The following is a 97933-nucleotide window of genomic DNA, read 5'->3' as shown; positions in this document are numbered from 1 at the left end:
AATCCGGCCCCCGCAACCAACACTTCTTAAAACAATAAACACCCTGAAGGGTGTTTTTTTGTATCTGGCGTTTGTGAAAATGCCGGGCATGATACCCGGCTTAATGCCCTACCCCCGCCGCGCCAGCGTTTCCCCGTCTGAGAAGTAGGCCCGGATCCCCGCCAGAATCGACTCCGCCACTTCCTGCTGGAATTTAGCCGTCTTGAGCTTACGTTCCTCTTCCACGTTACTGATAAACGCGGTTTCGACCAGAATGGATGGAATATCTGGCGCTTTCAGTACCGCAAATCCGGCCTGCTCGACGCTGTTTTTGTGCAGCTTGTTGACCCGGCCCAGCTTGCCCAGCACCGCTTTACCAAACTTCAGGCTGTCGGTAATGGTCAGCGACTGCACCATATCAAACATCGTATGGTCGACGTAACGGTCGCCACTTTTGCTCACGCCACCAATTAAATCCGAGGCGTTCTGCGTGTCCGCCAGGTATCTCGCGGCGGTACTGGTCGCCCCTTTCGTTGACAGGGCAAACACTGAAGATCCACTCGGCTGGCGGCTGGTGAAGGCATCCGCGTGAATAGAGACAAACAGATCCGCGCGCTGCTTTTGCGCTTTTGCCACGCGGACCTTCAGCGGGATAAAGACATCTTCGTTACGCGTCATGTAGGCGCGCATATTGCCCTCTTTGTCGATCAAGGCCTTCAGACGACGGGCAATTTGCAGCACCACATCTTTTTCGCGGGTGCGATATTTCCCGACGGCGCCGGAATCTTCTCCGCCGTGGCCAGGATCGAGCATGATCACAATCGGGCGATCGCGCCCCGCCTTGCCCGGCTGTGGGCCACTTTGCGCTGGCGGAACCTGGCTGTCGAGATCGCCTTTGTTGTAATCCTCAAGTAATGCCAGGAGCGGATCCTGAATATCCGTCGCATTCGCCGGATAGAGATCCATCACCAGACGCTCCTTAAAGGCGGCTACAGGCGCAAGGGCAAAGAGCTGAGGTTTCACGTTCTGCTTCAGCTCAAACACCATGCGCACGGTTTGCGGATCGAACTGCCCGACGCGCGCCGATTTAATAAACGGATCGTCGCCACGGATCTGAGCTGCCATGCCTTTAAGCACGGAGTTGAGGTTCACACCTTCGAGATCAACCACCACACGTTCAGGATTGCTGAGGGCAAATTGCTTGTATTTCAGCACGCGATTGGACTCGACCGTCACGCGCGTATAGGTCGACGACGGCCAGACGCGCACCGCGACTACCTGGCTTGTGGCGGCAAGACCCACCTGGCTGACGCTAAGCAACCACATCGCCCCGGCCCCTTTTAACAGGCGGCGGCGGCTTATTGCTGAATTGGATCCCGACATGCTTCTCCCGAGCAAGAAATCTGATTGATGAACAAAACGCCCAAATTGACCGAAAACTTTAACGAATGACGCATAAACTGTCATCTATAAAAGGGTAAACAATCATACGTTAACGCACGGATTACTTATTATTTTCTGTGGGTCGCAGAAAATTTAGGCTTGCACACGCGGCCACAATCGAATAAAAATACAGAAATTACGAATAAACATTCACTAAGGGTTGTGTCATGGTTAAGGAACGTAGAACCGAACTGGTCCAGGGATTCCGCCATTCTGTTCCCTATATCAACACCCATCGGGGAAAAACGTTTGTCATCATGCTTGGCGGCGAAGCCATTGAGCATGAAAACTTTTCCAGCATCGTCAATGATATCGGCCTGCTGCACAGCCTCGGCATCCGTCTGGTGGTGGTGTATGGCGCACGTCCGCAAATTGAAGCCAACCTGGCCGCCCATCACCATGAGCCGATCTACCACAAACACACGCGCGTGACGGATGCGAAAACCCTCGAGCTGGTCAAACAGGCGGCGGGTCTGTTGCAGCTCGATATCACCGCCCGCCTGTCGATGAGCCTGAACAATACGCCGTTGCAGGGCGCGCACATCAACGTGGTGAGCGGCAACTTTATCATCGCTCAGCCGCTCGGCGTGGACGATGGCGTGGACTACTGCCACAGCGGCCGCATCCGCCGTATTGATGAAGAAGCCATTCACCGCCAGTTAGACAATGGCGCGATCGTTCTGATGGGCCCTGTTGCTGTCTCCGTAACGGGTGAAAGTTTTAATCTGACCTCAGAAGAGATTGCCACCCAGCTGGCCATCAAGCTGAAAGCGGAAAAAATGATCGGCTTTTGCTCCTCACAGGGTGTCGTGAACGATGAGGGCGTGATTGTGCCAGAACTTTTTCCGAATGAAGCCCAGGCGCGCGTCGAAGCGCTGGAAGCAGAAGGCGATTACTATTCCGGTACCGTGCGTTTTCTGCGCGGCGCCGTTAAAGCGTGCCGTAGCGGGGTGCGCCGCAGCCACCTGATCAGCTATCAGGAAGACGGCGCGCTGTTGCAGGAGCTGTTCTCCCGGGACGGGATCGGTACGCAGATCGTCATGGAGAGCGCCGAGCAGATCCGCCGTGCCACCATCAACGATATCGGCGGCATTCTGGAGCTGATCCGTCCGCTGGAACAACAGGGCATTCTGGTTCGCCGCTCCCGCGAACAGCTGGAGATGGAGATCGACAAGTTCACCATCATTCAGCGCGATAACCTGACCATAGCCTGTGCGGCGCTTTATCCGTTCCCGGAAGAGCAGATTGGCGAAATGGCGTGCGTCGCCGTGCATCCTGATTACCGTAGCTCCTCACGGGGGGAACTGCTGCTTGAACGCGTGGCGGCACAGGCGCGCCAGATGGGTCTGAGCAAGCTGTTCGTGCTTACCACGCGCAGCATTCACTGGTTCCAGGAGCGCGGCTTCACGCCGGTGGATATTGATTCCCTGCCGGAAAGTAAGAAAGAGATGTACAACTACCAGCGCCGCTCGAAGGTGTTAATGGCGGACCTGGGATAACAGTCACCCTCTCCTGCTGGAGAGGGCGTTCACTCAGACAGATTCAAATATCGCGCTTAATCCGCTTCTGCGCTCGGTACGGGTGGCAATCGCCTGACTCAACACGCGCTCATCCGCATACAGCGACAGAAGCTGGCGCGCACGGGTAATGGCGGTGTAGACCAGCTCGCGGGTCACAACCGGCGACAGCTGGGTAGGCAGGATCAGCGCCGCATGGTTGAACTCGGAGCCCTGAGATTTGTGTACCGTCATCGCCCATGCCGTTTCATGCTCTGGCAGGCGGCTGGGCTGGACGGACTTCACGCTGCCGTCCGGCAGCTGGAACCAGACGCGCAGTCCGTTACCGCGATCGAGCGCAATGCCGATATCGCCGTTGAACAGCCCCAGCGCACTGTCGTTGCGGGAGATCATCACTGGCCGGCCTTCATACCATCGCGAATGCTGTTGACGGTTAATTTTGCGTTTCTGCACCAGCAGTTGCTCCAGCCTGTCGTTCAGGCCCGTGACGCCAAACGGCCCTTCCCGCAATGCGCACAGAAGCTGGTATTCGCCAAATGCGGCGATGACCTGCCCGGGCTGACTGCGCTGCTGCACGCAGCTCAGAAAATGCTGGTATCCCTGAAGAGCCTCCTCAAGCATAGCCTGATACTCTTCCCCGCTTTGCAGCGATTTCTTTTCAATGTCAGTGAAGGAACCGTCAAACACCGTGCGCGTGGCGTGCCTGTCGCCACGGTTGACCGCCGCAGCCAGCTGGCCGATGCCGGAGTCGCTACCGAAACGGTAGCTTTTTTGCAGCAGGCACAGGCTGTCACGCAGTGCGCCCGCGATCGGCGTGTGATCGGGTTCAAGCGAGCAACCGGTCAGACGGGCGAGCTCCTGCGCCCGCGCGGGGGTATAACCGTAACTGGCGTAGGTACAGATATCCCCCAGCACCGCCCCGGCTTCTACAGAGGCGAGCTGATCGCGATCGCCCAGGAAAACCACGCGCGCATGGGGTGGCAGCGCATCGATCAGGCGCGACATCATGGTCAGGTCGATCATGGAGGCTTCATCCACCACCAGCACGTCCAGATGCAGCGGATTGCCCGCATGGTAGCGCAGCCGCTGGCTACCCGGCTGCGCGCCGAGCAGACGGTGCAGAGTACTTGCTTCACCCGGGAAAAGCGCAAGCTGCTCCTGGGTGAGCGGCAGCCGTTGCATCGCACCGCCCAGTGATTCGGTCAGACGCGCCGCGGCCTTCCCGGTGGGCGCCGCCAGACGAATACGGCATCGCTGCTCGCCTGAAAGCTGTATCAGGGCTGCCAGCAGCTTTGCGACGGTCGTTGTTTTCCCGGTTCCCGGGCCGCCGGATATCACCGAGATCCGCCGCGTCAGGGCGACGGCTGCCGCCACTTTCTGCCAGTCTGTGGCCTCACCGGAGTCAAACAGCCTGTCCAGCGTCTGGCGAAGCTGTGCTTCGTCGCAGGGAAGCGGCGCATTGGTCTCACTAAAGAAACGCGCTACCGTCAGTTCGTTTCGCCACAGGCGGTTCAGGTATAAGCGCTCCCCCGTCAGGATCAGCGGTGCCTGGTTGTCTCCCGGCCCGACGGCTGACGATTCACGCAAGATTTTCTGCCAGTCCACCTTATCTCCCAGCAGCGCAAAGCAGGACTGGAGGACAGGCGGCATTTTCTCGTCAACCACCAGACGCGAGAGCGGCAGACACACATGCCCCTCTCCGGCATCTTTACTCAACAGGGCAGCGGCAAGCATCACGGCGGGCTGGTCAGCGGCAATCATCATGGCAAACTGCACGTCCAGCTGACGCAGCACGCGTTGCTCTACCGCATCCAGCAATAAGTCCTGCATCGTCATGCCATCTCCTCCGTGTTTGCTGCAAACAGGTTATCCATTTTATTAATCAATTCCGCATCCGGACGAGTGCTGAAGATCCCGGAGCGCGGATCGGCAGCATCAACCCCGCGCAGGAACAGATAGATGACACCGCCAAAATGATCGTCGTAGCGATAATCCGCAATACGGTGGCGCAAATAGCGGTGCAGCGCCAGGGTATAGAGCTGATATTGCAGATCGTAGCGATGCATTTGCATGGCTGCCGCCATCGCCTGCTGGGTATAGGCTTCGCTGTTCTCGCCCAGCCAGTTCGATTTGTAATCCAGCAGGTAGTACCGTCCTTCGTGACGGAAGACCAGGTCGATAAACCCTTTCAGCATGCCCTGCACCTGACGGAAGTTCAGCGGCGGGCAACCGGCTGACAGCGGATCGTACTGACGGATGAGCGCATCGAGCGCGTCGGCCTTAAGCGGGCCTGCGACGGGCAGATAAAACTCCATCTCAACCTGCTTATTTTTGGCCGTTAACTGGCGAAGAGAGAAGCCCTGCGTCGTCAGCGGCGCCTGCAAAATGGCGTTGATCCAGTCAGTGAGAACGGGCTGCCAGTGCGCGTCATAGCCTCCGCTCTGCAACATCTTCAGCACCCACTCCTCACTGACAGGCTGGGTGAAATCAAGCTCTTCAAAGAGGCTGTGCAAAAAGGTGCCCGGCGACGCGCCGCGTGGGAACTGATGTGGAGTTAACGTCGGTTCAACCGGAACATCGCCCACCCCTGCGGCATCCACGTCCAGCTTCGGCATGAGATCCTGCGCAATACTTTGCCCGTGCTGTTGCAGGCCAGAATAGCTGGTGACGCGCCAGTCGTCGGCAAGCACCCGTGTGATCTGGCGCGCGTTAAGATCGGTCGCGGGCTCTTGCGCCATTTCCCAGCGGCTGTTGTCTGGCAGAGAAGGGATATGGAGGGCGATATCGTCTCCGCAAAGCGACTCAATACAGAGGCGCAACCCCGCCGCATCTTTAGGCTCACCACGCTGAATAAGCCGCCCTAAGGCGCTTAAATGGAAATCGCTCTCCCCTGTTTTCTCCCCGCGACGGCGGAAAACCGGCGCGACGCCCAGGCTGCAATGCCAGACAGAACGGGTCAGCGCCACGTAAAGCAGGCGCAAATCCTCCGCCAGACGCTCCGCTTCCGCCAGCTCAACGCTGGTTTCCGCCTTGCTGAGATCGAGCACCGCATCGAAAGTCTCGCGATCATGATAATAGGCCTGATCCTGAACGCGGTAGTTAGCGATAAAGGGCAGCCAGACCAGCGGATACTCGAGACCTTTCGATTTGTGAATGGTGACGATTTGCACCAGATGCTTATCGCTCTCAAGACGCATCTGCTGGCTTGAGGCGTTACTGTTTGGATCCGCGATTTGCTGCGCCAGCCAGCGCACGAGGGCATGTTCACTTTCAAGCTGGGTGCCGGCTTCCTGCAACAGTTCGCTGATGTGTAAAATATCGGTAAGACGCCTTTCACCGCCGGATGACGCCAGCATATTTTCGGCAATCTGACGCCGCGTCATCAATTCGCGCAGCATCGCCATGACGCCGCGTTTTTGCCAGCGTTCACGGTAATGGACAAACTCTTCCACCACCGCATCCCATGCGTTTTCGTCATGGTTGAGCTCATCTATATCGCGCGCGTTCAACCCCAGCATAGAGCTGGCCAGCGCGCTTCGAAGCGTGTTTTCGCGCTCCGGGGCCAGCACCGCCTGAAGCAGCCAGAGCATTTCCTGGGCTTCCAGCGTGTCGAACACGCTGTCGCGGTTAGAAAGATACACTGACGGAATATCCAGCAACGTTAGCGCATCGCGGATTAGCGCCGCTTCCTGACGACTGCGCACCAGCACGGTAATATCAGAGGCTTTAACAGGATTTGCCTGTTCCCCCTGCCAAAGCAGCGCCTCGCCGCGCGCGCCTGCGCTCAGCCAGTCACGGATTTGCGCGGCGCAGTGCTGGGCCATCGCCGCCTGATAGTCGGCAACCCCATAGCCTTCCCCTTCCAGCAGCCAGAAGGTCATGGCGGGTTGCACCGCGCTACTGACTTCGAAGCGCAGGGATGCGTTTTTTGGGGCGGATTTCACCGGCAGGAAAGGGATTTCATTGAACATGAACGCCGTCTCCATACGGCTGAACAGCGCATTGACGCTCTCAACCATCCCCGGAGCGGAACGCCAGTTAGTGTCTAACGTGTAATGCGCGACAACCTCACTACGGGCTTTCATATAGGTGAAGATATCTGCCCCACGGAAGGCGTAAATCGCCTGTTTAGGGTCGCCTATCAACAACAGGGCAGTGTCGGGCTGCTGTCGCCAGATGCGGCGAAAAATGCGGTACTGCTGAGGGTCGGTGTCCTGAAATTCGTCAATCATCGCCACCGGAAAACGGGTACGGATCGCGCTGGCGAGCGCTTCACCATTCTCGCTGGACAGCGCCTCGTCCAGGCGGCTCAGCATGTCATCAAACCCCAGCTCGCCCCGGCGACGTTTTTCGCGCGCGACGGCCTGGCGGATCTCCGTCATGGCGCGTGTGATCATCAGGTCATTGAGCGTTAATGGCTCCGCAAGCAGCGCATCAATCGCCACAAACAGGGAATGCTCAGGCACAATGCCGTCGGCTTTGGTTCGCTCAGTCAAAAAGCGCTGCGAAAATTTTTCCAGTGCGTCCGGAAGCTGGTAGCCCCGCGTCTCCTCCTGGGCCCAGACGCTGATCTTTTCGATCCACTTCCCCTGGTTCCCACGGTTGAACTTGCGTCTGTCGATGCCTGAGTTTTCGATGATTGCATCAATTTCACCAACCGACTCATTCCACTTCTGCTTAAGCGTCGCAATTTTGGCGACGATCTTTTCATGGCGCGAGGCCAGCGTTTCATCGGCAGGCGGCGGAGATTTAATGACCGGCGCTTCGCCTTGCAGGTAACGGTCGATGGCGCGAAGAAGCTCTTCCGGACCTTTCCACAGGGCGTGAACCGCTTCGGCAATGTCGCGCTGCAATGGATAACAGTGACGACGCCAGAAATCCGCACAGGCCTGATAGCGAAGCTCGGATTCATCTTCAATAAGCTGCTGCTCAAAGAGCATGCCGGATTCAAACGCATTCAGGCTTAACATGCGCTGACAAAAACCGTGAATGGTGAAGACGGACGCTTCATCCATTTGCCGCTCGGCCAACAGCAGCCATTGCGCAGCCTGTTGCTTATCCGCAATCTCGTCCAGCAGGCTCGCGTAGAGGGGGTTATCCGTCGTCTGACGCAAACAGGCGATGCGCAGTTCATGAATGTTGCTGCGAATACGGCCACGCAGCTCGGCAGTGGCCGCTTCGGTGAAGGTTACCACCAGCAGCTCTTCCACGCTTAACGGGCGCGAAAAAGCGGCGTTGCCGCCGAGCCCCAACAGCAGACGCAGATAGAGCGCGGCGATGGTATAGGTTTTTCCCGTTCCCGCTGAGGCTTCAATCAGTCGCTCACCCTGTAGAGGTAAACTTAGGGGATCAAGCGGCTCAGCGGTATGGGTCATTCTTTCTTACTCCAGGGCATAGTTTGTTGCAGCGCGCTGACGCTCTTCCAGACGGTCCACTCTTTTGATTTTACGTAGTCCGTTTTCCCGTTCTGGCTGCCAGAAACCTGAGACAGGATGGCCATACCCTGCGGTTTTACTACCGCCTGATGGAAGAAATCGGCAACCTTTTGTGGCGTCAGCTGTTTTATTTCGGCCACTATTTTATCACGCGAATCAAATTTCATATTACCGCGATCAAAATCTTTGCTCAGCTGCGAGGCCTCTTCACCCAGCGTCTGCGGCGGCTGCATCACCTGGGCGATAACCGCCTGCTGGATCTGGGCAAACTCTTCCGGCTTCATGGCGCGCAGTTTTGCTTCCGCCTGCGGGAAGAACGCCTGATAACGCTGCCACAGGTAAGCGGGTTGCTTGTCGCTGCTTTGCAGAAGGAAGCCCAGCCCCCACTGACGGCCCACATTCATAGAGAAAGCGAATACCGCATAGCCCAGTTGCTCTTCGGTGCGCAGCTGGTTGTAAAACCACGGCTGAATAATTTGACCGAGCACCGCACTCTGGGCAGAGCTGGTAAATTCGTCATAACCGACAGGGACAAACACCGCGGCCAGCGCGGAATCCGTGCTGCTTCCCGCTTTTTCGAAGATTACGTTCTGCTTTTTCTCTACCAGCACATCCTGGTTACGGCACCACTCATCGCCTTTTGAACCCAGTTGCGCACGGACGTTTTGCGCCAGCGTTTTAGCCTGATCTTCGCTCATATTCCCTACAACCAGGAACTCCGGACGGGTATTGGTTTTCAGCGCATCACGGTAAGCCAGCACCTCTTTTAAGGTGACTGAGGGCAATAACGCGCGGCGATCTTCGCGCTGGAAGTACGGAATTTGCGACAGCATCTGTGCTGGCATAATCGCCTGATCGTAGGCTTTACCCTTCTCGGCAGAATCCATCATCTGGGCATACCAGGACTTAGCCTGCTCGAGCTGTTCTTCCGTAGGCGTATAGCTGAAATAACCGTCCAGCAGCGCCTGGAACAGCTGCGGCAAACGCTGGGTATAGCCGTTGGCATTCACCATCAGGCCGTTATTGGCATTGGTGGAGAAACTGATACCACCAACGGCAGCCTGGTTGCTGAGCTGATCGAGAGCAATACCGGCCAGATAATCGTTAAGCGCAAACAGCACCTGGTTTCTGGCGCTGTCCATTGCTTTGGGGTTACGCAGCACCACGCTAACATCCGCTTTTGGCTCGTCGGCGAAATAGCGGCTTGGGGTGTAGACCACGCGCAGCGTCGGCTCATCAACAATCAGCTCCGGGTGCGGATACGCCTTTGCGGGTTTGATCAGCGAGAAATCGTCCGGGATGTAGGGGTTAAGTTCCGGTAACGTCAGCGCAATTTCCCCCGCCTTTTTCTGCCAGCCCGCGAAGGTCTGTTCGCTGATTTTTTCAACCTGATACGGGGCATCAACGAAGTAGGCCATTTTGTTATGCGGTTCGTTCGGGCTGATATACCAGACGCGGGCATTCTGCGGAGTCATCATCGCCAGACGCGCTTTGAGCGCTCCGGCGTCATACTGGTCGGCAATATTTACCGCATCCAGCGTATGTTCCACCGGCACGCGGATCATGGTATCTGCCAGCCACTCAACGTAGTCCATATCACGCGTGATAGAGGGATAGCGGAAATCGAGATCCAGCACGTGCGCCAGCTCGTCAAAGTAGCGTTTATCGACCCCTTTGTCGCGCAGCAGAGAGAGATAACTGAAAATGGCCGCAACGACGTCGTCCCGGTGAGCCAGCCCTTTATCGGTCAGCGTCGCGGAGATGGCCAGCACGCCGCTATTCCCGTTTACAACGGGATCGGAGTCAGCGCGAATACCTTCCACCAGCCCCTGCTTTTGCAGCCAGTCGGAGAGCGTACCCGGGCTGCGGTTGCCGATAAGATAAGTCACCAGCTCGTCGGTTTTGCTGCGGAACTGCGCCGTGTTGTTATCAATACGGAATTCAACGCGTAACACCTTGCGCGGCAAGGCCGGCACATAGTGAATAACAATGCCTTTTTGCGCGTCCGTGACAACCGGCACGTTAATCTGCGGCAGATCGATATTTTTATTTGGCACCCTGCCGTAGGTCTGCGCGGCCATGTTTGCCAGCGTCGGCAACGGTTTATTGCTGTAGATAACCGCTTTCATCAGATTGGCGGAATAGTATTTTTCACGAAACGCATGCAGCGCATCGAGCACCGGGCTACCTGGCTTGTCGCTCAGCGTTTCAAGGTTGCCGCCTGAGAAGCGCGAACCCGGGTGCGCCGGATTGATGGTTTCAGCGCTAACCTGCGCCATGCGCATACCGTCTCGCGTGCGCGCCATCGTCAGTTCGGCGTTCACGGCATTACGTTCACGGTCAGCATATTTTTTATCCAGCAGCGGTGCGGCGATGGCATCCGCCAGACGGTCCACCGCCCCGTCAAGCGCATCATTTTCCACTTCCAGGTAAAACGCGGTGCGATACGGCGCGGTACTGGCGTTGTGGCTGCCGCCATGCATTTTCAGAAATTCGGACAGGCTGTCAGGCTGTGGGTATTTTTTAGAGCCCATCAGCGTCATGTGCTCAAGGTAGTGCGCCAGTCCAGGATGGGCGTCAGGATCTTCCAGCGAACCCACCGGCACAACCAGCGCGGAGAGCGATTTCACCGCCTGAGGATCGGAAACCAGCAGCACGGTCATCCCGTTATCAAGACGAATCGCCTGATACTCACGGGTGTCCTTATCGCTCTTACGGATTGTTTCCTTGACAGGTTGCCAACCGGAATCGGCCTGAGTGACGGGAGCCCAAAGGGCGATAAACAAAACAAACGCTTTGAACAAGGTGCTGCCTGGCATTACGACCTCTTTATCACGGCTACATCATTAACAACGTGCGTGCTGGACACGCCAGCATCTCTTTCTTTGGGTACATCAGTCCGTGATAAGAGGTGCATCATAAATGAACACCTCATACTGCGCAATTTTTATACAGCACTCAGGACTGATTAAATTTGAACAACGGTAACAGGTAGCGTTGCGCCTCCAGGGTGATAATGTCGAAATATTCTGGCTCCAGCGTGCGCCATAAACGTTGATACCAGACATCGTCACCTTCGCCACGTACCATCATGTTCCCTTCGTAGGCCTGCAAAAACTTGCTGCGCGCTTTCTGGAGCGAAGCCTCATCCGTTAACATGGCATCATTCTGCGCGTCGTAACAGGCTTTTATCCACGCCCCCCCACTTTCAGGCAGCAAAAGCAGAGGTTTGTTCATGCCCTGACGGTAACCTTCAATATAAAGCGACAGATACGTCAACGCCTGCTCAGGCTCCATCGGCGGGAAACGCCATTCGCCGTCCTTACGGACAAACAACCGGCTTTCACCTTCGTGACCACTCACACTGTAGACAAGATGTTCGAGCCAGAGTTGCAGGCCATGTGAAACGCTGAGCATGGATGGCCGCCAGCGCAGCAGCCCGTCAGACTGCACGTGCGTGAGCCAGCCGCTGAGGTGCATACCGTTACAATCGAGATCGATTTCAATGCTGCTCGCCGGCTGCCGACACGCGATAACGCGGTCAGCAAGCGCTCGCATCTCCTCGCACTGGGCATCCCAGACGATTTCGCCGAATGCACCATACGGAAGTAATCCCGACGCCCTGTAACGTCGGAACAGTTTACTGGCGTCTTCTTCGTCAACCAGCGCATTCAGAAGCTGGGAATTAAGCTTAAAACGCTCCAGCCCATCAAGAATAAACGGTTCCGCATCGGGGATTTCGCTCTCTTCAGAGCGGAAATTCACCTGCAAGCGTTGCTGGAAAAAAGCCCGGACCGGGTGCGCCCAAAAACGCTGTAGCTGCTCAAACGAGAGGGTATCTATGACGCGCGGTTCGAGCGTCTGAATAAAATCGGTTTGCGGCGTCCCCGCTTTCTTCGCGGCGGGAAGCCACTCGCGGGCGTAGCTTTGCAGTTCATCAGGAACGTAATTGACAGGATCAAACGGCATACGGCTATGGTGACAGGTGATATGCGCTATCACCCGACGTTCGCTTTCGTCGCAGTTGCAGGCTTCATCCCCCGGCAGATAGTGGCTCTGTCCGATGTAATCCACCAGCTCCTGCACCAGCACAGACGGGAAACGCTCGCTGTTGTCCTGAATTGAACGACCGATATAGCTGATATACAGCCTGCTTTGCGCAGACATCAGCGCCTCAAGAAAGAGATAACGGTCATCATCGCGGCGGCTGCGGTCGCCCCGCTTCGGTTGTGCGCTCATGAGATCAAAACCCAGAGGTGGAAGCGCACGCGGATAAATACCGTCGTTCATGCCAAGCAGACAGACCACTTTGAACGGGATTGAACGCATTGGCATCAGGGTACAAATATTCACCGGCCCCGCAAGGAAGCGCTGGCTGATGCGCTCCTGATCGAGACGTTGCGTCAGCTCATCACGCAGAAGCGAAAGAGGAACCGCCTCGTGATAGTGCGAATTAACCCCCTCATCAACGATGGCCTGCCACTGCTTCTCGATAAGCGCCATGGCCGCTTCAGTTTCGCTGTCCGGCAGGAAGAAATCACTCAGCATTTCGCGGCAAATCGGCAGCCACTCTTCGAGCGGGCGGGGCTGCATCAACGCACGGCGCCAGCGGTTGAGCTGCATAAGCAGCGAGGCTAAGTGACCAACCAGTTCCGCGATCAACCCACTGGACTCATCGTACGGCAGCACGTCATTCCATTCGCCGTGGATGCTCTCCATCGCATACCCCAGCAGCATGCGCGTCAGGCCAAACTGCCAGGTATGCTGGCCGGTCGCAGGCAGTTCGAACTCCTGGACGTTATCATCGTCGATACCCCAGCGGACACCAGATTCGTTGACCCACTGGCGCAGATAGCGCAACCCCTCTTCGTTAATGTTGAAACGTGCGGCCAGAACAGGCACATCCAGCAGTGCCAGCACATCCTCAGAGATAAACCGGCTATCAGGCAGCGAAAGCAGGCTGATAAAGGCCTGTAGCGCCGGGTGTGACTGACGAGCGCGACGGTCAGAGATTGCGTAGGGCAGATAGCGGTCGCCCGTTGCGCTGCCAAATACCGCCTGAATAAACGGGCTGTAGCTGTCGATATCCGCCACCATCACCACGATATCGCGCGGTGTCAGGGTTGGATCGTCCTGTAACATGGCCAGCAGGCGGTCATGAAGAATTTCAACTTCACGCTGTGGGCTGTGGCAAACGTGGATCGCGATACTGCGATCGTCAGGATCCAGTTTTCGCTTCTTGTCGCTTCGTGCAAACTCTTCGGCAGTGATCCCGGCAACGGCACGGTTTTCCAAATCCAGAATATCAAGCTGAATATTGTGCAGCAGGCTGTCCGGCGTAATATCCGCAAACGCATCCACATCCCCTTCTCCCGAAGAGGTGATTTCAGAAAGCAGATAAATATAGTCGCGTCCGAGCTTGCCCCACGAGGCAAGCAGCGGGTTCGGCAGGTTCTGAATCCCCTCTTCATCAAAAAGCTGCGCCGCATTTTCACTGTCTTTAAACAGCGGCACGGCGCGTTCCTCAAAGAGGCGTTTTCTCTGACGGGTGACCAGCCGTGATAGCCAGCGCGGATCCTGAATATCCCCCCAATAGTGCCGACACGGGTTGGTAAAGAGGATATGGATATCAGTGTGCTTACCGAGCGCTTTTAGCGCGTTCAGGTAGACAGGCGGCAGCGCGGAGATACCGCAAATGAACACGCGTGACGGCAAACGGGCTGGCCGTTCTGCGCTGTTCTCAAGTATTGAGATAAAGCGATCGTACAGGTTAGCACGGTGCCACTTAGGCTGACCGAGTTTCCCGGTATGCTCGACCAGCGCTTTCCAGAGCGGCGCCTGCCAGATTTGCGCTTCCGGTAACCCATCGACTAATTCTCCCGCTTCCCAGCGAATCAGCCATTCTGCACGGTAAACCAGATACTGGTCATAAAGGTCGGCAGTACGTGAGGCAAGCTGGAAAAGTTTACGCTTGTCAGTGTCGTCATTCAGGTAGTGCCGCAGCATGGCAAACTCATCATGCGCCAGCATGTCCGGCAGCAGCGTCATCAGTTTCCAGGCCATGCTTTGTTTGTTGAAGGCGCTCTGCTCAGGAATATCCGGCAGGACGCGAACAAACATCTCCCAGATAAAGCTCGCGGGCAGCGGAAAATCGATGTTCGCCGCAATGCCAAATTTCTGCGAAAGGGACATTTGCAGCCACTGCGCCATACCGGTGCTCTGCACCAGCACCATTTCTGGCTCAAACGGATCGTCAAGACGCTCTTGCTCAACGATATACTCCATCAGTGCTTCCAGCACATCCAGACGATTTGAGTGGTAAACCCTTAGCATAAACGCTCCCGACTAGCGGCTAACCGGGCAATGCAGACGCGTCAACGCGCCCTGCCGCCCCATAGGAGAAATAAGTGTGACCGTGATGCTGACACATCCGGACTGTGTTGTCTGCCCCCGACTGACCTGCCAGCCCGGCGGGAGCGTTAATGTTGAGATCTGCGACTGATTCCACGCATGATGCCATAGCTGACGATACTGGCTAAGCGCCGCATACCGGGCTGCCAGCGCGCGATGATAGCCGGATAACGCCATCACAACCACAACCAGCAACATCATTGCCAGCAAAACCTCAACCATGCTAAATCCTTTTTGTCTGCTCAGGGTAACTGACATAGCGTACTTTCCTTAAGGGGGCAGAAATCACTCCAGCCGTGGGCGGAAAAGCGTATCTGCCCCTCCGAGATGTCCCCGCCTCGCCATAGCAATAGATTGTCATTGCCGGCAATAAGCAACACACGCGCCCCAAACAGCCTTATACAGACCCGCAAACGTTGTGTCTGTTTGCACTGAACCTCTGGCTGTAAAGCCCATTCCTGAACGCGCCCCCACTCCAGTGCAGATTGCACGGCAGCCTGCTGGCGAACAGACAAACTCTCGCCACTTACCAGCGTGCTAAAGGTTTGCAGCTGCTGATTTAATCCGGTGAGGATCAGCGTGCCGAGCACCAGTAATAGCAGGACCAGCGCCAGCGATGACATGCCCCGCTGACGATTCACAGATTAAACCCCGTTACGGTATGGCGAGCCGAAAAGGGTGCGGCCAGTTCACCTTTGCGGCGGGCACGCAGCTCGATACTGATGACCGGCGCAAAGCCATCATGATCGGTTTTAGTGACCATAAATTGCTCTATCAGGACCCGATCCGGGTCGGTGAGCTTATCCCATCCCTTACCGTCACAGGATGTGGCGCCCCGCAGCGTTTCAAGCGATCCGGACTCAAGCCGGAATCCCGTACTGTCGTTTTCTGACGCGGTGCTATCCCACTGGCCGTTGCTGTTCGCATCCCATAGCACAATCGCACATCGTCCTTGCCTGCCGATGATCATCCCCTGCCCCTGGCAATGCCCTGCACAATATCCTGCCCTCTGAAACTGTTTACCGATCGCGAACAGACGTTGCCAGACCTCATCCTCCAGCTCCTGCTGTCCGGATTGCAGTAAAACACCCCGCTGTAGCCCCGGTAAAAAACGTGACGTGCTGAGTAACAGAATGCTGCTTATCGTCATCGCAATAAGCACTTCCAGCAGGGAAAACCCTTTTCGATTTACTGGCATGCACCTTCTCCTGCGGCATTACACAGCCTGATACGTCCGCCATTTGAGACAATAACCCACCACCCACCAGCGCGGCTCTGCACGCGGATATGTCCGGCCCATGCGGTATCCCTTAAACCGTAAAATCCCAGCGCAGGGGTTATGTCGCTTATCGTGACCTCGGGCCACGTCGGCTTCATCACGAACGGTCCGCCGCTGTCACAACCGGTCACCGCTGAACTGGCCAGACAGTTCTTTTCACCGTCGTTATACAGCGCGATCCTGTGCTCGCTGTTGTGACGGTTGGCGTCATTGCGCAAAAACACCAGGTAATCCCGCACCTGGCAGGCGGTTTGCCAAAGCCGCTGCCGCTGCTGCCAACTGTCCCAGCCATAGAGCCCTGTGGCGCTGAGGATTACTGTCAGCGAAACGGCGATAAGGGTTTCGATAAGCGTAAAGCCTTGTTCGTTTTTCATGGCGGGAGTGTGGCGGAATAGCAAAAACGGTGCGAGCGTCAAACCAGAACTTTACGAGCCGCTTTCAGGAGATTTTCACCCGTTGCAACGCGTTGCATCGTCTCTGGAAACAGGCTCGAAAAACAAAACGGGCGTGAAAAAAAACCGGCGCTAAAGAGCACCGGTTGTGTCAGGATTTGCCGTATCAGATGGCGACAGGAGCTTTAATGCCGGGATGCGGGTCGTAACCCTCAATCTCGAAATCATCAAAACGGTAATCGAAGATCGATTCCGGTTTACGTTTGATCACCAGCTTCGGCAATGCACGCGGTTCGCGCGTCAGCTGGAGATGCGTCTGTTCCATATGATTGCTGTAGAGGTGGGTATCACCGCCCGTCCAGACAAAATCGCCCACTTCAAGATCGCACTGCTGCGCCATCATGTGCACCAACAGCGCGTAGCTGGCGATGTTAAACGGCAAGCCGAGGAACACGTCGCAGGAGCGTTGATAGAGCTGGCAGGAGAGCTTGCCGTCCGCCACATAGAACTGGAAAAACGCGTGGCAAGGCGCCAGCGCCATTTTATCCAGTTCCCCCACGTTCCAGGCAGAGACAATGATACGGCGCGAGTCCGGGTCATTTTTCAGCTGGTTCATGACGGTCGTGATCTGGTCAATATGGCGGCCGTCCGGGGTAGGCCAGGCGCGCCATTGCTTGCCGTAGACCGGCCCCAGGTCGCCGTTCTCATCTGCCCACTCGTCCCAGATGGAGACATTGTTTTCATGCAGATAAGCAACGTTGGTATCGCCTTGCAGGAACCAGAGCAGTTCATGAATGATCGAGCGCAGATGGCAGCGCTTCGTTGTCACCAGAGGAAAGCCTTCTTGCAGATTGAAGCGCATCTGGTGGCCAAAAATGGAGAGCGTACCGGTGCCGGTACGGTCGTTTTTCGGCGTGCCCTCGTCGAGCACTTTTTTCATCAATTCAAGATACTGTTTCATGATTCCTCAGGAAAGTTGTTGCTGTGGACGACGACGATACGCCCAAATCATCATAATGGCACCCGCGACAATCATCGGGATGGAGAGGATCTGCCCCATGCTGATGTACTGTACCCATTCACCGGTAAACTGCGCATCCGGCTGGCGGAAGAACTCGACGATGATACGAAACGCGCCGTAGCCAATCAGGAACAGACCGGAGACAGCCCCCATTGGGCGCGGTTTGCGGATATACAGATTCAGGATGATGAACAGCACCACGCCTTCCAGCGCCAGCTCATAGAGCTGTGACATATGGCGCGGCAGAACGCCGTAGGTATCGAAAATGGACTGCCACTCAGGATGCGAAGGCAGCAGCGCGATGTCCTCCGCGCGGGAACCCGGGAACAGCATGGTAAACGGCACGCTCGGATCGACACGCCCCCACAGTTCACCGTTGATGAAGTTGCCAAGACGCCCTGCGCCCAGCCCAAACGGGATTAACGGCGCAATAAAATCAGCCACCTGGAAGAAGTTCCGTTTGGTGCGTCTGGCGAAGATCACCATGACCAGGATCACACCAATCAGCCCGCCGTGGAAGGACATGCCGCCGTCCCAGACGCGGAACAGATAAAGCGGGTCGTTCAGGAATACCGGGAAATTATAGAACAGGACATAACCGATGCGACCGCCCAGGAACACGCCGAGGAAGCCGGCATAAAGCAGATTTTCCACTTCGTTCTTCGTCCAGCCGCTGCCTGGACGACTGGCGCGACGGCCAGCAAGCCACATGGCAAAGACGAAGCCCACCAGGTACATCAGACCGTACCAGTGCAGCGCTACAGGTCCTATTGAGAAAATAACCGGATCGAATTCCGGAAAATGCAGATAACCACTGTTCATCTGTCACCACAAGATGTTGTTATTCCGCTGAAAGTGGACAGCGGGTGAATTGCATTCCCGCCGTTGGCAGGTGCTCCAAAGTTGCGAATCATAGCATAAGGCAGGCGCGGAGGATGCGCCTGAGATGTAAAAGATGTGTATAGGGTTTCATGCGCGCTGTTCCCCCTCGCCCCATCCCTGTCCCTCAAGGGAGAGGGGGTCGTCCGAGCCGTCATTATTTTGTGGGGATCAGCGGCCGCCGCGGATCAAACCGCCCATGCCGCGTCGCTCCATAAACGCAGCCACCTGATGGCGCACTTCGGCTGCCAGCTGTGCTTCCAGGCTACGCGCGGCCAGTTCGCGCGCCTCATCTTGTTCGATGTGACGTAACAGGTATTTCACACGCGCAACGGAACGTCCGTTCATTGACAGGTGACGGAAACCGAGACCAATCAGGATCGCCACGCACATCGGATCGCCGGCCATTTCACCGCACAGGCGCAGGTCGATATTATGCTGCTCGGCTTCGCGGGCGATCATCGCCAAGGCACGAAGCATCGCCGGATGCAGGCTATCGTAGATGCTGGCAACGCGCGTATTGTTGCGATCGACCGCCAGAATGTATTGCGTTAAGTCGTTGGTGCCAACGGAGATAAAATCAACGCGGGTCGCCAGCTGCGGCAACATAAAGACCATCGAAGGCACTTCAAGCATCACGCCAATACGGGGTTTAGGGATCGCATAGCCGATCATCTCTTCCACTTCGCGCCCTGCACGTTCTATCAACCGCCGCGCTTCGTCGATCTCGTCAATACTGGTGACCATCGGCAGCAAAATGCTGAGATTCCCCGTGGCCGCGTTGGCACGCAGCATCGCACGAACCTGGATAAGGAAGATTTCCGGCTGATCGAGGGTTATGCGGATCCCACGCCAGCCGAGGCAGGGATTCTCTTCACTGATGGGCATATAGGGCAGTTGCTTATCCGCGCCGACGTCCAGGGTGCGCAACGTGACGGGTTTATCGTTAAACATCTGCAACATGCCCTGATACTGCGCCACCTGCTCCTCTTCTGACGGGAAGCCGCTTTGCAGCATAAACGGTATTTCGGTGCGGTAGAGGCCGATGCCATCGATGCGGCTGCCGAGCTTCTCTTCATGCTCGGGGCTTAAGCCAGCATTGAGCATCACCTTCACACGCTCACCGCTCTTGAGCTGCGCGGGCAGGTTGACGTCATCTTCCGCCAGCTTGCTTAATTCATTCTCTTCGCTGATAAGACGCTGGTACTCCTGAAGGAGAACCGGCTCAGGATCCACCAGCAACTCACCGCGGTATCCGTCCACCACCAGCGTACGGCGGTGCAGTACGGAGGGCTGAATATCCGCCCCCATCACGGTCGGAATACCGAGCGCGCGCACCATAATGGCGGCATGGGAGTTAGCTGCGCCATCGCGCACCACTACGCCCGCCAGCCTGTCCTGCGGTAATTCCGCCAGCGTCGTCGCCGAGAGTTCATCGGCCACCAGTACAAACCGGCTCGGCCAGGCATTCGCCCCCTGAATAGTATCATCAAGGTGGAACAGCAGACGTTGCCCAAGCGCACGTAAATCGCCGGCGCGCTCTTTCAGATAACCGTCAGTCAGCACCGCAAACTGCTCGGCAAATTTTTCAATGACCTTTTTAACCGCCCACTCTGCCACCGAACCTTTATCGACCTCGGCAAATAACTCACGACGCAAACGCGCATCGGAAAGCAGGTGTGAGTAGAGATCGAAAATAGCCGCCGTCTCTTTTTGCGCGCCAGCGGCAAAGCGTTTGCTGTAGCGACGAAACTCATTCGCCGCCTCTTCCAGCGCAGCGGTAAGCCGTTCGCGCTCAAGCGCTTCATCCAGCGTCGAGGCTTCATAGACCTGCTCCATCAGGGGGAGCGTGGCATCCATCCAGCCTTCGGCAATCGCGACGCCCGGCGAGGCCGGAAGCGCGCGGATGCGGGTATGACGATACTGCCCAAAAAGGGCTGCCAGCTGAGACTGGGAGAGGATCGCAGCCATCTGCGTTGCCAGCGTGACGAGGAAAGACTCCTCGCTTTCGTCGTACTGCCGCAACTCTCGTTGCTGGACAACAAGCACGCCAAGCAGTTGACGGCGCTGAATAATCGGCACGCCAAGGAAAGCGCGGAACCGCTCCTCTTTGACGGAAGGGATATATTTGAAGCTGGGATGTTTTTGCGCATCGGCAAGGTTGATTGGCTCCGCCAGTCGCCCGACCAGGCCAACAATACCTTCATCAAACGCGAGCGTGACGGTGCGTCCCCGTGGTTTTTTTAAACCGCGGGTTGCCATCAGGTAGTAGCAACGTCGGTCATGGTCGGCCAGGTAGACCGAACAGACCTCGGTTTCCATCGCAAGACAGATGTCCGTCACCAGAATATTCAGCGCCTCGTTGAGGCGAGGCGCACTGGCAACCTTTTCAACTATTTCTCGCAAGCGGGTGAGCATGATTTGCGTAGCTTAACCTCTTTTACGTCGCCAGGCAGGTGCGCTCTGTGGCTTCGGAGGCGTCTCCTGAAGCTGCATCACGACACTTGCGAACTCTTTCATCACCCTACGATATACATCGCGCTTAAATGACACGACCTGACGAACCGGATACCAGTAGCTTACCCAGCGCCAGCCATCAAACTCTGGCGTGCTGCTGGTTTGCATATTGATATCTGAATCGTTGCCCACCAACTGCAAAAGAAACCACTTCTGTTTCTGGCCGATACAAACCGGCTTTGTGTCCCAACGCACCAAACGTTTCGGTAACTTGTAACGCAACCAGTTGCGGGTCGAAGCCAGGATGCGAACATCTTTTCGGCTTAAACCAACCTCTTCAAACAGCTCCCGGTACATCGCTTGTTCTGGGGACTCTCCGGGATTGATCCCGCCTTGCGGGAACTGCCAGGAGTGCTGACCATATCGCCGGGCCCACATCACCTGGCCCTGACGATTACAAATTACTATTCCTACGTTTGGGCGGTAGCCATCGTCATCAATCACCGGACTACCCCAAACTAAATCTGATATATGAATGATTGTTTCACACTACAGGGAGGCGGTAAACCACTCTCTTACAGGCCTGCAACCTAATAACATTTGAATAACTCACAATTTAGGGAGGAGTTATAAACAGATACGGGCAACAGAGACCGTTTTTATTCACCTTTTCTGTGGATATAGTTGTGAAGAAGTACGGAATTACCGATGAACAACCTTGTAACCCGACGAGTCGCCAAGTTACCCCGCTTAGAATAAATCATTTAAATTCATATTATTATATTGAAATTAAGGGTATCCAGGGCGATAAACGTGACGATCGTCACATCAAAGATCCTCCTGCTGATGAAAGATCGAACAGCGTCGGTTTTATCCACAGTTTGTGCCAATAAGTTAGGCACAATTTGTGTGAAAATTCGATTTTCATCGCACGTCAAGGCTGTAAATTGAAACAGTAGTGGCAGTTATTCCCAGTTATCCCATTTTTCTGTGGATAACATGGTGTAAGATCCTGTTTATTGTCAGTGACCAGAATTGCACAACCTGTTTTTCAGCCGCCGCGGGACGGATTATATTCTAAAAAAGATGATATAAATCATCAACATGGAATAGGTACGCAGAAAAAGGTAAACTCTGTCCACAAGGGATAAAATATCAGCTCATTTTTTAATCAAAAGGTCGTTAGCATGCATTCTCTCGCCCCACTGCTCTCTCCTCCCGTCAGTGAAGCCCAGTTGCTCCAGCAGGCACAACGTCTGGCAGGCTATTCACTGGGCGAGCTGGCCGTGATGGCGGGGTTGACGATACCCAACGATCTGAAGCGTGATAAAGGCTGGATCGGCGTGTTGCTGGAGCGCTGGCTGGGCGCAAGCGCGGGCAGTAAACCCGAGCAAGATTTTGCGGCGCTGGGGGTGGAACTGAAGACGATCCCCATCGATAGCCAGGGGCGGCCGCTGGAAACCACCTTTGTCTGCGTTGCGCCGCTCACGGGTAACAGCGGAGTGACCTGGGAAACCAGCCATGTCAGGCATAAGCTGAAGCGGGTTTTGTGGGTACCCGTTGAGGGCGACAGGCAGATCCCGCTGGCAGAGCGTCGCGTTGGCGCCCCGCTGCTCTGGAGCCCGAATGAAGAAGAGGAGAGACAGCTTTCCCAGGACTGGGAAGAGCTGATGGACATGATTGTGCTGGGACAGGTTGAGCGGATCACCGCCCGGCATGGCGAAGTGCTGCAACTTCGTCCCAAAGCCGCCAACAGCAAAGCGCTCACTGAAGCGGTAGGTGCGCAGGGCGAACCGATCCTGATGCTGCCGCGCGGTTTCTATCTTAAAAAGAATTTCACCGGGGCGCTGCTGGCACGCCACTTCCTGTTGAAAACATAGTTTTTTACCAATTTTGCGCTCCGGCTAACATATTCTCCTCCTTTTTAAGATTTCCCCCCTTTCACCTGTCGTAATATCAGGTTATTACTACACTATGATTTGATACGAGCCAGGTGAGGATGAGAACGATGAAAAAATGGGCAGTAATTATCTCAGCAGTCGGTTTAGCGTTTGCGGTATCGGGTTGCAGCAGCGACTATGTCATGTCAACGAAAGATGGTCGTATGATCCTGACCGATGGCAAACCCGAAGTCGACGACGATACCGGTCTGGTGAGTTACCGCGATCGCGAAGGCAATCAAATGCAGATTAATCGCGACGAAGTCTCCCAGATCATCGAGCGTTAAACAGATAAAGGTCAGTAGCTTGCTGGCCTTTTTGATTTTTTCCTTCCCCTTTTGCCTTCCCTCTGCCATGTTTATATTCCTTTGTCGGGAGGTTCCTGACGCAGTCTGTATGTCTAAAAAAGGAAACCGGCTATGCATTATCATCGTATCCCCCACAGCGCTCTGGAGATCAGCCAACTGGGGTTGGGCACCATGACATTTGGTGAACAAAACAGCGAAGCCGATGCCCATGCACAACTCGATTACGCCGTCAGCCAGGGCATTAACCTGATTGACGTTGCGGAGATGTACCCCGTTCCTCCCCGCCCGGAAACACAAGGTCTTACTGAAACGTATGTCGGCAACTGGCTGGCGAAACGCGGCAATCGCGAAAAGCTGGTCATCGCCTCCAAAGTCAGCGGCCCTTCCCGTAATAACGATGCCGGGATCCGCCCTAACCAGATCCTCGATCGGAAGAATATCCGTGCCGCGCTGGATGCCAGCCTCAAGCGCCTGCAAACCGACTATCTCGATCTTTATCAGGTGCACTGGCCGCAGCGTCCGACAAACTGCTTCGGTAAGCTTGGCTACACCTGGAACGAAAGTGCTCCGGCCGTTACCCTGCTGGAAACGCTGGAAGCGCTCACGGAGTGCCAGCGGGCGGGTAAGATCCGCTACATTGGCGTTTCCAACGAGACGGCGTTTGGCGTGATGCGCTATCTGCATCTGGCCGATAAACACGATCTGCCGCGCATCGTGACCATTCAGAACCCGTACAGCCTGCTGAACCGCAGTTATGAAGTGGGTCTGGCGGAGGTGACGCAGTACGAAGAGGTGGAGCTGCTCGCCTACTCTTGCCTGGGCTTCGGTACCCTGACGGGCAAATACCTGAACGGCGCGAAACCGGCTGGCGCGCGTAACACGCTTTTCAGCCGCTTCACCCGCTATAGCGGCGAGCAGACGCAAAAAGCCGTTGCGGCCTACGTGGATATCGCGAAACGCCACGGACTCGATCCGGCGCAGATGGCGCTGGCCTTCGTGCGTCGTCAGCCGTTTGTGGCGAGTACCCTGCTCGGCGCAACGACGATGGATCAGTTGAAAACCAATATTGAGAGTTTCCATCTGAACCTGAGTGAAGAGGTATTAGCGGAGATTGAAGCGGTGCATCAGGTTTATACCTACCCGGCACCGTAATAAAAGCAAAACGGCAACGTGCGTTGCCGTTTTTAGGGTTTTCACCCTCTCCCCGTGGGAGAGGGCCGGGGTGAGGGCATCAGGCCGCACAATTCAACGACGACGCTGCCAGACCCACAGCCCGCTAATCGCCAGCGCGAACAGCGCGCCGAATCCCACCCCGATTGCCACGACCGGCGCACCTGCTTTTACCGCCAGCGAGTAAATCCCCAGCATCAGTAACATCGCCATGTTTTCACCAAGATTTTGCACCGCAATGGCGTTACCCGCCCCAACGGTCTGCTTGCCGCGCTCCTGCAACAGCGCGTTTAGCGGCACCACAAAGAAACCGCCTAACATGCCGATCAGCAACAGCAGGGCATAGGCAGGCAATATGGCATGTTGCAGGGAGAAGAACAGAACGCCGACGCCAATCAGGATCCCCGCAGGCATGCAGCGCGCGACGGTTTCCAGCGTCACCAGTTTTGCCGCAGCCCCGGCCCCGACAACAATCCCGACGGCGACCATGGCATTCAGATAAGTCGGCGTGGCGTTGTCAGTAATGCCCAGCGCCACCGGCACCCACAGCACCAGCAGGAAACGCAGCGTAACGCCGGCCCCCCAGAACATGCTGGTGCCCATCAGCGAGAAGCGTGTTTCACCGTTACGCCACAGTACGCGGCAGGCGTTGAAGAAGCTGCCGGTCATGGGCCCGAAGCGCCAGGATTGCCCCGGACGCGCCACGGCCAGTTTGGGGATAAACAGGTTGGCGATCACCGCGCCACCGTACATCAGGGCGCAGATGCCAAGCGCGGCGAGCACATGCCAGTCTGCCAGTACGCCACCCGCCACCGAACCCAGCAGAATAGCCGCAATGGTGGAGGACTCCATCAGGCCGTTGGCCTTCACCAGCTTATCACCGGTGGTGAGCTCACCCAGAATACCGTACTTCGCCGGGGAGTAGGCTGCCGCACCAATGCCCACCAGCGTGTAGCCGACAAACGGGTTGATACCAAAGCAGATACTTGCCGCGCCCAGAAGCTTAAGGCTGTTGGCAAACATCATGACCCGACCTTTCGGGAAGCTGTCCGCCACCTGGCCGACAAACGGCGCAAATACGATGTAAGCACCCACAAACACCATCTGTAGGATCGGCTGGCTCCAGTCGGGATAAAACTCAGCTTTCAGCAATGCCAGCGTGGCAAACAGCAACGCGTTATCGCCGAACGCGGAAAGAAACTGGGCGGCGATAACCGCCATCATGCCTTTCGACCAGATTGAAGTGTTAGTGTGCACTGACTCACGCATTTTGCTGTTCTGCCTCTTCAACCATGCCCTTCAGGGTCACGAAATCGGGTTTACCGCTGCCCAGCACCGGTAACTGTTTGAGGTAACGAATATCGCGGGGGACCGCCAGCTCGGGGATACCGTGTTCGCGTGCATACCTGAGCAGCGCGTCACGCTTCAGTTCACCGTCTGTCGTGAAGAGCACCAGCGCCTCGCCTTTACTGGCATCACTTTTCACCACGGTCGCATGCATTTTCTCCGCCGAGACGGCGGTCGCCAGCGTTTCGACCATTTCAAGAGAGACCATCTCCCCGGCGATTTTGGCGAAGCGTTTTGCACGTCCCTGGATCTGCACGAAGCCCTGATCGTCGAAGCGCACGATATCGCCCGTGTCGTACCAGCCCGTTTCAACCTCGCCATTGACGTTCTCGGCCGTCGGCGCCTCAAGCACGCCCGGGTTTTCCACACGCAGATAGCCGTTCATGACGTTCGGCCCTTTCAGCTGAAGACGTCCGCCGTCTTCAATACCCGGCACCGCCAGCAGACGTGCGTCCAGCCCCGGCAGAATGCGGCCAACCGTTCCCGGTTTAGCCGCCATCGGAACGTTGATGGAGACCACCGGCGCGCACTCCGTCACGCCATAGCCTTCCAGAATGCGCAGGCCAAACTTGTCCTGCCAGATCTGGCGCGTGCTGTCCTGGAGTTTTTCCGCGCCCGCCACCACGTAGCGTACGCGGAAGAAATCATACGGGTTGGCGAAGCGCGCGTAGTTACCGAGGAAGGTGGACGTCCCGAACAGCACCGTGCAGTTACGGTCATAAACCAGTTCCGGCACAATGCGGTAGTGCAGCGGGCTTGGGTAGAGGAACACCTCGGCACCGGTCAGCAGCGGCGTAAAGAGACCCACGGTCAGACCAAATGAGTGGAACAGCGGCAGCGCTGACATAAAGCGATCGTTGGCGGTAAAGTCAGCAATAGTTTTAATCTGTTCGACGTTCGCCAGAATGCTTTTGTGGCTGTGAACCACACCTTTCGGGTTACCTTCAGAGCCAGAGGTAAAGAGGATAATGGCATCATCTTCCGGCTGCTGCTTAACCTGCGCCAGACGCGGCATCAGCAGGTGTGCGAAAATCCACAGCTTGTCGGCGGTCGTGACGTCTGCTTTCAGATCTTCCAGGAACACCCAGCGCACCTGCGTCAGCTGTTCCGGCAGGTGCCACAGCTTGCCTTTATCCAGGAACTGGCGGGAGGTAAAGATGGTGTTGATTTGTGCTGCGGTAATCGCGCTGGAGAGCCCTTTCACGCCCGCCGTGTAGTTCATCATCGCCGGAATGCGGCCCCGGGAGACGGCACCAAAGATTACCGCCGCGCTGATACCCGCGTTTGGCAGCATCAGGCCGATCTTTTCGCCCTGTTTGCTGTACTTTTCCAGAATACGCCCGACAAACAGCGTTTTGGCCAACAGCTTACGGTAGGTATCCGGCGTAAAATTGATGTCTTCGATGCAGTTTTTCTTCGCACCGTAGCGATACTGCGCCGACAGCAACGATTCATACAGCGTTTCGCGCGGGCGAACGGCCATGCGCGCTTCCATCATAATCTGGTGCAGCATTTCCCCGGCGATTTTACGGCGGTCGCGCGCGCGCGGCGCCTCGGGCATCGGCAGTGACGTCGGCGGTAATATATGCAGGGTAATTTTCGGGAACAGACGCTGCTTCACCAGCCCTTTCAGACGGCTGAAAAAGGTCAGCTCAGCCCCGTCGATGCGTAGCGGCACGACGGTGGCCTGAGACTTCGCCGCGACAAAACCGGCCCCGTCGTAAATTTTCATCAGGGAGCCCGTCACTGAAATCCGCCCTTCCGGGAAGATAACCACCGGGCGCCCCTGCCCAATCAGACGCACCAGATGCTTAATCATCATCGGTTTGGTTGGGTCGAGCGGGACAAAATCAATCAGCGGTTTGAGCCAGCGCATGTACCATTTTTCACTGATGGAGCTGTACACCGCGAAGACGGGGCGCACGGGCAAAAACAGCGCCAGCAATACGCCATCAAGAAAAGAGACGTGATTCGGTGTGATAAGCACACGCTCGCCATAGAGTGCCTGCGTATCGCCAGTCACGCGGATGCGAAACAGGACACGAAACAGTGTGCGGAAGAACCCAAAAAGCATTTCAACTCCCTTTGCCAGCCAGTGTGAAAGGTATAAATGGTGGCAGATTACACGAGAAGTAGTGAGGGAGCGATAGCAAAAACAGAGGCGAAAAAAAACCTGCGCATCCGCGCAGGTTGGTGCAAGAGAAGAGTACGAAAACGTACCAGGAATTCTCACCAATCAATACCTCTGGGATCTCGACTCTAGCAATTCACAACGCATCGTTGCTAACGGACAATCGCAACAGCCTGAGGCAAAGTGTAACTAAAGGTTCAGATTGACATTATTCAGACATGACTGGCCGTGTAACGATTACACCGCGAGGGATGTTCTGCTTCACGTTTGCAGAGGACACTCACCCGCTCCCCTTGAATGCGCGCAGCTTTTCCGCAACACTAGTTAGTGTGTAAACGCTTACCCCAATAAGAAGGTATTGAATGGCGACAATTAAGGATGTGGCTCGTCTGGCCGGTGTTTCCGTCGCGACCGTCTCCCGCGTGATCAACAACTCCCCTAAAGCGAGTGATGCATCGCGCCAGGCCGTGCAGGACGCCATGGAAAACCTGAATTATCACCCTAACGCCAACGCGCGCGCCCTTGCCCAGCAGTCGACAGAAACCATCGGGCTGGTGGTCGGAGATGTATCCGATCCGTTTTTCGGTGCGATGGTCAAAGCCGTAGAACAAGTCTCTTATCACACCGGAAATTTCCTGCTGATTGGTAATGGCTACCACAATGAACAGAAAGAGCGCCAGGCCATTGAGCAGCTGATCCGTCATCGCTGTGCGGCGCTGGTGGTCCATGCAAAAATGATCCCCGACGCCGAGCTGATCCATCTGATGAAACAGATGCCGGGGATGGTGATTATCAACCGTATTATTCCCGGTTTTGAAACCCGCTGCGTGGCGCTCGACGACCGTTACGGCGCATGGCTCGCAACCCGTCATCTGATCCAGCAGGGCCATACCCGAATTGGTTATCTGTGCTCCAACCACCCAATTTCCGATGCGGAAGATCGCCTTCAGGGCTATTACGACGCGCTGCGCGAAGCCGGTCTGCCGTGCAACGATCGTCTTGTGGCGTACGGAGAACCGGATGAGAGTGGCGGCGAGCAGGCGATGACGGAGCTGCTGGGCCGCGGGCGGAATTTCACCGCCGTGGCCAGCTATAACGACTCCATGGCCGCCGGCGCAATGGGCGTGCTGAATGATAACGGGATTGACGTCCCGGCAGAAATTTCGCTGATTGGCTTTGATGATGTGCTGGTGTCACGCTACGTGCGCCCTCGCCTGACCACCGTGCGCTACCCGATTGTGACCATGGCAACGCAGGCGGCAGAACTGGCGTTAGCGCTGGCCGAGCATCGCCCGCCACCGGAAATTACCCACCTGTTCAGCCCAACCTTAGTGCGCCGTCACTCGGTGGTATCGCCCGCGGAAGCCGTGAGCGAACAGCGATAGAGATGGACGGTTTTATCCGGGTATTCCAGCGCATCGCCAATGTAGTGCCAGCCGTAACGTTCGTAGAAGTCGCGGCAGGCAGACCAGAGATGAAGCTCGTGATACCCGGCGCGTCGCGCGTAGCCGATAACATGCTGCTGAAGTTTTCCCGCCAGCCCGTTTCCCCGGGCGGCTTCATCGACATACAGCGCAGCCAGCCAGGGGTGGAGATCCTGCCGGGAAATTAAATCGCAACGCCACAACCCAACGGTGCCCAGCAGGTGGTCATCCTCAACGGCAATAAAGGTGAGCGGTAACTCGCCCGGCGTCAGGCTGTGCTCAACAATGCTCTGGAAAAAGGCACGCGGCATACCTTCACCAAACGCGTTCCAGATCCAGTCGATCACCCGCTGTGTAAACTGCGGCGCAGCGTGAAGCGGCAGTATATTCACACCAGTTTCCCCTGGAAAAGGGGGACCGATTCAAAGAGATAGCCGTCAAAATCTGGCGCGTCTTCGTCTGACAGCTCAAGCAGGCTCTTTTTGACGTTTTCAAGATGCTGGAACATCGCCTGCCACGCCCCCATCACGTCGCGGCGGCGGAGCGCAGCGAGAATGGTTTGCCTGTCGCCGAGCCATTTCAGCCGCCATGCGCGGCTGGCGATGTGGCCGTTAAACTGCTGCCACAGCGGGCTGCTGTCCATGTGATGCCAGACGCTTTCAACGGTCGCCAGCAGCATCTGGTTTTGTGTGGCTCCCGCCAGCACCAGGTGGAACATTTTGTTGTTGTCCTGGCTGCGATCGTCGGCGGCAATAGCCCGTTGCTCCTGCTCGATGATGCGGCGCAGGTTGTCGATATCCGCCCGCGTCGCCATTTTTGCGGCAAAGGCGGCAATGTTGCTTTCAAGCAGCTGGCGCGCCTGGAGAATTTCAAACGGACCCACGTCACTGTTCAGAAAACGTTCTTCCTCGTTTTCATGCTCCTCCGGAATGCGCATCACGTACACGCCAGACCCCTGGCGAATATCCACCGTCCCCTGTAGCTCAAGCATCAGCAGCGCCTCGCGCACGATAGTGCGGCTCACGCCATACGTCTCGGCGATGTTGCGCTCCGGCGGCAGACGCGATCCCACGGGATAATGCCCCTGGATAATCTGCGCCCGTAAATCCTCGCCAATCTCCTGGTACTGTTTTTTTTCCGGCAGGATGACAGCCTTATCCACGTTTTCACCTGTGTTTATCAGTTAATGCGCGGGCCGGACGTCCTCCCGGCCAGTTTGTGCGCTATTTTACCAGAAGGCTTACTTCCATTCATCGTCAACCCTGAGCGTCAGCACACGCTCATCGCGCAGCTGGCGAAACCAGGATGCCGATTTCTTTGCCCGCCGTGCGCGATGGTTTTCAAGGTCGATCTCAATAAGCCCGTAGCGGTTTTTAAACGCGTTCATCGGGGAGACGTTGTCGGTGAAGGCCCACAGCATATAGCCGTGGCAGTTAGCCCCCGCCTCCCGCGCCAGCAGCGTGTAATAAAGATGTTCGCTGAGAAACGCAATGCGGTATGCGTCATCGATAATGCCGTCGCGATTGCGAAACTGCGCTTCGTTCTCCACGCCCATCCCGCTTTCCGCCACAAACCATTCAATGTTGCGATAGTCGTTTTTAATCCGCATCGCCATATCGTAAATAATGCGCGGGAAGATCTCCCAGCCGCGGGAGGTGTTCATCCTCCGCCCCGGCAGCTCGAACGGCTCGTAGTAGTACGCCGGGTGGAACGGCGTCTCCGGGTGCCAGGCGCGGGACGGGGCTTTGACGCGATGCGGGTAATAGAGGTTAATGCCCAGCTCGTCGACGGTGTTGTCGGCAATCAGCGCCAGCTCGTCAGCCGTGTAATCCCACTGCACCTGATGCTGCGCCAGCAGGGTAAAAAGCGCCTGCGGATAGCGCCCGTGCACCAGCGGGTCAAGAAAGACGCGGTTATAGAACAGATCGTACATCTCTGCCGCCCGCACGTCATGCGGCGCGCGCGAGCGCGGATAGGTCACTTCCGGGTTAAGAATACAGCCCACCGAGCCGTCATACCCTTTCTCGCGAAACAGCTTCACCACTTTCGCCGTCGCCAGCACCTTATGGTGGTTCCACTGCATCCAGGTGCTGGTGTTCTGCTCATAGGGCCAGCGCAGTGCGTCAAGGTAGACGCGCGTCTGGACCACAATCGGCTCGTTGAAGGTAAACCAGCGGGTGACTTTGCCGTGAAAGCGCTCAAACACCTTTTCCGCATAGCGAACGAACAGCTCGACGACGTGCTTCGACGCCCAGCCGCCGTAGGTCTCCAGCAGCACGCCCGGCAATTCGTAGTGTTCCAGGCAGATCATCGGCTCAATGCCCTGACGGTGCATTTCATCGAACAGCGCGTCGTAATAGGCGGCGTACTCTTCATCTACGGTGGCGTTTTCATAGTCGGTCAAAAAGCGCGACCAGTTGATCGAGGTGCGATAGTGCGTCAGTCCCGCCTGCTTCATCAGCGCCACGTCTTCGCGAAAGCGATTGATAAAGTCGGTTGCCACCGCCGGGCCGTAGCCGTTGTGCCAGACGTGACGATCGTTCTTGTACCAGAGATCGATCCACGAATCCTGCCCCGGCTTTTTGCCGCTCCAGCCCTCGGTCTGCCAGGCCGATGCCGCCGCGCCCAGCATAAAATCTGGCGGTATGGTTATCTGTTTTATGCTCATCCTGTCCTCATGCGTTATCGGTGGCTTGTTGCAGTGCGGCCTGATCTGCGCGGCGTGAGGCAATTTTCACAAACGGCAGATAGATGATCACCGCAGTCACGATGCAGATAAACTGGGTGATCACCGCCCCCATGGAGCCCGCGGTTGACAGCCAGGCGTTGATCAGCGGCGGCGTGGTCCAGGGCACCATCACCACGGCTTTCCCGGCAAATCCGGTCACGGTGGCAAAGTAGCCAATCGAGCCCGTCACCAGCGGCGTGATGATGAACGGGATAGCCAGGATCGGGTTGAGCATGACTGGCATCCCGAAGATCACCGGCTCGTTGATGTTAAAAATACCCGGGCCGATGGAGAGCTTAGCGATCTCCTTCATCTCTTTACGTTTGGTGGCAATCATGACGGCTATCAGCAGGCCGATGGTCAGGCCGGAGCCGCCGATGCTCATATAGACGTCCCAGAACGGCATGGTGATGATGTTTGGCACCTCTTTGCCCTGCTCGAACGCGCTCATGTTGACAGTGATCGCCCCCAGCAGCAGCGGCTCGCGGATCGGCTTGATCATCTGGTTGCCGTGAATACCAATCACCCAGAACAGCTGGGCGACAAACATCAGCAGCAGGATCCCCGGCAGGCTTTGCACCACGCGCTCCAGCGGCTGTTGCACCACCTGGTAAACCGCGTCGTAGAGATACATTCCGGTAACCCGATGAAACACGAAGCCAAAGGTGGCGATGGCGGTGGTGGTGATAATGGCCGGGATCAGCGCAGAGAACGACGCGGCGACGTTCGGCGGCACCGTGTCTGGCATCCTGATTTTCAGCCCCTTGCGGTTTTCCAGCCAGCAGTAAATCTCCACTGACAGGATGGCGATAAACATGCCGAGGAACAGGCTGCGGGTATCCGAGAACTGGCGCAGCAGCACGTCTTTCACCACGTGCATCTCGCCGTCCACCAGCATTTCCACCGTGGTCGGCGTCACGCAGATAAAGCAGATCACCGCCAGCAGGCCGGGGAACAGGGACTTAATGCCGTTAATACGCCCCAGCTCAATGCCGATTAAAAACACCGCGCCGATGTTGAGAAAGTTGAGCGTGGCATAGTTCAGCGCACTGGTGATCGGCTTTAACGCCGCCAGAAACGACAGCGACTGAAAGCTCGCCAGGCCGTTTTTCGGATCCAGCACCATATTGGAGATCAGTACCGAGAACGCCCCCACAATGATGACCGGCATTAAGGTAATAAACGCAGACTTAATCGCCTGGATATAGCGATAGCTGTTGAAGGTGGTGGCAAAACTGCCCAGAGCGTCGATCAGTTTTTCCTGAAATGCCATAGGGTAATACCTCAGTAAAAGGGCTTTTATTGAATAAGATGGACAGCCGGATACTATTGGTATGCCAAAAATAGCGCCCACAGGCGCTTTGTTCTGTGATTAAGCTCTCAATGAGGTAAGAGGTATTCCAGATTGCGATTTATCACCATTTTGGCATGCCAATGACAGGCATTTATCCCGCGGGCGAGGATCGTTACCGAAAAGCGTGATCGTTATGGGGTTTTGCCCTTCCCACGTCGCTTATGCGCCGGATGGTCTGTGTTAAACTGCAAACCATTACGTGGAAACAGGAATTTCGAATGGCAACAATGCTGGATGTCTCACTGCGTGCGGGCGTGTCGAAGGCCACCGTTTCGCGCGTGCTGAACGGCACAGGTCAGGTTAAAGAGAGCACGCGTCAGCAGGTATTTCGCGCGATGGAGGAGCTGGGCTATCGTCCGAACTTTCTCGCGCGTTCGCTGGCTAACCAGACCAGCAACAGCATTGGTCTGGTCGTCTCGACGTTCGACGGTTTTTACTTTGGTCGTTTGCTACAGCAGGCGTCACGGCAGACCGAAAAGCACGGAAAACAGCTGATTGTTACCGACGGTCACGACGCCCCTGAGCAGGAAGAACAGGCGGTCCAGATGCTCGCCGATCGCAAGTGCGACGCCATCGTGCTGTATACGCGTTACATGAGCGAAAAGACGATCCTGAAGCTGATCAACAGCGTGCAGACGCCGCTGGTGATCATTAACCGTGAAGTGAGCCAGGCGGCGGATCGCTGCGTCTTCTTTGAACAGCAGGACGCAGCCTTCAAAGCGGTGGATTACCTGATAAGCCAGGGCCACCGGGAGATCGCCTGTATCACCGTTCCGATCCACACGCCAACGGGTAAAGCGCGACTGATGGGCTACCGTAAGGCGCTGGAGAAGCACGGTATTCGTCTCGACGAGCGGCGGATTAAATACGGCGATGCAGGCATGACGCGGGGTTACGAGCTGTGCAAGGAGCTGATTGCGGAAAAGACATCGTTCAGCGCCCTGTTTGCCTGTAACGATGATATGGCCCTGGGCGCCTCCAAAGCATTACACCAGGCCGGGCTGAAGATCCCGCAGGATATTTCGCTGTTTGGTTTTGACGATGCCCCCAGCGCAAAGTGGCTGGAGCCTGCCCTGTCGTCGGTGTATCTGCCGATCGACAACATGATCGTCACGGCGATCGACCAGGCGATCCGGCTGGCAAAAAACCAGCCGGTTGAAGCGATCCCGCCGTTCACCGGCACCCTGGTGTTACGCGATTCGGTGACGACGGGGCCCTGGTTTAATCAGACCAGCTCTAACGCCAGCAGCTCCTGAATGGTCTGGCGACGGCGAATCAGCCGCGCCACGCCGTTATCAAACAGCACTTCCGGCAGCAGCGGGCGGCTATTGTAGTTGGAAGACATAGACGCCCCGTACGCACCGGTATCATGCAGCACCAGATAATCTCCCGGTTTTACCTCTGGCAGCGAACGGGTTTCGACTTTCCCGCCTTCCTGCTGAGTAAAGACGTCACCGGATTCACACAGCGGGCCGGCAACAACGGTCTCGATGCGCGGGGCGTTAACCAGATCGCGGCCATCGGCGGCAAGTGCGGTGATGTGATGATAGCTGCCGTACATGGACGGGCGCATCAGATCGTTGAAGCCAGCATCAATCAGCACAAAGTGACGGCTTCCCATCTCCTTCACGCTCCGCACCTGCGCCACCAGCACGCCGGCCTCGGCAACCAGGAAACGACCCGGCTCAATCTCCAGCTTCACCGCATGGCCCAGATGGGCGGAGATGCTGTCACGCGCGGCGCTCCACAGGCCGTAATAGTGATCCGTGTCGATCGCCTCTTCCCCTTCGCGGTAAGGAATCGAAAGCCCTCCCCCGGCGGAGATCGCCTCCAGATCCTGACCAAAATCGATAACCTGACGCACCATGGCGCCACAGACCTGCTCAAGATGGCCATAATCCACGCCGGACCCGATATGCATGTGAATGCCCACCAGCTTGAGGTTGTAACGTTGTAAAACCTCCAGCGCCGCAGGCATATCGGCATACCAGATCCCGTGCTTGCTGTTTTCGCCCCCGGTGTTGGTTTTCTGACTGTGACCGTGACCAAAGCCCGGGTTGATGCGCAGCCAGACGCGATGGCCAGGAGAGACCTGCCCAAGCTGTTCCAGCATATCCACCGAACCGGCATTGACCGGGATTTGCAGCTCGTGCACGCGCGCCAGCGTGGCGTCGTCAATCAGGTCAGCGGTGAAGACGATCGCGTCGCTGTCGGCTTTCGGATCAAACCCGGCCGCCAGCGCACGTTCGATTTCACCCAGCGATACGGAGTCAACCTTCACGCCCTGCTCGCGCATCAGGCGCAGAATATGAATATTGGAGCAGGCCTTCTGCGCAAAACGCACCACGTCAAACTGATGCAGCGCGGCGATCTTCTCGCGGACAATCTGCGCATCGTAGACCCACACCGGGCAGCCGAATTCGGCAGGCAAGCGCAGCAGGTTATCGGCGTTTAAATCGGTCTCAGTCTGGTTGAGTGGGCGTGGCATGGTCGTCTCCGGAAATCTGTTTTTTATCATTACGCCATAGCCTGGAGAGAATAAAAAATATCGTTTTATCGTGAGTCTATGCAAAAATGATATGGACTACGCTCAGCCATCAGGTGCCCTATGCCCGCCGTTAACCTACGCCATATCGAGATTTTTCATGCGGTAATGACCACCGGCAATCTCACTGAAGCCGCGCACATGCTGCACACCTCGCAGCCGACGGTCAGCCGCGAGCTGGCGCGTTTTGAGAAAGTGCTGGGGCTGAAGCTGTTTGAACGCGCCCGCGGCAGGCTGCATCCAACGGTGCAGGGTTTACGCCTGTTTGAGGAGGTTCAGCGCTCCTGGTACGGGCTGGACAGGATCGTGAGCGCGGCAGAGAGCCTGAGGGAGTTCCGCCAGGGCGAGCTGTCCATCGTCTGCCTGCCGGTCTTTTCCCAGTCATTCCTGCCGGTACTGTTACAGCCGTTTCTGGCCCGCTATCCGGAGGTCAGCCTGACCATCGTGCCGCAGGAGTCGCCGCTGCTGGAGGAGTGGCTTTCGGCCCAGCGCCACGATCTGGGTCTGACCGAAACTCTCGTCACGCCAGCGGGAACGGAACGCACGGAGCTGCTGTCGCTGGATGAGGTCTGCGTGCTACCTGCCAGCCACCCGCTTGCCCACAAAGCGGAGCTGACCCCGGCGGATTTTCACGGTGAGAACTATATCAGCCTGTCGCAGACCGACAGCTACCGGCAGCTTCTGGATGGCCTGTTTGCCGAACATCAGGTGAAGCGGCGGATGGTGATGGAAACGCACAGTGCGGCGTCAATTTGCGCGATGGTGCGCGCAGGCGTGGGTATTTCGGTGGTGAACCCGCTCACGGCCATGGACTACGCCAGCAGCGGCGTGGTTCTGCGCCGTTTTAGCGTTTCGGTTCCCTTTACCGTGAGCCTGATCCGCCCACTGCACCGGCCCGCCTCAGCGCTGGTTGATGCCTTTAGTGAACATCTGATTGCGCACGCGCGTCAGGTGGCGCTTCGCTTACCTGACCTGCAAAAACCTTTATGACAGCATAAACTCCACCGCATCGGCAGCATGGATGGCCGCAGTATCGAAGACCGGTATCGGACTTTGGTCTGTCGGCACCAGCAGGCCAATTTCGGTACAGCCGAAGATGACCCCTTCCGCCCCCTGCTGCGCCAGTTTCTCAATCACGCTGGCATACCAGGCGCGCGACGTTTCGCTGAAGGTGCCCAGACACAGCTCATCAAAAATAATCTGGTTAATGCGCGCCCGGTCAGCCTCTACAGGGATCAGGCTTTCAATCCCGAACTGGCTGTTCAGCCGCCCGCGGTAAAAATCCTGCTCCATGGTGTAGCGCGTCCCCAGCAGCGCCACGCGCGTCATGCCGGCGGCACGTATGGCACGCCCGGTGGCATCCGCGATATGTAAGAACGGCAGCGAACAGCGGTCTTCAATGTGCGACGCCACCTTATGCATGGTGTTGGTACACAGCAGAATACCCTGCGCGCCCGCACGCTCCAGCCCGAGCGCGGCGTCCGCCAGCATCTGCCCGGCTTTGTCCCACTCCCCGCTCGACTGGCAGGCTTCTATTTCATGGAAATCCACGCTGTGCAGCAGCAGGCTGGCCGAATGCAGACCGCCCAGACGCTGTTTGACACCTTCATTAATCAGGCGGTAGTACGGGATCGTTGATTCCCAGCTCATGCCCCCTAACAGACCGATCGTTTTCATCTTTCCTCCTGTGCGTTTCACCCAGTGAAGCAAACTTGTGATCGCCTTTCCAGTTATTTGGCTAAACGTTTCCTTTTCGCCGCGGGTGAGATAAATTAATTGAAACAATGTTTCATTACATAACAGGGCGAAAATATGTTTATTTTCCATAAAGAGACCACGCTTGAGGATCTGGGCCACGGCGTGACGCGTCGTATTCTGGCGCACGACGGCAGGATGATGGCGGTGGAAGTGAATTTCGAGCAAGGCGCAATTGGCCCGATGCATAACCATCCGCATGAGCAGCTCACCTACGTTCTCTCGGGGGAATTTGAGTTCACCATCGGCGAGGAGAAGCATGTGGTGATGGCGGGCGACACCCTCTATAAAGCGCCGCACGTGATGCACGGCTGCGTTTGCCTGAAACCCGGCACCCTGCTGGATACCTTTACGCCGGTTCGCGAAGATTTCCTGAAATAAAAAAAGGCGCTCAGTTGAGCGCCTTTTTTGATGTTATTCCGTAACCGGCTCAGGAAGTTGTTCCGGCAGCGGGTTGCGGGTGCTCATTGCCTCGCGCAGCAGCACGCTGCCACAGGCGAACAGTCCACCCAGAATACACGCCAGCAGCACGATCAGGGCTTTGCCCGGGCCATCTTTTTTCACCGGCATAGAAGGTGAAAGCTGGTATTTGAACGGCTCCAGGCTCACATCTTCGAAGGAAAGTTTTTGCAGCTGTGCCAGATAGTATTCGCGGTTCTGGAAATCGGCGTTCAGCTCAGAAACGTCCTTCAGATTTTTTTCAATCTGCAATTTCTGCGCAATCCCGTCCGCACCGAGGGCGACGGAATAATCCGGATCGTCTTTCACCGCCTGTCCATTGCTGTAGACCGGCTTTTTGATCCCCGCCGCGTTCGCCACTTCCAGCGAGTAGTTCAGGCGTTGCAGGTTGGTATTATGGATATTTGTCAGACGGACCCGATCCAGCTCCAGCTGCTGCTGAACCGTTTTGGTTCTCAGGATCAGCTGATCGCGAATGTTTTGCATGGTCTCCTGCTCGACGATGCGGGAGATGTACTGAATGTAACCCTTCAACACTTTCTGCGCGTCCTCTGCCGTTGGGGCAGTGAAGCTTAACGTCCAGGAGAGGTACGGTGCTTTATCGGCATTTTTTTCCTGCGTGTTATCAACGGCTTTCATCTTTTCGGCAATATTGACCACCGCGCGGTGCAGCTCCAGCGGGTCAACCTGAGCGCCATCGAGCTGAGCCATCACGTAAGGTGAGCTCTTCATGTACTCTTCAAGCAGAGACTGGGACTGAAACTTTTTAACAAACAGATTAAACACATCCGCACGGGTAATTTTCACGTCGACATCAAGCACCTGGAGCGCCACCATCATCTGGCGTAGCGAACTCCACTGCGTCTGTTCCGCGGGCGTAATGACCGCTTTACTGGTCCATTTTTGCGGTATCAGAAAGGCGATTGCCAGGCCGACCAGTGCAAATGCAAAGACAATAGTGATGATGCGTTTTTTTGCTGCCAGCAGGACGTCCAGCAGACCCAGAAGATCTATTTCTTTAGCGCTGACCGCCGGGGGAGCATAGTGAGGAAAGTTGAGATCCGTATGTTTTTTGAAATCCATCGCTGACATAACTGTTCTTCTTTTAAGGATGCAGTGAAATTCTGCCTGACTGGTTCCGGTGTAACAAATCATACAAGAATGTAAGAATTATCTGAATGACGAATTGGTACATCTGTAGACCTGCTATCAGATCTGGTAGTTAGCCACGCTGCGTGACTATTCTTATTCCCGCTCCCTTTTTGCTTCGTTATCTCTTCCTCATGGCCGGCGGCAAAGCTTCGTGAAAAGTCAAAAATGCCACCTCCCTCACTATATTGAAACAGCGTTTCGACGCCGATCACATTTCCACCATTAAGCGAATGACGCAGAAATAAATCGCAATAATATAAAATAAAACGATGTTTTAGTATCCAAGAACGCCGGTTCAGCTCTTTTGAAACCAGAAGCGCTTACAGCACAAAGAAAGACAAAAAAGCGTTAAAAAACAAACGTAGATTTCGCCGTTGCCAGACGTTGCACCCTGAATTTCAGCTCTCATGCCGCGCATCGCAGGCCTGGGAAAATGTAACAAAGCAGATTTCGTATTAAACCATTGATTGCCAGGTAGGTATGTATGAATGAAAACAAGCTGCTGGGGCTCGCATGGATATCACCCTACATCATCGGGCTGATACTCTTTACGGCATTCCCCTTCGTCTCATCGTTTTTCCTCAGCTTTACGGATTACGATTTGATGAGTCCGCCGGTGTTTAACGGCATTGAAAACTATCGCTACATGTTTACCGAAGACACGCTCTTCTGGAAATCCATGGGCGTGACCTTTGCCTATGTATTTTTAACCATCCCGTTAAAGCTCGCCTTTGCATTAGGAATTGCCTTTGTCCTGAACTTTAAATTACGCGGCATCGGCTTTTTCCGAACGGCCTACTATATTCCGTCGATCCTCGGCAGCTCCGTCGCCATTGCCGTATTGTGGCGCGCCTTATTTGCCATTGATGGTCTGCTGAACAGCTTTATCGGTGTATTTGGCTTTGATTCGGTGAACTGGCTGGGCGAGCCGTCGCTGGCGCTGATGTCCGTTACCCTGCTGCGCGTCTGGCAGTTCGGTTCCGCGATGGTCATCTTCCTGGCCGCGCTGCAAAACGTACCGCAGTCCCAGTATGAAGCGGCAATGATCGATGGCGCATCGAAATGGCAGATGTTCATGAAGGTGACCGTGCCGCTGATTACGCCGGTGATCTTCTTCAACTTCATCATGCAGACCACGCAGGCGTTCCAGGAATTTACCGGGCCGTACGTCATTACCGGCGGCGGGCCAACCTATTCGACCTATCTGTTCTCGCTCTACATCTACGACACCGCGTTCAAGTATTTCGATATGGGCTATGGCGCGGCGCTGGCGTGGATCCTGTTCCTGGTGGTGGCCGTCTTCGCCGGTATCGCCTTTAAGTCGTCGAAATACTGGGTGTTTTACTCAGCCGATAAAGGAGGCAAAAATGGCTGATATTCAACAACTCTCCACGGCAAGAAGCGTCGCCGAACGCGAAGTGGCCCGCACGCTGCGCAGAGAGAAAATCAACGCCTCCGTTCGCTATGTGATCCTGCTGGTTGTCGGCCTGCTGATGCTTTACCCGCTGGTGTGGATGTTCTCCGCGTCGTTCAAACCGAACCACGAGATCTTCACCACCCTGAGCCTGTGGCCAGCCCACGCCACCTGGGATGGTTTCGTGAACGGCTGGAAAACCGGCACCGAGTACAACTTCGGCCATTACATGCTGAATACCTTTAAGTATGTGATCCCGAAAGTGATCCTGACCATTATCTCCTCCACCATCGTGGCGTACGGCTTTGCCCGCTTCGAGATCCCGTGGAAGAAGTTCTGGTTCGCCACGCTCATCACTACCATGCTACTGCCCAGCACCGTGCTGCTGATCCCGCAGTACCTCATGTTCCGTGAAATGGGCATGCTCAACAGCTATATGCCGCTGTACCTGCCGCTGGCCTTCGCCACTCAGGGGTTCTTCGTCTTCATGCTGATCCAGTTCCTGCGCGGCGTCCCGCGAGACATGGAAGAGGCGGCGCAGATTGACGGCTGTAACTCCTTCCAGGTGCTGTGGTACGTGGTGGTACCGATCCTGAAACCGGCCATTATCTCCGTCGCCCTGTTCCAGTTCATGTGGTCCATGAACGACTTTATCGGGCCGCTGATTTACGTCTACAGCGTGGATAAATACCCCATCGCACTGGCGCTGAAAATGTCCATCGACGTCACCGAAGGCGCGCCGTGGAACGAAATTCTGGCAATGGCGAGCATCTCCATTCTGCCATCCATCATTGTCTTCTTCCTGGCACAGCGCTACTTCGTACAGGGCGTCACCAGCAGCGGAATTAAAGGTTAAGAGGGAAATACCATGGCTGAAGTTATTTTCAACAAGCTGGAAAAGGTCTACTCCAACGGCTTTAAAGCGGTACACGCTATCGATCTTAAAATTGCTGAAGGGGAATTCATGGTGATTGTCGGGCCGTCCGGCTGCGCCAAATCCACGACCCTGCGCATGCTGGCGGGGCTGGAAACCATCAGCGGCGGCGAGGTGCGCATCGGCGACAAGATCGTGAACAACCTCGCGCCGAAGGAGCGCGGTATTGCAATGGTGTTCCAGAACTACGCCCTCTATCCGCACATGACGGTGCGCGAGAATCTGGCCTTTGGTCTCAAGCTGAGCAAACTGCCGAAAGAACAGATTGAGTCTCAGGTGAATGAAGCCGCCAAAATTCTTGAGCTGGAAGAGCTGCTCGACCGCCTGCCGCGCCAGCTTTCCGGCGGCCAGGCGCAGCGCGTGGCGGTAGGCCGTGCGATTGTGAAAAAGCCGGATGTGTTCCTGTTCGATGAGCCGCTTTCAAACCTCGACGCCAAACTGCGCGCTTCGATGCGTATCCGTATTTCTGACCTGCACAAGCAGCTGAAGAAATCGGGTAAACCGGCGACCACCGTTTACGTGACCCACGACCAGACCGAAGCGATGACCATGGGCGACCGCATCTGCGTGATGAAGCTCGGCCATATCATGCAGGTCGATACGCCGGACAACCTCTACCACAAGCCGAAGAACATGTTCGTGGCGGGCTTTATCGGCGCGCCGGAGATGAATATACGCAAAAGCGTGCTGGTCGAAAAAGCGGGCCAGCTGCACATCGCCATTGGCGATGAAACCATGCCGCTGAACGCGGAGAAGCAGGAGAAAGTCGCGGCTTACGCGGGTCAGGAGATCTTCTACGGCGTGCGCCCGGAATTTGTGTCGCTCTCTGATGAGCCCTTCCCGAATGGCGGCTGTAGCGGGGAGATGGTGCGCGTGGAGAACATGGGCCACGAATTCTTTGTGTACCTGAAGGTCGCGGACTACGAACTGACCGCCCGAATCCCGTCCGATGAAGCTAAGCCAATGATTGATAAAGGGCTTCATCGTAAGGTGTATTTCACGTTTGAGATGAACAAGTGTCATATTTTTGACGCAAAAACTGAACAGAACCTCTCTCTCTGATGGAGTGATAAAAATGAAAAAAGTGCTTTTAAGCGCAGCAATCTCCGCGACCCTGGGCCTTACCGCTTTGCCATCGATGGCGCAGAATGTGGATTTACGGATGTCCTGGTGGGGCGGCAATGGCCGTCACCAGGTCACTCTGAAAGCGCTGGAAGAGTTCCATAAGCAGAACCCGGACATCAACGTAAAAGCGGAATACACCGGCTGGGACGGTCACCTCTCCCGTCTGACCACCCAGATTGCGGGCGGCACCGAGCCGGACGTGATGCAGACCAACTGGAACTGGCTGCCGATCTTCTCCAAAACCGGTGACGGCTTCTACGATCTGAACAAGATGAAGGACGTGATCGACCTGTCGCAGTTCGATCCCAAAGAGCTGCAAACCACCACCGTGGACGGCAAGCTGAACGGCATTCCGATCTCGGTGACGGCGCGCGTGTTCTACTTCAATGACGAAACCTGGAAAAAAGCGGGTATTGCGTACCCGAAAACCTGGGACGAGCTGATGGCGGCCGGTAAAACCTTCGAGAGCAAGCTCGGCAAGCAATACTATCCGGTGATCCTGGAGCACCAGGATACGCTGGCGCTGCTGAATTCGTACATGATCCAGAAGTACAACATTCCTGCGGTGGATGAGAAAACCAAAAAGTTCAGCTACACAAAGGAACAGTGGGTGGAGTTTTTCCAGACCTACAAAAAGCTGATCGACAGCCACGTCATGCCGGACACCAAATACTATGCCTCGTTCGGTAAGAGCAACATGTATGAGATGAAGCCGTGGATCCAGGGTGAATGGGGCGGCACCTACATGTGGAACTCCACCATCAACAAATATTCCGACAACCTGAAGCCACCGGCGAAACTGGAGCTGGGCAGCTACCCAATGCTGCCGGGCGCCACCGACGCGGGTCTGTTCTTCAAACCGGCGCAGATGCTGTCGATTGGTAAGACGACCAAAAACCCGGAAGCGGCAGCGAAGCTGATTAACTTCCTGCTCAACAGCAAAGAAGGGGTCGATACGCTGGGTCTTGAGCGCGGCGTGCCGTTGAGCAAAGTGGCGGTGCAGTATCTGACCGAAGACGGCACCATTAAAGAGGACGATCCATCCGTGGCGGGCCTGCGCCTGGCGCAGTCGCTGCCGGCGAAACTCACCGTCTCGCCATACTTTGACGACCCACAGATTGTGGCGCAGTTCGGTACTTCTTTGCAGTATATCGACTACGGGCAGAAAACCGTGGAAGAGACGGCCGCTGACTTCCAGCGTCAGGCGGAGCGTATTTTGAGACGTGCGATGCGGTAAACACAAAGCCGGGTGGCGGCTACGCCTTACCCGGCCTACAGGCTATCGTAGGCCCGGTAAGCGAAGCGCCACCGGGCAATGACATTACACGCCGATATTACGTAGTTTCTCCCCTCTCATCAGCTTGCGTTCAATATGCTCCAGGGTCACGCCTTTGGTTTCCGGAATCAGCCAGAAGGTCACGCCGATAAATGCCACGTTCAGCACCGTATAGAGCCAGAAGGTGCCTGCCGCTCCAATCGCATCCAGCAGCGTCAGGAAGGTCGCGCCAATGATCATGTTAGACACCCAGTTGGTGGTGGTGGAACAGGTGATACCAAAGTCACGGCATTTCAGCGGCTGAATTTCAGAGCACAGGATCCACACCACCGGCGCGGCGCTCATCGCGTAACCGGCGATGCACATCATGGTCATGCCGACGGAGAGCCAGGAGAGGCCGCTTGACGCCGTGCCGTTATCGAACTGCATCAGGCAGTAGCCGAGTATTAAGGTGCCGAGCGCCATCACGCTAAAGCCAATTTTCAGGGCCGGTTTACGTCCGGCCTTATCAACGGTGAACACCGCGATAAAGGTGGCGAACATAAAGGTCAGCCCTACCACCAGCGTGGCGATCATCTGCTGTTCGGTGGTGGTAAAACCGGCCATTTTAAAGATGCGTGGGGCGTAATACATGATGATGTTCATCCCCGTGAACTGCTGCATCGCCTGTAACAGCATGCCGAGGAACACCGCGCGGCGCACGTTGCGGTTTGCCTTAAACAGCGACCAGCCGCCCTGCTTCAGCTTCAGGCTCTCGCGGATTTCGTTCAGCTCTTCACGCGCTTTTTCAGACGTGTCGCGCAGCATTCGCAGCACCTCTTCCGCCTCCACGTGACGCCCTTTTTGCGCCAGCCAGCGCGGGCTGTTCGGCAGGAAAATGACTAACACAATCAGCAGCACCGCAGGCAGCGCCAGCACGCCAAGCATTGCCCGCCAGTTGCCGCTGTAGCTGAAGTATGTATCCGACAGGAACGCCAGCACGATACCGAGCGTCACCATCAGCTGGTACATGCTGATCATCTTCCCGCGCACGTTTTCGCTCGCCATTTCGGAGAGGTAAAGCGGCGCGGTGTAGGACGCGATACCCACCGCCACGCCCAGCAGCACGCGGGAGAGCAGCAGCACCTCAACGTTGATGGCAAACGCCGAGCCAATGGAACCGGCAACAAACAGGATCGCCCCAACCATCAGGCTGTATTTGCGCCCGAGACGGAACGACAGCCAGCCGTTAAATAGTGCGCCGATGGCCGCACCCAGCATCATGCTGCTCACCACCCACTCTTGCAGGCGGTTGCTTAACGTAAAGTGGTCGGTAATAAAGGGCAGTGCGCCAGCGATAACGCCGATATCCAGACCAAACAGTAAACCGGCTACGGCGGCCGCAACAGAAACAAACTGGTTCATGCGTCGGGTATCGCGCAGCGCAGCGGGCATAAGGGTAGAGTCATTTACAGATGTCATAGTTTCCTGCCTCAACAGCGAAATTCGTTAAGTGAAATTACGAGATACCGGAAGAAAGTGTCAGGCCGGAACTGGTGAAGATATGGATTATTTCGCTACGACATACCGATCTGTGATGGACATTACAATTTCAAATCAGGGTGGTTTAACCTTATTTTTTATTAATTAGTTAATATTTAAGCAATAAATGTGTGATGCCTGTCATTCATTCCTTTTCAGTATGGATTTTTCATCTTTAAGGATATGGATAAAGCCAATTTTGGCGCAAAAAAAACCTCCACCCGAGGGCAGAGGTTCTTTATTCGGGGTGAATTATCGTGCCAGCCAGCCGCCGTCAACGGCAACGGTGTAGCCGTTAATATAATCCGAAGCCGGGGACGCCAGGAACACAACCGGGCCCATCAGATCGCTCGGCAGACCCCAGCGACCCGCTGGAATACGCTCCAGGATTGCCGCGCTGCGCTCTTCATCCGCACGCAGCTGCTGGGTATTGTTGGTGGCCATGTAGCCCGGCGCAATCGCGTTGACGTTGATGTTGTGCTGCGCCCACTCGTTCGCCAGCAGACGGGTCACGCCCATCACGGCACTCTTCGATGCGGTGTAAGACGGCACGCGGATGCCGCCCTGGAAAGAGAGCATGGAGGCAATATTGATGATCTTGCCCCCTTTCCCCTGGGCGATGAAGTGCTTCGCAGCCGCCTGGGACATAAAGAACACGCTCTTGATGTTCAGATTCATCACGTCGTCCCAGTCCGTTTCGCTGAAGTTAATCGCGTCTTCACGACGGATCAGGCCGGCGTTGTTGACCAGAATATCGATATGCCCAAACTCCGCCACCGCGCGATCCAGCAGCTCAGGGATCGCATCGATTTTGCGCAGGTCCGCGGTCAGGCTCAGGAAACGGCGGCCCAGTGCGGTAACGCGCTCGATGGTTTCCGTTGGCTCAACGATGTTAATCCCGACGATATCGCAGCCCGCTTCAGCCAGACCTAACGCCATACCCTGCCCCAGCCCGGTGTCACAACCGGAAACCACAGCCACTTTACCTTGCAGAGAAAATGCATCCAGAATCATGTTTATTCCTTAATCGTTCAGCGCCTGTCAGCAACAGGCAGATATATACTTAACTGCCTGCGACTAGCGCAGATCCTTAACAGCGACGTGGTCCATGTCATCGAAGACCTGGTTTTCACCGACCATACCCCAGATAAAGGTATAGGCTTTCGTTCCCACACCAGAGTGGATAGACCAGCTCGGCGAAATGACCGCCTGCTCGTTGTGCATAACGATATGGCGCGTCTCCTGCGGCTGTCCCATCATGTGGAACACGCAGACGTCTTCATCCATGTTGAAATAGAAGTAGACCTCCATGCGCCGCTCGTGGGTATGGCACGGCATGGTGTTCCACAGGTTGCCCGGCGCAAGCTCGGTCAGCCCCATGCTGAGCTGACAGGTTTCCAGCACATCCGGAACAAAGTATTTGTTGATGGTGCGACGGTTGCTGGTGAGGTTATCGCCAAGGGTCACCGGGGCAACATCCGCTGGCGTGACTTTTTTGGTGGGGTAAGTCGTATGAGCCGGGGCGCAGTTGTAGTAAAACTTCGCCGGTTTGCTGCCATCAATGCTGGCGAACACCACTTCTTTCGCCCCTTTGCCGACGTACAGCGCGTCGCGGTGACCAATTTCGTAGCACTGGCCATCAACGGTAATGGTGCCCGGCCCGCCGATGTTAATCACGCCCAGTTCACGGCGTTCGAGGAAGTAGCTTACGCCCAGCTGTTTGCCCACTTCACCGCCCACGGAGACGGTTTTCGCCACCGGCATAATCCCGCCCACAATAATGCGGTCAATATGGCTGTAGACCATGGTGTACTTGTCGGCTTCGAACACTTGCTCAACTAAAAACTCACTGCGCAGCCCCTGAGTATCCAGCGTTTTAGCGTGCGCACTGTGGATGCTTTGTCTGACGTCCACGTAAACCTCCAGAATTGATCGTGCCCGAAGGCAAAGATAATTAACGAAACAACGTTCCGTTTTCGTGATGAACACATATTATCCCCTGACCACGGGGTTTTCAATTGCATTTAAAACAACGTTTCATTTTTTCTGCTTGTTTATGCCAGAAATGGTGTTTCGATCACGATAAATCTTTAAGACCCTCAATCTGGTTAATGAAACTGAGAAAGTGCGCTGTCAGTCACATATAATGAAACAACGTTTTGATAATTTATCACCTAGTTTTCAACCTACATTACGCGTTCAAAGGAGTGCATTATGGCTAAAGGTATGCGGGTCAAGCTGAACTATGAGGTCAGCCGCGATCCGGATACAGGCGTGGAAGTCACCCGCCTGACCCCACCGGAAGTAACCTGTCATCGCAACTACTTTTACCAGAAGTGCTTCTTTAACGATGGCAGCCACCTGCTGTTCGCCGGGGAGTTCGACGGTCACTGGAACTATTACCTGTTGGATCTGAAAAACGCCGAAGCGGTACAGTTGACCGAAGGCGCGGGCGATAACACCTTTGGCGGGTTCCTCTCTCCGGACGATAAATCCCTCTACTATGTGAAGAACGATCGCACCCTGCTGGAGGTGGATTTACAGACGCTGGCAGAGCGCGAAGTGTACCGCGTCCCGGAAGAGTGGGTCGGCTACGGCACCTGGGTCGCGAACAGCGACTGCACCAAACTGGTGGGTATTGAGATTGCCAGACGCGACTGGACGCCACTCAACGACTGGAAAATTTTCCACGACTTCTTCCACAAAGGGCCGCACTGCCGCCTGCTGCGCGTTGATCTGAAAACGGGTGAAAGCACCACCATTCATGACGAGAAGATCTGGCTGGGACATCCAATATATCGCCCGTTCGATGACAATACCGTGGCCTTCTGTCATGAAGGGCCACACGACCTGGTCGACGCCCGCATGTGGCTGGTGAACGAAGATGGCAGCAACGTGCGGAAAGTGAAAACGCACGCGGAAGGTGAAAGCTGTACACATGAATTTTGGGTGCCGGACGGGTCCGCGCTGATCTACGTTTCTTACCTGAAAGGTCAGCAAGGGCGCACAATCTCCCGCTTCAACCCGGACACCGGCGTGAATGAAGCGGTAATGAATATGCCCGCCTGTTCGCACCTGATGAGCAACGTCGACGGCACCCTGCTGGTTGGCGACGGCTCCGGTACGCCTGTCGATGTGAAAGACACCGGCGGCTACACCATTGATAACGATCCTTATCTGTATGCCTTTGACGTGGCTAAGAAAGCCTGTTACCGCATCGCCCGTCATGACACCTCATGGGCTACGGTGGCGAACAGCCGCCAGGTAACCCACCCGCATCCGTCCTTCACGCCGGACGAAAAAGCGGTGCTGTACAGTTCCGATAAAGACGGCAAACCGGCCCTCTATATCGCGAAACTCCCCGAGCAACCTGAAATGTTGCATGCCTGACTTGAGTTAGTGTTTCTGTAACTGGCCTTGCCCTCCGATTCGGAGGGCTTTTTTTTGAGTGATTGCGCGACATACGAAACGACGGAGTGGAAGGAAGGTGTAGGTCGGATAAGAAGGTGTAGGCCGGGTAAGCGTTAGCGCCACCCGGCGGTTTTAGCGAAGAAGATAAATTATCAGAAGGAGTACGCCACGCCTAAACGGAACCGGGTCTGGCGTTCGTCCGTGTCTTTAACCCCCACGTTGCCCACCTCCACATACGGCGCCCAGTTTTTATCCCATTTGTAGGCCAGCTTGGCGTTATATTCGTTGGAATAATCTTTATTGTTATTTCGGGCCACGCCTTCAGAACTTTTCGCGTAAACATAGTTCAGCTCGGTACGCCAGTCACCTAATACCCAACCGACCCACGCATCGCCACGGTTAACTTTATCGTCGTCCTTATTTGAGCTTGACGGGTAGCGGGTATATTCGTAACGGTAACGCGCAGCCACGTAGAAGCCATTATCGAAGCTATATTGCACATGCAGATTCGGTTTATAAATGGTGCGGCTGTCTGTGCTTTCAATCGTAAATGCAGGGGTCAGGGCGATATTGTCTGTCGCTTTCCAGCGCCAGCTAATCTGATCTTCGTGACCGTTCCCCACTACATCCGCGAATGGCTGATCTGCCTTGTCCCCGCCTGATTTCCACTTCGCCTCGACTGAAAAACCGAAGCCATTATCAAAGCGGTGCGAGACGGCAACACGGTCGGCATTCGAGCCGCTGTCAATATATTCGTGACGCAGATCGACGGTAACGGCGCTAGCCGCAAAAGAGGCACTAATAAGGGAAGCAAGGAGCAGAGATTTCTTAAACATGAAAAAACCCTCAATTAAAATAACGTTTCGTTTTTATGAAACTTGAGTTTATTTTTTATGCACCGTTATTTTAGTGACAAGGATCGAAATTATTTGTTTCATTTTTTTTGGCAAAGATCGACGTGAACCCCATCAACAAAAAAAGGGTATCAACCGTAAATTTCAGGCGTGAGATCACATTAAGCACTTCACAAAGCCAATAATTAACTGCGCAATAATTATTGCGGGCTTCAGAAAGAACGCATAAGTGTTAAAAAAGGATTCTGCGGACACAAAAAAACCTCCCGTGGGAGGCTTTCTGTGCGCAGAGGGGGAAATTACCGTTCGATAGCGAGGGCCACCCCCTGCCCTCCGCCAATACAGAGCGTTGCGATCCCTTTTCGGGCGTTACGCTTTTTCATTTCGTGGACCAGAGACACCAGAATGCGGCAGCCGGAGGCGCCAATGGGATGGCCCAACGCGATCGCACCGCCGTTAACGTTGACCCGCAGCGGTTCCCATTCCAGCATTTTCCCGACCGAGATCGCCTGTGCAGCAAAAGCTTCGTTGACCTCAATCAGATCCACATCGTTCAGCTCCCAGCCCGCCCGCTCCAGGCAGCGGCGCGTGGCATAGACCGGGGCAATCCCCATTAACGCGGGATCAACGCCCACGCTGGCAAACGCTTTGATCCGCGCCAGCACCGGCAGCGCCAGCTCCTGGGCTTTGCTTTCACTCATCATCATCACCGCCGCCGCACCGTCGTTAATGGATGAGGCGTTGCCTGCCGTTACAGAACCGAGCGTTTCAAAGGCCGGATTGAGTTTTGCCAGCCCTTCTGCGCTGGCATCGGTGCGCGGCTGCTCGTCGGTATCGACGATGAGCGCTTCGCCGTTCTGGCGCTGGGTACTGACCGGGACAATTTCATCGCGAAAACGACCGGAGTCGATCGCTGCACGCGCTTTTTGCTGTGAGCTGAGGGCATAAGCATCCTGAAGCTCGCGGCTGATACCGTATTCCCGCGCCAGGTTTTCCGCCGTTACGCCCATATGGTAGTCATTGAAGGCGTCCCACAGCCCGTCGTGAACCAGGCTGTCAAGCAGCTGACTGTTCCCGAGCTGCGCGCCGGTCCGGCTGTCGGTCAGGACATGCGGGGCGCGGCTCATATTCTCCTGCCCGCCGGCAATGACCACATCCGCTTCACCACACTGGATGGCCTGCGTTGCAAGATGGAGCGCTTTCAAACCTGAACCACAGACATCGTTGATGGTAATTGCCGAAACGGTATTAGGCAGTCCGCCCTTCAGCGCCGCCTGGCGCGCAGGGTTTTGTCCCGCGCCAGCGGTCAGCACCTGGCCCAGGATCACCTCATCAATTTCATGTGCGGCAATCCCGCTGCGTTCCACCAGCGCTCTTACCACCACGCTGCCAAGATCAACCGCAGAGTGACGCGCAAGCGCTCCCTGAAAACAGCCGATAGCCGTACGTAACGCACCCACTATAACGACATCTTTCATCACGACCTCTGTGCAAAATGACATGACGATAGTAGAGGATTGTTATCAACAATTGACGCAAATGTTTAAAATTAGTGAGTTTAGTCACAGGATTATCGTGCGTCCTGCAAGTACTGGCGCAGCCAGCTTCCGGCGACGCCGGGCGGGGTTCGTTTGTTCCATACCAGATCGATGGCAATCGACCTCGGCCAGCCCGGCACGTTCAGCTGCACCAGCGATTTCGACGCGGCAAATTCGTCGACCAGCGCGCAGGGTAACGCGCACCAGCCAAAGCCCTGTACCGCCATGCTCAGCAGTAACAGATAATTCGGCGCAGACCAGACCGGCCCGCGCGAAAGGGGCGCTTCCCGTTCAAGATAGGTGCTCAGCCGCAGCTCGCGCCAGCCAAGCAGCTCGTCCGCCTGCGTCTCATGTTGCCCTGCCAGAGGATGTCCGGCAGAAACGTAGATGGCCATCCGCGTCTGCATAGGCAGACGGGTCGCGCCAATATCGGTCGGGTAGCTGTCGCGCGCTTCCGTCAGGCCAATTTGCGCCCGCTCCTTTTGCAGCAGATCGATCACGTCCTCCTCTTCTCCAATCAGGCACTCAAATTCCGTGTGCGGAAAACGCTGGTCGAACTGGCTCATCATCTCTTCCAGCACGGCCGGGTTAAGCGTATCGGAGAGAACAAAGGTAAAACGCGCCTCCGTTTGCGCGGTTAAAGATACGGCCAGCTCATCCAGGCGCGCGCTGGCGGCGAGTATCGACTGGACATAGCCCAGCACCTGTTCACCCTGGGCGGTTAATACCGGATGACGCGCCGAGCGATCGAACAGCTCAAAGCCAAGGTCAGCTTCAAGGTTGGCGATGGAGGTGCTGATGGTGGACTGGCTTTTACGCAGCCGTCGTGCCGCAGCAGAAAACGATCCTGCGGCGACAGTTTCAACAAACGCGGTCAGTGCTTCGGGAGAGTATCGCATGATGTATCTACTTTATCGATGGATACCATCTTTTATATATCACCTTAAGCGATAAGAATAGGCCGCATCAACGCCCATACTGGCGTCAATATGAGGTAAATATGCAACATCAGGATGCACTCCAACGTAAATTGCCGGAGCGGATCTTCCATGCCGTCTGTTTTGAAGGCATTGCTACGGCGATCCTCGCCCCGACGGCCGCGTGGCTAATGCAGCGCTCGGTGGTTGAAATGGGGGGTCTCACCATTATTCTGGCGACCACGGCAATGCTCTGGAACATTATCTATAACTTTGGCTTCGACCGTTTCTGGCCCGTCCAGCGGGTGAAGCGCACGGCGAAAGTGCGCGCCCTGCATGCCCTGGGTTTTGAATGCGGCTTTATTGTGATTGGCGTAACCATCGTTGCCGCCGTGCTGGGCGTGACGCTGCTCCAGGCTTTTACCCTGGAAATTGGTTTCTTTCTGTTCTTCCTGCCGTACACCATGCTCTACAACTGGGCGTACGACACCCTGCGGGATAAAATCATCAAGCGCCGCCAGCAACGACGCGCCCTGGCAAGCGAATAACCTTCCGGCCGGAGACCTGCTCCGGCCCCCCCCTGCGAAGCAACGGCGACCTCAACGCATAATTATGGTAAATTGCACTCCTTTTTGTTCGTTTTATAGTTGATACGTTGCTCTAATGTCGAAAATTTGGTCAAAAGAAGAGACTCTCTGGAGTTTCGCCCTCTACGGCACTGCCGTGGGCGCAGGAACCCTGTTCTTGCCCATTCAGCTCGGCTCTGCTGGCGCGATTGTCCTGCTGATCACCGCCCTTGTGGCGTATCCCTTAACCTACTGGCCGCATAAAGCGCTGGCGCAATTTATTCTGTCGTCGAAGACGAAAGGCAACGAAGGGATCACCGGTGCCGTTTCCCATTACTACGGCAAAAAGATCGGCAACCTGATCACCACGCTCTATTTTGTGGCCTTCTTTGTGGTAGTTCTGATTTACGCGGTGGCGATAACCAACTCACTCACTGAACAGCTGGCGAAACGGATGACGGTGGATACCGGCATGCGGATGCTGGTGAGCTTTGGCGTGGTGCTGATTTTGAATCTGATCTTCCTGATGGGGCGGCACATCACCATTAAGGTGATGGGTTTCCTTGTCTTTCCGCTGATCGCCTATTTTCTGTTTGTCTCGCTGTATCTGACGGGCAGCTGGCAGCCGTCGCTGCTGACCAGCCAGATGGCCTTCGACCAGCATACGCTGCACCAGGTGTGGATTTCGATCCCGGTGATGGTTTTCGCTTTTAGCCATACTCCGATCATCTCGACCTTCGCCGTAGACCGTCGCGAGAAATACGGTGAAGAGGCGATGGGTAAATGCAAAAAAATCATGAAAGTGGCGTACCTGATCATCTGCCTCAGCGTGCTGTTCTTTGTGTTCAGTTGCCTGCTTTCGATTCCACCGTCGTATATCGTGGCGGCAAAAGAGGAAGGGGTGACGATCCTGTCCGCGCTGTCGATGATGCCATCGTCCCCGGCATGGCTGGGCATTTCCGGCATTATCGTGGCGATTATTGCGATGTCGAAATCGTTCCTCGGCACCTATTTTGGCGTGATTGAAGGGGCAACGGAAATTGTGAAATCGTCGCTGAATCAGGTGGGTGTGAAGAAAAGCCGCGCCTTTAACCGCGCGATTTCGATTCTCGGCGTGTCGCTGATTACCTTTGCGGTCTGCTGCATCAACCCGAATGCGATCTCAATGATTTACGCCATCAGCGGTCCGCTTATCGCCATGATCCTGTTCATCATGCCGACGCTGTCGACGTACCTGATCCCGTCATTAAAACCGTACCGCTCCATCGGTAACCTGCTGACGCTGATTGTGGGTGTGCTGTGTGTGTCGGTGATGTTTGTGGGTTGAGTATGCTGCCCGGCGCAATGCCGGGCATCTGTTTTACGCCCGAATATCGTCATACTCCCGCGTATTATCAAACTCATGCTTCGCAAATGGACACAGCGGGATAATTTTACGATTCTCACCGCGCATCTTCTCTACCACCTTCGCCACCAGCTGTTTACCCACACCCTGCCCTTTCAGGCTCGGATCCACATCGGTGTGCTCAATGATGCTCAGATGCTCGCCGGTCGGGACAAAGACGATCTCCGCTACCTGATTGCCTTCGGCGTCGTTGACGTAAAACTTGTTATGGCCTTCAAGAATATCCATGGTTCCTCACTTATTTTTGGCGGTACTTCAGCGCGCCGCTCGGGCAGGTATCAATTACGCGCATAACCGTTTCTGCATCTACTTCATCCGGCGCGATCCACGGTTTACGCTTCAGATCGAACAGCTTCGCGCTGCCGCGCACGCAGTTGCCCGAGTGTTTGCAGATCCCGGTGTTGAAGTAGACATCGATTTTCTCACCGGTATAGGCCCGGTACCCCGCATCCAGTAGCTCCTGATCCATGACATTGCCTCTGTAATTATTGTGGTGACAAAAGAAGCATACCCTCACCCGATCCACCTGACCACGTCAAAAACGAGGTTTAGCCACACTCTTTTCAGCGCATGACTTCGTCACGTTCATAGGATTATTCCGAATACAAGAACACCCGCTGCGAAGATATATTTTTGCGTTGTGTCAATTCTTGTAATAATTCCCGCCACGTTCACATTAGGATTATTAGCTAAGCGCAATCTTAACCTCCGGTTTTATTTTCATCTAACTGATGGATTTCCCATTCGTTTTTAAAACTCGTAACGAAGCGGTATTTCTTCATTCCCTGCAAAATTACCGTAAAACAACCCAGACAAGAAATTTGACTCTTCTCACATAACGACTAATGTTAATTTCTGAACGACAACTGATACGAATTACTTATCGTATCTCCTGACATAAATGCAACATGAGGGTTGATATATGGCAGAGCAACATCGTGGTGGTTCCGGTAATTTCGCTGAAGACCGTGAAAAGGCATCAGAAGCTGGACGTAAAGGCGGCCAGCACAGCGGCGGTAATTTCAAAAACGATCCGCAACGCGCATCTGAAGTGGGTAAGAAAGGGGGACAGAGCAGTCACGGCGGAGGCCGTAAATCTGATAACTCCTGATCTTATTTAAAGCTCTAATAAATATACCGAGAGCATGCTGCGGGCCCGTCGGCTCGCAGTACCTTCCCTTTATTTCACTGGAGCGAAAATATGAATATGAAAACTGTTGAAGATGTATTTATTCACCTGTTATCCGACACCTACAGCGCTGAGAAGCAGCTGACCCGCGCGCTAAGCAAATTAGCTCGCGCCGCATCCAGCGAGAAGCTGAGTGCCGCGTTCACGGCTCACCTCGAAGAGACGCAGGGACAGATCGAACGTATCGATCAGATTATTGAGCAGGAATCCGGCCTCAAACTGAAGCGCATGAAATGCGTTGCGATGGAAGGCTTAATTGAAGAAGCCAACGAAGTTATTGAGAGCACTGAGAAAAATGAAGTGCGTGACGCTGCATTAATTGCCGCAGCTCAGAAAGTTGAACACTACGAAATTGCCAGCTACGGCACCCTGTCCACCCTTGCTGAACAATTAGGCTATAAAAAAGCCGTTAAACTTCTTGCCGAAACGCTGGAAGAAGAAAAAGAAACCGATCTCAAATTAACCGATCTGGCTGTCGGTAATATTAATCAAAAAGCTCAGAAAGGATAATTAATATCTGATGAGCATCAGCACCAAAAATTAACCAGAAAATAAATCACAGGAGTTAATTATGAATCATGTAGAACACTACCATGATTGGCTACGCGATGCCCATGCGATGGAAAAGCAAGCCGAATCCATGCTGGAATCAATGGCCAGCCGTATTGATAATTATCCCGACTTACGTGCACGAATTGAACAACACGTTAATGAAACTAAACACCAAATTACCGTGCTGGAAGAAATTCTCGACCGCAATGATATTTCCCGTTCGGTCATAAAAGATTCCATGAGTAAAATGGCGGCGCTCGGCCAGTCCATTGGCGGCATGTTCCCTTCCGACGAAATTGTTAAAGGCTCCATCAGCGGCTACGTTTTTGAGCAGTTTGAAATTGCCTGCTACACCTCTCTGCTGGCTGCGGCCAAACAAGCAGGCGATACCGCCTCCATTCCAGCCCTTGAATCCATTCTGGAAGAAGAGCGCCAGATGGCAGACTGGCTGCTCCAGCATATTCCACAAACGACGGAACAGTTCCTGCTGCGCTCCGACGCGGACGGCGTTGAAGCGAAAAAATAACGAAATAGGGAGAATGTGTGTTTCGACACGTAAAGCAGCTGCAATACACGGTACGCGTAGCCGAACCGAATCCGGGCCTGGCCAATCTTCTGCTTGAGCAGTTTGGCGGGCCACCGGGCGAACTTGCCGCGGCATGTCGTTACTTTACGCAAGGATTAAGCGACGACGATCCCGGTCGTAAAGATATGCTGATGGATATCGCGACCGAGGAGTTAAGTCACCTGGAAATTATCGGCACCCTGGTGGGTATGCTGAATAAGGGTGCAAAAGGCGAACTGGCGGAAGGCGTTGAAAATGAAGCGGAACTGTACCGCTCCATGACCGAGAACGGCAACGACAGTCATATCACCTCCCTGCTCTACGGCGGCGGTACCCCGCTTACTAACTCCGCAGGCGTACCGTGGACGGCGGCGTACGTGGATACCATTGGCGAACCGACCGCGGATCTGCGCTCTAACATAGCGGCCGAGGCGCGCGCCAAAATTATCTACGAACGGCTTATTAACGTAACGGACGATCCAGGTGTTAAAGATGCGCTGGCGTTTTTAATGACGCGTGAGGCAGCACACCAGCTCTCGTTTGAGAAGGCGCTCCAGTCGATCCGTAACAATTTCCCACCGGGTAAATTGCCGCCAATCGAAGAGTACACCAACAAGTACTACAATATGTCTGAGGGGGGAGAAGTTCGCGGCAGCTGGAACAGCGATAAGCACTTCGACTACGTGGAATCTCCTCAGCCAGCGGTCGATGGCGGTGACGGCGGCGCAAGCGTAACGCTCACTACAGAGCAGGAAACGCTGGTCAAAGCGATGTGCGCACGCACGAAATCCGACCCCAATGCCGATCCGCTTACCGGTGCCGAGCTTGGTGCAGGTAAGAAAAAACCGTAACCGGTTTTGCCAGGCAGCCTGAGGCTGTCTGGCAATGCCTTGTGCGCTATCAGTTCCAGAGGTACGGAGCATGTTCGAGCTTGATGCGTTTCATCTGGCCAGGATACAGTTCGCCTTTACCGTCTCTTTTCATATTCTCTTCCCGGCGATCACCATCGGGCTTGCGAGCTATCTGGTGGTTCTCGAAGGCATGTGGCTTCGCACCAAAAATGATGTCTGGCGCTCGCTATACCATTTCTGGCTGAAAATTTTCGCCGTCAACTTTGGTATGGGCGTGGTTTCCGGGCTGGTCATGGCTTACCAGTTTGGGACTAACTGGAGCGGCTTTTCCCAGTTCGCAGGCAGCATAACCGGCCCTCTGCTCACCTATGAAGTACTAACCGCCTTCTTCCTGGAAGCAGGTTTCTTAGGCGTGATGCTGTTCGGCTGGAACAAGGTCGGCCCCGGCCTGCACTTCTTTGCCACCTGCATGGTGGCGCTGGGCACGCTGATGTCCACCTTCTGGATCCTCTCCTCTAACAGCTGGATGCACACCCCGCAGGGCTTCAGTATTCAGAACGGTCAGGTCATTCCCGAAGACTGGCCGGCCATTATCTTTAACCCCTCATTCCCTTACCGCCTGATCCATATGTCCATCGCCGCCTTCCTGTGCAGCGCCTTGTTTGTGGGCGCATCCGGGGCATGGCATCTGCTGCGGGGTAACGATACGCCCGCTATTCGCACAATGTTCTCCATGGCCATGTGGATGGCGCTGCTGGTCGCGCCCATTCAGGCCGTGGTTGGGGATATGCACGGCCTGAATACGCTTGAGCACCAGCCTGCCAAAATCGCCGCGATTGAAGGCCACTGGGAAAACCCGCCCGGCGAGGCCACCCCGCTGCTGCTGTTTGGCGTACCGGATATGGAAGAGGAACGCACCAAATACGGGCTTGAAATTCCCGCGCTCGGCAGCCTGATCCTGACGCACAGCCTGGATAAACAGGTCCCGGCGCTGAAGGATTTCCCGAAAGAGGACCGCCCTAACTCGCTCATCGTCTTCTGGTCCTTCCGCATTATGGTCGGCATGGGGCTGCTGATGATTACCCTTGGCGTGCTGAGCGTCTGGCTGCGCTATCGCCGTCGACTCTATCACTCGCGGCCATTCCACTGGTTTGCCCTCTGTATGGGGCCTGCCGGACTGCTCGCGCTGCTCGCCGGGTGGGTCACCACCGAAGTGGGCCGCCAGCCGTGGGTCGTTTACGGCTATCTGCGCACGATAGATGCGGTGTCTCTGCACAGCACGTTGCAGATGAGCATCAGCCTGCTGGCCTTTATCGTGGTCTACTGTTCGGTGTTTGGCGTGGGTTATGTGTATCTCGCCCGGTTGATTAAGAAAGGTCCGCAGCCTGTGGGCACGCTAACGTCTAATACGTCGGGCACCCCTGCCCGTCCGCTGTCCGCCGCCGAGTCCGTTCCGGAAGAGGAGAAGATCTGATGGGCGTCGATATCCCGGTCATCTGGTTTGCCATTATTGTCTTCGCCACGCTGATGTACATCATCATGGACGGTTTCGATCTCGGTATCGGCATGCTGTTCAGCTTTGTGGGCGATGCCAAAGAGCGCGACGTGATGGTGAACAGCGTCGCCCCGGTCTGGGACGGAAATGAAACCTGGCTGGTTCTCGGCGGTGCAGGGTTGTTCGGCGCGTTTCCGCTGGCCTACGCAGTGATTATCGATGCCCTGACCATCCCGCTGACGGCCATGCTGATCGGGCTTATTTTCCGCGGGGTGGCGTTTGAGTTTCGCTTTAAGGCGACCCCTTCACACCGCAAATTCTGGGACTACTCCTTTGCCGGCGGTTCCCTGCTGGCAACCTTCAGCCAGGGGATCGTGGTTGGCGCGATGATCAACGGCTTTGACGTGGAAGGGCGTCGCTTTGTGGGCTCCTCGCTGGACTGGTTCACCCCGTTTAATCTGTTCTGCGGGCTGGGCTTAATTGTCGCCTATACCCTGCTGGCTACCACGTGGCTGATCATGAAAAGCGAAGGCGCGCTGCAAAACCGGATGCGCGAGCTGACCCGCCACGTGCTGCTGGCGCTGATTGCCGTTATTGCGGTGGTAAGTATCTGGACCCCGCTCGGCTGGCAGTTTGTCGCCGAGCGCTGGTTTACTCTGCCTAACTTCTTCTGGTTCCTGCCAGTTCCGGTTCTGGTCGCGGTATTCAGCCTGTGGATCTGGCGGCTGACGCGCAATCCCGACAGCCATGCCCGTCCGTTCCTGTTAACGCTGGGCCTGATCTTCCTCGGCTTTAGCGGCCTGGGCATCAGCCTGTGGCCACACATTATTCCGCCGCACATCACCCTGTGGGAAGCCGCCGCGCCGCCTGCCAGCCAGCTGTTTATGCTGATTGGTACGCTGTTAATCATCCCGGTGATCCTGGTTTATACCGCCTGGAGCTACTACGTCTTCCGGGGCAAAGTGTCTGATACCGAAGGTTATCATTAAGGATTGCTATGGCAGGCTGGCATACACGCGCCATTATTTACCAGATTGATACCGCCCTGTTCTACGATCTTAACGGCGATGGCTGTGGCGACATCGCCGGAATCACCGCGAAGCTGCGCTACATCCGCCGGATGGGCGCGACGGTTATCTGGATCACCCCGTTTTACCTCACGCCTTTTCTCGATGAAGGCTATGACGTGAGCGACCATTTGCAGGTCGATCCCCGCTTCGGCAAGCTCAACGATATCATCGCCTTTATTGAACAGGCGCGGGAGCTGGGGATGCAGGTCATTATTGAGCTGCTGATCCAGCATACCTCGGATGCGCATCCCTGGTTTCAACAGGCCCGCCGCAACCCCCAGTCACCCTACCGTGACTATTACCTGTGGTCCGACACGGACGACGACGATACGCCACCGATGTTCCCCGGCGTGGAGAAGAGCATCTGGACATGGGACGACGAGGCGGGGCAATACTACCGGCATATGTTTTATCACCACGAGCCGGATCTCAATCTGGCCTCCCCTGCGGTGCTAAAGGAGATTGAGAACATCATCATCTTCTGGCTAAAGCTCGGGGTGTCGGGCTTTCGCCTGGATGCGGCATCGCACCTGACAAAACAGGCCGGACATGGGGATGAAAAACGCGGCCTGTGGATCCTGGAGCATCTGCGCCGTCTTATCGGGCAGCGTAACCCGGACGCGATCCTGCTCGGCGAAGTCGACGTGGAGGTCGAGGCCTACAAAGATTATTTTGGTCAGAACGACCGGCTCAACCTGGTGCTGAATTTCTGGCTCAATAAGTACTTTTACGTCAGCCTGGCAGAGAAGAGCGCACGACCGCTGCGCAACGCGGTGAAGAAGATGATTGTGCCACCGGACTCCTGCTGCTTCGCCAACTGGCTGCGCAATCATGATGAGCTGGATCTGGAAGGGATAGGAAAAAAAGCGAAGCAGACCGTCATCGATACCTTTGCCCCTGACGAAGAGATGAGTGTGTATCAGCGAGGTATCCGCCGCCGTCTGGCGCCGATGCTTAATGGCGATCGAAAGCGGCTGGCCTTTTGCCATGCGGTCTTGTTTTCGCTGCCGGGCGTACCGGTCATGCGCTACGGGGATGAGATTGGCATGGGGGATGATTTGGATCTGGAGGAGCGTTACGCCGTACGCACCCCGATGCAGTGGGCCGGATCGCAAGGCGGCGGTTTCTCAGACGCCGACCCGGAAACCTTTATCGCCCCGATGATTGACCGCGGCCCGTACCGCTATCAAAAAATCAACGTGGCGGATTCGCTGTTGCACCGCAACTCACTCCTGCACTGCATTATCGATATCGCCAATACGCGCTCGGAGTTCCCTGAGATCGGCGTCGCACCGTTTCGTCTTATTAATATCGACAGCGATGCGGTGCTGGGGATCTATTACGAAACCGACACGCGCAGCATTCTGACCTTCGTTAACTTCAGCGATAAGCCCGTTAATTTTACCGCCAGAGGGATCCGGCATGCGACCTGGACCGCCTGCCTGGCGGACAAACGCTACGACGACGCGCTGGTGTGCGGTAAAACCGTCGCGCTTAACCTCAGCGGCTATGGCTACCGCTGGTTCTGGACCGATCGTACCGCACTGCGCTGATTATCGTCTCCGCGAGAGCAGCAGACGGGCCACGATCGCGCCCGTGACGGCAAGGGAGCCGAGCAGCACTTTCCCCGGCATGCCGGAGGTGACGCTGGTGGCGCGCTCTTTTGCTTCGTCGGTGAAGTGACCGTGGATTTTATGCAGGTCGTTAACCGGCTGATCCAGATAGTCCTGACGGTCATCCGCATTTAACGTATCGGTCATCTGCCCTTCCCAGGCCTTTTTAACCATCAGCCGATCCAGAAAGCCGGGGAAAAGAAATTGCCCGACAATCGACTGGACGGTGCTGCTGCCCACCCACAGTTCCCGCACCGGTTTCTGCGCCACCTTAAAAATAGCGCTGGCAGCTACTTCCGGCTGAAAAACGGGAGGAACCGGGCGCATCGCCCAGGCAAATTTATTCCTCGCCCACTCGAACTGCGGCGTATTGAGGCCCGGCATCTGTACCATTGCGATCTGCACCCGGCTGTTTTCATGCATCAGTTCGGTGCGCACGGCATCGGTAAATCCGCGGATAGCGGCTTTCGCCCCGCAGTAGGCTGACTGCAAGGGAATAGAACGGTAGGCCAGCGCGGAGCCAACCTGAATAATCGTTCCGCGATCGCGTGGGGTCATTAACTCCAGCGCGACGCGGGTGCCGTTAACATAGCCCAGATAGGTCACCTCGGTGACGCGTCGAAACTCCTCAGGCGACATGGTGCGAAACGGCGCCAGCATCCCGCCCATGGCGTTATTCACCCACACATCGATGGCCCCAAGCCGGTATTCAATCTCGTTAGCAGCATCGGTCACCGCCTTGCTGTCGGCCACGTCGGCCTGAACGGCACGGGCGTTGATCCCAAAACGGCGCAACTCCTCTTCTGTGGAGCGCAGGCTCTGCTCGTCGCGGGCAATGATGCCCACATCGTAGCCCGCTTTGGCAAAGTGCAGCGCCGTGGCTTTCCCCACGCCCGCCGTACCGCCGGTAATAACGATCACAGCCATAGCCTTTCCCCTTGTTTCAGACGTTATCCCAGCCGGAGAGTATTTCGATCAGTTCAGAAAGGGAATAACGCACCGCTTTATCCACCACATCCTGACATTCACCGGAAAACAGCACGGTGCGGGTTTCCGTCTTTCCGCGAATATTCCAGCCGAAGCAGACCGTACCGGCTGCGGTGCCATCGTCGCCGCCTTCCGGTCCCGCATAGCCGCTGATGGCAAGGCCGATATCCGCCTCGGCAATTTCGCGAATTTTAGCGGCCATCTCGGTCACCGTTTGTTCACTGACGGCGGTGAAGCGCTCAATGGTTTCGTGCCGCACGCCGAGGATCCGCTCCTTCGCCGCATCGCTGAACACCACCATGCCAACGTCATAAAATTCCGCCGTGTTCTCTTCGGCACAAAGCGCAACCCCGAGATTGCCGCCGGTACAGGACTCTGCGGTGGTTAACCGCAAACCTCTGTCCGTAAGCTGAGTGGCGAGCTTTTTCGTCAGCTCGCTGATGGTGCTGTTGCTGTCGTGAATAAGGTTGCTCATCGCGTTGCCCCTTAATTTTCGTCAGGAATAATAGAAATATGACCATTACGCTCAAGAATAGCGTATTTAATCTCCTTCAATTCTGTAATGCCGTGATTCTGACGGGCTGATACCAATATATCATCACAGGACACATCGACCTTTTTCAGTTTATCGGCAAGGGGAACACCGTTCTCCACCAATATCACCGGCGTGCCATCAAGAATATTCTCAACAGTGGAAAAATATTTTTTCAGCAGGCCAAAAATAATATCCACAACCACCAGCGTCGTTATTGTAATCATTGCTCCGGTGACGGAGAAATCTTCGCCAAGCAGCGCCTGTTGTGTCGCTTCACTGATAATTAAGAGCAAAATAAGGTCAAAACTGGTCATTTGTAGCAGAGCGCGTCGCCCGGCAACTTTAAACACAATGACCAGAAACAGGTAAATTGCCAGGGCACGAAAAACCATGTCCATATTCGACTCCTAGGGGTAAATAAACTGCCAGAAATGGATATCTGGCTCGTTGTTTACGCGGATGCTGTTTGTCCACTTCCCTGCTTTTGACGGCGTGGTAAATAACAAAACGGTAAATTTATCGGTCTGTTGTAAACGATCGTAGACGAGAAACAGGGTATTCCCCCGGCTGTACATGCTGTCCGGCTGTGGCCAAACGCTGCCTGGCTCATACGCGTCGCTGCTTTCGCTGGTCATGCTGAGGGTATATTTCCCCTCAGACGTCACCGGAAACGTCAGTGCCATCCGCGATTCGGTCTGGCGGCGACCGAAGCGCTCATAGCTCAGGGTCAGGGATTTTGCTTCGTTTGTTTTCTCCACGTCGCTGACCGCGCCGCTGGAAAACAGGCCGGCTATCGCGGCCACGATAATAGCTAACAGCACAATAAAACCCACCTGGCGAAATGCATACTCAAACGTCAGTAAACGGCTACTCTCTTTTATCCCAGGCACTTTTTCATTTTTTGGTTCCATGGCTGTGGTCACCGTTTCGCTTAATTGCCGAAATTTTTGATTTTTCTGTGCAAATGCTTTTAAGACTTATCACATTTGCCACATAAAGGAATAGCAACAATACTTAATAAGTCAAGACATCCAAAATGAAGGGTATCAGATGAAATTATCAGTGATTTCAGCCTTGTTTATATTAATTATCCCTACTGCATGGGCAGATAATAACGGCGGGTTACAAAAGGGTGATGCGCCGCCACCGCCGCATGCGCTGGACAGCGGTTATCGTGGTACCGATGATGCGCGCATTATGACTATTACTCAGGCGAAAGAGATGCATGATGGTGCCTCTATTTCATTGCGCGGCAATCTTATTGATGGCAATGGCGATAAATACGTATTCCAGGATAAAACCGGGAAAATCGACGTTATTATCCCGAAAGCCGTATTTGACGACAGAACCGTGGAACCTGATAACATGATCAGTATTAGCGGCTCGCTCGATAAAAAATCATCCCCACCCGTAGTGCGGGTCAGCCACTTGCAAAAATAATTCAGCGAAGCGTTAACGCTGTAACTATCCATCAAATCTCACCCCTAACAAGGAGTTAGCTATGAGTGATAATGAACAACGTACGAACGCTTACCCAACGCCACCTTTCCCGGAGCAGCCCCAGACGCCACCGGGCCTGGCCTCAGAGATGGAACCCGTACCCGACCACGGCGAGAAGAGCTACAAAGGGCATGGTCGTCTTGCCGGTAAGAAGGCGCTAATTACCGGGGGCGATTCCGGCATCGGACGCGCGGTAGCCATTGCCTATGCCCGCGAAGGGGCAGATGTCGCGATTAACTATTTGCCGGAAGAGGAAGAAGACGCAGCGGAAGTCATCGCCCTGATTAAAGCGGAAGGACGGAATGCCGTCGCGCTTCCGGGCGATGTGCGGGACGAAACTTTTTGTCAGAACCTGGTGGAGCAGGCCGTCTCAAAACTGGGCGGGCTGGATATCCTGGTGAATAACGCAGGCCGCCAGCAGTACCGTGAGTCGCTGGAAGAACTGACCACGGAAGATTTTGACGCGACCTTTAAGACCAACGTCTATGCGCCTTTCTGGATCACAAAGGCGGCGTTGCGCCATATGAAAGCCCCTGCTTCCATCATTAATACCTCCTCCGTTCAGGCGGTTAAACCGAGCGCCGTACTGCTTGACTATGCGCAGACCAAAGCCTGTCTCGCGGTGTTCACCAAAGCGCTGGCGAAACAGCTGGGACCGAAGGGGATCCGCGTGAACGCGGTAGCGCCGGGACCTTACTGGACCGTGCTTCAGCCCAGCGGTGGGCAGCCACAGGAAAAAGTGAAACATTTTGGCGAGAGTACCCCTCTGGGACGCCCGGGACAGCCCGTGGAGATCGCACCGCTGTATGTCACCCTGGCCTCGGATGAGTGTTCATACACCTCCGGGCAGGTGTGGTGTTCAGACGGCGGGGATGGCGTCATCTAACAAAAAGGCTGCGAAAGCAGCCTTTTTTAGATTTAAGGGGCAATAACAGTAAATCATAAACAGCACACCATTTCCCATGCCACCCGCTTTACTCGCCAACTCCATCATTTAGTCGTTAATATAGAACCAGATATCACGAAGGCTTTTCTTGTACCTAAAGAAATAACGTTTATAAATAAGTTTAACCTTTGATCGCTGCGGCCTTAAGGGATAATGCTGATTCCAGTTATTTCCCCGGAGTGATTCGATGAAGAGCCTGCCGTTCTTTTTCGCTGTATTAACCCTGGCACATTAACAGCCTGTAGTTCTCCCCAACCAGACAATGTTGAAAAAATTAATCATCTGCAAATCCCACTGGTGTTGCCGGGGGAAAAAGCGCCGCAGGTACAGATATCGCATATCGCGTCTCTTTATCAGGAAAATAAACAGCAGGTCGAGACCTTAACGCGCAGCGTAAAATCACAGTATCTACAGGGCACCTCCGCAAAAGAAATTTTTGTTGCGGACAGTGCCGTTCAACGCGTCGATGCCTCACTGACCAAACTGGAACAGTTAGATATGGTTAATCAGCAATACCTGAAAGATAATAATGTCACGGGTCTGCAAAATATTCATATCATTCTTGAACCGTTATTCACCAGCTGAAAATAAAAAACCCGGCAACATAAGCAGCCGGGTTTTTATTAATGGGCATATTACGGGCATCAGTCGTACTGACCAAAGCGATAGCTAAGCCCTGCGGTGACGGAACTCAGGTCGCTGCTCACGCCGATCTGGTTAACATTGCCCACGTTGCTTACCCACTGATACTCCAGGCGGCCCGCCCAGTTTTTATTGAAAGCGTATTCAGTACCCACGGTTGCAAGCGGGCGCACACCTGTTTCAAAGCGATTGTGACCACTTACATCGGATTCAGCACAAGCCGGCACGGCCGTAAATATCCCAGTCATTGGTCAGGGCATAACAGGCCTTCAGAGACATTTGCAGGCCCTGCGTCTTCATTTGCGCCCCGGCGCCATGTTGACCTTTAATCTGCATGTTGCCTAAATAATCATAACCACCTTCTACCGCAAGCCATGGGGTAATCTGATAACCCGTATAAACACCCCCGCCGACATTATCATGGTCAAAATCGAAGTGATCGGAATGCGTGTTCTCAAACGCTTTTGAACCCCTATTGGTATCAAAATAGTGAGACCAGCCGAATTTCGCCCCGCTATACCAGGTGCCCGCATCAGCGGCGGCGAGCGCGGAAGTGGCGGTAAATGCATTAGCCATAATCAATGCGATAACTGTCTTTTTCATAAATATACCGTTTACTTGATAAAGTTAAATCTGAGAAAGCAAAAGATATAGAAATTTAACGGCAGCGTTAATTCCATTTCTGTTTAACTTTAAACTTCCGCTAGAATGATTCGGGTAAATGTCTGACGTCAAGCGCGGTATCTTCAGTGCCGGCTTCATAAAAATAGAGGGCGCTGGCATGGGCACTGGAGGCGGCAAATAAGCCCGCGCACAGGAGGAGTCGTGTTTTCATCTGCGATCCGGGAAATAAAAAATTTGCCGACAGATATAACAGGGGCAACTGATGACGTAAAAAGGAAGAGGGTTTAATTTTAAATTATGCGCGGTTCAGCCCCTCTTAATATCTCTGACAATTCAGCGACGTCCGGAATAAGGCGCCGCTACGTCCTGCACCTTTAATACGTTCAAGTACAGGACGATAAAATCCAGGAATTTTGTTCAGGTTTATCCGGCCTTACTTATAATGCTCCAGATTGGTTTCCGGGCCCGTTCTGGCAATTTCCTGAGCTTTGCCGAAACTTTCAATCAGGCACTTATATTCCGGACAGACATGCTCTGCCAGGATCTCAGCAAAGCGAGAACCTTCCGCGCGGTTCCAGGTTCTCATTAATTCAGCGACAATGGCAAACGTATCGGTAGGGATCGCCCCCGCCTGAGCCACGCGCGCGATGGTGGTATCGGTCGCGATTTTGGACCAGTTCCCCGAGGCATCCACAACACAGTAAACCTTATACCCCTCCTGGACAGCGCTAACCGCAGGGAACGCCATGCAGACGCTGGTAAGCGTGCCGGCAATAATCAGGGTCTTTCTGCCCGTCTTTTCCACTTCCTTCACAAACGCCGGATTATCCCAGGTATTAATCTGCCCGGTGCGTGGAACATACACGGCATGGGGTGCATATTTGTGAATTTCCGGGATGAGCGGGCCATTGGGACCGTCAGGAACAGAGGCCGTGGTGATCACCGGGATATTTAAAAGCGTGGCAACTTTGGCTATCGCTGTCACATAATTACGAAGGTCTGGTACAGGCACATCACGTACCGTGTTGAATAAGCCACTCTGATGGTCGATGAGTAAAATTACAGCGTCATCAGTATCAATCATACCGTTTGTAGCAGCCATATTTCTTTCCTCATGATTTCTTTTACATTGCCGTCAACTCTCCCGGCTCCGCGATTTTACATGCACATGGTCAGGGTATAATGCATTGATAAATCATAATGAATAGTAGTCCGATCCGGTCTGAATACCGCATCATTTCAGGACAATTTCTGGCACGGTACGCTGAGCCATCGACGCTGACGGAAAGCCCTCGTGAGGAGAAGAGATCTTTACAATGCCGTTATGCGGCCATTCGTATTCGTTCGGCTGAAGGCAAGCGTTACTCACTACTGGGATCGCCCTTATCCTCCCGCATGGATTCGATAAACTCCCGTTGCTCCTCTGTGAGTTCAAGCTCATCCAGCAAGCGATCTAACTCTTCTTCAGGTGATTCCTTTTGGTTCTTTCTCTTCCCGGTAGCCATACTCACCCTTGAGTTATTAGGATTAATCTCAGGGTATCCAGGGTACAGGAAATGTGCAACTTAGCGTGTTATGCCGACAACCGATCATAACAATGAACGAAAGGGGGAAGCAGGTACGCCAGTACAGGAAAGACTGATAGGGGTATTCCTGTTCCGGCGATGAAAGATAGCCAATTGAAAGCCTTGCCAGATTACATACGGGCTTTGCAATAATCGAGAGGGTGCAATGCCTACCTTCCCTTTAGTTTAACTTAACTCAAATTTAATCACATTTAAATTAATGATTTTGTTAGATTTAATCGTTTATTGCCCTCTCACATATAGGTACACTTTCTCTATGGTTTTTTTATAACAGCATGAGGAAAAAGTGAAAATGGCTATTCCAGCTTACCTATGGCTTAAAGATGACGGTGGCGCAGATATTAAAGGGTCTGTAGATGTTCAGGATCGTGAGGGCAGCATTGAGATCACTGGATTTTCCCATAATCTCAGCATTCCAACGGACTTAATGGCTGGAAAGATCACAGGAACCCGCAAGCACTCTGCCGTGCTAATTCAAAAAGAGTTTGATAGCTCCTCCCCTTATCTTTATAAAGCTGTTGCTACTGGTCAGACGCTTAAATCTGCTGAGTTCAAATGGTATAAGATCAACGACGCAGGACAGGAAGCGGAATACTTCAACATCCTGCTTGAAAGTGTGAGAGTTGTCGGCGTTTCTCCAGTGATGCATGACACCAAAGATCCGACCAAAGAGAAGCACAACCACCTCGAGTGTGTAGAACTTCGCTATGAAAAAATCACGTGGAAATACTGCGATGGCAACGTTCAGTTTACCGATGCATGGAATGAGAGAGCGCAAGCGTGAGATACCCAACATTAGCAGCATCACCTCATCCGCCTTTTGATGTGTCATCTTTCGCCCCGCCAGGTGTGAATATCGTCAATAATATGATGATGGCTCGCTTTCACCGCGGCCCGTCAGCCCTTACCTATGCATGGTTTTATCAGCAGGTAAGAGGCCATGGTCCGTGGGATTACAAACAGCACGGGAGACAGTTCGAGAGCTTCGGAAACTTCCATTATGGTGCTGTTGGCCACGCTGCGGGGATTTCCGGCGAAGTATTACTTAGAGGCGCAGGATGGGCGCAAAGCCGCGCAGGAACAACGGATCCGGCTTTTGGTGATTGGTTTGGCTCAACGCCTTACGGTGATGATCCTAACGACCAGTACTGGATAAGAGCGGGTATCGACTATGCAAAACGCACAGGTTTTTAAGAAGCGGTATCTACTTCTGATCCTGTTGGCTGTTGTCGCCTATGGGATATACAACTTGCTGCACTTCTCACCACTTGAGCAAGTGATTATTAAGAAGGTGAAAGTTAACAATCTGGCTAATCTTTACATCACAGAAGCGAGTGCAGGAGCCACCACAGGCTTTTCCTACCGTTTCTATCTCTATGATGTAACCAAAGATGATAAAGCGTTTATGGCGAGTCTGGAGAACGATCACCAGCCTTTCATGATCACCACGGACAAAGATGCATTGAAGAAGGTCGAGAATAACGCGATCTACCTTTCCGTGAAGGGAACCATTTACACCTTTCACAGCCCTGCGGATTATCTGGCAGGTGGCTCGATCTACTCCGTCCCTGTCTATTTAACCGCATCACCATACTAAAAACATAGCCAGCTGCCACGCTGGCTCTTTCTCTTCTGGTTTTAGACAACAGAAACCATTAAGCCCCTTAGAGGTTAGAAGACAAGCGAAGCACAGCGATTTCATAAGACTGTCAGAGGGTTACCTGCATTTCGTGTGCAGGGAGGACGTCAATGCTCTACAGGACATAACGCCTAAACAAGTTAGTCAGCGCTACTGAGCAACCTACTGAAATAAAGAAAGTTTTTGAACGGTTCTACTTGGGGAAATTCTGGAGCGGGCGAAGGGAATCGAACCCTCGTATAGAGCTTGGGAAGCTCTCGTTCTACCATTGAACTACGCCCGCTTTGAGGTGCGTAAGGCATTATAGACCTTACGCCTCTTCATACAAGCCTTTACCCCACTAAGTGGCGATTAAATAATCACTTAACACTTCGGCTTACTGCCCTGCGCCGGAAGATAACGCTGCGGATCGATGGCCGTGGCCTTATAGCGGATCTGGAAGTGCAGCTTAACCGTATCCGTCCCGGTACTGCCCATGGTCGCAATCTTCTGCCCCGCCTTCACGTTCTGCCCGTTATTGACCAACATCGTGTCGTTATGCGCATACGCCGTAATGTAGTCCTCACCATGCTTAATCATGATCAGGTTACCGTATCCACGAAGCTGGTTACCGACATAGACCACCTTCCCGGCCCCTGAAGCGTAAACCGGAGTGCCGCGTGCAGCAGCGATATCAATACCTTTATTGCCACCTTCCGAGAGCGAGTACGGCGCAACCACTTTTCCGCTTGCAGGCCAGATCCAGCAGCGCTGACCAACCGGCGGCCAGGATGATTTAGGCACCTGATAGGATGGCGTGACTTTGGCCGTTTTACGCGTTGAGGACTTTTTCCCTGAGGAGGAACCGCCGTTAACCTTGAGCTTCTGCCCTACCTCAATAGTATACGGTGGAGAGATATTATTCAGGCGCGCCAGCTCCTTCACGCTGGTTCCCGTGGCGCGTGAGATGCGGTAGAGCGTGTCCCCGCGCTTAACGGTATAGACTGCACCGGAATAACTGCCCATATCCGAAGATTTACTCCCCGAGCATCCTGCTACAAGTAGCGTCAGCGTCAGGCAGAAAACGGCAATGATCGGGTTTCTCGTCAGGCTTCCTGCAAACAAAACAGCTCCTCGGTCAGCGTGAATGGCGCACTATGATAGCAGCCCAAACTGATGCGGGTCATGCCCTTTTCCGCTCTGTGGGCCAAACCGTTCGCATAAGAATGCAGTATAATAATTCCGCTGGTGGTGCTGAACCATTAAGCATTTTGGCACTGGAGCATCAATGAGTATTCAAGAACACGTTATTTTGGTAAATGACCAGGGAAAGGTGATTGGCACTCAGGAGAAGTACGCCGCGCACACGTCACACACCCCGCTACACCTGGCCTTCTCTTCATGGCTGTTTAACGCTAATGGAGAATGTCTGATCACCCGGCGCGCATTAAGTAAAAAAGCCTGGCCCGGCGTATGGACCAACTCCGTTTGCGGCCATCCACAGGCCGACGAAGCGACAGAGCAGGCGATTATCCGCCGCTGCCGCTTTGAAGTCGGCGCCGAAATCACAGACATCACCCCCATTGCCCCGGAGTTCCGCTACCGTGAAGCCGACCCGTCAGGGATCGTTGAAAACGAAATCTGCCCGGTCTATGCCGCCCGCGTAACGAATACCCTCGCAATCAATGACGATGAAGTGATGGAGTATCAGTGGGTGGAGCTGGACGCGCTATTCCGCGCGCTGGACGCCACACCGTGGGCATTTAGCCCGTGGATGGTGCAGGAAGCGAACACCGCGCGTGAAAAACTCAGCGCCTTCGCGGCGCAATAAAAAAGCCCCGGCGATAAACGCACGGGGCTTTTTTTACGTCTTAACGGCTTATTTCACCGGACGCATCGCCGGGAACAGGATCACGTCGCGGATGGTGTGGCTGTTGGTGAACAGCATCACCATACGGTCGATACCAATACCCAGGCCAGCCGTCGGCGGCAGACCGTGCTCCAGCGCGGTCACGTAGTCTTCGTCGAAGAACATCGCTTCGTCGTCGCCTGCCGCTTTCGCGTTAACCTGATCCTGGAAGCGCTGCGCCTGATCTTCTGCATCGTTCAGCTCGCTAAAGCCGTTACCGATTTCGCGGCCACCGATGAAGAATTCGAAGCGGTCAGTGATTTCCGGGTTCTCGTCATTACGACGCGCCAGGGGAGACACCTCCGCCGGGTATTCAGTGATGAAGGTCGGCTGAATCAGATGCGCTTCGGCCACTTCTTCGAAGATCTCGGTCACGATACGACCCAGGCCCCAGCTCTTCTCAACCTTAATACCGATGCTTTCAGCGATCGCTTTCGCAGAGTCGAAGTTATCCAGATCCGCCATGTTGGTTTCCGGACGGTATTTCTTGATCGCTTCGCGCATGGTCAGTTTTTCGAACGGCTTGCCGAAGTCGAACACCTCTTCACCGTAAGGCACCTGGGTGGTGCCCAGAATGTCCTGCGCCAGGGTGCGGAACAAGGATTCAGTCAGCTCGATCAGATCTTTGTAATCCGCATACGCCATATAGAGTTCCATCATGGTGAACTCTGGGTTATGACGTACGGAGATACCTTCGTTACGGAAGTTACGGTTGATCTCAAACACACGGTCGAAACCGCCGACCACCAGACGCTTCAGGTACAGTTCCGGCGCGATACGCAGGTACATGTCCAGGTCCAGGGCGTTGTGATGGGTGATGAACGGACGGGCAGAGGCACCGCCTGGGATCACCTGCATCATCGGGGTTTCTACTTCCATAAAGTCGCGGTTAACCATGAACTGGCGAATACCGGCCATGATCTGGGAGCGAATTTTGAAGGTCTTACGGGATTCATCGTTAGAGATGAGATCCAGGTAACGCTGACGATAGCGCGCTTCCTGATCCTGCAAACCGTGGAACTTGTCCGGCAGCGGGCGCAGGGCTTTGGTCAGCAGACGCAGTTCGGTGCAGTGGATAGACAGTTCACCGGTCTTGGTTTTGAACAGTTTACCTTTAGCGCCCAGGATATCGCCGAGGTCCCACTTTTTGAACTGCTCGTTGTAGATGCCTTCCGGCAGGTCGTCACGAGAGACGTACAGCTGAATGCGGCCGCCAACGTCCTGTAAGGTCACGAAGGACGCTTTACCCATGATACGACGGGTCATCATGCGGCCCGCCACGGACACTTCAACGTTCAGCGCTTCCAGCTCTTCGTTCTCTTTACCGTCGAAGTCTGCGTGCAGTTGGTCTGAGGTGTGGTCACGACGAAAATCGTTCGGGAACGGCACGCCCTGCTCGCGCAGCGCTGCCAGCTTCTCGCGGCGGGTTTTCAGTTCGTTGTTAAGATCGACTACCGCGTCAGCGCCCTGTGCTTGTTGTTCAGACATGTTGGTTCCTCATAACCCTGCTTTCAAACTTGCTTCGATAAATTGGTCCAGGCTGCCGTCCAGCACCGCCTGCGTGTTGCGGGTTTCAACCCCGGTACGCAGGTCTTTGATGCGGGAGTCATCAAGGACGTAAGAACGGATCTGGCTGCCCCAGCCGATATCGGACTTGTTGTCTTCCATCGCCTGCTTCTCAGCATTTTTCTTCTGCATCTCCAGCTCATAAAGCTTCGCTTTCATCTGCTTCATGGCCTGGTCTTTGTTCTTATGCTGGGAACGGTCGTTCTGGCACTGTGTTACCAGCCCGGTTGGAATGTGGGTAATACGCACCGCAGATTCCGTACGGTTAACGTGCTGACCACCCGCGCCGGATGCGCGGTAAACGTCGATACGCAGGTCCGCCGGGTTGATGTCGATATCAATATCTTCATCCACTTCCGGGTAGACAAACGCGGAGCTGAAGGAGGTGTGACGGCGGCCGCCGGAATCGAACGGGCTCTTACGCACCAGGCGGTGAACGCCGGTCTCGGTACGCAGCCAGCCGTAGGCGTAATCGCCAATAATCTTGATGGTGACGGATTTGATACCCGCCACTTCACCTTCGGACTCTTCGATAATCTCGGTTTTGAAACCGCGCGCTTCCGCCCAGCGCAGGTACATGCGCATCAGCATGCTCGCCCAGTCCTGCGCTTCGGTACCGCCAGAACCTGCCTGAATATCGAGATAGCAGTCAGCGCTATCGTATTCGCCGGAGAACATGCGACGGAATTCCAGCTGCGCCAGCTTCTCTTCCAGCACGTCGAGCTCTGCCACGGCTTCGTTAAAGGTTTCTTCGTCGTCGGCTTCGACAGCCAGCTCCAGCAGCCCAGAAACATCTTCCAGACCCTGCGCCATTTGATCCAGCGTATCTACGATGGCTTCGAGGGAGGAACGCTCTTTACCCAGCGCCTGAGCGCGCTCAGGTTCGTTCCAGACGTCCGGCTGTTCCAGCTCGGCGTTTACTTCTTCGAGACGCTCTTTCTTGGCATCGTAGTCAAAGATACCCCCTAAGAACGTCAGAGCGCTCCGTGAGGTCCTGAATGCGGTTTTTTACCGGATTAATTTCAAACATGGTCTGTTTTCTTTTATGAGCTTGTCAAAATGCGGTGATAAGAGCGGGATTGTACCGAATCCACGCCCTTTTTTATAGAGATTACTGACGCTAAATTGGCCAGATATTGTCGATGATGATCTGAAGAGAGCGGTTACCGCGGAACTCGTTAATATCCAGCTTATAGGCCAGCTCAACCTCGCGCACGCCGTTGTCCGGCCAGATGGAGGTATCAACGTTAAAGGCGATGCCATCGAGCAGCGGTCCGCCGCCGACCGGTTCCACCATCACTTTGAGATGGCGTTCGCCCACGATGCGCTGTTGCAGCAAACGAAAACGTCCGTCGAAAAGCGGTTCCGGGAACATCTGCCCCCACGGGCCGGCATCGCGCAGCATCTGCGCCACCTCCATGGTCATTTCAGCCGGTGAAAGCTCACCGTCAGAAACCACTTCACCCTGCAACAGAGCCGGATCGATCCACTCGGTGACCAGTTCGCCAAACAGACGCTGGAACTCGTCGAACTTCGCCTCTTCCAGCGACAGGCCTGCCGCCATCGCGTGACCGCCGAACTTAATCATCAGGTTCGGATGCAGCGTATCCAGACGCTCCAGCGCATCGCGCATATGCAGACCCTGAATGGAACGACCGGAGCCTTTCAGCGTGCCGTCCCCGGCGGGGGCGAACGCGATCACCGGGCGGTGGAAACGCTCTTTAATGCGCGACGCCAGAATGCCCACCACGCCCTGGTGCCATTCGGGGTGATACATCGCCAGCCCGCCCGGCAGGGTATCGCCGCTGCGCTCCAGCTTTTCGCACAGGGTCAGCGCTTCGGCCTGCATGCCCTGCTCAATCTCTTTACGGGTCTGGTTGAGTGCGTCCAGCTCACTGGCCAGCACGCGCGCTTCGCCGATGTTGTCGCACAGCAGCAGCGCAACGCCAACCGACATATCATCCAGCCGCCCCGCCGCGTTCAGGCGCGGGCCGAGGGCAAAGCCTAAATCGCTTGCCGCAAGCTTCAGCGGATCGCGGTTGGCAATTTCCAGCAGCGCCTTAATCCCCGGACGGCATTTACCTGCCCGAATGCGGCTTAAGCCCTGCCAGGTGAGAATACGGTTATTGGTATCGAGCGGCACCACGTCCGCCACGGTTCCCAGCGCCACCAGATCGAGATACTCCGCGAGGTTCGGCACGGCAACCCCACGCGATTCGAACCAGCCCTTATCACGCAGCAACGTGCGTAACGCCAGCATCAGATAAAACGCCACCCCTACTCCGGCCAGCGATTTCGACGGGAAATCGCAGTCGCGCAGGTTCGGGTTAATGATGGCTTCGGCGGCAGGCAGGGTTTCTCCCGGCAGGTGGTGATCGGTGACCAGTACCGGGATCCCCAGCGCATGGGCATGATCGACCCCCGCATGAGAAGAGATCCCGTTATCCACGGTCATGATCATCTGTGCGCCACGGGCATGGGCCTGATCGACCACTTCCGGGCTGAGGCCGTAGCCGTCTTCAAACCGGTTCGGCACCAGGTAAGTCACGTTATCACAGCCCAGCGCACGCAGGCTGAGCACGCTCAGCGCGGTACTGGTTGCGCCGTCGGCATCGAAATCGCCCACCACGACAATCCGCGTGCCTTCCCGGAACGCGTCGTAGAGCATTTCAGTCGCTTTTTCGATGCCACTCAGCGCTTGCCAGGGCAGCATGCCTTTGACGCTGCGCTCAAGATCGCTTGCCGTACGCACGCCACGGCTGGCGTACAGCCGCTTTAACAGCAGCGGAAGCGTGTCTGGTAAATCCGCGGTTTCACCCGCATCGCGGCGGCGCAGTTTTATCGGGGCTTTCACGCGAATTATTTACCACCCATCTGTTTCTGGTGCTCGTCGAGGAACGCTTTCATCTCTTTTGGCCCCTGGTAGCCCGGCACCACGTAGCCGTTACTCAACACAATGGCTGGCGTACCGCTCACGCCAAACTGTACGCCCAGCGCGTAGTGGTTAGCGATGTCGATATCGCAGGACGCGGGCTTCACGCCTTTGCCGTTCATCGCGTCATCAAAGGCCTTGTTGCGGTCTTTCGCACACCAGATCGCTTTCATATCCTGCTCAGGCTGGCTCTGCACGCCGGCGCGTGGGAAAGCCAGGTAACGCACGGTAATGCCCAGCGCGTTGTAGTCTTTCATCTCTTCATGCAGCTTGTGGCAGTAGCCGCAGGTGATGTCGGTGAAGACGGTAATAACGTGCTTTTCCTGCGCCGCCTTGTAGACAATCATCTCTTTTTCGAGCGCGTTCAGGTTTTTCATCAGCAGTTGGTTGGTGACGTTCACCGGCTGCGCGCCGCTCACGTCGTACATAGGCCCCTGAATGATGTGCTTGCCGTCTTCGGTCACGTACAGCACGCCGCTGTTGGTCAGCACCGTTTTCATGCCAGCCACCGGCGCTGGCTGGATCTCGCTGCTGGCGACGCCGAGTTTCGTCAGAGACTGTTTAATGGCGGCATCGTCCGCATGGGCAATACCGGAAATCGAAGCTGCCAGCAGGGTGAGCAGCGCTAAAGACTTTTTCATATTTGTTCCTGTAACAATTCGTCGGCACTCACGCGCGAGGGTGGTGCTGTTGGTGTAGCTGCCGCAGGCGTTCCGTCGCGACATGGGTGTATATTTGCGTCGTTGAAAGATCGCTGTGTCCAAGCAACATCTGCACCACGCGTAAATCAGCGCCGTGGTTTAACAGATGCGTCGCGAAGGCGTGACGCAAAACGTGCGGCGACAGCTTCTCACTGTCAATACCCGCCAGTGTGGCGTAATGTTTAATGCGATGCCAGAACGTTTGTCGCGTCATCTGCTGCGCGCGCTGGCTCGGGAACAATACATCTATGGAGACGCCGTTCAGCAGCCACGGACGCCCGTGTTCCAGATACGTCTCCAGCCAGTAGACCGCCTCTTCACCCAGCGGCACCAGCCGTTCTTTGTTCCCTTTACCGATAACGCGCACCACGCCCTGACGCAGGCTGATATCGCTCATCGTCAGGCCCACCAGCTCGGAAACGCGCAAGCCCGTGGCATACAATAGTTCAAGCATGGCTTTATCGCGTAACTCCAGCGGAAGGTCAACTGCGGGCGACTGTAATAATCTCTCAACTTGTGCTTCACTGAGATCTTTTGGCAGCCGCTGAGGCAGTTTAGGCGATGCCAGCAGTGCGCTGGGGTCATCCGCGCGGATCTTCTCGCGGTACAGGTGCTGGAACAGGCGGCGCATGGCGCTCAGCAGACGTGCAGAGCTGGTGGCTTTGTACCCCCCTTCCATCCGCTCAGCCAGTAACCCTTGCAGGTCATCGCTTTGCGCGCTTTCAAGCGTCAGCCCACGATGTGCCAGCCACTCGACCAGCAGCGTGAGATCCCGACGATAGGCGCTGAGCGTATTTTCAGCGAGGTTTTTCTCCAGCCACAGCGCGTCGAGAAACTGTTCGATGAGTGCGAGATCCTTTTCCACATCAGCCCCTTTGGTTCTGCAATCTGGCCATTATGCCTGAATGCCATCGGTTTCTGGTACACTACGCGCAAAGTCATAGCAAGAATTGAGATAGTTACGCGATGAATATTGGTCTGTTCTATGGTTCCAGCACCTGCTACACCGAAATGGCGGCGGAGAAAATTCGTGACATCATTGGCCCGGAACTGGTGACGCTGCATAACCTGAAAGATGACGCGGTTGCCTTGATGGAGCAGTACGATGTGCTCATTCTGGGTATCCCTACCTGGGACTTTGGTGAGATTCAGGAAGACTGGGAAGCCATCTGGGATCAGCTCGATTCAGTCAATTTTGAAGGCAAAATCATTGCGATGTACGGCATGGGCGACCAGTTGGGCTACGGGGAGTGGTTCCTTGACGCACTCGGCATGCTGCACGACAAACTGGCGCCAAAGGGCGCGACCTTTATCGGCTACTGGCCTACGGAAGGCTATGAGTTCACCAGTCAAAAACCGATTATTGCCGACGGTCAGCTGTTTGTCGGGCTCGCGCTGGATGAAACCAACCAGTACGATCTTAGCGACGAGCGCCTCCAGAGCTGGTGCGAGCAGATTCTGGGTGAGATGGCCGAGCAATTCAGCTGATTTACTCCTGCGTCGGCTGTTGCACGATCAACCGGCGCAGATCTCGCCACTCCGCGGGATCCATACTGTCTGCGGCCAGCCACAGGTGCTGGCGACGGTTATCCTCGACCCGACGCAGCCGTAGCATCATCCCGGTGTTAAGCATCCACGGCGTCCCCATCATCTCCCACTCTTTTCCCTGCCAGCGCAGGCGAGAATCCATCAGCAGCTTAATTTCACCCTGACGGGCGTTGATTCGACGCTGGCTGCGCACGCTGTCAAACACCACAAACGACAGCAATAGCAACCACAGAGGGGTATAGCTAAGCGGCCACGGCACCAATAACACCAGTGCCGCCACCAGCCCGTGGAGCAGTAAGGACATCCACTGTGAGCGCCACGAGACGCGAAGATCAGATTGCCACAGGACCACGTTCCTGATTCCGTGTTTGAATTAATTGCACCATCCGTTGCAACTCGGTGTCGGCGGGCTTGCCGTGATTCATCAGCCAGTTGAATAAATCCGGATCGTCAGACTCAAGCAGACGGACAAACAGGCGCTTATCGTCATCGCTTAAGCTGTCGTACTCATACTCGAAGAAAGGCATGATGGAGATATCAAGTTCACGCATGCCGCGACGGCACGCCCAGTGAATACGGGCCTTGTTGTTAATATCCATGTTCTGTTTCCTGCATTACGTTTGGCACAGTCGGTATCCCGTTTGGTATTCATTATTGCTCTCCGGGAACACCTGCTAGTGTAACGTGTTTTTGACCGTTTCTTTACTGGAATATTGCGAACCTCGAGCAGGCTCCCTGAATAATCCTTATAAAGACAGCGGATTACACTATTTTGCGTAGCGCCACGCATAACCGCGTAATGGCACGAATGGCCTGCTGAAAGCGCTTGCATTGAATACAGTCTCTTTTACCATTAGGTATTATCAAAGCGTTAAGCAATTCAGGACATCACTATGGCATTTATACCATTTTCTCCTCGCCAGCCCGCCGCCTCTGCGCGTCTGCCGCTGACGCTGATTACTCTTGATGACTGGGCACTGGCGACACTGACTGGTGCGGACAGTGAAAAATACCTGCAAGGCCAGGTCACGGCGGACGTGGCGCAGTTGACTGAGCACCAGCATCTGCTGGCCGCGCATTGCGATCCAAAAGGCAAAATGTGGAGCAACCTGCGTCTGTTCCGCCGTCAGGACGGATTCGCCTTTATTGAGCGCCGCAGCCTGCGTGACGCCCAGCTTAAAGAGCTGAAAAAATACGCGGTCTTTTCTAAAGTCACCATCGCCCCGGACGATGAACACGTTCTGCTGGGGGTCGCGGGTTTCCAGGCGCGTGCAGCGCTGAAAAACCTGTTTGCCGAGCTGCCGGATGCTGAAAAACAGCTGGTCAGCGAGGGAGCGACCTCCATTCTGTGGCTCGAACACCCGGCGGAGCGCTTCCTGCTGGTAACCGACGAAGCAACGGCGGAACGCGTCACTGACGCCCTGCGCGGTGAAGCACAGCTCAACAACAGCCAGCAGTGGCTGGCGCTGAACATCGAAGCGGGCCTGCCGGTGATTGACGCGGCAAACAGCGCGCAGTTTATCCCGCAGGCGACAAACATCCAGGCGCTGGGTGGTATCAGCTTTAAGAAGGGCTGCTACACCGGTCAGGAAATGGTGGCGCGTGCGAAATTCCGCGGCGCGAACAAACGCGCCCTGTGGACACTGGCTGGTCACGCCAGCCGTGTGCCGGAAGCGGGTGAAGATCTTGAGATGAAGATGGGCGAAAACTGGCGCCGTACCGGCACCGTGTTAGCCGCCGTCCAGCTCGATGATGGCCGCCTGCTGGTGCAGGTTGTCATGAATAATGATATGGAGCCCGACAGCGTGTTCCGCGTGCGGGATGATGCAAACACGCTCAGCATTGAGCCGCTACCGTATTCTCTGGAAGATTGATGCTGTATCGCCCGGTGGCGCTGCGTTTACCGGGCCTACGGTGTTGATATTCTCCCTCTCCCTGTGGGAGAGGGTCGGGGTGGGGGCATCAGACCGCACCTTACAAAAAAACTACACCTGCCCAACATACAGATAAATTGCCAGGAAGTGGCACACGCTGCCGCCCAGCACAAAGCCGTGCCAGATGGCATGGTTATACGGGATACGCTTGCAGACGTAGAAAATCACGCCCAGCGAGTAGACCACCCCGCCCACCGCCAGAAGCGTCACGCCCCCCACCGCCAGCTTAATGGCTAACTGATACACCACAATCAGCGACAGCCAGCCCATTGTCAGATAGGTAACCAGCGACAACACTTTAAACCGGTGCGCAATGGTCAGCTTAAACAGGATCCCCAGCAGCGCCAGGCTCCAGATCACAATCATCAGGCCACGCGACAGCGGTGAGTTGAGCCCCACCAGCAAAAACGGCGTATAGGTACCCGCAATAAGAAGATAGATAGCGCAGTGGTCAAATTTCTTGAGCCATATCTTCGCCCGTTGATGCGGAATAGCGTGATACAGCGTTGAGGCCAGGAAAAGCAGGATCATACTCCCGCCATACAGGCTGTAGCTGGTAATGGCCATCGCGCTGGCGTTGGTATCCACTGCCTGTACCAGCAATAACACTAAGCCGACAATCCCAAAAACCAGGCCAATGCCGTGGCTTATACTGTTGGCTACTTCCTCAGCCAGCGAATATCCCTGTGCGATTAATGGTCTGCTCACCATACTTAACTCCGGGAAAACAAAAGATGATTATTCATCGCCAGTCTATGCTAACTGAGAATGATTCCAGTGAACACCTGTTAGCTAAAATAAATCCACATTCAAGATTTATCCTTATAAATCAGCATAATGTAAAAACAATCCACCGCACAGGTGTAAATGATTTCATTAACATCTAAGTAATCAAGGAGATAAATCCGTCTCCCGCCCTTCGTCATCATGGTATGCTTCAGGAATAGTGTCCGACAGCGAGTTTAGCCATTGTGAGTATGTTCAGCCATTCCGCCATTGCCAGCCTCAACAATCTGGAAATGATGGTCTACAACTATGTCATTAAGAACCGCGATAAAGTGATGTACATGACCATCCGCGAGCTGGCGGATGCGGCGGGCGTTTCCACTACTACCATCCTGCGCTTCTGCCGCAAGCTTAACTGCGATGGCTACTCGGAATTTCGGGTGCGCTTTAAACTCTATCTGGAGCAGAACGAGCCGCAGCAGGCGAATTTTGGTGCCAGTGAAATTATCAGCTTCTTTAAAAGCGTAAATAACGAAGAGTTTGATGCGCTATTAGATAACGCGGTCGATATTATTTTATCATCTGAACGAATTATTTTTGTCGGTGCGGGCACCTCCGGATCGCTGGCAAAATATGGCGCACGTTTCTTTTCAAATATCGGGAAATTCAGCAACCATATCGACGATCCTTATTTCCCGGTCACTAACGACATGGCTAAAAATGCGCTGGCTATTGTACTCTCCGTCTCCGGCGAAACCGAGGAGATCCTGCGCTTCGCCAGCCAGTTCAGCCTGCACCACTGCAAGGTGCTCTCAGTCACCAGCCACGAACATTCACGTCTCGCAAAGCTGGCGGACTTTAACCTCTCCTGGCATGTCCCGCAAACGCGCATTGGCGGCGTTTACGATATCACCACGCAAATTCCCGTCATCTATATTCTGGAATCATTAGGCCGGAAACTGGCGAAGAAATTAACAGAATAAAACATCCTGTTTTTTTGATGTGACAAATTACAATTTCCGCAAAATGTTATATCGTGACATTTAATTCCGCTTTGCTAGACTCGAAATCAATAAGTCCTGAATTGAGAATAGCAAAGATGAAAAAACTCACCTTACCGAAAGATTTTTTATGGGGCGGCGCGGTAGCGGCGCACCAGGTTGAAGGCGGCTGGAACAAAGGCGGCAAAGGGCCAAGCATCTGCGACGTGCTCACCGGCGGCGCACACGGCGTTCCGCGAGAAATCACGCAGGAAGTGATTGAAGGCAAATATTACCCGAACCACGAAGCCGTCGACTTCTACGGCCATTACAAAGAAGACATCAGGCTGTTTGCCGAGATGGGCTTCAAATGTTTCCGTACCTCCATCGCCTGGACGCGCATCTTCCCGAAAGGCGACGAAACTCAGCCAAACGAAGAGGGGCTGAAGTTTTACGACGACATGTTCGATGAACTGCTGAAGTACAACATCGAGCCGGTGATCACCCTCTCCCACTTTGAAATGCCGCTGCACCTCGTTCAGGAATATGGCGGATGGACCAACCGTAAAGTGGTCGATTTCTTTGTGCGCTTCTCGGAAGTGGTATTTGAGCGCTACAAAAATAAGGTCAAATACTGGATGACCTTCAACGAAATCAACAACCAGCGCAACTGGCGTGCGCCGCTGTTCGGCTACTGCTGCTCTGGCGTGGTCTATACCGAGCACGACAACCCGGAAGAGACCATGTACCAGGTGCTGCACCACCAGTTCGTGGCCAGCGCGCTGGCGGTGAAAGCCGCACGCCGCATTAACCCGGAAATGAAAGTCGGCTGCATGCTGGCGATGGTGGCGCTCTATCCGTACTCCTGCAAGCCAGAAGATGTCATGTTCGCTCAGGAATCCATGCGCGAGCGCTACGTCTTTACCGACGTACAGCTGCGCGGCTATTACCCGTCTTACGTGCTGAACGAGTGGGAGCGCCGTGGCTTCTCCATCAAAATGGAAGCGGGCGACGAGCAGATCCTGCGTGAAGGCACCTGCGATTACTTAGGTTTCAGCTACTACATGACCAACGCGGTCAAAGCGGAAGGCGGTACCGGTGACGCCATTTCCGGCTTCGAGGGCAGCGTGCCGAACCCACACGTCAAGGCGTCCGACTGGGGCTGGCAGATTGATCCGGTAGGCCTGCGCTATTCGCTGTGTGAACTGTACGAACGTTATCAGAAGCCGCTGTTTATCGTGGAAAATGGTTTCGGCGCCTACGACACCGTGGAAGAGGACGGCAGCATCAACGATGACTATCGCATCGACTACCTGCGCGCCCACGTGGAAGAGATGATGAAGGCGGTGACCTGGGATGGCGTGGATCTGATGGGCTACACGCCGTGGGGCTGCATCGACTGCGTCTCCTTCACCACCGGCCAGTACAGTAAGCGCTACGGCTTTATCTACGTCAACAAGCACGACGACGGTACCGGTGACATGTCCCGCTCCCGTAAGAAGAGCTTTGAGTGGTATAAAACCGTCATTGCCAGCAACGGCGAAACGCTGTAATGGCTCGCCCTCTCTGCAAGCGGAGAGGGCAAACCGCTTATCTTCCAGACACTTCTTTACAGCTTTTGCGTTGCCAAAATATGTTCGCCCGATAATATAGGCGTCCTGAATATTTGAGGCGAACATGATCAAGCGACAACGCAACGCTATCCTGCTTGTAGCCCTGGCCTGCCTGGTGGTGCTTATATGCACCGCCCAGCGGATGGCCGGGATGCACGCGCTTGTCATGAACGTCACCGCCACGAGCCAGTCTGTCCAGCAGGGGCAGGAGAGTACCGACGCACCGGTAACCCCGTGTGAGCTTAGCGCCAAGTCGCTGATGTCGGTCCCGCCTGTTTTGTTTGAAGGCGCCCTGATTGCCGTCACCCTGCTGCTGGCGTTGCTGGCAGCCAGTCCACCGCGCCGCGAACGACAGTGGCCTCCCCGCGTTATCTCCCCGCCCCGGTTAAGGGTGCATCTGCGATTATGCGTCTTCCGTGAATGAGCCTTCGCCTGTTACTTCAGGTTAATTCATCATTTACGGAGAAAATTTATGTTTACTGTATTCAGGCGACTGCTGGTCTGCCTGCTTTGGCTATGGCTGCCCCTCAGCCAGGCTGCCGACAGCGGCTGGCTGCGCGCCGCCGATAATCAGCACGCCAGCGTCAGGCTGCGTACGCAACCCGAAAGCACTGGCGAAACCCGCCTGCTGCTGGACGTCGCCCTGCAAAAAGGCTGGAAAACCTACTGGCGCTCGCCGGGTGAAGGCGGCGTCGCACCCGCGATTAAATGGCATCAGCCCGTCGAGGCGATCTGGCGCTGGCCTGTGCCGCAGCGTTTCGACGTCGCGGGCATCACCACGCAGGGCTACCACGGCGATGTCAGCTTTCCCATCACTCTGCGGGGCGACGTCCCGAAGATCCTGAGCGGCGTACTGACGCTCTCCACCTGTAGCAACGTCTGTATTCTTACCGACTACCCGTTTTCGCTGAACATGACCGCATCCGCAGGTGCCGGTTTTGATTACGATTTCAGTCGGGCCATGGGCACCCTTCCGCTCAGCGGCGGGTTAACCTCAACGCTTAACGCCACCTATGCCCCCGGCAAGCTGACCGTAACGGCGCAGCGTGACGCAGGCTGGCAGGCGCCGTCCCTGTTTATCGACGGTATGGATGATGTTGATTTCGGCAAACCGGCCCTCACCGTGCGCGGTGACTCGCTGGTCGCCACCGTGCCCGTGACGGACAGCTGGGGCGAGGCCGCGCCCAACCTCAGCGGCAAAACCCTGTCGCTGGTTCTGGCCGATAGCGGGCAGGCGCAGGAGTCCAGCCTGAGCATTCAGCCGGGGAACGCCGCGCCGACGCTCTCGTTAGGCTGGGTGCTGCTGATGGCGCTGGCGGGCGGTCTGATCCTTAACGTCATGCCCTGCGTACTGCCCGTGCTGGCCATGAAGCTAGGCACGCTGATGCAAACCGAACGGCAGGCGCGGGGTCAGGTACGCCGACAGTTTCTTGCGTCGGTAGCCGGGATCGTGATCTCGTTCCTCGCGCTGGCGCTGATGATGACGGTTTTACGCTTAGGCAATCAGGCGCTCGGCTGGGGGATCCAGTTCCAGAATCCGTGGTTTATTGGCGCGATGGCGCTGGTGATGGTGCTTTTCAGCGCCAGCCTGCTGGGGTTGTTTGAAATCCGTCTCCCTTCCGGCGCCAGCACCTTCCTCGCCACGCGCGGCGGCAACGGGCTTGCGGGTCATTTCTGGCAAGGCGCGTTTGCCACGCTGCTGGCGACACCCTGCACCGCGCCGTTCCTGGGTACGGCGGTCTCGGTCGCGCTGGCGGCGCCGCTTCCCCTGCTGTGGGGGATCTTCCTGGCGATGGGTATCGGCATGAGCCTGCCGTGGCTGCTGGTGGCGGCCTGGCCGGGGCTGGCCCAGCGGTTGCCGCGTCCGGGACGCTGGATGAACGTCGTACGCGTAGTGCTGGGGATGATGATGCTCGGCTCATCGCTGTGGCTGCTGAGCCTGCTGACGGTGCACATTGGCAGCCTGCCCGTCATCACGCTGGGCGTGTTCCTGATCCTTACGCTGCTGCTGGTCACCGCCTGGCGCTACCGCTGGCAAACGGCACTGCGCGCCGGGGTATTAGCTGTAGTGGTGGCCGGGGCGGTCGCGTTTGTATCCGGTTCCGGCGGCGAGGGTTCCCGCCGCGATCGTATTCACTGGCAGCCGCTCAGCGAGCAGGCCATTGCCCGCGCGCTGGCGGAGAACAAACGGGTGTTCGTCGACGTGACCGCCGACTGGTGCGTGACCTGTAAAGCCAATAAATACAACGTGCTGCTACGCGACGACGTGCAGGATGCGCTCTCCGCCCCGGACGTTGTCGCCCTGCGCGGCGACTGGAGCCGCCCCTCAGATACCATCAGCCAGTTCTTAACCACGCGCGGCAGCGCCGCCGTGCCGTTTAACCAGATCTACGGACCGGGATTACCGCAGGGCCACGTGCTGCCTGCGTTGTTAAGCCGCGAAGCGGTGCTGAGCAACCTGTCCGATGCAAAAGGAAAATAACATGAGAGCCTTCGTTGCCTTACTTCTGCTGTCGTTATCAACGTTCGGTTTCGCCGCACCTTCTGATGACGCTTCCAGCGACCAGCTGGCAAAACTGCTGTTTAACGACCCCAACAGCCCGCGAACCGGCGCGACATCGCCGAAGCTGACCATCGTCTCCTTCACTGACTACAACTGCCCGTATTGCAAGCAGTTCGACCCAATGCTTGAGAAAATCGTGCAGGAAAATCCCGACGTGCAGCTCATCGTCAAACTGCTGCCGTTCAAGGGACAAAGCTCGGTAAATGCCGCGAAAGCGGCACTCTCAACGTGGCAGCAGGCGCCGGATAAATTCTGGGCGCTGCACCAGCGGCTGATGATGAAAAAGGGCTATCACGATGACGCCAGCATCGCCGCCGCGAAGGCAAAGACCGGAACGGACAGCATTAAAACGGATGATAAAACCATGGACAGCCTAAAGATGAACCTCATCCTGGCGCAGGTGCTGAATATTCAGGGTACCCCGGCGACCATTATCGGCGACCAGATGGTGGCGGGCGCAATTCCGTATGACGACCTGGAGGGGCTGGTCAAAGAACAGCTGGCAAACGCCCGTGGCAAGTAAGCTTCCGCGCCTGCTGCGCGAGCTGGGCGTGTGGCTGCTGATTGGCATAGCCGTGAGCCTGGCGGTGGACTATTTCCGCCAGCCCGCGCTGCCGCAGAATTTCTCCGCGACGGCACTGCACACCCTCGACGGTCAGCCCGTCGATCTTATCGCCATGAGTAAGGAGCGACCGCTGCTGGTCTACGTCTGGGCGACATGGTGCGGCGTCTGCCGCTACACCACGCCGTCGGTGGCGGCGCTTGCCGCGGACGGGGGTAACGTGATGTCGGTTGCGCTGCGCTCGGGCGATAACGCGACGCTCGAAACCTGGATGAGGAAGAAGAAGGCGACGATGCCCACGGTCAACGACGCCAGCGGAGAACTGGCGCGTGAGTGGGACGTTAAGGTTACGCCAACGCTGGTGGTGATCTCTCACGGTGAAGTGAAGTCGATCACCACCGGCTGGACCAGCGGCTGGGGAATGCGCCTGCGGCTGTGGCTGGCGTCGTAGCGTTACTTCCCGCCAGCCAGCTCCAGGAAGCTACCGGTGACATAGGAGGCTTTGTCGCTCAGCAGCCAGACAATGGCCTGGGCGACCTCCTCCGGCTGACCGCCACGCTGCATCGGTAACATCGACTTCACCCGATCCACACGCCCCGGCTCGCCGCCGGAGGCGTGAATATCGGTATAAATCAGGCCTGGCCGCACGCAGTTAACGCGAATGCCCTGCGCCGCCACCTCCAGCGCGAGGCCGGTGGTCAGGGAATCCACCGCCCCTTTTGAGGCGGCATAATCCACATATTCCCCCGGCGCGCCCAGCCGTGATGCCGCCGAGGAGACATTCACAATCGCGCCGCCCTTGCCGCCGTGTTTATGCGACATGCGCTTAACCGCTTCACGGCAGCAGAGAAAATAGCCGGTGACGTTGGTAGCCAGCACGCGGTTAATACGTTCAGCGGAGAGGTTTTCGATGGTGGATTGTTCAAACAAAATCCCGGCGTTGTTCACCAGCGCGGCGAGCAGCTCACCTTCGCGATCGATGCTGTCGAACATCGCCATCACCTGCGCTTCATCGCTGATGTCCGCGCGTACGGCAAAGGCTTTACCGCCCGCGTCCACGATCTGATTAATGACGTCCGTCGCGGCTTTGATGTTGTGATGAAAATTCACCGCAACGGTGTAGCCTTCGCTTGCCAGCTGTAGCGCGGTGGCTTTACCAATACCCCGGCTGGCGCCGGTGACCAGTGCAATTGCCATTCTTTTCTCCCAATAAAAAAGCCGGGTGGCGGCTTCGCCTTACCCGGCCTACGTTACTACAGGAACAACGTTACTGGTATTCGCTCATCGGCACGCAGGAGCAGAACAGGTTACGGTCGCCGTAAACATCATCAAGACGTTTCACGGTTGGCCAGTATTTGTTTGCCACACCTGCCGGGAAGACAGCCAGCTCGCGGGTATAACCGTGGTTCCACTCTGCCACCAGTTCGTTCTGTGTATGCGGCGCGTTCACCAGCGGGTTATCTTCCAGCGTCCACTCCCCGCCTTTCACGCGGTCGATTTCGCTGCGGATCGCCAGCATGGCGTCGATAAAGCGATCCAGCTCCACCTTGCTTTCAGATTCGGTCGGCTCAACCATCAGCGTACCCGCTACCGGGAACGACATGGTTGGCGCGTGGAAGCCGTAGTCGATCAGACGCTTGGCGATATCCAGCTCGCTGATGCCCGTCTCTTCTTTCAGAGGACGAATATCGAGGATGCATTCGTGCGCCACGCGACCGTCGCGGCCGGTATAGAGCACCGGATAGGCGTCCTTCAGACGCGTTGCGATGTAGTTGGCGTTGAGGATCGCCACCTGGCTGGCCTGCTTCAGCCCTTCCGCGCCCATCATGCGGATGTACATCCAGCTGATTGGCAGGATAGAGGCGCTGCCGAACGGTGCCGCGGAGACCGCGCCCTGACGGGTCAGCATGCCTTCAATCTGCACCACGCTGTGGCCCGGCACAAACGGTGCCAGGTGCGCTTTCACGCCGATAGGACCCATCCCCGGGCCGCCACCGCCGTGCGGAATGCAGAACGTTTTATGCAGGTTCAGGTGCGACACATCCGCGCCAATAAAGCCCGGAGAGGTGATGCCCACCTGGGCGTTCATGTTTGCGCCGTCGAGGTAAACCTGGCCGCCGAACTGATGCACCACTTCACACACTTCACGGATAGTTTCTTCGTACACGCCGTGGGTGGATGGGTAGGTCACCATGATGCAGGAGAGTTTGTCGCCCGCCTGCTCGGCTTTGGCGCGCAGGTCGGCCAGATCGATGTTGCCGTTTTTGTCGCACGCCACAACCACCACTTCCATTCCTGCCATCTGGGCAGAAGCCGGGTTGGTACCGTGGGCAGAGCTTGGGATCAGACAGATATCACGGTGGCCTTCGTTGCGGCTTTCGTGATAGTGACGGATCGCCAGCAGACCGGCGTATTCACCCTGCGCACCGGAGTTCGGCTGCATGCAGAGCGCGTCGTACCCGGTCAGCTTCACCAGCCAGTCGGAGAGCTGGTTGATCATCATGTGATAACCTTCCGCCTGCTCAGCCGGGCAGAACGGGTGCAGCTCAGAGAATTCAGGCCAGGTAATTGGGATCATCTCAGCCGCGGCGTTCAGCTTCATGGTGCAGGAGCCCAGCGGGATCATCGCCTGGTTCAGCGCCAGATCTTTACGTTCCAGAGAGTGCATGTAACGCATCATCTCGGTTTCGCTGTGATAGCGGTTGAACACCGGGTGAGTCAGGATCGCGTCGTCGCGCAGCATGCTTTCCTGAATGGAGCGGCTGTCGAGCGCAACCTCTTTGTCGAGCGTATCAACGTCCAGACCGTGTGCGTCACCCAGCAATACGTTGAACAGGGTCAGGATATCGTCACGGGTGGTGCTTTCGTCCAGCGTAATGCCGACCGCATTGTGAATGTCGCTGCGCAGGTTGATTTGCGCTGCCTCGGCGCGCGCCAGCACGGCCGCTTTGTCTGCCACCTCGACGCACAGGGTATCGAAATAGTGTTCATGACGCAGTCTGAGACCTTTCTGTTGCAGACCGCAGGCCAGGATATCGGCCAGACGGTGGATGCGGCTGGCAATACGTTTCAGGCCAGCCGGACCGTGGAACACCGCGTACAGGCTGGCAATGTTAGCCAGCAGCACCTGCGAGGTACAGATGTTGGAGTTCGCTTTCTCGCGGCGGATATGCTGCTCGCGGGTCTGCATCGCCATGCGCAGCGCGGTGTTACCGGCGGCATCTTTCGATACGCCGATAATACGGCCTGGCATGGAACGTTTAAATTCATCTTTCGCGCCAAAGAACGCCGCGTGCGGGCCGCCGTAGCCCATCGGCACGCCGAAACGCTGAGCTGAGCCGAAGACAATATCCGCGCCCTGTTTGCCTGGCGCCGTCAGCAGCACCAGCGCCATAAAATCAGCGGCGACGCTAACAATAACCTTACGGGATTTCAGTTCGGCGATCAGTGCGCCGTAGTCGTGCACTTCCCCGGTGGTGCCCACCTGCTGCAACAGCACGCCGAAGACGTCCTGGTGATCCAGCACTTTTTCAGCGTCGTCGACAATCACCTCAAAGCCGAAGGTTTCCGCACGGGTGCGCACCACGTCCAGCGTCTGGGGATGCACGTCCGCCGCCACGAAGAAGCGGTTGGCGTTTTTCAGCTTGCTCACGCGCTTCGCCATCGCCATCGCTTCGGCGGCGGCGGTCGCTTCATCCAGCAGCGAGGCAGAGGCGATATCCATACCGGTCAGATCCAGCGTCACCTGCTGGAAGTTCAGCAGCGCTTCCAGACGGCCCTGGGAGACTTCTGGCTGATACGGGGTGTAAGCGGTGTACCAGCCCGGATTTTCCAGCATATTACGCAGGATCACCGGCGGTAACTGCACGTTGGTGTAGCCCATGCCAATGTAAGACTTATAGCGCTTGTTAAGGCCGGCGATGGCCTTCAGCTCCGCCAGCGCGGCGAACTCCGTCGTGGACTCGCCTACCTGCGGCGGCGCAGCAAGCTGGATGTCTTTTGGCACGATCTGGCCGATCAGTGCGTTTAATGAGTCCGCGCCAACTGTCTTCAGCATCTCCTGCTGTTGCTGAGCATCCGGCCCAATGTGACGTTCAATGAAAGCGCCACGGTTTTCAAGCTGGCTTAAAGTCTGTGTCATGAGCGATGGTTCCTGAAACGTGCAGTGAATTTAAGTTCCCTCTCCCTTTGGGAGAGGGTTAGGGTGAGGGGAAGATTGGCACCCTCACCCCTGCCCTCTCCCAAAGGGAGAGGGGGATTACTGATTACTCGTCTTCTAACAGTGCTTCGTACGCGGTCGCATCCAGCAGCGCGGCAACCTGCGCTTCGTCGCTGGCTTTGATCTTGAAGATCCAGCCGCCTTCATACGGTTCGCTGTTGACCAGCTCCGGGGAGTCGCTCAGCGCGTCGTTCACGGCAACAATTTCACCGCTCACCGGGGCGTAGATGTCAGAGGCCGCTTTAACGGATTCCGCCACCGCACAGTCGTCGCCTGCGCTCACGGTTGCGCCCACTTCCGGCAGGTCAACAAACACCATGTCGCCCAGCAGCTCCTGCGCGTGCTCGGTGATCCCAACGGTGTAAGTGCCGTCCGCCTCTTTGCGCAGCCACTCGTGTTCTTTGCTGTATTTCAGTTCTGCTGGCACATTGCTCATTGAAGTTCTCCTGATAAAAATAGTTAGGCGACCGGCTTACCGGCGCGAACAAAAATCGGTTTGGTCACGTTGACCGGCATTTCGCGGTTGCGGATCTGCACCACCGCCGTTTCGCCAATCCCCGCCGGCACGCGTGCCAGGGCAATACTGTAGCCGAGCGTCGGGGAGAACGTTCCGCTGGTGATCACGCCTTCGCGATGATTGCCATCGGCATCGGTGAAGCGTACAGGCAGCTCGCCGCGCAGAACGCCTTTTTCTTTCATCACCAGGCCTACCAGCTGTTCAGTGCCCTTCTCGCGCTGCATCTCCAGCGCTTCACGACCAATAAAATCACGGTCAGCCGGTTCCCACGCAATGGTCCAGCCCATGTTGGCCGCCAGCGGAGAGACGCCTTCGTCCATCTCCTGACCGTAGAGGTTCATCCCCGCTTCCAGACGCAGCGTATCGCGCGCGCCCAGGCCCGCAGGCTTCACGCCCGCCTCCACCAGCGCACGCCAGAAATCAGCGGCCTTCTCGTTTGGCATGGCAATTTCGTAGCCCGCTTCACCGGTGTAGCCGGTGGTGGCGATAAACAGATCCCCCGCCTGCACGCCGAAGAATGGCTTCATGCCTTCGGTGGCTTTGCGCTGCTCGTCGCTGAACAGAGAGGCGGCTTTCGCCTGGGCGTTTGGCCCCTGCACCGCAATCAGCGACAGATCGTCACGAACGGTGATGTCTATGGCGTAAGGTTCAGCGTGTTGGGAAATCCAGGAGAGGTCTTTTTCGCGGGTGGCGGAGTTTACAACAAGGCGGAAGAAATCTTCGGTGAAGTAGTAGACGATGAGGTCGTCAATCACGCCGCCAGAGGCATTGAGCATGCCGGTATAGAGCGCTTTGCCCGGCGTCTTCAGTTTGGCGACGTCATTTGCCAGCAGATAACGCAAAAACTCCCGGGTGCGGCTACCGCGCAGGTCGACAATCGTCATATGAGACACGTCGAACATACCGGCATCGGTGCGCACCGCGTGGTGCTCATCAATCTGCGAGCCGTAGTGCAGCGGCATCATCCAGCCGTGGAAGTCCACCATGCGGGCGCCGCACAACACGTGCTGTTCGTACAAAGGAGTCTGTTGAGCCATCTTTTCCTCGTTGAAAAATTCACCGTGAATCCCGGTGTCGGCCTCGCGATCGGGGGCCGACGCAAACGTTCTCTTTTACCTGAACTTACCACCGAAACCGGCGGTTAACCATAAGGTAAAACGGGTCATCACATTAGCTTATGACCAAAAATCGCTGAAAAGCCTACAGAGTTATTCACTGGGAAAATGCGATTAAACCCGCATAAAATTAACAATGATCTAACAGGATTTAGCAGATGGTGATATTTCATGCGGAAAAACGGGCCGAATTTCCGTAACATAAAAATAGTTAGATTAGATTTTCTAATGCGAAAAATGACGTGAAATTAGATTATTTCAAACGAGGAAATTTCCCCGGCGCGGAGGCCGGGAAAATAAAGTGTGACGGGGATCGAGATTAACGTAACCAGTCGGGAAGATCGTTGAGGCCCATTGCCTGACGAAGAAGCTGCGGTTTCACGCCGGGAAGGGTGTCGGCCAGCTTGAGGCCAATATCGCGCAGCAGTTTTTTCGCCGGATTCGCTCCGGCAAACAGCTCGCGGAAGCCCTGCATACCCGCCAGCATCATCGCCGCACTGTGTTTGCGGCTGCGCTCGTAGCGACGCAGATAGAGATGCTGGCCGATGTCCTTCCCTTCGCGATGCAGGCGACGCAGTTCTTCCACCAGCTCTGCCGCGTCCATAAAGCCGAGGTTCACCCCCTGCCCGGCCAGCGGATGAATGGTGTGAGCCGCATCTCCCACCAGCGCAAGCCGGTGCGCGGCAAACTGACGCGCGTAGCGACCGGTTAACGGAAACGTCTGGCGTTCGCTTTCAAGCATGCACAGGCCCAGACGGTTATCAAACGCCACGCATAGCGCCTGACTGAAGGCATCCGGCGTCGCCTCCTGCATCTGCTGCGCTTTCTCCGGCTCTAAGGACCAGACGATGGAGCAGAGATGCGGATCGGCAAGCGGCAGGAAGGCCAGAATGCCGTCATTATGGAAAATCTGGCGCGCCACGCCGCCGTGCGGCTCTTCGGTGCGGATTGTGGCCACCAACGCGTGATGGCGGTAATCCCAGAAGGTCAGCGGAATATCCGCTTTGTTACGCAGCCAGGAATTGGCGCCGTCGGCACCCACCACCAGACGCGCGGTCAGCATGTCGCCACTTTCAAGAGTGATAAACGCGTCGTTTTCGCCCCACGCCACCTGCTGGAGTTTCGCCGGTGCGATCAGCGTGACGTCGCTGCACTGCTGTGCTTTCTGCCACAGCGCGTGGTGGATCACCGCGTTTTCAACGATGTGTCCAAGGTGGCTGTAACCCATGCTTTCATCGTCAAACGCGATATGGCCGAAGCTGTCTTTGTCCCACACTTCCATCCCGTGATAGCAACTGGCACGCAGCGCCACGATTTCAGACCAGACGCCAAGGTGCGTCAGTAGCTTTTCGCTGGCGGCATTGATCGCCGAGACGCGCAGCTCCGGCTGTGCATCCTGCGCCACAGGCTGCGGCGCTTTTTGCTCAAGCACGGCCACGCGCAGGCCGCTGCCCTGTAAACCGCAGGCCAGCGCCAGCCCTACCATTCCGCCGCCCACAATGGCGACATCAACATTTTGCACGGTCAATACTCCTTAACGCGCGACCCAACCCAGGGTCCGCTGCGCCAGCACGTCACGTGCCGGAATGAACAGTTCCATCGCCATCAGCCCAAGGTTGCGACCCGCAACCAGCGGTGCCCAGCGATTGGCAAACAGGTGGACTAAACCGTCGGTGACGCCAATGGTCGCCGCTTTGTCCGCATGGCGTCGTTTCTGGTAATGGCTCAGCACCGAGTATGCGCCACAATCCTGTTGTTCGCTCCACGTCCGGGCCAGTAGCTCGGCCAGGCTCATCACGTCACGGAGGCCAAGGTTGAAGCCTTGCCCGGCGATGGGGTGCAGCGTCTGCGCGGCGTTGCCGACCAGAGCGACACGATGGGAGACAATCTGCGATGCGGTCGTCAGCGCGAGCGGATAGGCCACGCGTTTTCCGGCGTGGGTGATGCGCCCAAGCCGCCAGCCGAAGGCCTTTTGCAGCTCGGAACAAAAACGTTCGTCGGACCAGGAGAGAACTTCATCGGCCCGATCCTGCGCATGGCACCATACCAGCGAGCAGCGCCCGTTCGACATCGGCAGCATGGCCAGCGGGCCGTGCTCCGTGAAGCGCTCAAATGCCCTGCCGTTATGCGCGCCAGCCGTGGAGACGTTAGCGATGACCGCCGCCTGCCCATAGGGTTCAGAGCGCCATTCGACGCCGCACTGCGTGGCGATCGCGGAGCGTGAACCATCTGCCGCCACCAGCAGTTGCCCCTCCAGCGTGGTGCCGTTGTCCAGCGTCACGCTGACGGCCTCGTCACGACGGGTAAAGCTGGCGACGCGCGCCGGACAGTGCAGCGTGACGCAAGGCGCGTCCTGTAACAGACGGAACAGCCGCAGCCCTACGTCATGCAGCTCGACAACCTGCCCCAGCGCCTCGATCCGGTAATCGTGGGCATCCAGCGTCACAAACCCGGCATGCCCGCGATCGCTGACGTGAACGGTGCCGATCGCCGTTGCGCAATCCGCTATCGCCTGCCAGATCCCAATACGCGCAAGCTGCTGACAGGTTCCCTGCGCCAGCGCGATAGCGCGGGCGTCGAAACCGGGATGATCGGCAGCCTGCGGCGCGACCGCCTCGACGAGATGCACCGGAAGCTGCCCCTGGGTTAACTGCGAAATAGCCAGCGCCAGAGTAGCGCCGGTCATGCCTCCGCCAACAATGATTACGCTCATCCGCGTGCCGCCGCCATCAGCGCCTCGATGTCGTCGGCTTTTTTCACCACGGTCGCGGTCAGGTTTTCGTTACCGGTTTCCGTGATGACGATGTCATCTTCAATACGAATGCCAATCCCGCGGTACTGTTCCGGCACGTCGGCATCCGGCGCGATGTACAGCCCCGGCTCAACGGTCAGCACCATGCCAGGCTCCAGCACGCGCGAACGTTCCGGACCGTATGCCCCGACGTCATGCACATCCAGCCCCAGCCAGTGGCTCAGGCCGTGCATAAAGTACGGACGATGGGCGTTTTCGGTTATAAGGGTGTCAACATCGCCTTTCAGAATGCCGAGCTTCACCAGCCCGGTAATCATGATGCGCACCACCTCGCCCGTAACCTCCTGGATGGAGGTGCCAGGGCGGAACAGCGTCAGCGCGGTATCCAGAGACTCAAGCACGATGTCATAGATTTCACGCTGCGCGGAGGTGAATTTACCGTTCACCGGGAAGGTACGGGTGATGTCGCCCGCGTAACCCTGATATTCACAGCCGGCGTCAATCAGCACCAGATCGCCGTCGCGCAGTTCACTTTCGTTTTCGGTGTAGTGCAGAATGCAGCCGTTTTCCCCGCCGCCTACGATGGTGTTATAGGACGGGAAGCGCGCGCCGTGACGATTAAATTCATGGTGAATTTCGCCTTCAAGCTGGTACTCGAACATGCCGGGACGGCACTTTTCCATGGCGCGGGTATGCGCCAGGGCGCTGATTTCGCCCGCGCGGCGCATTACATTCAGCTCTTCTTCAGACTTAAACAGGCGCATCTCATGCACCATCGGTCGCCAGTCCGTCAGGGTGGCGGGTGCAGACAAATTCTGACGTGAGCCTTTACGCAGCTTATCCAGCGCGGTGAAGACAATGTCATCCGCATACGCGTATTCGCCCTGCGCGTGATAGAGCACGTCCAAGCCGTTCAGCAGTTGGTAGAGCTGCTGGTTGATTTCGCTGTAGGCCAGCGCGCGGTCCACGCCCAGTTTTTCTGGCGCCGCCTCCTGCCCTAAGCGGCGACCAAACCAGATTTCCGCGGTCAGATCGCGCACGCGGTTGAAAATCACGCTGTGGTTGTGGGTGTCATTGCTTTTAATCAGCACCAGTACCGCTTCCGGCTCGTTAAACCCGGTGAAGTACCAGAAATCACTGCTCTGGCGATAGGGGTATTCGCTGTCGGCGCTGCGCGTCACTTCCGGCGCGGCGAAAATCAGAGCAGCGCTTCCCGGCTGCATTTTTGCCAGCAGCGCCTGACGACGGCGAGAATACTCTTGACTGGAGATAACCATGACACCCTCCTGTGCGTTATTTTTCTTAGTGTAATGTTGGCTTGCGAACTTCCGGCGCGGTCGGCTGCGAGCGCGTAAAGTTGTCGTGACACAGCAGAGACGCCACGCGCACGTACTCGATAATCTCTTCGAGAGACATCTCCAGCTCTTCCTGGTCTTCGTCTTCATCGTAGCCGAGCTGGGCGATGTTACGCAGATCGTCGATCGCTTCACCCGCTTCGCCGGTCACTTTATCCAGTTTAGGCTGGGTTACGCCCAGGCCAAGCAGATAGTGGTTTACCCAACCCGCGAGCGCATCAGCGCGATCGAAGACGCTGACATCATCGCCTTCAGGCAGATAAAGCTGAAAAAGAAAGCCATCGTCTTCCAGGGAATCGCTGGTTGCGGCGTGCATTTTACGCAGCGCTTCCGCCAGTTCGTGGCCAAACGCCAGCCCTTCGTTGGTGAGGTCGTGGATCAGCGGCTGCCATGAGCTGTCGCTGTTTCCGCCGCACAGTATGCCGCTGATCAGACCGTGCATTTCGGCAGGGGTCAGACCGACTCCCTGCTGGTTCAGTAACTGGTTTAAATCCTTGTAACCAGGCATTTCGTTCTGTATAGACATACGCATTCGTCATCAAAGGGAGGATATTCATGATATGCTACCACTTTGGACCCTGGTGATACCAGAAAAGGGCTTGTATCTTCACATCAGGGTAGCTATAGTGTCGCCCCTTCGCAGCCCCCGGGGCAGTAAGCGAAGGCAGCGCAGTCAATCAGCAGGAAGGTGGCATGTCTGCACAACCCGTCGATCTCCAGATTTTTGGCCGTTCACTGCGAGTGAATTGTCCGCCTGAACAAAGGGATGCCTTGAATCAGGCTGCGGACGATTTGAATCAGCGGTTGCAAGATCTAAAAGAACGCACTAGAGTCACAAATACTGAGCAGCTGGTTTTCATCGCCGCGTTGAACATCAGCTATGAACTGACTCAGGAAAAAGCGAAGACCCGCGATTACGCGGCAAGCATGGAGCAGCGCATTAAAATGCTCCAGCAGACCATAGAACAGGCATTGCTTGATCAAGGTCGCAGTCCCGAAAGACCGGGACCAAAGTTTGAATAACACTTCTCAGTTGACTATGGTAGAGTAACTGTGAAGACAAAATTTCTCTGAGATGTTC

Annotated in this window: 91 protein-coding genes, 1 tRNA gene, 1 other RNA gene and 1 pseudogene (1 of these 94 running past the window's edge); 39 read left to right on the top strand and 55 right to left on the bottom strand. The window is 55.6% G+C overall.

All coding sequences use genetic code 11. From position 1 onward, the window contains the following. Positions 1-108: 108 nt before the first annotated feature. Positions 109-1362 carry an N-acetylmuramoyl-L-alanine amidase AmiC gene (gene amiC, locus IM290_RS04750; protein ID WP_017382840.1) on the bottom strand — a complete coding sequence of 418 codons (1254 nt, stop codon included), beginning with the start codon at positions 1360-1362 and terminating at the stop codon, positions 109-111. A gap of 227 nt (positions 1363-1589) precedes the next feature. Here amiC and argA point away from each other — a divergent pair, with 227 nt between their 5' ends. Continuing rightward, positions 1590-2921: an amino-acid N-acetyltransferase gene (argA, locus tag IM290_RS04745; RefSeq protein WP_015571744.1), complete on the top strand. Its 1332-nt coding sequence runs from the start codon at positions 1590-1592 to the stop codon at positions 2919-2921. A 33-nt stretch (positions 2922-2954) separates the two neighbouring features. Here the strand turns inward: argA and recD are convergent, their stop codons facing one another. The 12 genes from recD to rppH all read right to left on the bottom strand — a co-directional run bounded on the left by recD (position 2955) and on the right by rppH (position 21317). Beyond that, a complete protein-coding gene (gene recD / locus IM290_RS04740) occupies positions 2955-4775 on the bottom strand; it encodes an exodeoxyribonuclease V subunit alpha (protein WP_047062376.1) in 1821 nt (606 codons plus the stop codon). Then, the gene (gene recB / locus IM290_RS04735; protein WP_047716739.1) at positions 4772-8314 is read right to left on the bottom strand and encodes an exodeoxyribonuclease V subunit beta; all 3543 of its coding nucleotides are present in this window, start codon (positions 8312-8314) and stop codon (positions 4772-4774) included. Before recB ends, recD begins: the two co-directional genes overlap by 4 nt. Continuing rightward, positions 8311-11193 carry a pitrilysin gene (gene ptrA / locus IM290_RS04730; protein ID WP_032619114.1) on the bottom strand — a complete coding sequence of 961 codons (2883 nt, stop codon included), beginning with the start codon at positions 11191-11193 and terminating at the stop codon, positions 8311-8313. Before ptrA ends, recB begins: the two co-directional genes overlap by 4 nt. A 139-nt stretch (positions 11194-11332) precedes the next feature. Continuing rightward, on the bottom strand, positions 11333-14707 hold the full coding sequence (recC, locus tag IM290_RS04725) for an exodeoxyribonuclease V subunit gamma (protein WP_193041461.1): 3375 nt from the start codon (positions 14705-14707) through the stop codon (positions 11333-11335). 12 nt (positions 14708-14719) lie between these two features. After that, complete coding sequence (locus IM290_RS04720; protein ID WP_023295356.1) at positions 14720-15043, bottom strand: prepilin-type N-terminal cleavage/methylation domain-containing protein; 324 nt, start codon at positions 15041-15043, stop codon at positions 14720-14722. Beyond that, complete coding sequence (locus IM290_RS04715) at positions 15028-15426, bottom strand: DUF2509 family protein (protein ID WP_017382846.1); 399 nt, start codon at positions 15424-15426, stop codon at positions 15028-15030. The genes IM290_RS04720 and IM290_RS04715 overlap by 16 nt, the downstream gene beginning before the upstream one ends. Next, positions 15423-15983 (bottom strand): prepilin peptidase-dependent protein, encoded by a 561-nt coding sequence (locus IM290_RS04710; protein WP_015571748.1) that lies wholly within the window; start codon positions 15981-15983, stop codon positions 15423-15425. The genes IM290_RS04715 and IM290_RS04710 overlap by 4 nt, the downstream gene beginning before the upstream one ends. Next, positions 15974-16438, bottom strand: coding sequence for a prepilin peptidase-dependent protein (locus IM290_RS04705; RefSeq protein ID WP_193041462.1), 465 nt, complete (start codon positions 16436-16438; stop codon positions 15974-15976). Before IM290_RS04705 ends, IM290_RS04710 begins: the two co-directional genes overlap by 10 nt. A 184-nt stretch (positions 16439-16622) precedes the next feature. Beyond that, complete coding sequence (gene thyA / locus IM290_RS04700; RefSeq protein WP_015571751.1) at positions 16623-17417, bottom strand: thymidylate synthase; 795 nt, start codon at positions 17415-17417, stop codon at positions 16623-16625. Positions 17418-17423: 6 nt separating this feature from the next. Then, a complete protein-coding gene (lgt, locus tag IM290_RS04695; protein WP_003862787.1) occupies positions 17424-18299 on the bottom strand; it encodes a prolipoprotein diacylglyceryl transferase in 876 nt (291 codons plus the stop codon). A 228-nt stretch (positions 18300-18527) separates the two neighbouring features. Beyond that, positions 18528-20774: a phosphoenolpyruvate--protein phosphotransferase gene (ptsP, locus tag IM290_RS04690; RefSeq protein WP_015571752.1), complete on the bottom strand. Its 2247-nt coding sequence runs from the start codon at positions 20772-20774 to the stop codon at positions 18528-18530. Between the two features lie 12 nt (positions 20775-20786). Beyond that, positions 20787-21317, bottom strand: a complete 531-nt coding sequence (gene rppH, locus IM290_RS04685; protein ID WP_003862791.1) for an RNA pyrophosphohydrolase — start codon at positions 21315-21317, stop codon at positions 20787-20789. A gap of 683 nt (positions 21318-22000) precedes the next feature. Here rppH and mutH point away from each other — a divergent pair. From mutH to IM290_RS04670, 3 genes are all read left to right on the top strand, one after another. Then, entirely contained in the window at positions 22001-22693 is a 693-nt protein-coding gene (gene mutH, locus IM290_RS04680) for a DNA mismatch repair endonuclease MutH (RefSeq protein WP_193041463.1), read from the top strand. A 128-nt stretch (positions 22694-22821) separates the two neighbouring features. Further along, positions 22822-23040: a YgdI/YgdR family lipoprotein gene (locus tag IM290_RS04675; protein ID WP_003862794.1), complete on the top strand. Its 219-nt coding sequence runs from the start codon at positions 22822-22824 to the stop codon at positions 23038-23040. 132 nt (positions 23041-23172) lie between these two features. Further along, on the top strand, positions 23173-24213 hold the full coding sequence (locus IM290_RS04670) for an NADP(H)-dependent aldo-keto reductase (protein ID WP_015571754.1): 1041 nt from the start codon (positions 23173-23175) through the stop codon (positions 24211-24213). 93 nt (positions 24214-24306) lie between these two features. Here the strand turns inward: IM290_RS04670 and lplT are convergent, their stop codons facing one another. Together lplT and aas are read right to left on the bottom strand one after the other, a co-directional pair. Next, entirely contained in the window at positions 24307-25500 is a 1194-nt protein-coding gene (gene lplT / locus IM290_RS04665) for a lysophospholipid transporter LplT (protein WP_045894999.1), read from the bottom strand. After that, a complete protein-coding gene (aas, locus tag IM290_RS04660) occupies positions 25493-27652 on the bottom strand; it encodes a bifunctional acyl-ACP--phospholipid O-acyltransferase/long-chain-fatty-acid--ACP ligase (RefSeq protein ID WP_193041464.1) in 2160 nt (719 codons plus the stop codon). The genes lplT and aas overlap by 8 nt, the downstream gene beginning before the upstream one ends. A gap of 419 nt (positions 27653-28071) precedes the next feature. Here aas and galR point away from each other — a divergent pair, with 419 nt between their 5' ends. After that, complete coding sequence (gene galR, locus IM290_RS04655; RefSeq protein ID WP_003862806.1) at positions 28072-29094, top strand: HTH-type transcriptional regulator GalR; 1023 nt, start codon at positions 28072-28074, stop codon at positions 29092-29094. Here the strand turns inward: galR and IM290_RS04650 are convergent. From IM290_RS04650 to IM290_RS04635, 4 genes are all read right to left on the bottom strand, one after another. Beyond that, positions 29049-29525 (bottom strand): GNAT family N-acetyltransferase, encoded by a 477-nt coding sequence (locus tag IM290_RS04650; protein ID WP_032649373.1) that lies wholly within the window; start codon positions 29523-29525, stop codon positions 29049-29051. The two genes, galR and IM290_RS04650, sit on opposite strands and share 46 nt — an antisense overlap. After that, positions 29522-30295 carry an FCD domain-containing protein gene (locus IM290_RS04645; protein ID WP_003862809.1) on the bottom strand — a complete coding sequence of 258 codons (774 nt, stop codon included), beginning with the start codon at positions 30293-30295 and terminating at the stop codon, positions 29522-29524. Before IM290_RS04645 ends, IM290_RS04650 begins: the two co-directional genes overlap by 4 nt. Before the next feature lie 78 nt (positions 30296-30373). Next, complete coding sequence (locus tag IM290_RS04640; RefSeq protein WP_193041465.1) at positions 30374-31801, bottom strand: glycoside hydrolase family 1 protein; 1428 nt, start codon at positions 31799-31801, stop codon at positions 30374-30376. 7 nt (positions 31802-31808) lie between these two features. Further along, positions 31809-33134, bottom strand: coding sequence for a PTS sugar transporter subunit IIC (locus IM290_RS04635; protein ID WP_032649375.1), 1326 nt, complete (start codon positions 33132-33134; stop codon positions 31809-31811). 299 nt (positions 33135-33433) lie between these two features. Between IM290_RS04635 and IM290_RS04630 the strand changes: the two genes are divergently transcribed. Continuing rightward, a complete protein-coding gene (locus IM290_RS04630) occupies positions 33434-34471 on the top strand; it encodes a LacI family DNA-binding transcriptional regulator (RefSeq protein WP_003862814.1) in 1038 nt (345 codons plus the stop codon). Here the strand turns inward: IM290_RS04630 and lysA are convergent. Further along, positions 34441-35703, bottom strand: a complete 1263-nt coding sequence (gene lysA, locus IM290_RS04625; protein WP_086524029.1) for a diaminopimelate decarboxylase — start codon at positions 35701-35703, stop codon at positions 34441-34443. The genes IM290_RS04630 and lysA overlap by 31 nt on opposite strands. A 120-nt stretch (positions 35704-35823) precedes the next feature. Between lysA and IM290_RS04620 the strand changes: the two genes are divergently transcribed. Then, entirely contained in the window at positions 35824-36750 is a 927-nt protein-coding gene (locus IM290_RS04620; RefSeq protein WP_017382857.1) for a LysR family transcriptional regulator, read from the top strand. On the opposite strand, the gene IM290_RS04615 is transcribed toward IM290_RS04620, so the two are convergent. Next, positions 36745-37437, bottom strand: coding sequence for an aspartate/glutamate racemase (locus IM290_RS04615; RefSeq protein WP_193041466.1), 693 nt, complete (start codon positions 37435-37437; stop codon positions 36745-36747). The two genes, IM290_RS04620 and IM290_RS04615, sit on opposite strands and share 6 nt — an antisense overlap. A gap of 135 nt (positions 37438-37572) precedes the next feature. On the opposite strand from IM290_RS04615, the gene IM290_RS04610 reads away from it, so the two are divergent. Next, complete coding sequence (locus IM290_RS04610; protein ID WP_193041467.1) at positions 37573-37896, top strand: cupin domain-containing protein; 324 nt, start codon at positions 37573-37575, stop codon at positions 37894-37896. A 33-nt stretch (positions 37897-37929) separates the two neighbouring features. Here the strand turns inward: IM290_RS04610 and wzz(fepE) are convergent, their stop codons facing one another. Next, positions 37930-39066, bottom strand: coding sequence for an LPS O-antigen length regulator Wzz(fepE) (wzz(fepE), locus tag IM290_RS04605; RefSeq protein WP_126513986.1), 1137 nt, complete (start codon positions 39064-39066; stop codon positions 37930-37932). 544 nt (positions 39067-39610) lie between these two features. Here wzz(fepE) and IM290_RS04600 point away from each other — a divergent pair. The 4 genes from IM290_RS04600 to IM290_RS04585 are packed head-to-tail and all read left to right on the top strand — an operon-like array spanning position 39611 to position 43836. Beyond that, positions 39611-40501, top strand: a complete 891-nt coding sequence (locus tag IM290_RS04600; RefSeq protein WP_193041468.1) for a carbohydrate ABC transporter permease — start codon at positions 39611-39613, stop codon at positions 40499-40501. Continuing rightward, the gene (locus IM290_RS04595) at positions 40494-41396 is read left to right on the top strand and encodes a carbohydrate ABC transporter permease (protein WP_017692724.1); all 903 of its coding nucleotides are present in this window, start codon (positions 40494-40496) and stop codon (positions 41394-41396) included. Before IM290_RS04600 ends, IM290_RS04595 begins: the two co-directional genes overlap by 8 nt. Positions 41397-41408: 12 nt before the next feature. Further along, positions 41409-42536, top strand: coding sequence for an ABC transporter ATP-binding protein (locus IM290_RS04590; protein ID WP_063412953.1), 1128 nt, complete (start codon positions 41409-41411; stop codon positions 42534-42536). 13 nt (positions 42537-42549) lie between these two features. Further along, entirely contained in the window at positions 42550-43836 is a 1287-nt protein-coding gene (locus tag IM290_RS04585) for an ABC transporter substrate-binding protein (protein ID WP_017382862.1), read from the top strand. An 84-nt stretch (positions 43837-43920) separates the two neighbouring features. Here the strand turns inward: IM290_RS04585 and IM290_RS04580 are convergent, their stop codons facing one another. The 3 genes from IM290_RS04580 to kduI all read right to left on the bottom strand — a co-directional run bounded on the left by IM290_RS04580 (position 43921) and on the right by kduI (position 47310). Continuing rightward, the gene (locus tag IM290_RS04580; RefSeq protein ID WP_023295370.1) at positions 43921-45336 is read right to left on the bottom strand and encodes a sugar porter family MFS transporter; all 1416 of its coding nucleotides are present in this window, start codon (positions 45334-45336) and stop codon (positions 43921-43923) included. A 312-nt stretch (positions 45337-45648) separates the two neighbouring features. Further along, entirely contained in the window at positions 45649-46410 is a 762-nt protein-coding gene (gene kduD / locus IM290_RS04575; RefSeq protein WP_003862835.1) for a 2-dehydro-3-deoxy-D-gluconate 5-dehydrogenase KduD, read from the bottom strand. A 63-nt stretch (positions 46411-46473) separates the two neighbouring features. Next, on the bottom strand, positions 46474-47310 hold the full coding sequence (kduI, locus tag IM290_RS04570; RefSeq protein ID WP_193041469.1) for a 5-dehydro-4-deoxy-D-glucuronate isomerase: 837 nt from the start codon (positions 47308-47310) through the stop codon (positions 46474-46476). 300 nt (positions 47311-47610) lie between these two features. On the opposite strand from kduI, the gene IM290_RS04565 reads away from it, so the two are divergent. Next, the gene (locus tag IM290_RS04565; protein WP_033487612.1) at positions 47611-48786 is read left to right on the top strand and encodes an oligogalacturonate lyase family protein; all 1176 of its coding nucleotides are present in this window, start codon (positions 47611-47613) and stop codon (positions 48784-48786) included. A gap of 173 nt (positions 48787-48959) precedes the next feature. Here the strand turns inward: IM290_RS04565 and IM290_RS04560 are convergent, their stop codons facing one another. The 3 genes from IM290_RS04560 to IM290_RS04550 all read right to left on the bottom strand — a co-directional run bounded on the left by IM290_RS04560 (position 48960) and on the right by IM290_RS04550 (position 52098). Continuing rightward, a complete protein-coding gene (locus tag IM290_RS04560) occupies positions 48960-49643 on the bottom strand; it encodes an oligogalacturonate-specific porin KdgM family protein (protein ID WP_003862842.1) in 684 nt (227 codons plus the stop codon). A gap of 317 nt (positions 49644-49960) precedes the next feature. Further along, positions 49961-51139, bottom strand: coding sequence for an acetyl-CoA C-acetyltransferase (locus tag IM290_RS04555; protein ID WP_193041470.1), 1179 nt, complete (start codon positions 51137-51139; stop codon positions 49961-49963). A 92-nt stretch (positions 51140-51231) separates the two neighbouring features. Next, entirely contained in the window at positions 51232-52098 is an 867-nt protein-coding gene (locus IM290_RS04550) for a LysR family transcriptional regulator (protein WP_193041471.1), read from the bottom strand. Positions 52099-52199: 101 nt separating this feature from the next. Between IM290_RS04550 and IM290_RS04545 the strand changes: the two genes are divergently transcribed. After that, a complete protein-coding gene (locus IM290_RS04545; protein ID WP_032669280.1) occupies positions 52200-52664 on the top strand; it encodes a multidrug/biocide efflux PACE transporter in 465 nt (154 codons plus the stop codon). 115 nt (positions 52665-52779) lie between these two features. Further along, positions 52780-54009 (top strand): amino acid permease, encoded by a 1230-nt coding sequence (locus tag IM290_RS04540; protein ID WP_015571773.1) that lies wholly within the window; start codon positions 52780-52782, stop codon positions 54007-54009. A gap of 33 nt (positions 54010-54042) precedes the next feature. Here IM290_RS04540 and IM290_RS04535 read toward each other — a convergent pair whose 3' ends face one another. After that, the gene (locus IM290_RS04535; RefSeq protein ID WP_006811846.1) at positions 54043-54315 is read right to left on the bottom strand and encodes a GNAT family N-acetyltransferase; all 273 of its coding nucleotides are present in this window, start codon (positions 54313-54315) and stop codon (positions 54043-54045) included. A 10-nt stretch (positions 54316-54325) separates the two neighbouring features. Further along, positions 54326-54556 (bottom strand): 4Fe-4S mono-cluster protein YjdI, encoded by a 231-nt coding sequence (gene yjdI, locus IM290_RS04530; protein ID WP_015571774.1) that lies wholly within the window; start codon positions 54554-54556, stop codon positions 54326-54328. Positions 54557-55009: 453 nt separating this feature from the next. Here yjdI and IM290_RS04525 point away from each other — a divergent pair, with 453 nt between their 5' ends. From IM290_RS04525 to IM290_RS04495, 7 genes are all read left to right on the top strand, one after another. After that, positions 55010-55198, top strand: coding sequence for a general stress protein (locus IM290_RS04525; protein WP_193041472.1), 189 nt, complete (start codon positions 55010-55012; stop codon positions 55196-55198). A 90-nt stretch (positions 55199-55288) separates the two neighbouring features. Next, positions 55289-55786, top strand: coding sequence for a ferritin-like domain-containing protein (locus tag IM290_RS04520; RefSeq protein ID WP_193041473.1), 498 nt, complete (start codon positions 55289-55291; stop codon positions 55784-55786). A 61-nt stretch (positions 55787-55847) separates the two neighbouring features. Then, entirely contained in the window at positions 55848-56354 is a 507-nt protein-coding gene (locus IM290_RS04515; protein WP_017382870.1) for a ferritin-like domain-containing protein, read from the top strand. Positions 56355-56371: 17 nt separating this feature from the next. Beyond that, positions 56372-57244, top strand: coding sequence for a manganese catalase family protein (locus IM290_RS04510; RefSeq protein WP_193041474.1), 873 nt, complete (start codon positions 56372-56374; stop codon positions 57242-57244). Between the two features lie 70 nt (positions 57245-57314). Further along, on the top strand, positions 57315-58718 hold the full coding sequence (locus IM290_RS04505) for a cytochrome ubiquinol oxidase subunit I (RefSeq protein ID WP_193041475.1): 1404 nt from the start codon (positions 57315-57317) through the stop codon (positions 58716-58718). Then, positions 58718-59728, top strand: a complete 1011-nt coding sequence (gene cydB / locus IM290_RS04500; RefSeq protein WP_015571779.1) for a cytochrome d ubiquinol oxidase subunit II — start codon at positions 58718-58720, stop codon at positions 59726-59728. Before IM290_RS04505 ends, cydB begins: the two co-directional genes overlap by 1 nt. An 8-nt stretch (positions 59729-59736) precedes the next feature. Next, a complete protein-coding gene (locus IM290_RS04495) occupies positions 59737-61362 on the top strand; it encodes an alpha-amylase family protein (protein WP_193041476.1) in 1626 nt (541 codons plus the stop codon). Here IM290_RS04495 and IM290_RS04490 read toward each other — a convergent pair whose 3' ends face one another. Genes IM290_RS04490 through IM290_RS04475 form a run of 4 tightly spaced genes read right to left on the bottom strand, consistent with a single transcriptional unit; the run spans position 61363 to position 63855 of the window. Next, entirely contained in the window at positions 61363-62349 is a 987-nt protein-coding gene (locus IM290_RS04490; protein WP_193041477.1) for an SDR family oxidoreductase, read from the bottom strand. 16 nt (positions 62350-62365) lie between these two features. Continuing rightward, positions 62366-62884, bottom strand: a complete 519-nt coding sequence (locus tag IM290_RS04485) for a 2-oxo-tetronate isomerase (protein ID WP_193041478.1) — start codon at positions 62882-62884, stop codon at positions 62366-62368. Positions 62885-62895: 11 nt separating this feature from the next. Further along, entirely contained in the window at positions 62896-63342 is a 447-nt protein-coding gene (locus IM290_RS04480; protein WP_006811854.1) for a DUF421 domain-containing protein, read from the bottom strand. Between the two features lie 9 nt (positions 63343-63351). Continuing rightward, a complete protein-coding gene (locus tag IM290_RS04475) occupies positions 63352-63855 on the bottom strand; it encodes a hypothetical protein (RefSeq protein WP_058689558.1) in 504 nt (167 codons plus the stop codon). Between the two features lie 139 nt (positions 63856-63994). On the opposite strand from IM290_RS04475, the gene IM290_RS04470 reads away from it, so the two are divergent. From IM290_RS04470 to IM290_RS04460, 3 genes are all read left to right on the top strand, one after another. Further along, positions 63995-64384 carry a YdeI family stress tolerance OB fold protein gene (locus tag IM290_RS04470; protein ID WP_032649404.1) on the top strand — a complete coding sequence of 130 codons (390 nt, stop codon included), beginning with the start codon at positions 63995-63997 and terminating at the stop codon, positions 64382-64384. Between the two features lie 61 nt (positions 64385-64445). Further along, complete coding sequence (locus tag IM290_RS04465; RefSeq protein ID WP_032649406.1) at positions 64446-65330, top strand: SDR family oxidoreductase; 885 nt, start codon at positions 64446-64448, stop codon at positions 65328-65330. A gap of 357 nt (positions 65331-65687) precedes the next feature. Further along, on the top strand, positions 65688-65975 hold the full coding sequence (locus IM290_RS04460; RefSeq protein WP_226875953.1) for a hypothetical protein: 288 nt from the start codon (positions 65688-65690) through the stop codon (positions 65973-65975). 59 nt (positions 65976-66034) lie between these two features. Here IM290_RS04460 and IM290_RS21755 read toward each other — a convergent pair. The 3 genes and pseudogenes from IM290_RS21755 to IM290_RS04445 form a co-directional block, all read right to left on the bottom strand. After that, positions 66035-66635, bottom strand: a pseudogene (locus IM290_RS21755) (outer membrane beta-barrel protein). Between the two features lie 454 nt (positions 66636-67089). Further along, the gene (locus IM290_RS04450) at positions 67090-67758 is read right to left on the bottom strand and encodes an isochorismatase family protein (RefSeq protein ID WP_023295377.1); all 669 of its coding nucleotides are present in this window, start codon (positions 67756-67758) and stop codon (positions 67090-67092) included. Between the two features lie 259 nt (positions 67759-68017). Further along, complete coding sequence (locus IM290_RS04445) at positions 68018-68161, bottom strand: hypothetical protein (protein ID WP_015571788.1); 144 nt, start codon at positions 68159-68161, stop codon at positions 68018-68020. A gap of 373 nt (positions 68162-68534) precedes the next feature. Between IM290_RS04445 and IM290_RS04440 the strand changes: the two genes are divergently transcribed. Genes IM290_RS04440 through IM290_RS04430 form a run of 3 tightly spaced genes read left to right on the top strand, consistent with a single transcriptional unit; the run spans position 68535 to position 69839 of the window. After that, positions 68535-69026, top strand: a complete 492-nt coding sequence (locus tag IM290_RS04440; RefSeq protein ID WP_193041479.1) for an Hcp family type VI secretion system effector — start codon at positions 68535-68537, stop codon at positions 69024-69026. Next, on the top strand, positions 69023-69436 hold the full coding sequence (locus tag IM290_RS04435) for a polymorphic toxin type 44 domain-containing protein (RefSeq protein ID WP_223825176.1): 414 nt from the start codon (positions 69023-69025) through the stop codon (positions 69434-69436). Before IM290_RS04440 ends, IM290_RS04435 begins: the two co-directional genes overlap by 4 nt. Then, on the top strand, positions 69414-69839 hold the full coding sequence (locus tag IM290_RS04430; protein WP_023295378.1) for a hypothetical protein: 426 nt from the start codon (positions 69414-69416) through the stop codon (positions 69837-69839). Before IM290_RS04435 ends, IM290_RS04430 begins: the two co-directional genes overlap by 23 nt. 251 nt (positions 69840-70090) lie before the next feature. On the opposite strand, the gene IM290_RS04425 is transcribed toward IM290_RS04430, so the two are convergent. Together IM290_RS04425 and actS are read right to left on the bottom strand one after the other, a co-directional pair. Beyond that, positions 70091-70164 (bottom strand) — tRNA-Gly (locus tag IM290_RS04425). Positions 70165-70244: 80 nt separating this feature from the next. After that, positions 70245-70985, bottom strand: a complete 741-nt coding sequence (gene actS, locus IM290_RS04420) for an amidase activator ActS (protein WP_022651807.1) — start codon at positions 70983-70985, stop codon at positions 70245-70247. Between the two features lie 163 nt (positions 70986-71148). On the opposite strand from actS, the gene idi reads away from it, so the two are divergent. Further along, entirely contained in the window at positions 71149-71691 is a 543-nt protein-coding gene (gene idi / locus IM290_RS04415) for an isopentenyl-diphosphate Delta-isomerase (protein ID WP_003863454.1), read from the top strand. Between the two features lie 48 nt (positions 71692-71739). On the opposite strand, the gene lysS is transcribed toward idi, so the two are convergent. The 5 genes from lysS to xerD form a co-directional block, all read right to left on the bottom strand. Then, on the bottom strand, positions 71740-73257 hold the full coding sequence (gene lysS / locus IM290_RS04410; protein WP_003863452.1) for a lysine--tRNA ligase: 1518 nt from the start codon (positions 73255-73257) through the stop codon (positions 71740-71742). 9 nt (positions 73258-73266) lie between these two features. After that, a protein-coding gene (prfB, locus tag IM290_RS04405) for a peptide chain release factor 2 (protein WP_096147815.1) occupies positions 73267-74365 on the bottom strand; the annotation gives its coding sequence in 2 pieces (ribosomal slippage) (positions 73267-74289 and positions 74291-74365; 1098 coding nt in all). A gap of 90 nt (positions 74366-74455) precedes the next feature. Further along, positions 74456-76189: a single-stranded-DNA-specific exonuclease RecJ gene (recJ, locus tag IM290_RS04400; RefSeq protein ID WP_193041480.1), complete on the bottom strand. Its 1734-nt coding sequence runs from the start codon at positions 76187-76189 to the stop codon at positions 74456-74458. 5 nt (positions 76190-76194) lie between these two features. Then, positions 76195-76908 (bottom strand): bifunctional protein-disulfide isomerase/oxidoreductase DsbC, encoded by a 714-nt coding sequence (dsbC, locus tag IM290_RS04395; RefSeq protein ID WP_023295380.1) that lies wholly within the window; start codon positions 76906-76908, stop codon positions 76195-76197. A gap of 28 nt (positions 76909-76936) precedes the next feature. Beyond that, entirely contained in the window at positions 76937-77833 is an 897-nt protein-coding gene (gene xerD / locus IM290_RS04390) for a site-specific tyrosine recombinase XerD (RefSeq protein WP_003863442.1), read from the bottom strand. A 101-nt stretch (positions 77834-77934) separates the two neighbouring features. Here xerD and fldB point away from each other — a divergent pair, with 101 nt between their 5' ends. Then, on the top strand, positions 77935-78456 hold the full coding sequence (fldB, locus tag IM290_RS04385) for a flavodoxin FldB (protein ID WP_015571793.1): 522 nt from the start codon (positions 77935-77937) through the stop codon (positions 78454-78456). 1 nt (position 78457) lies between these two features. On the opposite strand, the gene IM290_RS04380 is transcribed toward fldB, so the two are convergent. Both IM290_RS04380 and sdhE read right to left on the bottom strand, forming a co-directional pair. Beyond that, positions 78458-78868, bottom strand: coding sequence for a protein YgfX (locus tag IM290_RS04380; protein WP_017382887.1), 411 nt, complete (start codon positions 78866-78868; stop codon positions 78458-78460). Then, positions 78849-79115: an FAD assembly factor SdhE gene (gene sdhE, locus IM290_RS04375; RefSeq protein WP_003863437.1), complete on the bottom strand. Its 267-nt coding sequence runs from the start codon at positions 79113-79115 to the stop codon at positions 78849-78851. The genes IM290_RS04380 and sdhE overlap by 20 nt, the downstream gene beginning before the upstream one ends. A 294-nt stretch (positions 79116-79409) precedes the next feature. Here sdhE and ygfZ point away from each other — a divergent pair, with 294 nt between their 5' ends. Beyond that, positions 79410-80390, top strand: coding sequence for a tRNA-modifying protein YgfZ (gene ygfZ / locus IM290_RS04370; protein ID WP_193041481.1), 981 nt, complete (start codon positions 79410-79412; stop codon positions 80388-80390). Positions 80391-80501: 111 nt separating this feature from the next. On the opposite strand, the gene IM290_RS04365 is transcribed toward ygfZ, so the two are convergent. Further along, positions 80502-81161: a hemolysin III family protein gene (locus tag IM290_RS04365; protein WP_003863433.1), complete on the bottom strand. Its 660-nt coding sequence runs from the start codon at positions 81159-81161 to the stop codon at positions 80502-80504. Between the two features lie 266 nt (positions 81162-81427). Between IM290_RS04365 and IM290_RS04360 the strand changes: the two genes are divergently transcribed. The 6 genes from IM290_RS04360 (at position 81428) to IM290_RS04335 (ending at position 87345) form a co-directional block, all read left to right on the top strand. Then, positions 81428-82159, top strand: coding sequence for a MurR/RpiR family transcriptional regulator (locus IM290_RS04360; protein WP_015571796.1), 732 nt, complete (start codon positions 81428-81430; stop codon positions 82157-82159). A 116-nt stretch (positions 82160-82275) separates the two neighbouring features. Continuing rightward, on the top strand, positions 82276-83709 hold the full coding sequence (gene bglA, locus IM290_RS04355) for a 6-phospho-beta-glucosidase BglA (protein ID WP_017382891.1): 1434 nt from the start codon (positions 82276-82278) through the stop codon (positions 83707-83709). A gap of 124 nt (positions 83710-83833) precedes the next feature. Further along, a complete protein-coding gene (locus IM290_RS04350) occupies positions 83834-84193 on the top strand; it encodes a hypothetical protein (protein WP_003863427.1) in 360 nt (119 codons plus the stop codon). A 48-nt stretch (positions 84194-84241) separates the two neighbouring features. After that, the gene (locus IM290_RS04345) at positions 84242-86251 is read left to right on the top strand and encodes a protein-disulfide reductase DsbD domain-containing protein (RefSeq protein WP_193041482.1); all 2010 of its coding nucleotides are present in this window, start codon (positions 84242-84244) and stop codon (positions 86249-86251) included. A gap of 1 nt (position 86252) precedes the next feature. Next, positions 86253-86855: a DsbA family protein gene (locus IM290_RS04340; protein WP_017692711.1), complete on the top strand. Its 603-nt coding sequence runs from the start codon at positions 86253-86255 to the stop codon at positions 86853-86855. After that, positions 86845-87345, top strand: a complete 501-nt coding sequence (locus tag IM290_RS04335; protein WP_193041483.1) for a protein disulfide oxidoreductase — start codon at positions 86845-86847, stop codon at positions 87343-87345. Before IM290_RS04340 ends, IM290_RS04335 begins: the two co-directional genes overlap by 11 nt. Positions 87346-87347: 2 nt before the next feature. Here IM290_RS04335 and IM290_RS04330 read toward each other — a convergent pair whose 3' ends face one another. The 8 genes from IM290_RS04330 to IM290_RS04295 all read right to left on the bottom strand — a co-directional run bounded on the left by IM290_RS04330 (position 87348) and on the right by IM290_RS04295 (position 97378). Then, positions 87348-88091 carry an SDR family oxidoreductase gene (locus tag IM290_RS04330; protein WP_193041484.1) on the bottom strand — a complete coding sequence of 248 codons (744 nt, stop codon included), beginning with the start codon at positions 88089-88091 and terminating at the stop codon, positions 87348-87350. A gap of 70 nt (positions 88092-88161) precedes the next feature. Further along, positions 88162-91035 carry an aminomethyl-transferring glycine dehydrogenase gene (gcvP, locus tag IM290_RS04325; protein WP_193041485.1) on the bottom strand — a complete coding sequence of 958 codons (2874 nt, stop codon included), beginning with the start codon at positions 91033-91035 and terminating at the stop codon, positions 88162-88164. Between the two features lie 124 nt (positions 91036-91159). Next, the gene (gene gcvH / locus IM290_RS04320; protein WP_006811885.1) at positions 91160-91549 is read right to left on the bottom strand and encodes a glycine cleavage system protein GcvH; all 390 of its coding nucleotides are present in this window, start codon (positions 91547-91549) and stop codon (positions 91160-91162) included. 23 nt (positions 91550-91572) lie between these two features. Then, positions 91573-92667: a glycine cleavage system aminomethyltransferase GcvT gene (gene gcvT / locus IM290_RS04315; protein ID WP_003860107.1), complete on the bottom strand. Its 1095-nt coding sequence runs from the start codon at positions 92665-92667 to the stop codon at positions 91573-91575. Between the two features lie 397 nt (positions 92668-93064). Next, complete coding sequence (ubiI, locus tag IM290_RS04310; RefSeq protein ID WP_193041486.1) at positions 93065-94267, bottom strand: FAD-dependent 2-octaprenylphenol hydroxylase; 1203 nt, start codon at positions 94265-94267, stop codon at positions 93065-93067. 12 nt (positions 94268-94279) lie between these two features. Beyond that, a complete protein-coding gene (ubiH, locus tag IM290_RS04305; RefSeq protein WP_193041487.1) occupies positions 94280-95458 on the bottom strand; it encodes a 2-octaprenyl-6-methoxyphenyl hydroxylase in 1179 nt (392 codons plus the stop codon). Next, positions 95455-96768 carry a Xaa-Pro aminopeptidase gene (pepP, locus tag IM290_RS04300; protein WP_193041495.1) on the bottom strand — a complete coding sequence of 438 codons (1314 nt, stop codon included), beginning with the start codon at positions 96766-96768 and terminating at the stop codon, positions 95455-95457. Before pepP ends, ubiH begins: the two co-directional genes overlap by 4 nt. Positions 96769-96799: 31 nt before the next feature. Beyond that, positions 96800-97378 (bottom strand): YecA family protein, encoded by a 579-nt coding sequence (locus IM290_RS04295; protein ID WP_003860099.1) that lies wholly within the window; start codon positions 97376-97378, stop codon positions 96800-96802. 167 nt (positions 97379-97545) lie between these two features. Between IM290_RS04295 and zapA the strand changes: the two genes are divergently transcribed. Further along, the gene (gene zapA, locus IM290_RS04290) at positions 97546-97875 is read left to right on the top strand and encodes a cell division protein ZapA (protein WP_003860096.1); all 330 of its coding nucleotides are present in this window, start codon (positions 97546-97548) and stop codon (positions 97873-97875) included. A 41-nt stretch (positions 97876-97916) separates the two neighbouring features. Next, positions 97917-97933: non-coding RNA, 6S RNA (gene ssrS, locus IM290_RS04285), on the top strand (it continues 167 nt past the right edge of the window).

Origin of the sequence: Enterobacter cloacae complex sp. S1, assembly GCF_014930525.1 — a bacterium.
GTDB lineage: Bacteria > Pseudomonadota > Gammaproteobacteria > Enterobacterales > Enterobacteriaceae > Enterobacter > Enterobacter hormaechei_C.
Note: the sequence above shows the minus strand (reverse complement) of the source record. Positions and strands in the feature narration are given on the sequence as shown.

Bases quoted from the DNA above. Each gene is read 5' to 3' on its own strand.
- IM290_RS04590 (WP_063412953.1), top strand. From the start codon at position 41,409: ATGGCTGAAGTTATTTTCAACAAGCTGGAAAAGGTCTACTCCAACGGC.
- recD (WP_047062376.1), bottom strand. From the start codon at position 4,775: ATGACGATGCAGGACTTATTGCTGGATGCGGTAGAGCAACGCGTGCTG.
- recB (WP_047716739.1), bottom strand. From the start codon at position 8,314: ATGACCCATACCGCTGAGCCGCTTGATCCCCTAAGTTTACCTCTACAG.
- ubiH (WP_193041487.1), bottom strand. From the start codon at position 95,458: ATGAGCGTAATCATTGTTGGCGGAGGCATGACCGGCGCTACTCTGGCG.
- mutH (WP_193041463.1), top strand. From the start codon at position 22,001: ATGCATTCTCTCGCCCCACTGCTCTCTCCTCCCGTCAGTGAAGCCCAG.
- idi (WP_003863454.1), top strand. From the start codon at position 71,149: ATGAGTATTCAAGAACACGTTATTTTGGTAAATGACCAGGGAAAGGTG.
- gcvP (WP_193041485.1), bottom strand. From the start codon at position 91,035: ATGACACAGACTTTAAGCCAGCTTGAAAACCGTGGCGCTTTCATTGAA.
- IM290_RS04630 (WP_003862814.1), top strand. From the start codon at position 33,434: ATGGCAACAATGCTGGATGTCTCACTGCGTGCGGGCGTGTCGAAGGCC.
- IM290_RS04450 (WP_023295377.1), bottom strand. From the start codon at position 67,758: ATGGCTGCTACAAACGGTATGATTGATACTGATGACGCTGTAATTTTA.
- IM290_RS04580 (WP_023295370.1), bottom strand. From the start codon at position 45,336: ATGACATCTGTAAATGACTCTACCCTTATGCCCGCTGCGCTGCGCGAT.
- IM290_RS04620 (WP_017382857.1), top strand. From the start codon at position 35,824: ATGCCCGCCGTTAACCTACGCCATATCGAGATTTTTCATGCGGTAATG.
- yjdI (WP_015571774.1), bottom strand. From the start codon at position 54,556: ATGGATCAGGAGCTACTGGATGCGGGGTACCGGGCCTATACCGGTGAG.
- IM290_RS04525 (WP_193041472.1), top strand. From the start codon at position 55,010: ATGGCAGAGCAACATCGTGGTGGTTCCGGTAATTTCGCTGAAGACCGT.
- IM290_RS04360 (WP_015571796.1), top strand. From the start codon at position 81,428: ATGTTCAGCCATTCCGCCATTGCCAGCCTCAACAATCTGGAAATGATG.
- IM290_RS04720 (WP_023295356.1), bottom strand. From the start codon at position 15,043: ATGTCAGTTACCCTGAGCAGACAAAAAGGATTTAGCATGGTTGAGGTT.
- lysS (WP_003863452.1), bottom strand. From the start codon at position 73,257: ATGTCTGAACAACAAGCACAGGGCGCTGACGCGGTAGTCGATCTTAAC.
- IM290_RS04475 (WP_058689558.1), bottom strand. From the start codon at position 63,855: ATGGAACCAAAAAATGAAAAAGTGCCTGGGATAAAAGAGAGTAGCCGT.
- lgt (WP_003862787.1), bottom strand. From the start codon at position 18,299: ATGAACAGTGGTTATCTGCATTTTCCGGAATTCGATCCGGTTATTTTC.
- IM290_RS04555 (WP_193041470.1), bottom strand. From the start codon at position 51,139: ATGAAAGATGTCGTTATAGTGGGTGCGTTACGTACGGCTATCGGCTGT.
- argA (WP_015571744.1), top strand. From the start codon at position 1,590: ATGGTTAAGGAACGTAGAACCGAACTGGTCCAGGGATTCCGCCATTCT.
- IM290_RS04585 (WP_017382862.1), top strand. From the start codon at position 42,550: ATGAAAAAAGTGCTTTTAAGCGCAGCAATCTCCGCGACCCTGGGCCTT.
- IM290_RS04595 (WP_017692724.1), top strand. From the start codon at position 40,494: ATGGCTGATATTCAACAACTCTCCACGGCAAGAAGCGTCGCCGAACGC.
- IM290_RS04465 (WP_032649406.1), top strand. From the start codon at position 64,446: ATGAGTGATAATGAACAACGTACGAACGCTTACCCAACGCCACCTTTC.
- lysA (WP_086524029.1), bottom strand. From the start codon at position 35,703: ATGCCACGCCCACTCAACCAGACTGAGACCGATTTAAACGCCGATAAC.
- IM290_RS04350 (WP_003863427.1), top strand. From the start codon at position 83,834: ATGATCAAGCGACAACGCAACGCTATCCTGCTTGTAGCCCTGGCCTGC.
- ptrA (WP_032619114.1), bottom strand. From the start codon at position 11,193: ATGCCAGGCAGCACCTTGTTCAAAGCGTTTGTTTTGTTTATCGCCCTT.
- IM290_RS04430 (WP_023295378.1), top strand. From the start codon at position 69,414: ATGCAAAACGCACAGGTTTTTAAGAAGCGGTATCTACTTCTGATCCTG.
- IM290_RS04365 (WP_003863433.1), bottom strand. From the start codon at position 81,161: ATGGTGAGCAGACCATTAATCGCACAGGGATATTCGCTGGCTGAGGAA.
- lplT (WP_045894999.1), bottom strand. From the start codon at position 25,500: ATGCGTGAGTCAGTGCACACTAACACTTCAATCTGGTCGAAAGGCATG.
- gcvH (WP_006811885.1), bottom strand. From the start codon at position 91,549: ATGAGCAATGTGCCAGCAGAACTGAAATACAGCAAAGAACACGAGTGG.
- cydB (WP_015571779.1), top strand. From the start codon at position 58,718: ATGGGCGTCGATATCCCGGTCATCTGGTTTGCCATTATTGTCTTCGCC.
- IM290_RS04495 (WP_193041476.1), top strand. From the start codon at position 59,737: ATGGCAGGCTGGCATACACGCGCCATTATTTACCAGATTGATACCGCC.
- IM290_RS04640 (WP_193041465.1), bottom strand. From the start codon at position 31,801: ATGAGCATAAAACAGATAACCATACCGCCAGATTTTATGCTGGGCGCG.
- IM290_RS04535 (WP_006811846.1), bottom strand. From the start codon at position 54,315: ATGGATATTCTTGAAGGCCATAACAAGTTTTACGTCAACGACGCCGAA.
- IM290_RS04485 (WP_193041478.1), bottom strand. From the start codon at position 62,884: ATGAGCAACCTTATTCACGACAGCAACAGCACCATCAGCGAGCTGACG.
- IM290_RS04515 (WP_017382870.1), top strand. From the start codon at position 55,848: ATGAATCATGTAGAACACTACCATGATTGGCTACGCGATGCCCATGCG.
- IM290_RS04490 (WP_193041477.1), bottom strand. From the start codon at position 62,349: ATGGCTGTGATCGTTATTACCGGCGGTACGGCGGGCGTGGGGAAAGCC.
- kduD (WP_003862835.1), bottom strand. From the start codon at position 46,410: ATGATTCTGGATGCATTTTCTCTGCAAGGTAAAGTGGCTGTGGTTTCC.
- dsbC (WP_023295380.1), bottom strand. From the start codon at position 76,908: ATGAAAAAGTCTTTAGCGCTGCTCACCCTGCTGGCAGCTTCGATTTCC.
- amiC (WP_017382840.1), bottom strand. From the start codon at position 1,362: ATGTCGGGATCCAATTCAGCAATAAGCCGCCGCCGCCTGTTAAAAGGG.
- ptsP (WP_015571752.1), bottom strand. From the start codon at position 20,774: ATGCTCACCCGCTTGCGAGAAATAGTTGAAAAGGTTGCCAGTGCGCCT.
- IM290_RS04670 (WP_015571754.1), top strand. From the start codon at position 23,173: ATGCATTATCATCGTATCCCCCACAGCGCTCTGGAGATCAGCCAACTG.
- IM290_RS04610 (WP_193041467.1), top strand. From the start codon at position 37,573: ATGTTTATTTTCCATAAAGAGACCACGCTTGAGGATCTGGGCCACGGC.
- IM290_RS04635 (WP_032649375.1), bottom strand. From the start codon at position 33,134: ATGGCATTTCAGGAAAAACTGATCGACGCTCTGGGCAGTTTTGCCACC.
- sdhE (WP_003863437.1), bottom strand. From the start codon at position 79,115: ATGGATATTAACAACAAGGCCCGTATTCACTGGGCGTGCCGTCGCGGC.
- IM290_RS04545 (WP_032669280.1), top strand. From the start codon at position 52,200: ATGCAACATCAGGATGCACTCCAACGTAAATTGCCGGAGCGGATCTTC.
- recC (WP_193041461.1), bottom strand. From the start codon at position 14,707: ATGCTAAGGGTTTACCACTCAAATCGTCTGGATGTGCTGGAAGCACTG.
- IM290_RS04705 (WP_193041462.1), bottom strand. From the start codon at position 16,438: ATGAAAAACGAACAAGGCTTTACGCTTATCGAAACCCTTATCGCCGTT.
- IM290_RS04615 (WP_193041466.1), bottom strand. From the start codon at position 37,437: ATGAAAACGATCGGTCTGTTAGGGGGCATGAGCTGGGAATCAACGATC.
- IM290_RS04345 (WP_193041482.1), top strand. From the start codon at position 84,242: ATGTTTACTGTATTCAGGCGACTGCTGGTCTGCCTGCTTTGGCTATGG.
- fldB (WP_015571793.1), top strand. From the start codon at position 77,935: ATGAATATTGGTCTGTTCTATGGTTCCAGCACCTGCTACACCGAAATG.
- IM290_RS04295 (WP_003860099.1), bottom strand. From the start codon at position 97,378: ATGTCTATACAGAACGAAATGCCTGGTTACAAGGATTTAAACCAGTTA.
- gcvT (WP_003860107.1), bottom strand. From the start codon at position 92,667: ATGGCTCAACAGACTCCTTTGTACGAACAGCACGTGTTGTGCGGCGCC.
- thyA (WP_015571751.1), bottom strand. From the start codon at position 17,417: ATGAAACAGTATCTTGAATTGATGAAAAAAGTGCTCGACGAGGGCACG.
- IM290_RS04505 (WP_193041475.1), top strand. From the start codon at position 57,315: ATGTTCGAGCTTGATGCGTTTCATCTGGCCAGGATACAGTTCGCCTTT.
- IM290_RS04340 (WP_017692711.1), top strand. From the start codon at position 86,253: ATGAGAGCCTTCGTTGCCTTACTTCTGCTGTCGTTATCAACGTTCGGT.
- IM290_RS04710 (WP_015571748.1), bottom strand. From the start codon at position 15,983: ATGCCAGTAAATCGAAAAGGGTTTTCCCTGCTGGAAGTGCTTATTGCG.
- IM290_RS04565 (WP_033487612.1), top strand. From the start codon at position 47,611: ATGGCTAAAGGTATGCGGGTCAAGCTGAACTATGAGGTCAGCCGCGAT.
- IM290_RS04445 (WP_015571788.1), bottom strand. From the start codon at position 68,161: ATGGCTACCGGGAAGAGAAAGAACCAAAAGGAATCACCTGAAGAAGAG.
- IM290_RS04675 (WP_003862794.1), top strand. From the start codon at position 22,822: ATGAAAAAATGGGCAGTAATTATCTCAGCAGTCGGTTTAGCGTTTGCG.
- IM290_RS04470 (WP_032649404.1), top strand. From the start codon at position 63,995: ATGAAATTATCAGTGATTTCAGCCTTGTTTATATTAATTATCCCTACT.
- IM290_RS04480 (WP_006811854.1), bottom strand. From the start codon at position 63,342: ATGGACATGGTTTTTCGTGCCCTGGCAATTTACCTGTTTCTGGTCATT.
- galR (WP_003862806.1), top strand. From the start codon at position 28,072: ATGGCGACAATTAAGGATGTGGCTCGTCTGGCCGGTGTTTCCGTCGCG.
- ygfZ (WP_193041481.1), top strand. From the start codon at position 79,410: ATGGCATTTATACCATTTTCTCCTCGCCAGCCCGCCGCCTCTGCGCGT.
- zapA (WP_003860096.1), top strand. From the start codon at position 97,546: ATGTCTGCACAACCCGTCGATCTCCAGATTTTTGGCCGTTCACTGCGA.
- IM290_RS04560 (WP_003862842.1), bottom strand. From the start codon at position 49,643: ATGTTTAAGAAATCTCTGCTCCTTGCTTCCCTTATTAGTGCCTCTTTT.
- IM290_RS04550 (WP_193041471.1), bottom strand. From the start codon at position 52,098: ATGCGATACTCTCCCGAAGCACTGACCGCGTTTGTTGAAACTGTCGCC.
- IM290_RS04330 (WP_193041484.1), bottom strand. From the start codon at position 88,091: ATGGCAATTGCACTGGTCACCGGCGCCAGCCGGGGTATTGGTAAAGCC.
- IM290_RS04440 (WP_193041479.1), top strand. From the start codon at position 68,535: ATGGCTATTCCAGCTTACCTATGGCTTAAAGATGACGGTGGCGCAGAT.
- aas (WP_193041464.1), bottom strand. From the start codon at position 27,652: ATGCTTTTTGGGTTCTTCCGCACACTGTTTCGTGTCCTGTTTCGCATC.
- IM290_RS04600 (WP_193041468.1), top strand. From the start codon at position 39,611: ATGAATGAAAACAAGCTGCTGGGGCTCGCATGGATATCACCCTACATC.
- IM290_RS04540 (WP_015571773.1), top strand. From the start codon at position 52,780: ATGTCGAAAATTTGGTCAAAAGAAGAGACTCTCTGGAGTTTCGCCCTC.
- bglA (WP_017382891.1), top strand. From the start codon at position 82,276: ATGAAAAAACTCACCTTACCGAAAGATTTTTTATGGGGCGGCGCGGTA.
- IM290_RS04520 (WP_193041473.1), top strand. From the start codon at position 55,289: ATGAATATGAAAACTGTTGAAGATGTATTTATTCACCTGTTATCCGAC.